Origin of the sequence: Eikenella sp. NML120348 (assembly GCF_001648435.1) — a bacterium.
In the GTDB taxonomy this organism is placed as follows: domain Bacteria; phylum Pseudomonadota; class Gammaproteobacteria; order Burkholderiales; family Neisseriaceae; genus Eikenella; species Eikenella exigua.
The window spans coordinates 220241-333669 of the sequence record NZ_LXSP01000003.1; the positions used below are offsets into that span (position 1 = coordinate 220241).

Genomic DNA, 113429 nt, shown 5'->3' on the forward strand with positions numbered 1-113429 from the left:
GGGTGCGGGTATAGCGGTGCGGCTGGAATGCCAACACCAGGTGGCGTTCGGGATAAGCGCCGCGTGCGGCGGAGAGCGTGGCAGCCATTTCCACCGGATGGTGGCCGTAGTCGTCGACCACCAAGGCGCTGCCGCCTTGCGGCAGCTTGATTTCGCCGTAGCTCTGAAAGCGCCGTCCCACGCCGCCGAAACCGGCCAGGCCGCGCTGGATGGCTTCCACATCCGCACCACACTCCAGCGCCACACCGATAGCAGCCAGCGCATTGAGCACATTGTGCCGCCCCGGCGCATTCAGCCGCACTTCAAACGGCGCGATCAGGCGTTTGTTCAGGTGCACAGTAAAGCACATCTGCGCGCCTTCGCTGTGCACATTATCGGCGTAAATATCGGCGGTTTCGTCTAAACCATAGGTGGCAAACGGTTTCTGGATCTCCGGCAGGATGGCGCGCACATGCTCGCTGTCGATACATAAAAATGCCTTGCCGTAGAACGGCATACGGTGCACAAATTCCACAAAGGCCTGGTGCAGCTTGTCCACACTGTGGTCGTAGGTGTCCATGTGGTCGGTGTCGATATTGGTCACCACAGTAATCACAGGCGTGAGATACAGGAATGAGGCGTCTGATTCGTCGGCCTCGGCCACAATATACTGCCCGCCACCAAGCTTGGCGTTGGTGCCCGCAGCGGTAAGCTTACCGCCAATAACGAAGGTCGGATCGAGGCCGGCAGCAGTGAGGATGGAGGCAGTGAGACTGGTGGTGGTGGTCTTGCCGTGCGTGCCGGCAATGGCGATGCCCTGGCCGAAGCGCATAATCTCCGCCAGCATCATGGCGCGCGGAATTACCGGAATGCTTGCCTTGCGGGCAGCCAACACTTCCGGATTATCCGGCTTGATGGCGGTGGAGGTAACCACCACGTCCACGCCTTCGATATGCTCTGCCGCATGGCCGTGAAACACCTTGATGCCCATATCGGCCAGCTGGCGCGTTACCGCGCTTTGTGCCTGATCCGAGCCGGATACGTCGAATTCTTTATACAGCACCTCGGCCAGGCCGCACATGCCCGAGCCACCGATACCGACGAAATGAATGCGTTTTACTCGTTGCTTCATATTTATCACTTTTATCACTGCTTCCCGGGCAGCCATTGCAGACAAAATTGTTATTGTATAGCGGATAAACATTTTTTGATACAACACGAGCGGGAGAAAAGCCCATATTGCTGCTGAGGCTACCTGAAAATAGCCGCCCGGAGCACAAACCAAGCAAAGCCTTTAAGCCATCTACCATGCCAATCATCAAGCAGGCTTGCCAATAGCACATTCAATTGCCCGGTTTGGCAGCGGCTTTTGCTTTTCAAGCAATCGAACATTGGGTTCCATTTGTTATTTGAGGCTACCTGAATCTTCAAAACCGCTTTTCAGGTAGCCTCAACCAATCATCCGCCCACCGCCGCCAGTGCCGCTTCCGCCACCTTGGCCGCACTGTCCGGTTTGGCCACCTGGCGGGCGTTTTGCGCCCATTGGCGGCAAATGTCGCGGTTTAGGCCCAAGAGTACGGAAGCCAGCTTCTCGGCAGTCAGCTCGCTCTGTGGCAAGAGCAGCCCGGCCTCGCTGGCAGCCACGAAGCAGGCATTAGCGGTTTGATGGTCGTCCACCGCATAGGGATAGGGTACAAGCAGCGCACCCACGCCGGCAGCAGCCAGCTCGGCAATGGTAAGCGCACCGGAGCGGCACACCACCAAATCCGCCGCGCCGTAGGCCGCGGCCATGTCATCGATAAACTCGCTACATTCAGCCTGTACGCCGGCTTCGGCATAACGCTGGCGCAAACCTTCCAGCTTACCGCGCCCGCTTTGGTGGCACACTTCCGGACGTTGCTCGGCAGGCAGCAAAGCCAGCGCTTCGGGCAGCAGGCGGTTGAGAATATCCGCACCCAAACTACCGCCAGTAACCAGCAGCTTCAGGCTACCTGAACGCTCGGCAAACCGCTCTTGCGGCGCAGGCAGTGCGACAATATCAGTGCGCACAGGGTTGCCCACCAACCCGTTTTCATCACTAAATACCTTGGGAAAGGCATACAGCACGCGGCTGGCCAGCTTGGCTAAAATCCGGTTGGAAAGCCCGGCCACGGCATTTTGCTCATGAATCACCAACGGCACGCCGCACAGCTTGGCCGCCATGCCGCCGGGCACGGTAACGAAGCCGCCGAAGCCGATGGCGCCGTCCACCTGATGCTTGCAGATGATGCGCCGCGCCGCACGGATGGTGTGCCACAGCGTGAACGGCAGCATCAGCTTGCGCTTGAGGCCGTTGCCGCGCACGCCTTTGATGGCCAGGGTTTCAATTTCGATGCCATGCTGCGGCACAATGCACATTTCCATCGCGCCCTCGCTGCCCAGCCACACCACCTTGTGCCCGCGTTCGCGCAGTGCGGCGGCCACCGCCAGCGCGGGGAAAATATGCCCGCCGGTACCGCCGGCCATCAGCAAAAAGGTTTTCACGCCCATATTCGGCTCCTCACACTTCAAAACCGCGCATTTTGCGCCGGTTTTCATAATCCACCCGCAGCAGCAGCGCCACAGCTATTAGCATGGCCACCAGCGCCGAGCCGCCGAAGGAAATCAACGGCAGGGTCAGCCCTTTGGTGGGCAAGAGGCCGATGTTCACACCGATATTGAAAAAACTCTGAATGCCCAGCCAGATGCCCACGCCGCTGGCCACAAACGCACCGAAAAACTGCTCCAAGTCGCGCGCCATCTTGCCAATAGAAAACGCGCGCCACACCAGCCACAGATAGCAGGCAGTGAGCAGCATCATGCCGAGAAAGCCGAATTCCTCGCCGATAACGGCGGTGATGAAATCCGTATGCGCCTCGGGCAGGTAGAAGCGTTTTTCCAGCCCCGCGCCCAAACCCACGCCCGTCCAACTGCCACGCCCGATGGCCATCAGCGCATGAGTGAGCTGGTAGCCGCTGCCCAGCGGGTCGGCCCACGGATCGAGGAAGGCGGTCACACGCGCCATGCGGTAGGGCGAAATCAACACCAATGTTACCATGCCGCTCAAGCCGGCCAGCACCACCACGATAAACCAGCGAAACGGCAGCCCCACCAAAAATAACAATCCCACGCTGATCACCGACACCACCACAAACGAGCCGAAATCTGGCTGCAGCATAATCAGCCCCAGCCCGCAACCCACCGGCAGCGCCACCCAGCACACTTTCTTCAAATGCTGCAACACTTCGGCACGGCGCATAAAAAAGCCGGAAAGATAAAGAATCACCGCCAGCTTGAAAAATTCGCTCGGCTGCAAATTGGCTACACCCAAAGGAATCCAACGCCGTGCGCCGTTCACATCGCGCCCCACCAGCAGCACCGCAATCAGCATCAGCAGGCTGATTACCAGCAACACCATCGAATACTTCTGCCAAGTACGCATCGGCACCCGAAACGCCGCCCAGGCTGCCCCGCCGCCCACGCTGATATAAGCTGCCTGGCGGATGAGAAACGCCCACTTATGGCCGCCGCCCAGCCCGGCAAAGGCCACCGAGGCGGAATACACCATCACCAGGCTGAAGCCTAGCATCAGCACCACCAGCCACAGCAGCGATTGATCGATGGTGTGGCCGTGGCGCAGGATTTTGCGGTCGAGGAGTTTGGATTCGGTAATCATCGGGTACTTCAAGTTGCTTCAAAAAATCAATAAAACAGGGTTTCAGGTAGCCCTTTGGCCTTAGCAAAGGCTACCTGAAAACATCACAAAGCCTCAAACGCCTCAATAAACACCTGCGAGCGGTGTGCATAGCCTTTAAACATATCGAAGCTGGCGCAGGCGGGGCTAAGCAGCACGATGTCGCCGGGTTCGGCCAGGCGGTAGGCGGTTTGCACGGCCTCCTGCAGGGTGGCGCAATCCATCATCTCCACGCCGCAGCCGGCCAGGTCGTGGCGGATTTGCGGCGCGTCTTCGCCGATGAGCAGTACGGCACGGGATTTGCCGGGCAGCACGTTTTTCAGCGGGGTGAAATCCTGCCCTTTGCCCTGCCCGCCGGCAATCAGAAACAGCGGGCTTTGCAGGCCGGCGATGGCGGCTTCAGTGGCGCCCACATTGGTACCTTTGCTGTCGTCGATAAACACCACGCCGTTTTTCTCGCCGATTTTTTCCACGCGGTGCGGCAGACCTTTGAAGGTGCGCACATGGCGCAGCAGCTGCTCGCGCGGCAGGCCGATTGCTTCGCACAAAGCCAGCGCGGCCAGCACGTTGGCGGCGTTGTGCAGGCCTTGCAGCGGAATATCGGCGGCGGCAATCAGCATTTCCGTGCCGTGTTTCAGGTAGCCCGATGCGGCGTCAAACCAATAATCGGTTTCCTGCTGCAGCGAAAAGCGGCGCACTTCGCAGCCGCTGCGTTTCATGGCGCGGCACAGCGCATCGTCGGCATTGATTACCTGCACGCCGCTGCCACGGAAGATTTTGTCTTTGGCGTGGGCGTAGTCGAGCAGGTCGTCGTAGCGGTTGAGGTGGTCTTCGGAAATATTGAGCACGGCGGCGGCGGCGGCGTTCAAATGGTCGGTGTTTTCCAGCTGGAAGCTGGAAAGTTCGAGCACCCACATATCGGCACTCTGCTCCTGCCGGTCTTCATAGGCTTCGAGCACGGGCGTGCCGATGTTGCCGGCCACCACGGTATCCAGCCCGCATTCGCGGCACAAATGGCCGACTAGGCTGGTTACGGTGGTTTTGCCGTTGCTGCCGGTGATGGCGATGATTTTGTCGCGCTTGCCGGAAAGCTCGTGCGCCAAGATCTCCACATCACCCAGCACACGGCCGCCGGCCTGTTTGAAGGCTTCGATTTCAGGCGTGCGCTCGCTGATGCCGGGGCTGAGTGCAAGAATGTCGAAGCCTTCGGCCAATGCGGTTTTCAGGTAGCCTGTGTGGCAGGCCAGGCCGGGGAAACGCTGTTGCAATTCGGCCCGTTTGGCGGCGGGGAAGTCGGCATCATAAGCAGCTACCGCCGCGCCTTTGCGGCGCAGGAAATCCAACATGGAAATGCCGCTGCCGCCCATCCCGGCCACGAGGATTTTTTGGTTTTGCCATTCGCTTTTCATTCTATTCTCCATGCCACCCGGTTTACCTGCGGGCGGCTGCTTTCTCAGCTTTAGCTTCGCTTATTTTCACTTCGTTGAGGCTTGCGCTTTCAGGTAGCCTTTACTGCACGGCTGTATTAGCCAGCAACTTCAGCAACAGCAGCCACGGCAGCATAATCCCGCCGATGCACACCATCAGCCACAAAATCAAACTGTCTGCCATCTGCCGCAGCAGGGCGAAATAGCCCCATGAATACAAGCCCCAAATCACGGCGGAAATAACTGCCGCAATCAGGGGCCGCCAAACAGGCCGAATAAAAAAGTTACAACGGCAAAAGCCAGCGCCCATTGCCAAGCACAGGAATCCTCAGCGAAATCCTGCATTTTGGCAAAGGCCAGCAAAATTAGCATATGTAGCAGCATAACCTGGGTTCTTTAAATTGGGTTGCAACGGGTTTTGGCTTCACAGCAGCTTACCGTATCTGCTTTCAGGTAGCCTCTCTTTAACCCGATAAGGCTACCTGAAAACCGTTTAACGAATTTTCAATGTGCTCAAGCCCACCAGCACCAGCACGATGGTGATGATCCAAAAGCGCACCACCACCTGCGTTTCCTTCCAGCCCTTCTGCTCGAAATGGTGGTGGATCGGCGCCATCAGGAAGATGCGTTTTTTGGTTCTCTTATACCAACCCACCTGCAGCATCACCGACAAAGCCTCCACCACAAACAGCCCGCCCATAATCACCAGCACAAATTCCTGCCGCACAATCACCGCCACTGTGCCCAGCGCCGCGCCCAGCGCCAACGCGCCCACATCGCCCATAAACACCTGCGCCGGCGCCGCGTTGAACCACAAAAAGCCCAAACACGCGCCGCACATGGCCGCGCAGAACACCATCACCTCGTTCGCCCCCGGCACAAAAGGCAGCTGCAGATAGCGTGCAAACTGCCAGTGCCCGGTGGCATAGGCAAACACCGCCATCCCGCCGGCCACCAACACCACCGGGAAAGCCGCCAGGCCGTCCAGGCCGTCGGTCAGGTTTACCGCGTTGGACGTGCCTACAATGGTGAAATACGACAACACCACAAAGCCCACCACGCCCAAAGGCAGCGCCACCTGCTTAAAAAACGGCACGATTAAAATATTGTTTGCCGAATTGCTCGCCACATAAAACAGCAGCACCCCTGCCGCCAGCGCCACGCTGCTCTGCCACACCATCTTAAATTTGGCCGACACGCCGTGCGGATCTTTATACACCACCTTGCGCCAATCGTCGTAGAACCCCAGCGCGCCCGTGCCCAGCAACACGCCGAGCAAAATCCAGATATACGGGTGCGACACATTGCCCCACAACAGCGTGGACACCGTAATCGACACCAAAATCAGCACCCCGCCCATAGTGGGCGTGCCCGCCTTGGCCAAATGGGTTTTCGGCCCGTCGCTGCGGATGGCCTGACCGGCTTTAAGCTCGGTGAGCTTGCGGATGGTCCACGGCCCCAGCATCAGGCTGAACGCCAAAGCCGTGAGCGCCGCCATCACCGCGCGGAAAGTGGTGTATTGGAAAATGTTCAGCGCCGAAATCCAGTTGCTGAGCTTGGCCAACCATAAAAGCATAAAACTTCCTTAAATCATTTTATTAACTCAAGTTGCCCAGGGCGGGAAAGGCTACCTGAAAATCACAATTGCCCGTATTGCATCCACTGTGAAACAAGAAAATATGGCATTATAAACCAAGCCGCTACCCAAGAGAGGCTACCTGAAAACCGAAATTCCCACTGCCATGCGAGGTACAAACTATGCAAACCATGCACTCCCACAGCGCACGCTGCCGCATCCGATTTATGGATCTACCAGCCCATGCAGGCAGAAACAGTATCCCTTGCCTATTTATCCACGGCCTAGGCTGCGCTGCCAGCTACGAGTACCCCCGCATCGCTGCCAGCCCGGCCTTGGCAGGCCGCCGCACTATCCTGCTTGACTTGGCAGGTCACGGCTACAGTGAACGCCCACAGGATTTTTCCTATTCCACCAGTGCGCAAGCCGCAATCGTATCCGAACTGGCCAACCATCTTAACTTGCCGCACTTCTATCTCTATGGGCACAGCATGGGTGGCAGCATCGCTATTGAAGCCGCCGAACAGCTCGGCAGCCGTGTGCGCGGACTCATGGTAAGCGAATGCAACCTGATTGCTGGCGGCGGCATATTCAGCCGCAACATTACCGCACAGAATGAAGCGTATTTCATCCACAATGGCTATGCCGAACTGCTAAATAACGAACCCTCGCCGTGGGCGGGCAGCCTACAAAGTGCTGCCCCGTGGGCATTGTGGCGTAGTGCATATCATTTAGTGAACGGTATATCGCCCGATTGGCTGCACCGCCTCTCCTCCCTGCCCCAACGCAAAATTTATTTAGTTGGCGATCGTTCCCTGCCCAACACAGACTACGACCTTATCCTTCAATACGGTATTCCCTGCGCCGTGATTGCCGATGCCGGGCACTCGATGTCTTGGGAAAATCCGGAAGGCTTGGCTACCGCTTTGGCGGAATTTATGTGCGCTTGAGCTTGGGTTACCAACATGGCTGTTTTTGTTTCAGCCCACTTTGAACCAGTAAGGCTACCTGAAAGCAAACGAAGCCGAATTTGTCCGAACCGCTCACACCTCTTCCCACCACAATTCAGTTTCCATATCCGCATCAAACACCTGCCCGATTAGCGGCGTGAGCACCGGCAGGCCGCGCTCGATGGCCAGCGGGATGCTGCGGCGCACGGGTTCGTTCCAATCGTGCATGGCCAGGCTGAAGGCGCCCCAGTGAATCGGCATCATGCGGCGCGCGCCCACGTCGATGGAGGCCTGCACGGTTTGCCCGGGGAACATGTGGTTGTCCGGCCAGCGGCGGTCATATTGGCCGTTTTCCATAAAGGCCAGGTCGAAGCCGCCAAAATGCCGGCCGATGTCGGCGAAGTGGCTGCCGTAGGACGAATCACCGCTGAAATAAAGCCGCTGCCCGCCGCCTTCGATAGCCCAGCCCGCCCACAGCATACGGTTGTGGTCGGCCAGGTTGCGCGAGCTGTCGTGGCGGGCGGGAGTGGCGGTGAATGTTACGCCGCCGACGGTATGGCTCTGATACCAATCCGCCGCCGAAATGTTTTCCGCCTTCACGCCCCAGCGGCGCAGCAGCACTTCCATGCCCAGTGGCACCAGGAAATGCACCCCGCTGTCTGCCACGCTGCGCACAAAGGATTCCTCCAAATGGTCGTAGTGGTTGTGGCTGTAGAGGATGATATCGAGTGGCGGCAGTTCGTGCGGTGCGGCGGGCGGCGGCTGGAAGCGGCGGAACATTTTGTTGTTCGGTGCGGCGCTCATACCGAACACGGGGTCAGTGATGATGTTCAACCCGGCCACGCGCATCAGCAGGGTGGAATGGCCGAACCAAACAAACCGTGCCTTTTGTTCGTTTTTGCTGCGCAGAAACTCGCTCTGCTCGTTTTGGCGAAACTCGCTCCGCTCGTTTTCAGGTAGCCTTTCCTGCCGCACGAAGGCGGCAAAATCAGGCTTGGCAAACGGCAGCGGCTGCGCGGGAAAGCGGCCTTGGCGGCTGAGCATTTTGAACGCCCCGCCGAAATCCAGCGGCTGCAGCCGGCGTTTGGGCTCGGGGTTGAAAAACCGGCGGCGGATCGGGTCGTAGTGGTTGCTGGCCGGATATAGCGGATAACCGCCGTGCGGCCTACGCTTCATGGCCCTGCAAGGCGGCCACCACCTCTTCCATCTGCATAAAACGCGAACCTTTCACCAACACCGAAGCCTGCTCCGGCAATTCGTGCACCAGCACCTGCTGCAACGGGTCTTTGGCGGCAAACCACAGCCCGGCCGCGCCGAAAGCCTCGGCAGCCTCCACGCTGAAATCGCCCACAAAATAAGCGGCTTCGATGCCCTTATCCCGCGCATAGCGGCCGATTTCGGCATGCAGGGCGGGGGCTTCGCCGTCGCCCAATTCGCCCATATCGCCCATCACGAAAATGCGCGGCGCAGGCAGCCCGGCCAACACATCCAGCGCGGCCCTCATGCTGTCGGGGTTGGCGTTGTAGGTGTCGTCGATAATCGTGCTGCCGCGCAGGCCGGCCTTGCGTTGCAAACGGCCTTTGATATTGGCAAACCCGGCCAGCGCGGCGGCGCTTTCAGGTAGCCCCACGCCCGCCTGCAAAGCCAGCGCGGCCGCAGCCACGGCATTGGCCACGTTGTGTTTACCCGGCACCGGCAGTTCTACCGCCGCACGTTGGTTTTGCCACACCAAATCGAAGCGGCAGCCCAAGGGCAGCAGCCGGACGTTTTCGGCATGCACTTCGCCCTTGTCCACGCCGAATTCGATTTGGCGCAAATTCAGGGCGCGGCAGGCGGCGCGGAACACTTCGGCATATTCGTCTTCCGCCGGAATCAGCGCCGTGCCGCTTTCAGGTAGCCCGCGGTAGATTTCGCTTTTGGCGCGGGCAATATCGCCCACGCCGTCGAAACCGCAGCCGATATGCGCGCGCAGGGCGTTATTGACCAGCGCGGCATCGGGGCGGGCGATTCGGGTGAGCGCATCAAGCTCGCCGAAATGGTTCATGCCCATTTCGATAACGGCATAACGCTGCTGCGGCCGCAGGGCAAGCAGGGTGAGCGGCAGGCCGATGTGGTTGTTGAAATTGCCGGCGGTAGCCAACACGGCCGCTTCGCCGAACTGGCGGCGCAGAATGGCGGCCAGCATTTCCTTCACCGTGGTTTTGCCGGAAGAACCGGTGATGCCGAGCACCAGCGGGTTCACCGCTTCGCGCCAAGCGGCAGCCAGGGTTTGCAGTGCCACCAACGTATCGGCCACCGGCAGGCTACCTGAAAGCGCGGCGCAGTCTTGGCGCGATACCAGTGCCAAAGCGCCCTGCGCCAACACGGCAGGCACAAAATCGTGGGCATCGTGTTTATCGCCCACCAAGGCAACAAACAAATCAGTGCCGCGCTCGTCGGCAGCAGCGGCTTGGCGGCTGTCGGTGATAACGCGGCGGATGGGGCGGTTGTGCTGCGGCGCGGGCAGGTTCAGGGCGCGGCAAACAAAGGCTAAATCAAGTGTGGGCATGGGAATTCCATTGAAAATATTACGGGGCGGCAGGCTACCTGAAAAGGTATTAATACTTTCAGGTAGCCTGTGGCAAGCTCAAAAGGCTACCTGAAAATCCGATACGCCTGTTTTCAGGTAACCTCATCCAGCGCGGCTTCGGCGATTTCAAAATCGGAGAAATGGTGCTTCTCGCCCTGTACGTCTTGATAGGTTTCGTGGCCTTTGCCGGCAATCAGCACGATATCCTGCGGCATGGCGCGGCGGATGGCGGTTTGGATGGCGACGCGGCGGTCGGCCTCCACCAGTGCGGGCTGCGGCACGGCAGGCAGGATGTCGGCGATGATGTCTTGCGGCTCTTCCATGCGCGGGTTGTCGCTGGTGATCACCACTTTATCCGCGCCCTGTGCGGCGGCGCTGCCCATCAGCGGGCGTTTGCCGCGGTCGCGGTTGCCGCCGCAGCCGAACACGCACCACAGGTTCGCGCCCTGCGGTTTGATTTCGCGCAGGGTAGCCAGCGCTTTTTCCAGCGCGTCGGGCGTGTGGGCATAGTCCACCACCACCAGCGGGCGGCCTGCACGGCTGATGCAGTCCATACGGCCGGTGGCGGGACGGATTTGTGCGAGCACGTGCAATACGTCGGGCAGCGCATAGCCTTCGGCGCACAAAAGGCCGACGCAGGCGGCAAGGTTTTGCGCATTGAACCGCCCTAAGAGCCGGCTGTGGATTTCGCCGCTGCCCCAAGGCGTATCGGAGGCGACCTGCATGCCTTGGGCGGAAGCGGCAAAGCGGGTGATGCGGATATCGGCTTGTTCATTGAAGCCGTAGCCGTACACGTTCAGGCTTGGGCGGTCGGCACGCAGCCCGGCAGCCAGTTCGCGGCCGAATTCGTCGTCCGTATTGATGATGGCGTGCCGAAGGCTCTGCCAATAGAACAGCTTGGCCTTGCTGGCACCATAGGCGGCCATGCTGCCGTGGTAATCGAGATGGTCGCGGGTGAGGTTGGTGAAGATGGCGGAGGAGAAGGGCGTGCCGACCACGCGGTTTTGGTCGAGGCCGTGGCTGGACACTTCCATCGCCACGGCTTTTGCACCCTGCTGTTTGAATTGGTGCAGCAGGGTTTGCACGCGCACGGGGTTGGGCGTGGTGTGGGTGGTTTCTTCGAGCCGCCCCCAGAAACCGTTGCCCACCGTGCCGATGATGGCGCAGGGCGTGCCGAGCAAATCGGCGGCTTGGGCAAGCCATTGCGAAATCGAGGTTTTGCCGTTGGTGCCGGTTACCCCCCAGCAAGAAAGGCTACCTGAAAAATTGCCGTAGAGCTTGGCTGCCAGCAGGCCGGCGTTTTGCTTCAGGTGCGGCACGCCGAGATTGGCGATTTGCCACTCCGGCCGCCAGGCGAAACCGTCGCCGCTGTCCCAAAACACCATTGCTGCGCCATTGGCAATCGCGGCGGGAATATAGTTTCGGCCGTCGGCATATTCGCCCTGGCAGGCCACGAATACGTCGCCCGGCTGCACCAGGCGGCTGTCCATACGCAAAATGCACCCCGCCGCCACATTGGGCGGCAGGGTGCAGTTGTCGGGCAAGTCAAACTGTTTGTCCTTCAAGCAATACATGGTCGGCTCCAAGCACCGATTTATTTGGCAGCGACTTGCTGCACAGGTTTGGTGGGCGTTACGCCCAGAATATTCAGCGAACCAGCCATGATGTCTTTAAACACCGGCCCGGCCACCAGGCCGCCGTAATAGCCGTTTTGGGTAGGCTCGTCGATGTTCACCGCCACAATCACGCGCGGATGCTCGGCAGGGGCGAAACCGATGAAGGTGGCCATGTGTTTGTTGTCGGCATAGCGGCCGCCCACCAGTTTGCGTGCAGTACCGGTTTTCGCGCCCACGTTGAAACCGGGCACAGCACCCTGCGTACCGGTACCGCCGGGCTCGGTAACGGATACCATCATGCGGCGGATGGCACGTGCGGTTTCAGGCTTAATCACCTGTTCGCCCTGCGGCGCGGTACTCTGGCGCAGGAAGCTCACCGGCAAAAGTTTGCCGTCGCTGGTGAAGATGGTGTAGCTGTGTGCCAGCTGCAGCAGGCTCATCTGCAAGCCGTAGCCGAACGACATGGTAGCCTGCTCGATGGGCCGCCAGTTGCGCCAGTCGCGAACCAAGCCAGGCGATTCGCCGGGGAAACCGGAGTGCATGCGGCGGCCGAAACCGACTGATTTATAAAAATCGTGCATCTCTTCTGGCTTAAACATGGCCGAAAGCTTGCTCACGCCCACGTTAGAAGATTTCTGCATGATGCCGCGCAGGGTGAGCGAAGGGTAGTTGTGCGTATCGCGCACGGTAGCCGGGCCGATATTATAAGTATTGGTGTTGAACACCATATTCTCGTTCACTTTGCCCGAATCCAAGGCTTTGGCAATCGGGAAAGGTTTCATGGCCGAGCCAGGCTCGATCATATCGGTTACCGCGCGGTTGCGGCGCAGGGCGATTTCAGCACCGCCGGGCTGGTTTGGATCAAAATCCGGCAGGTTTACCAGAGCAAGGATTTCGCCGGTTTGCGCATCCAACACCACAGCGGTGCCGGCTTTGGTCTGATGATAGGCAACAGCCTGCGCCAATTTATCGTGCGCCAGCGATTGAATGCGCTGATCCAGCGAGAGCACCATATTGCGCCCGTCTACCGCATCGCGGTTGCGCGGCGAATCCAATTGATCGACATAATTGCCTTTATTGTCACGCAGCACCACGCGCGCGCCGTCTTGGCCGCGCAGGTCGTCTTCGCGCGAGAGCTCCAAACCTTCTTGACCCTTGCCGTCGATATTGGTGAAGCCGATAACGTGGGAGAACAAATTGCCCATCGGATATTGCCGCTTAGGCTCGGTTTGGAAGGCCAAGCCCTCAATTTTCAAAGCACGTACTTTGGCAGCGGTTTCCGCGCTCATTTGTCGTTTCAAAAATACGAAGTCGCTATTGGTGCGCGCCAGGCGGTCGGCAATGGTTTCCACCGGCACTTCAATGATTTCGGAAAGCTGCTCCAGCTGCTCCTGGCTGGGCATTTTTTCCATGGCAGAAGGGATGGCATACAGCGAATCGGTGGGCGCGCTTAAGGCCAGCACTGCGCCGTTGCGGTCGGTAATCGTGCCGCGATTGGCCTGTTGCACCAAAGTGCGCACAAAACGCTTATTGCCTTCGGTTTGCAGGCGATCTTGCTCCACCGTATGCAAATGTACGCTCCAGCCCGCCGCTGAGGCGAAAGCCAAAGCAAAAACCAGCAAAACAAAGGCAATCCGGCCATTGGTGCTAACCGGCTTCTTCTGTTTAACTGGCTTCTGCCGCATCTGCGGCTTGTAATCGCTTTTAATCAGCATGGTATTTACTCTCTACGCTGCCGCCCACACGGCAGCAAAACTGCTTTTTAATATTATTCAACTACTTTTATTAGCTTCATTCGCCTATTTAATATTGCAGACGCACGATTTTGGTGTTCTGCATGGTGGGTGGCTGCAACTGTTGCTGCTGAGCCAACTCTTTGATGAAACTATGGTTGGCCAACTTGGCCTGCTGCCACTGCAAGCGGCGGTATTCCTCTTCCAAATCTGCCTGCCGCTGGTGCTCTTTTTCCAGCACAATAAACGATTCGCGCGAGCTGTCCTGCACCGACACCACGCCCAATGCGGAGAGCACCGCCAACACAAACAGCATGATATTCAGCTTATTCATCTACAAATTCTCCCGCCGTCCGCTCGGCCACACGCAACACAGCGGAGCGTGCTCGCGGATTGGCTGCGGTTTCTGCTGCCGAAGCCCGCTGCGCTTTGCCGATTTCCCGCAAAGGCGGCTCGGGGCGTTCGCTTTCCCGCACCATCACCCACTTGGGCAGCGGCATCGGGCGGCTGTGGCGGCGGATAAACTGTTTCACTATCCGGTCTTCCAACGAATGGAAGGCAATCACTGCCAAACGCCCGCCGGTTTTCAGGTAGCCTGCAGCCTGCGGCAGCACCGCGCTTATTTCTTCAAGCTCACGGTTGATGAAAATCCGAATGGCTTGAAACGTCCGCGTCGCCGGGTCTTGGCCACGTTCGCGAGTACGGACGGCTTGTGCCGCCAACTGCGCCAGCTGGCCGGTTGTAAGGATGGGGCGCTCTTGCCGCTGCTGCACAATGGCACGCGCAATCTGGCTGTTAAACCGCTCTTCACCATAATCTCTGATTACCTCGCGAATCTCTTCTTCGCCGGCCTCGGCCAGCCATTGCGCGGCGGTTTGGCCGCGCGTAGTATCCATCCGCATATCCAACGGCGCATCGTAACGGAAGCTGAAGCCGCGTTCGGCATCATCGATCTGAGGCGAAGACACGCCCAAATCAAACAGCGCACCGTCCACCGCTTCAATACCCAATCCTTTTAAGGCTACCTGAAAGCCGGAAAACCCACCGTGCACCACTTGCACGCGCTTGTCTGCTTCCGCCAGCTGCCGTGCCACGGCAATAGCCTGCAGGTCTTTATCAAACACCACCAGCCGGCCGTCTGCGCCCAGCTTCGACAGAATTAGGCGGGAGTGCCCGCCGCGGCCGAAAGTGCCGTCCACATACACGCCGTCCGGCTTCACTGCCAAAGCGTCCACCGCCTCGTGTAAAAGCACGGTAACGTGCGCCAATTCCTGCGCGCTCATAGGCGGAACCCAGCTTTATCGAGCTGTTCGGCCAATTCATCCGGATCCATATCCAGCACTGCGTTCATATTGGCTTCCCAACGTTCGCGGTTCCACAACTCTAGCCGGTCGGCACGACCCACCAGCGTTACTTCTTTATCAAACTGCACGCGGCGGCGCAGGCTCGGTGGCAGCAAAATTCTGCCTGAAGCATCCAAATCCAGCGTTTCGGCGTGGTTCAGCATCAAATCACGGAACATTCTGGCAACCGGATTGCCCGACACATTCATCGCCTGCAAATTTTCCGCCGTTTTCTGCCACTCTGCTTCCGGATACATCACCAGATGCGTACGCGCTTCCACGGTAACCACCAAAGACGGCGTGTAGTGGCGCGCGAGCAAGTCGCGGAACTTGGCCGGAATCGCCAAGCGCCCCTTGCTGTCGATGCTCAATTCATGTACGCCGCCAAACACTTTTTCCCACCTTCGGTTGATTTTTGGAACTGAAAAGGCACTTTGCCCCACAATTCCCCACGAAGCGACACTATACGGCAAAGCAGCGGCATCGGTCAATTACAAACACCGTAAAAATCCACGATTAACAAACTGTTTTTACATAAGATAGTTAGTCTCAATCATCATGCCTGTCGTTTTCCACGCAACCCAAATTTTGCCTCCTAGCAGCAAGCCTTTATAATTGCGCACGTTTTCCAGATTATTCGCATAATTGCTCTATGAACAGCTCTATATGTCTGCCCCGGCCCCAAAGCCCTCGGCGCCTCACAAATACTGTGTGGCCTGATACAACATCAGCACCAAATCACATGGCTCACCGAACTGCCCGTAGAATTCGACAGCCTCGTCATCGGCAACGAAGTGCTCGATACTATGCCCTGGACATCGTGCGTTATCAAAGCGGCCAATGGCAACTGACGGGCGTGGGGCTGGATGCAAACCAACAATTCCAATGGCAAAGCGCCCCTACCCGAAAAACTCCTACTCTCCGCCTAAGAGCTGCTGCCCGCCATTGACGGCCACACCAGCGAACTGCACCTGCGCTAGAAAGCCTTTATCCGCACCCTCGCCCAACGCCTCACGCGCGGCGCCCTGCTCTTTATCGACCACGGCTTCGACGCCGCCCAGTATTACCATCCCCCCAGCGCAGCGGCGGCACCCTCATAGGCCACTACCGCCACCACGCCGTGCACAACCCCTTCGAACACATCGGCCTCACCGACCTCACCTGCCACATCAACTTCACCGCTATCGCCGAAGCTGCCTGCCAAGCCGGGCTCGACCTCATCGGCTACACCACCCAGGCCGCCTTCCTGCTCAACCTCGGCCTCACCGACCTGCTTGCCGCCCAAGGCGAACCCGAAAGCGAAGCCTACATCCGCACCGCCGCCTGCCAAACCCTCCTTGCCCCGCAGGAAATGGGCGAGCTCTTCAAAGCCATCGCCTTCAGCCGAAATATCGACCCAGATTGGCAGGGCTTCGCCATCGGCGATTTGTGCCACAAGCTGTAGCTGTCGGTTTGGCGCCGGCACTTTCAGGTAGCCCCTAGCCCGCGCCCTCCAACAACAAAACGCTTGCGGAGCATGATTCCGCAAGCGTTTTGTTTGTCTTGATGGTGTTACCGGAAGCCCGGAGGCTACCTGAAAGCCGCAAGTACTCGGTTTTTCAGGTAGCCTTTGGGTGGAGTGTCGGATTCAAGAATCTGACCTACGGTTGTTGCCGCTGTTCGAGCCGGTGGAGTTTTTGGGCGATGAGGGCGTGGCGGTGCTTTGAAAACGGGCGGGAGCATTTTTCAAGCAGCCCGAAAATTTCCGGACGTGCAGAAAAAACCGCCCTGCACATTCAAACCGGATTATCGGGCGTATAATGGTTTTCGGAAAAACCGAAATTACCAACCTCGTTAAAGAAGGAGCGTTTTCATGAAAAACGAATCAGCGGAAGTATTTAAAACTTATACGGAAGCCTTGGCAAAAGGCGATTTCGATGCCGTATTCGGAACCTTGGCCGACAATATCGTGTGGCATATGGGCGGCGAAAGCCCGCTTTCGGGCGATGTTGCGGGAAAACAGGCATTGGGCAGACGCTTGGCCGAATTTTCGGAAAGAAGCAACGGAACATTCCGCGTGGTGACGAACTGGTTTGCAGGCAACGGCTGCTTTGTCGCCGCAAGCGTTGTCTCCCTAGCCGAAAAAGGAGCCGAAAAGCTAAACAATCCAGGTATCGATTTATTCAGAATAGAAAACGGGAAAATACAGGAAGTGTGGACTTTCTCCGAACGTCAGGCGGAAGAGGACAAATTCTGGAGTAAACCGTAAACCGCAAAAAGAAAAGAATGTATAAGGCAGCCTGATAAAGCACATAACGGCTTTTCAGGCTGCCTTTATTTGTTCAAACCGCCAAACTCAAAACATCGGCTTATACGTAGCCAGTCAATAAATGGTGCAGAGGCAGCCGGTGGAGAGGGCGTAGCCGATCCACCATTTGGTGGATCGCGGCGGGCTTTTCAGGCAGAACATGCCCACCAGCACATACAGCACCACCAAAATTCAGCTTCACGCCCAGCCAGTTTGCGTTACCGAAAGGCACGTAGCGGGTAATGGTCATCAGTATCATGCCGGTGAAGAGCAGTAAGGTGTCGTCGTTGGCCTGTTGGATGTAGGGAAACAGGGCAGGCGGTAAGGCGGAAATACTCGGTTTGCGCTTTTTAGCCATCGGTTTCAGGTAGCCTTTGGGTTGGTAGATGTGTTGTGCTTTTCAATCGCTAGCAAATAAGGCGGGCGGTTGCGGCGGTTGATGAAGCCGTAGTGCAGCACGGCAAACTGCTGCTGCGGTAGGGCCGCCGCCCATTCGGATACGGCCTGGGCTTCGAGCTCGCCCGCTGCATGGCCGGGATAAAGCACCACAGCCAACAGCCCTCCGGGGCGCAAAATGTGCACGGCTTGTGCCAGAGCGGAAAGGGTGCTGCCGGTTTCGGTGGTGAGCGCTTTATTGCCGCCGGGCAGGTAGCCGCAGTTGAACACGATGCTGTGCACAGGTTCGTTTACATATTGCGCCAAATCGGCGTGGCTCTCGGCAATCAGGCGCACCTGCCGCGCAGCGCCGTCTTCCTGCAGGCGTGTTTGCGTGGCGGCCAAGGCCTGCGTCTGGATATCGAAGGCATACACGCGGCCGCCACTGCCCACGCATTGTGCTAAAAACAGTGTGTCGTGGCCGTTGCCGGCGGTGGCGTCCACGGCAATGCCGCCTTCGGGCGTGGCTTGGGCGAGCAGGCGGTGGGCGAAAGGGAGGATGTTGTCGAGCATAGATTATAGAATGGAGTAAGATAGCCTGATGGTATGTTGGGAAATTCACTGTGGCAGCACGGGCTTGGAGTATAATACCTGCCACCTGCACACGCCGTTTGAAAGGAGATCAGCATGGGTATTCCGGTTATTTCCCCGCAATACGCGCAATATTTGCTGGATTTTGAAACACTCATCCTGCAAAAGCAAGCCGAAATCGAAGCCTGGTTCCGCAGCCAGTGGAAACAGCACAAGCCGCCGTTTTACGGCTCTGTCGACATCCGCAACAGCGGCTACAAAATGGCCAGCATCGACATGAACCTCTTTCCTGGCGGCTTCAACAACCTGAATCCCCAATTCAGTCCGCTGGCCGCTGCCGCTGCCACCGACGCGGTGGAACGTTATTGCGAAACAGCCAAATCCGTGCTGATCGTGCCGGAAAATCACACGCGCAACACGTTTTACTTGGAAAACGTATATGCCCTGAGCAATATCCTGCAACAGGCCGGTTTTGCCGTGCGCCTGGGCAGCTTGAACCCCGAAATTACCGAGCCATCCAAATTCAAAACCGCGCTGGGGCACGCCATTTTGCTCGAGCCCCTGCTGCGTACCCGCGAGCGTGTCCACCTGGCCGACGGCTTCTCGCCCTGCCTCGTGTTGTTGAACAACGACCTCTCCGGTGGCGTGCCCAAAATTCTGCAGGGCATCCGCCACACCATGCTGCCGCCCCTGCACGGTGGCTGGACCACCCGCCGCAAAACTGCCCACTTCGCCGCCTACAACCAAGTGGCCGCTGAATTTGCCGAGCTCATCGGCATCGACCAATGGCAGATTAACCCTTATTTCGAAAAAGTGTCCGGCCTCAACTTCCACGAACGCGAAGGCGAAGATGCCCTAGCCGAGGCCGTGGAGCGCGTGCTGGCTAAAATCCAGGCCAAATACGATGAAAAAGGCATTACCGACAAACCATTCGTTATCGTCAAAGCCGACGCCGGCACCTACGGCATGGGCGTGATGAGCGTGAAATCTGCTGACGAAGTGCGCGCGCTCAACCGTAAAAACCGTAACAAAATGGCCACCGTGAAAGAAGGCTTGGCCGTAACCGAAGTGATTGTGCAGGAAGGCCTCTATACCTACGAAACCCTCAACGGTGCCGTAGCCGAACCGGTAGTGTATATGATCGATCGCTTCGTGGTAGGCGGCTTCTTCCGCGTGCACGAAGGACGCGGCACCGACGAAAACCTCAACGCCAGCGGCATGCGCTTCGTGCCATTGAACCGCAACATGCCGCAAACCGACAGCAGCGGCGACGACCCGGAATTCCTTGCCGGCAGTAAGCGCGTATTCGAACAATGGCAAACCCTCGGCCTGCCCGACCGCAGCCAAGCCTGCGACTGTGCCAGCAACCGCCTGTATGTATACGGCGTGATGGCCAGGCTCTCGCTCTTGGCCGCATCGATTGAGTTGGATAATTATTGATGACACCAGCAAAGGTTACCTGAAGCTTTAGCTGCGCAGAAACTCCGCTGGGTTTTAACTTCGTTAAAACTCACGCTTTCAGGTAGCCTTTTTTGCAGATTATAAATGGTACAGCTTATTGCCCACATAGAATTTCCATCTTTCAGGTAGCCTTTACCCAAACATAAAGAGGCTACCTGAAAATTTCCCGCTTCCCGCCCTTGCACTATAATCTGCCATTTTTCAGGTAGCCCCAGCGCCGCCTCCTATTCCCGCCAAACCAAAGAAAGCCATCCATGAAAAAACGAGTCCTTACCGGCGTAACCACCACCGGCATCCCGCATTTAGGCAACTACGTTGGCGCCATCCGCCCCGCCATTGCCACCGCAGCCGATCCCTCCGCCGAATCCTTCCTCTTTTTGGCCGACTACCACGGCATCATCAAATGCCACGACCCCGAAGTCATCCACGCCTCCACCCAGGCCGTGGCCGCCACCTGGCTCGCCTGCGGCCTTGACCCCGAGCGCACCACGTTTTACCGCCAAAGCGACATTCCCGAAGTGCCCGAGCTCAACTGGATACTCACCTGCATCACCGCCAAAGGCCTGATGAACCGTGCCCATGCCTACAAAGCCGCCATACAGGCCAACCTCGATGCCGGCCAAACCGACCAAGACCACGGCGTGGAAATGGGCCTCTACAGCTACCCCATCCTCATGAGCGCCGACATCCTCATGTTCAACGCCCACGAAGTGCCGGTAGGCCGCGACCAAATCCAGCACGTGGAAATGACCCGCGACATCGCCCAGCGTTTCAACCACCGCTTCAAAGAGCTGTTTGTGCTGCCCGAAGCCAAAGTGGACGACAACGTAGAACTCCTCGTCGGTCTCGACGGGCGCAAAATGAGCAAGAGCTACGGCAACACTATCCCGCTGTTTGAAAGCGAGAAAAAGCTGCAAAAAGCCGTGAACAAAATCATCACCAACCTCAAAGAGCCCGGCGAGCCGAAAACCCCCGACGAGAGCCCGCTGTTTGACATCTACAAAGCCTTCGCCACCCCCGCCGAAACCGCCGAATTCACCCAAATGCTCGCCGACGGCCTGGCCTGGGGCGAAGCCAAAAAACTGCTCGGCGCCAAACTGAACGAAGAGCTCGCCCCCAAACGCGAACGCTTCCACGAGCTCACCGCCCAACCAGCGCAAATCGAAGACATCCTGCAGGCCGGCGCTGCCAAAGCCCGCAAACAAGCCCGCGAACTGCTCGACCAAGTGCGCGACGCCGTAGGCATCCGCCCCTTACGTTAAGCGGTATCGTCGGCTGAAAAGCATAAATTAAGGCTACCTGAAAGTTTTAGCTGCGCAGAAGAAACTCTGCGTCGCTATGCTTTCAGGTAGCCTTTGTATTGCAGCGGGCATGGGTAAGCTGCTCCTATAAGCTTCAGGTAGCCTACCCTTTGCAGGGCGTATCGGGTGCGTGCGAAATGCACGCACGCAGTTTGGAATAATGAGCGCAACAACGTGCATGCCCTGGCACACACCCTACTCATGCTGAAAAGGCTACCTGAAACAGGATTCAGGTAGCCTTTGGCATTATGACGAGCAAGCATCAAACCCTGTATTTCGTTCCGCCTCACGGCAGCAGCAGTTGGCTCATTTCCGTCCAGGCTTGGCGGACTTCGGGCAGGTGCAGTGGCAGGTCGCGGCTGAAAAAGTAGTTCATGCTGCCGAGAATGAGGGTGGCAAGCATGTCGGCTTGGTAGTCCCAATCTTTGCCGGGGGAAGCGTTGGGCAGGGTATGGGCGAAGTGGAGGAATTGCTGCTTAATCAGCTTGTGCATATCGCGGTAGAGATGGTGGCGGCGGGTGTCCACTTTCCACAGGGCGAGGATGAGGCGGCGGCGGCTGTGTATCCAGTCGGAGGCTTCAGGCATCATGTTGAGGAACACATCAAAACTGCCTGCTTGGAAACGGGTGAGGATGTATCGGCTGTATTCGGCTTTGAAGTCGGCAATCATCTTGCCGGCCAGGTCGCTTTTGCCGGAGTAGTATTTGTAGAAAGTAGAGCGGTTTACCGGAGCGCGTTCAAGAATATCTTGCACCGCAATTTGGGCGAAGGGTTTTTCGTGCAGCAAATCCACAAAGGCTTCGCGGATGGCACGGTGGGTTTTGATGATGCGGGGGTCGGTATAGCTTTCGTTTTCGCTCATATCTGCTCTTTCGCTTCAGGTGGCATCTGGGGTATTTTGCGTTTTCTTGTGTGCTTAAGCAACTTTTTTGCCAATTTTGTGTGCTTAATAGTACGCGGAATTGTTTTTTAATGGTATGCAGCCCTGTGCCGTAGACTTACACTTAAATCATTCTTATTTGTGAGGTATTCATGATGAAACGCCTGCCCAAATCCCTGCTTTTCCTGCTGCCGCTTGCTGCATTTATCGGCATCGGCTTTTTTGCGTTCCGCCAATATGCCGCGCCCGATCCTCTGGCGGGCATCGCGCATGCCAACGGGCGGCTGGAATTTGCCCGCATGGATGTGGCCAGCCTGTATGCCGGGCGGGTAGAGGAAATAACGGTGAGCGAAGGACAGTTTGTGGAAGCTGGCACGGTGCTGGCGCGGATTTCTTCGCAAACCGCCGAGGCGCAGCTTTCGGAAGCGCAGGCGGGAAAGGCACAGCTGGAGCAGACAGTACGCCGCGCGCAGGCGCAAATCGAGGCGCAACGCCAGCAACTGCGAACCGCGCAGATGGAGGCAGACAACGCCCGCCAGCTGTTCCGCGACAATTTAATCTCGCAGGCCGAACTCAACACCCGCTTGGCGCAGCGCGATGCGGCGCGGGCGGCGGTGCAAGCGGCAGAAGCGGCGCGCAACGAGGCGCAGGCCGGCGTGGGACAGGCACGGGCGAAAATGGCGCAGGTGTCTTCCGTTATCGGCGATTTATCGGTGCGCGCGCCGCAGGCCGGGCGGGTGGAATACCGGCTGGCCGAGCCGGGCAACGTGCTGCCAGCCAGCGGCAAAGTGGTGAGCCTGTTGAACCTGAACGACGCAAGCATCAGCCTGTTCCTGCCCGCACCCACGGTAAACCAAATCCCGCTGGGCAGCGAGGCACGGATTAAGATGGACGGGCTGGATGCGGTGTTCCCCGCCAAAGTTACCTATATTGCCTCAGAGGCGCAGTTCACGCCCAAATTTGTGGAAACAGCCGAAGAGCGCACCAAGCTGATGTTTCGGGTAAAATTGCAGATTCCGGCCGACGTAGCGGCCAAATACCAGGGCTACCTGAAAGGCGGCATGACGGCCACCGGCTTTGTGCGCACCGACTCCAAGCTCGCTTGGCCGGCCGATTTGCAAACCCGCCTGCCGCAATAGAGTAAAGCCATGCCGAACGCCATCGAAATCAGCCGACTCTCGCACGCCTACGGCAAAGTGCAGGCCTTGCGCGGCGTGTCGCTTGCCATCGGGCGCGGCGCCACCGTCGGCTTGATCGGCCCCGACGGCGTGGGCAAATCCACCCTGCTCTCGCTGATTGCCGGCGTGCGCACGCTCCAGAGCGGCGAAGTGCGCGTGCTCGGGCACAATGTGGCACACAAGGCCGAACGCGAAGCGCTGCTGCCGCGCATTGCCTTTATGCCGCAGGGCTTGGGCAAAAACCTCTACCCCACGCTTTCGGTGTATGAAAACATAGATTTCCACGCCCGCCTGTTCGGCCTGAACAAACACCAGCGCAAGCAGCATATCGAGCGCCTGATGCTCTCCACCGGCCTGGCACCCTTTGCCGGCCGTGCCGCCGGCAAGCTCTCCGGCGGCATGAAGCAGAAACTCAGCCTGTGCTGCGCCCTGGTGCACAACCCCGACCTGCTGATTCTGGACGAACCCACCACCGGCGTCGACCCGCTTTCCCGCCGCCAATTCTGGACATTGGTGCGCGAGCTGCGCGCCGAAAATCCCGGCATGACCGTGCTGGTGGCCACCGCCTACATCGACGAAGCCGAGCAGTTCGAGCAGCTGCTGGCCATGGACGACGGCCGAATCCTCGCCCACGGCCGCACGCAGGAAATCCTCGCGCAAAGCGGCTGCGCCACGCTGGAGCAGGCCTATATCAAAATGCTGCCCGAAGGCAAGCAAACTCATTGGGACGACTCCCAACTGCCGCCCTTTATCCCAGACGATTCCCTGCCGCCCGCGATGGAGGCGCACAACCTGAGCAAACGCTTCGGCAATTTCACGGCGGTAAACCACGTGAGCTTCCGCATCCGCCAAGGCGAAATTTTCGGTTTCCTCGGCTCCAACGGCTGCGGCAAAAGCACCACCATGAAAATGCTCACCGGCCTCTTGGACGCCAGCGAAGGCGACGCCACGCTCTTGGGCGAACCGATAGACGCAGGCAGCACCGCCGTGCGCCAGCGCGTGGGCTATATGTCGCAGGCGTTTTCGCTGTATGAAGAGTTGAGCGTGCGGCAAAACCTGGTGCTGCACGCAAGGCTGTACCGGCTGGGCGAAAAGAGCAACGCCGCCATCGAAGCCGTGCTGCGGCAATTCGAACTGGCCGACCTGGCCGACGCCACCCCCGCCGCCCTGCCCTTGGGCGTGCGCCAGCGCCTGCAGCTGGCCGCCGCCTGCCTGCACCGCCCGCAGGTGCTGATTTTGGACGAGCCCACCTCAGGCGTCGACCCCGCCGCGCGCGATATGTTCTGGCAATACCTGTTCCGCATGGCGCGGGAAGAGCGCGTAACCATATTCGTGTCCACCCACTTCATGAACGAAGCCGCCCGCTGCGACCGCATCTCGCTGATGCACCGCGGCCGCGTGCTGGCCGTGGGCGAACCGGAAGAACTGCGCCGCCGCCAACACGCCGATACGCTGGAAGAAGCGTTTATCCGCTATTTGGAGCAAGACGAATCCGCCGAAGCGGCAGAAAGGCTACCTGAAAGCGCACAAAGTGAGCTTTCACAAAGCAAAAACCCAGTTGCAGAACCTACCCCAAACAGGCTACCTGAAACGCAAAGTCTACCCGAACCCACCGCCCCATCCGGCCTGCTCTATTGGCTTTCCACCGTATTCACCTTCGCCCGCCGCGAGGGCAAAGAGCTGCTGCGCGACCGTATCCGCCTGATGTTTGCCCTACTGGGCCCCTTGGTGTATCTGATTTCAGGTAGCCTCGGCGTATCGTTTGACGTAAACGAAATGGACTTCGCCGTGCTCGATCAAGATCAAAGCCACTACAGCCGCCAGCTGACGCAGGAGTTTGACGGCTCGGCCTATTTCCGCCAAAAAGCCAGCCTCACATCCCGCGCCGACATCAACGCCGTGCTCACCGATGGCAGCGCGCGCATGGTGATTGAAATCCCGCCCGGCTTCAGCAAAGACCTCACCCTCGGCCGCCACCCGCAGTTGGCTCTCTATTTCGACGGCTCGTGGCCGTTTGTGGGCGAAAACCTCCACGGCTATGCCCAAGGCATCCTCAACCGCTATATGGCCGAGCTCTACCGCGAACGCGGCATCCGCATCAACACCGGCGGCAGCCTGCAAACCCGCTTTATCTACAACCCCACCTTCAAAAGCATCAACGCGCTCACGCCTGGCTTTTTAATGCTTTCGCTGATGATGATTCCGGCCATGCTCACCGCCCTATCCGTGGTGCGCGAAAAAGAAATCGGCTCCATCATGAACCTCTACAGTTCGCCCGCTTCCTCCTTCCAATATCTTTTCGGCAAACAGCTGCCCTATGTGCTGCTCTCGTTCTTAAGTTATCTGGTGTTGCTCGGCGTGGTGGTGTTCGGGCTGGGCGTGCCGCTGAAAGGCTCGTTTATCGCGCTCACGGCAGGCGTGCTGTGTTTCGTGTTCGCCTCCACCGGCTTCGGGCTCTTGGTGTCTACCTTCGTGCGCACGCAGGTGGCGGCCATTTTCGCGGCAGCGATTCTGGCCATGATTCCGGCGCTGGATTTCTCCGGCATGATTTATCCGGCATCCACCTTGAGCGGCGCCGGCAAGTGGATCGGCATTTTCAGCCCCACCAGCTGGTTTCAAACCATCAGCCTGGGCGTTATCACCAAAGGCCTGGGCTGGCGCGATGTGAATACGCTGTGCGGCACGTTGTTGCTGTTTTTCGCTGCCTATTGGCTCGCTGCCGGGCTGCTTTTGAAAAAGCAGGAGAAATGATATGCGCCAATGGATAAGCAACGTTTGGTATCTGGGCGGCAAGGAAATCCGCAGCTTCTTCACCGATTACGCGCTGTTTGCGCTGTTGGTGTTCATGTTCACCTTTTCCGTGTATTCCGTGTCGCAAAACGTAACCACCGAAGTGAAAAACGCCGCGCTGGCCGTCTATGACCAAGACCGCAGCGCGCTCACCTACCGCATCCGCGACGCCATGATCGCCCCGCAGTTCAAGCAGGTGGACGACATCGACGGCAGCCGCATCGACCGCGCCATGGATTTGGGCGAATACAGCTTCGTGCTGGTTATCCCGCCCAACTACACCGCCGAGCTCCTGGCCGGCAAACGCCCCGAGCTGCAATTATTGGTGGACGCCACCGCCATGTCGCAGGCCGGCGTGGGCTCGGTGTATATCGGCCAAATCGTGAACCGCGAAACGGCGGCCTATCTGGGGCGGCACGGCAACGCCGCGCCCTTCGAGCCGGTGGTGAACGTGCTGTTCAACGAAAACCTGCGCAGCGAATGGTTTATGCCGCTCAACCAACTGGTGGGCAACGCCACCCTGCTCACCATCCTGCTGGTGGGCGCGGCCGTAATCCGCGAGCGCGAACACGGCACGATTGAGCATTTGTTGGTGATGCCGGTGGACACAAACGAAATCGTGATGGCCAAAATCCTGGCCAACGGCCTGATTATCCTGGTTTCCTCTCTGCTCTCGCTGCTCTTGGTGGTGCACCGCGCCGTAGGCGTGCCGATTAACGGCTCGTTGGCGCTGTTCGTGTTCTGCGAAGCCGTGTATCTGTTTGCCATGGCCGGGCTCGGCGTACTGCTCGCCACCCAGGCGCCCACCATGCCGCAGTTCAGCCTGCTGTGCATCATCGTGTATATCGCCGTATTCCTGCTCTCCGGCAGCACTTCGCCCATCGAAAACCTGCCGCCCTGGCTGCGCAGCCTTTCCGAGCTCTCGCCCATGACCCAATTCACCGCCCTCTCCAAAGACATCGTCTTCCGAGGAGCAGGCTGGAGCGTAATCCGCCACCGCGTGGCCATCACCGCCGTGTCCGGCATCCTCTTCACCGCCCTCGCCGTGATCCGCTTCCGCCGGATGCTGGCGCAGCAGAATTAAAAAAGGCTACCTGAAAAAAGAAGACGGGTTTTCAGGTAGCCCAAACAGCAGCCTGCCCAAGAATCATGCCCGCCACCTAGCCGAAAGGCTACCTGAAAAACCACCCGTACATTTTCAGGTAGCCCCACACCAAGGAAACCGCCATGCCCAAACTCCTCCCCATCGCCCTCACCCTCCTCTTCACCGCCTGCACCGCCACCCAAATCGACCGCCAATCCAACATCACGCTACCTGAAAACTTCCAACACACCGGCCAGGCCGATTCCGCCCGCAATCTAGCCCGCTGGTGGCAGCAATGGCCCGACCCCCAGCTTGGCCGCCTCATCGAACAAGGCCTGCAACACAACCACAGCATCGCCATTGCCCGCAGCCGGCTTGAAGAAGCCCGCGCCACCTCCCGCCTGGCCGAAGCCGACCTCCTCCCCAGCGCCGGCCTCGCCGCCGATGCCAAAGGCTACCGCAACCACCGCCGCGACCCCTATCTCGGCAACGGCGGCAACCTCACCTCCGCCAGCTTCCGCGCCGCCTGGGAGCCCGACATCTTCGGCCAAAAACGCAGCGATGCCGATGCCGCCCGCGCCGCCGCCCTCGGCAGCCAAGAGCAGCTCCACGGCAGCCGCCTGCTCGTCTCCGCCCAAATCGCCGAGCACTACCTGCGCGCCGCCCATATCCAGCAGCAGCAAGCCCTCGTTTCCCAACAGCTCGCCACCCTGCACGAACTGGCACGCTACGCCGCCGGCCGCTTCAACGCCGGCCACGCCACCGCCCACGACACCACCGCCATTACCGCCCAAATCCAAGCCCTGCAAGCCCGCCAAAGCACCCTCCAAGCCCAATTCGACGCCCAGCAGCGCAGCATCGCCGTGCTTATCGGCCAAACCCCGCAAACCTTCCGCCTCGACAGCGGCGCCATGCGCCAAGCCGCCCTGCTGCAACACCTTCCCAGCCCGCCGCAAGGCATCCGGCCCGGCAGCCTCCTCAACCAACGCCCCGACCTGCGCGCCCGCGCCGCCGAAATCCAAGCCCGCAGCGCCCAGCTCGCCAGCGCCAAAGCCGACCTCCTCCCCCGCTTCGACATCCAATTCCTCTGGCAAACCGGCCGCATCGAGCTCAACAGCGACCTCGCCCCCTTCAACCGCGCCCGTAGCGGCAACGGCGGCCTCTTCAGCATCGGCGTACAGCTCCCCCTCTTCACCGCCGGCCGCATCCGCGCCAACATCCAAGCCGCCGACGCCCGCCTACAAACCGACCTGCTGCAATACGACCAAACCCTGCTGCAAGCCCTCGCCGACGTAGACAACGCCTACCAGGCCCAACACGCCCTCAGCGCCCAGCAGCAAGACTTGCAGCAGGCCGAACGCACTGCAAAGCAGCAAGTGCGCAACGACCGCCAGCTCTTCCGCTACGGCCGCAAAACCCTCGACACCGCCCTGCAATCCCAGCTCACCGCCCACAGCTTCAGCCAAAACCTGCTCGACAACCAGCTCGCCTCCGGCCTCAACCTGCTCAACCTCTACAAAGCCATCGGTAGCGGCTGGCAGGAAGAAGGCAAAGTACCCACCGAAGAAAAATAGGGCTACCTGAAAGCTAATTTGAGTTAAATGCGGCAAGCTATGGTTTAGTATGGTATGCTTACATTTACTTTTTTTGACACTTGCAGAGGTTTTTATGAACGCAGCATTTCGTGAAAGATTACTTGCCCATACTGAGCACGTGAAAAAAGTTGGGCACATGTGTGCAACGGAAGAAACTACCAAACAAGCACTCATCCTACCTTTGTTGGATATTTTAGGTTTTTCTGCATTTGACCCAAGTAAAGTTCGAGCTGAGTACCAGGCTGACTTTGCAGGTATAAAATCAGGAGAAAGAGTTGATTATGCACTTTTTTGCCAAAACACTCCTGTCATGTTTATAGAAGCCAAATCCTTTAATGAAGATTTAGACAATCATTGCCCTCAACTTTCCAGATATTTCAATGCCACTCCAGACGTAGCAATCTGTGCTATTACAAACGGAAGAGAATGGCGTTTTTTTACTGATTTAGCTAATAAAAATATTATGGATGAGGAACCTTTTCTCACTATCAACATAACCGATATACGAGAAAATGATATGGTACAGCTATATCAATTCAGACATGATCAATTCCAGCCAGAAGCACTACGCACCTTAGCAGAAGAAAGCATTTATCTAATGGCGTTTACCGATGTCATCACTGAAAGTTTAAAAGAAGTAGATTTAGATTTCGTCCGTTATGTAGCTGGGCGGGCAGATATCCAGCGCCAATTTACTCAACGCTTCCTTGAAAGTATTCAACATATCGTTAAGCAGGCAGTTCAAAATACAGTTAGCTCAATGGTTGTATCTGGTTTATCCTCACTCAAACTACCTCCCGAATCCGCCCCAGAAAAACCAGAGAAAACCGACCCATACGCCCCTATAATTGATCCTGATAACAATAAAATTGTTACCACCTATGCGGAACGACAGCTTTTTGACTTTGTGCAGGCAATTCTTCCGGAAGAGGAAAATATTGAGGCAAAGGATACACAAAGTTACTTCAGCATATTGTTTGAAGGGAAAAACAATCGATGGCTTCTCCGTTATTTCGACAGTAGGCAGCATCCATCTGTTGTCTTCCCTATCGAACTTACTAAAGAGGATGCCTTAATCATAGAACGTAGTGGCTTGGAGCTATCTGGCAATCAAATTATTATTGAGACTCCTGCAAATATTCTACGTTTAGCATGGTTGGTTAAAGAATCTCTTGAATTCTGTAAGAATGACGAGAATTTTAGAATCAAAAAACAGTCCAACTAAACTGCTATATTCAACAACAAAACAGGCTACCTGAAACTTTTCAGGTAGCCTGTTTCTATTCCACCAACGCCGCCTAGCGCTCCTCCAGCCCGGCCAAAATCGCACAATCCGGGCAATCGTCTCCCGCGCAGGCGTCGTGCCAGCGTTGCAGTTCGGCCACCATGCCCTGCAGGTGTTTGATTTTGGCTTCCAGCTCGGCAATGTGCCGCGCGGTAAGCGTTTTCACTTCGCGGCTGGTGCGCCGCGGGTTGTGTTGCAGGCTCAAAAGCTGCCCGATCTGCAGCAGCGAAAAGCCCACTTCCCGCGCATGACGGATAAAGCGCAGCCGGGCAAGGTCGGCTTGGCCGTAGCGGCGGTAGCCCGCTTCGCTGCGCGCAGCCGGGGCAAACAGGCCTGCTTTTTCGTAGTCGCGGATTTGCTTGGCAGAAAGGCCGCTCTCGGCAGCGGCTTGGCTGATGTTCATCATGATGTTTGACTTTAACTCTGCGTTAAGGTTTATAGTGGCGGCACTCGGTGCGAAAGCAAGAGCACACTCATTATTTAATGGCTACCTGAAAACTTTAGCTTCAACGAAGTCAAAACCTTAGCCTCACTCCAACAGGAAGGAAACCCTATGCAAACCATCACACTAAACATCGAAGGCATGACCTGCGGCGGCTGCGCGAAAAGCGTTACCCGCATTCTCGAAGGCGTAAACGGCGTGGCCAAGGCCGCAGTGAGCCTAGAATATAAAAACGCCGTCGTGGAATTCGACCCTGCCCAAACCAACCCCACCGCGCTGATAGAAGCGGTGGAAGACGGCGGGTTTGATGCGGCTTTGTAAGCCTAGCCGGTGCAACCATCATGCTGTTTTTTCGCAAGCACTATTTAAACCGAGACTTCCCGCTAAACCGTTTTCAAGCGGCTGATTGGCCGGCATGGCTGGCCTCTGCCCGCTGGCAGCCGATTGATGATATCGGCCATCGCGGCATGAGCATAACCATCCCGCAGGATAACGGCGAATTTGCGTTTGATATGCCTGCCGCCTGGGTGAAAAACAACACGCTGCCGCCGCTGTTGTTGGATATCCTCACGCAGCTAAACGATATCGACAACATCATGCAGCAATCCTGCCGCCGCTTCGCCGAGCGGCATAAACGGCACAGCCGGGAATACGAGCTCTATCTTTTCGACCCGCCGGATGCGCTGTACGTTACCCAAGGCGGTGTGCCGTATTTGGATTACACCGCCACACGGGTAAACAAAAGTTTCCGCGCATATCTGAAGCCGAGCGGCGGCAAGTGGCTGCCGTATGACGACGAGGCCTGTACCAAACCGTTAGCGGCCGACTAAGCTACCTGAAAGCTTTGACTTCATTGAAGCTAAAGTTTTCAGGTGGCCTCACACCAGCCAAGGGAAAAACATGCAACAAAAAGTCCGTTTCCAAATCGAAGGCATGACCTGTCAGGCCTGCGCTTCGCGCATTGAGAAAGTGTTGAACAAAAAAGACTTTGTCGCCGAAGCGGGGGTGAACTTCGCCAATGAAGAAGCGCAGGTGGTGTTTGATGCCGACAAGGTATCGGCGCAGGACATCGCCGCCATCATCGAAAAAACCGGTTTTTCGGCGAAAGAGAAAACCGACGAGCTGCCGCCGCCTGAAGAAACCGCGCATGTAAGCTGGCGGCTGTGGCTTTTGCTTGCGATCAATATTCCGTTCCTTATTGGCATGGCGGGGATGATGGTTGGACAGCACGATTGGATGCTGCCGCCGGTATGGCAGTTCGCGCTGGCGAGCGTGGTGCAGCTTTGGCTGGCGGTGCCGTTTTACAAAAGCGCGTGGGCGAGCATCAAGGGCGGGCTGGCGAATATGGACGTGCTCGTTACCATCGGCACGATGTCGATTTACCTGTATTCCGTGTATATGCTGTTTCATCACCGCGCGATGGGGCACAGCGGCATGGCGCATGTGTATTTTGAAGCGGGCGTGATGGTGATTGGGTTTGTAACGCTGGGCAAATTTTTGGAACACCGCACCAAAAAATCCAGCCTGAACAGCTTGGGCTTGCTGCTGAAACTCACGCCGACCCAAGTGAACGTGCAACGCGAAGGCGAATGGCGGCAGCTACCCATCAACCAAGTGCAAATCGGCGACCTTATCCGCGCCAACCACGGCGAACGCATCGCCGCCGACGGCATTATCGAAAGCGGCAGCGGGTGGGCGGACGAGAGCCATCTCACCGGCGAATCCAATCCCGAAGAGAAAAAGGCGGGCGGCAAAGTGTTGGCGGGTGCGCTGATGACCGAAGGCAGCGTGGTATACCGCGCCACGCAACTCGGCAGCCAAACCCTGCTCGGCGACATGATGAACGCGCTGTCCGAAGCGCAAGGCAGCAAAGCGCCGATTGCGCGCGTGGCGGACAAGGTAGCGGCGGTGTTCGTACCAGCCGTCGTGAGCATTGCGCTTTTGACTTTTATGGCCACTTGGCTGGTTAAAGGCGATTGGACGGTTGCGCTGATGCACGCCGTTGCCGTTTTGGTGATTGCCTGCCCGTGCGCGCTCGGTCTGGCCACGCCCGCCGCGATTATGGTCGGCATGGGCAAAGCGGTGAAACACGGCATTTGGTTCAAAGACGCGGCGGCAATGGAAGAAGCCGCCCACGTCGATGCCGTTGTGTTGGACAAAACCGGCACGCTGACCGAAGGCAGGCCGCAGGTTGCCGCCGTCTATTGCGTTCCCGACAGCGGCTTTGACGAAGACGCTTTGTACCGCCTCGCCGCTGCCGTCGAACAAAACGCCGCCCACCCGCTCGCCCGTGCCATCGTCTCTGCCGCCCAAGCACGCGGTCTGGATATCCCAGCCGCACAAAACGCGCAAACCTTTGTCGGCGCAGGTATTGCCGCCGAAGTCGAAGGCGTGGGCTTGGTGAAAGCAGGCAAAGCCGAATTTGCCGAACTGACCTTGCCCGAGTTCTCAGACGACGTCTGGCACATCGCAAGCATCGTCACCGTTTCCGTCAACGGCAAACCCGTAGGCGCATTTGCACTCGCTGACGCACTGAAAGCTGACACTGCCGAAGCCATAGGTCGTCTGAAAAAACACGGCATCGACGTTTACATCATGAGCGGCGACAACCAAGGCACGGTCGAATACGTCGCCAAACAACTGGGCATCGCACACGCCTTCGGCAACATGAGTCCGCGCGACAAGGCCGCCGAAGTGCAGAAACTCAAAGCTGCCGGCAAAACCGTGGCAATGGTTGGCGACGGCATCAACGACGCGCCTGCGCTCGCCGCCGCCAACGTCAGCTTTGCCATGAAAGGCGGCGCGGACGTTGCCGAACACACTGCGTTCGTCACGCTGATGCAGCATTCGGTCAACCAGCTCGCCGATGCCTTGCTGGTGTCGCAGGCTACTTTGAAAAACATCAAGCAAAACCTGTTTTTCGCTTTCTTCTACAACACCTTGGGCATCCCGCTCGCCGCACTTGGCTTCTTAAACCCCGTCATCGCAGGCGCGGCGATGGCGGCAAGCTCGGTTTCGGTGCTGGGCAATGCCTTGCGCTTGAAACGGGTGAAGGTGGAGTGAAACGTAGAAAAAGCTACCTGCAACGCCAACGCCATACGCCCAGTTTCATTTTTCAGGTAGCCTTTGAGGCTACCTGAAAAATGCCGAATCCTGGGCCTGCCGTTTCAGCCAAACCCGCGCCACCGGCCTGATTATCCACAGCAGCGCCGACGGCCGCGTGCGCAGCTTCACTCCGCCGCACAGCCCCACCAGCCTGCTCCAAGCCCGCAGCCCCGGCGGCCACACCAGCGTGCAAACCCTCCCCGGCCAAATCGAACGCCTGCACACCCTCCGCCTCAGCGGCTACGGCCACGCCTACCTCCTGTTCACCGAACACACCGATGGCGACCACACCGAAAAATCCCTCGTCCTCCTCCACTTCGCCACAGAGCAGCTCCAACCCCTACCCATCATCCAAACCGCCCCCACCGCCGAGCCCACCCACCGCCTCAACATCGCCTACAGCGGCCAACACGCCAACAACTACTTCTTCTATGAACCCGGCAGCCACACCATCAGCCAGCCACAAATCAGCAGCCATACCCACACCCCCACCAACCGCCGCCTCAAATACCGCTTCAACGGCCAACTGTTCGTGCCGCACAGTTAAACCAACAATGAGGCTACCTGAAAACCAAGCAACAGTTTTCAGGTAGCCTTTTTATACAATTAAGACAATACCACCTTATTGCAGCTGCTGCCCGGTCATGGCTTCGATTTCCATACCGAACAGGGCTTGCACGTCGGTGTCGTCGAACACATATTTTTCGCCACAGAAATCGCAGTCGATGGCGATACTGCCTTGTTCGGCCACGATGTTGCCCACTTCCTGCCCGCCCACAAGCAGCAGCATATCGCTCACTTTGCCACGCGAGCAGGTGCAGGCGAATTCGATTTGTTCAGGCTCGAATACGCGCGGCGGGGTTTCGTGGAACAGGCGGTAGAGCAGGTGTTGGGCGTCGAGCTCGATCAATTCCTGCGGGGTAACGGTGTCGGCCAGGGTGGTGTAGTACGTCCAGGCGTCGGCGTCGATTTGCTGTTCGGGCAGCCTTTGCAGCAGCAGGCCGGCGGCGGCGTGTTCGGAGGCGGCAAGGCTGATGTGGGTGTCGAGCTGTTCGGAGCGGCGCATGTAGGCGCTGAGCATTTCGGCAATGCTGCTGCCTTCGAGGGGCACAATGCCTTGCCAGGGTTCGCCTTCGTTGGGCTGGAGGGTGATGCCGAATACGGCGTTTTCGCCGAGCAGCTCAATCAGGCTGCGGCCGTCGTCTAAATTGGCTTGTTCGTTCCAGCGGGCGGTGGCGCGGCAGCTGTGGTTGGAATCGGTTTCGGCCACAAGCATTTTGAGGTCGCCCTGCCCTTGGATTTGCAATATGAGCTTGCCGGGCAGTTTGAGGTTACTGGAAAGCAGGGCGCCGGCGGACAGTAGTTCGCCCAGTGCGCTGCGGATGGCGGCGGGATAGGGTTTGCGCTGTACGATGTGCTGCCACACGCTTTGCAGCTGAACATGCAGGCCGCGCACGGGTTGGTTGTCGAAAATAAAGCGGGTGCGTAGGTTGGCGGGCTGGGTGGTCATGATGCTTTCCTTATTGTTATCTTGATCAGGCTGCTATATGGTTTCCAAGGGCGGATATTCAAGTTTCAGGTAGCCCGAAATCGGTTAAAATATATGCCAACCCTTTATCAGGAGACCCCCATGACCATCATCGTTACCGGCGCTGCCGGCTTTATCGGCAGTAACATCGTGCACGCGCTCAACCGGCGCGGCATCACCGACATCATCGCGGTGGACAACCTCAGCCGCGCCGACAAATTCCGCAATCTGGTGCAGGCCGATATTGCGCACTATCTGGATAAACACGAATTCATCCGCCAAGTGCGCGCCCACCAAATCAACGGCGGCAACATCGAAGCTATCTTCCACCAAGGCGCCTGCTCCGACACCATGAACCACGACGGCGTGTACATGATGGATAACAACTACCAATACACGCTCGACCTGCTCGACTGGTGCCAAGACGACCGCATCCGCCTGATCCACGCCTCCTCCGCCGCCGTATACGGCAAAGGCCAAACCTTCCGCGAACAGCGCGAATTGGAAGCCCCGCTCAATGTGTATGGCTATTCCAAATTCCTGTTCGACCAAGTATTGCGCCGCCGTATGGCGCAAGGGCTGCACAATCAAGTGGTTGCCCTGCGCTATTTCAACGTATACGGCCGCCGCGAGCAGCACAAAGGCCGCATGGCCTCCGTGGCCTACCACCACTTCCACGAATACCGCGAGCACGGCCGCGTCACCCTGTTCGGCAGCTACGACGGCTACCCCGACGGTGCGCAAAGCCGCGACTTTATCTGCGTGGAAGACGTAGTAAAAGTAAACCTATTTTTCTACGACCATCCCGAAGTATCCGGCATTTTCAACTGCGGTACCGGCCGCAGCCAGCCCTTCAACGACCTGGCCGCTGCCACCGTAAACGCCTGCCGCGCCCGCGAAGGCAAGCCCGAGCTGCTGCTGGAAGAGCTGGTACAACAAGGCTTGATTGTGTATAGCAAATTCCCCGACGCACTCAAAGGCAAATACCAAAGCTTCACCCAGGCCGACATCAGCGCCCTGTGCGCCGCCGGCTATGCCGAAGAATTCGACGACGTAGCCACTGGCGTACGCCGCTATGTGGATTGGCTGGCCGGACAGGATTAGCCGCCACAACGCTATTTGATGTTCGCCTCGTTGCAGCTTATGTCTTCAGATAGCCTTTCTAACCGTGCTGGAGTTTTCGCTTTCAGCGAGCCTCAACGCAGCCACTGCCAAGTGCTGCCCGGCGGCACGTGTGCCTGATGCAGCATGGTTTTGAAGTCCAGCCCGTATTGCTCGCTCAGCTTGGCGGCTTTTTTCTGCAGTGCCGCCAGCGGCTGGGGCGCTTGGTTTTGGAAGGCGAGCACGGCCACGTTGCCGTGGGTTTCGGCGGGCACGCACAACACGCGCTGTTCAAACACCTGCGCAAGCCGTTGCAGGAAAAGCGGATAGCGTTTATCGCCGCTCCACCAGTTGGTGACGAAAATGCCGTTGTCGCTCAGGGCGGTGCGGCAGTCGGCAAAAAACGGCTCGGCCACCAGGGCATCGATAATCTGCACGCCATCGAAGCCGTCCACCAGCAAAATATCCGTGCCGCCGCGCAGGGTTTTGATGTATTCCGCGCCGTCGGCCTCGATGATTTCAAATTTCTCGCCTTCAAACGGCAATTCAAACAGGCCGCGCGCCACGCTGATCACCTGCGGGTTGATTTCCACCGCCGTTTGCGCCACTTCGGGCAGGTGGGCATCGATCCAGCGCACAAACGAGCCTCCGCCCAGCCCGATTTGCGTGATGTGGCGTACGTTTTCGGCAAATAGGAGCCAGGCCATCATGGCACGGCTGTAGGAGAGCACCAGCTCGGCGGGGTAATCCACATTCATCGAGCTTTGCACCGTTTCGCTGCCCAAATGCAGCGAGCGGATGTTGCCGTGTTCGGAAATGCCCACTTCAGGCAGGGCGAAACGTGCCGAACGCAGGCGGCGGTAGGGATGACGTGCCATATCAACAAGCCTTTGGCCAAAATGCGGAAGGCGGGCATTCTAGCACGGTTTTCAGGTAGCCTTATACCGCCGCCCGCCGCTATTGAGCAGAATACTGCGCTCCGCCACAGGCTACCTGAAAATATAGTGGATTAGAAATAAGAATGGGACAAGGCGGCAAACCGCAGACAGTACAGGCAGTACGGCAAGGCAAACCAACGCGATAGCGAAAGTTAAGTTGGCTTGCTATAGCCTTGCTGCCATTTTAAAGCTGCCGGCAAGCTGCCGGTGTTATACTATGGTTTTTAGCCAAAGCCGTTATTTCTTCCTGCAAGGCGAGCCAATGCCATAGGAGAAGTAAGTGCTCCGGCTCTATCCAGTAATCCAGCTCAACGGAGGCAATCATGAGCATTTTGGTAACCGGCGCATCGGCCGGTTTCGGGCGGGCCATCTGCCGCACGCTTGCAGCAGCGGGCTACCACGTGATCGGCGCGGCGCGGCGTACCGACAAACTGGACGAACTATGCGTGGAATTGGGTGCCAACTTCCTGCCGCTGCAAATGGACGTGGGCGATACCGCCTCGGTGGACGCCGCACTCAAAGGGCTACCTGAAAACTTTGCCCGGATCGACTGCCTGGTGAACAACGCCGGCCTGGCATTGGGTTTAGACCCAGCTCATCAAGCCGATTTTGCCGACTGGCAAACCATGATTCAAACCAACATCATCGGCCTCACCTACCTCACCCGCCAAGTGCTGCCCGGCATGGTGGCGCGCGGCAGCGGCTATGTGATCAACCTCGGCTCAGTGGCTGGCACCTACCCCTACCCCGGCGGCAATGTGTATGGCGCCACCAAAGCCTATGTGCGCCAATTCAGCCTGAATCTGCGCGCCGATTTGGCCGGCACGGGCGTGCGCGTGAGCAATATCGAGCCCGGCTTGTGCGGCGACACCGAGTTTTCCAACGTGCGCTTCAAAGGCGACGACCAACGCGCCGCCGATTTATATAAAAACGTGGACTACATCCGCCCCGAAGACATCGCCGATACCGTGCTGTGGCTCTACCAGCGCCCCGCGCACATGAACGTGAACAGCATCGAAATCATGCCGGTGGCGCAGAGCTTCAACCCGCTCGCCGTTGTACGCCATCCCAGCCAATAATAATAGGAGGCAGCCATGACCAAGCACTCCGCACCCGACTACAAAACCACCATCATTGCCCGCGCTCGCGAACAAGGCCTGCAGATTACCACCCTGCGCGAGCAGGTACTGGATATCGTTTTGCGGCAGGAAGGCGTGATTAAAGCCTACACCGTGCTGGCGCAAATGCAGCAGCAGAGCAACGGCGTGGTGGCGCCGCCTACCGCCTACCGCGCGCTCGATTTCTGGGCCGAACACGGCGTGCTGCACAAAGTGGCCGCGGTGAACGGCTACATTTTATGCAGCCACGCCCGCCACCATTGCGATGCCCACTGCCACAGTAGCGACGAACAGCAACGCCACCACAGCGCCTTCATTTTGGTGTGCACCGAATGCGGCAACACCGATGAGCAAACCCTCTCCCGCGAATGGCAGGCACTTTGTGCCGGCGTAGCCGCAGGTGGGTTTAGATTAAAAGAAGAACATGTTGTTTTAACAGGAATATGCAAACAATGTCAGAAATAAAGAAAGCAAAAGTACATCTGTTTTCCGGCTTTTTGGGAACAGGTAAAACCACCGCCCTGCGCCACCTGATGGAGCAAAAAAAACCCGATGAAAAATGGGTGATCGTGGTAAACGAATTCGGTGAGATTGGCATCGACGGCGCCGTGTTGAGCGACAACGGCATCCCCGTGGCCGAAATCGCCGGCGGCTGCCTGTGCTGCGTGGCCGGTGCGCAAATGGGCACCACCATCAACCGCATGGTGAGCGGCAACAAGCCAGACCGCATCATCATCGAAGCCAGCGGCCTAGCACACGCCGCCAGCGTGATCGACGAGCTGCGCGCCAAGCCCTTCGACCAAATGCTGGATATCGGCGCCGTGTTTACTCTGGTCGATCCGCGCCAATTCACCAACCCCGACTACGCCAACCAGCCGCTCTACCGCGACCAAGTGAGCGTGGCCGACGTGCTGATTGCCAACAAAACCGACATGTGCAGCCCCGAAGAAATGGCCGCCTTCCGCAGCAAAGCCGCCCAGCTCTTCCCGCCCAAAGCCGCCGTGCTGGAAACCACCGACGCCTATTTAGACATCGCCCTGCTGGAAACCCCGGTGGTGGAAAAAAGCCGCTACCGCATCAAAGAGCTGCCCGACAACAGCATGGGCCTGCAATCGCAAGGCTACACCTTCCCTACCGGCAGCAGCTTCGACGGCGAAAAGCTCACCAAATTCTTCAACGACCTGCCCAAACTGTGCGAAGGCCTTGTGCGCGCCAAAGGCGTGTTCCAAGTTCTCGGCAGCTGGGTGTGGCTCAACTGGAGCGAAGACCAATGGGGTGCCAACCAAGTGGCCTGGCGGCGCGACAGCCGCTTTGAAGTGATCGCCAAATCCTTCGACAGCGACACGCTGGAACAAAGATTGCAAGCCACGCTGGAGAAATAAAACGGAAAGGCTACCTGAAAAAGGTTTCAGGTAGCCTTTTATCGTATGCCTAATAAAACACGGATGCCCCGTTCCCATTTCCCGTTCAAAAACCGATTTCAGGCAGCCCCAACATTCATTGAGGCTACCTGAAACCCCATTTTTCAGGTAGCCTTTCCACTTTTCTTGCCAGCCGCCAATCCATCATGCTCACCCCGCAAAGCTGCGACCTGTTCCAACGCCCGTTTTTCCAGTTCGCCCAAATCCGCCAATACCAGCCCGAAACCGAGGCGCAAACCAAGGCCGACTACAAAGCCGCGTGGCAAGTGTGGCGCACGCTGGCTTTTCAGGTAGCCTCAGAATTGGGCGCAGGCTTTGCCCCGCCGCATATCGAACGCTGGTGCAACGGCTGGCAGGTGCGCGCCCACTTTTTCGCCTATTTCAAATATCAAACCCATGCCGATACGGCGGTCATCCTCTCGCTACTGCTCAACCGCCGCAGGCTCACCGCCAGCCTCGAATGGCACGAATACCGCGCCGCCCGCTCCACCCTGCCGCTGGCCTGCTACCAACAGGCTTTGGCCGATTTCCCGCACGCCGAGTTTGCCGACTTCCAAATCTGGCACGGCAGCGACAGCGAATACGCCGACTACCCCGCCATCGCCACCGCCCCGCCAGAAGCCTTCGCCCTGCGCAGCCCGCAAGACTTCCTCTGCCTCGGCCGCCACTTGGAGCGCGACCAACTGGAACAGGCCGACAGCGCGGCCTGGCTAGTCGAAACCCTGCGCCGCCTGCTGCCGGTGTACGAAGCCTGCCACAACGTGCGGCTGTGAGCGGAAGCAAGTGCTCCTAATCACTACTGTCAAAGGCTATATTACATAAGCGAAGAGAGTGCAAATCTATTCATACAACGTTTCAGGTAGCCTCCACCTGCCTAAACCTAGCACGCCAAAATAGAATAATCACAATCTAATTGGCGGGCTGGCTTCCCGTCTGCTGGCGCAGCCGAACGGAGCGCGGCTTTTCGGGAAACAAGGGCTTGCATGTTCGAAGCGGCGCAGCCGCAAGTTGCGAGCCCGCCCGAAAAACCGAGTGAAGTGAGGGAAGTTTGGCGAAGCCAAACCTGTGCCCGCAGTCGCCTTTCTTTGCTTCCTTTCTTTGGCGAAGTAAAGAAAACGAGGTCTCCGAAGGGGGGCGAGTTTCTGTGAAGCAAAAACGAAGTTAAAACAAGGCCTCTGCAAGAGAGTTTGTTTTTGCGAAGCTAAATTGAGTGCCCGCGCGGGCATGAAGCGCAAGGATAAATAGAGCGCAAATATAAAGGCTACCTGAAAATGCTTATTTCGAAAATTCAAACCAAACGGCGGCGTGGCAATGCCGCCCTACCCCATTATCAACGGAGAAACCCATGGAGCTTTCCTTTATCCTGCTGCTCATCACAGGCTTTTTGGCCGGGCTGATGGATGCGGCCGTTGGCGGCGGCGGGCTGTTGCAGCTGCCCGCGCTGTTCGGCGTGCTGCCTCCCGCCACGCCCGTGCCCACCGTGCTGGGCACCAACAAGGCGGCTTCGTTCGCCGGCACCTTCACCGCCGCCGGCCAATTTGCCCGCCGCCTGAAGCTGCCGTGGAAAATGCTGCTGCCCGCCGGCGCGCTGGCTTTTACCGCCTCGTTCGCCGGCGCGAAGCTAGTGGCCTATGTGCCGGTGCAATATATGAAACCGGCCATGCTGGTGATTATGGTGGCGATGTTTGTGTACACCTTCTTCCGCAAAGATTTGGGGCAAACCGAGCGCACCCACGCGCTCACGCGGGGCGAAATGCTGCTGGGCACGGCGTTTGGCGCAGCTATCGGCTTTTATGACGGCCTGTTCGGCCCGGGCACGGGCAGCCTGCTGGCCTTCGTGTTCGTGCGCTTTTTTGCCTACGATTTCCTCACTGCCACCGCCTGCGCCAAGGTAATCAACCTGATGACCAATCTGGCCGCGCTGAGCTTTTTCATCCCCAGCCAACATGTGCTATGGCACTGGGCGCTGCCGCTGGCGGCAGCCAACCTAAGCGGCGGCTTCTGCGGCGCACGGCTAGCAGTGCTCGGCGGCAGCCGCTGGCTGCGTTATGGCTTTATGGCTTTGCTGTGCCTATTGATTGGCAATTTTGCCCGCCAGCTGTGGTCAGCCTAAGAGATAGCTGAAGCAATTATTTTTTCCTACAAGGCAGCAAGTCGCAGACAGTACGGAAGTACGGCAAGACGAACCAATGCAGTAGCGAAAGTGAAGTTAATCCGCTATGCCTGAAACCCAACAAGGAAACCCCATGCCAATCAAACTCATCGTCGGCCTCGGCAACCCCGGCACCGAATACGAAGACACCCGCCACAACGCCGGCTTCTGGCTGCTGGACGAACTCGCCCGCAAATGGCAGGCCAGCTGGCAGGACGATAAAAAATTCTTCGGCAGCCACGCCCGAAGCACACAGCCCGAAGGCGAAATCCGCCTACTCAAACCGCAAACCTATATGAACCTCTCCGGCCAATCCGTGCAGGCACTCGCCGCCTTTTATAAAATCAAACCCCAAGAAATCCTCGTGATCCACGACGAACTCGACCTCGAGCCCGGCCGCATCAAATTCAAGCTCGGCGGCGGTAACGGCGGCCACAATGGCCTCAAAGACATCCAAGCTCGCCTCGGCACACCCGACTTCTACCGCCTGCGCCTAGGCATCGGCCACCCCGGTGATCGCAACGAAGTAGTGAATTATGTGCTGAAAAAACCCCGCTCCGAAGACCGAGACCTCATCAACCAAGCCATCATCAAATCCATCCACGCCCTGCCCGACATCCTCATCGGTAAAATCGAAGCCGTCCAACGAATGCTGCATAGCAAATAGCGGCGCAGTATACCTGAACGAATAAAGGCTACCTGAAAAATTAGCGCAGTACGCAAACCAATCCACCCGACCAAACCAATCTTTTCAGGTAGCCTTAACCTTTGCACCCCCCATCCCTCATCTCGGCCATCCCCCCCTAAGGAGATTACAATGTTGCGTCATTCACTATGGTTGCTACTGTTGCTCGGCAGTAAGCTGGCCGCTGCGCCTATTCAAGGTTTCTACACCACGCAGGGCGATTGGGAGCTGGCCTGCGACAACACTGGCACGTGCCGTGCCGCAGGCTATGCCAACGAAGAAGACTCTCACGGGCTGCCGGTTTCCCTGCTGCTGCAACGCGCCGCCGGCGAGCGGGCTGTCGTGTCTAGCCATCTGCAAATTAGTTATCAAGATAATTTGGCTCGGCAGCAAACCGTAACTGAGTTACGTATCGACAACCACACAGTTGGCCGAGTTGTATTCACTGATCAGGGTGAAGGTGTAACCAAATTACCTGCCTCGCAAACGCAAGCTCTGTTGGCAGCCTTAAAACGCCGAGCTGCCATCAGTCTACACACAACAAACGGCACGGTATGGCGGCTGTCGGCCAATGGTGCCACTGCCATTTTGCGCCGCATGGATGCGTTCCAACGCCGCAACGGCACTCCCTCTGCTCTCATCAACCCCGGCCACAGCCGCCGCCCCGTGTTGCAGCCGCAACCCTTACCGATAATCCATGCGGCAGCTGTACCGGAAATGCCACGCATTCAGCCAAATAGTGCGCTGGCAAACAGTAATAGCCCGTCTATGCCGATGGTGCGCGTATTAAAACGCCATACCCCGCGATACCGTGCATTGGTGCAAAAACTGCGTCGTTTGCCGCAGGCAAAATTCTGCGAGTTTGTTGATTCAACAGAGGAGACCCCAAAAATCGAAGCCTACCGCTTGAGTGGCGGCCATATACTGATACGAGCCGACTGTATGCATACGGCTTCGAACGGTGTAACCCAATTTGTTACAGTAACCAACAGGGATTTTTCACGAATCGAATCAATACTTGGCAATAAAATTAACGAAAGTTATAGATATGACGGCATCATATCCAACAACTGGAAAGAACGCGGTTTCGGCGATTGTTGGGGGCATGAAAACTGGATTTGGAACGGCAGAAAATTTAGCCTGACTTATTCCGCCACCGATCAAATGTGCCGTGGATTTGCCGGCGGTGCGTGGACAATGCCCACCTTCATCTCCCTGCCCACCGGCACGCCTGCAGCCGAAAAAAGAGCGGAGTGGATTAGGGAGTGGCTGAAAGAATATGCCGACTGAACTCTTCTCAATCATCCCAAAGCTATATATCATTTTCAGGTAGCCTTTAAATGAAATAACCTACGCGACTTTATCTTCATGCTTGAGCAGTAGAGCAAACTCAAGCATTTCGCCCATCCCGTTTCCCTGCATTTGGAAATGGCTGAAATCGCCGACCGCATGCTGCGCGCCGAAAGGTTGGTGTTGCTGTTTGAAAACTCGATTAAGCCCGACGCACGCCCGAACACGTGGCGACGGGCATGGGTACGGACAGCGTGTCCAAGTTGCGCGAAATCGGGAAGATACTGGCGTATCTAAAAGAACCCGAGCCGCCCAAGGGCATCAAAGACGCGTTTTCCAAACTGCCACTGTTGAAAGACATTTAGAGCATGGCATCGAATGTGGTGAAAATGCCCCATCGACTATCTCGACTTTGCCAGACCCGTCAGCGGACTTGGCAGCAAAATGGGTTTGGACGCGACCAACAAATGGCCGGGAGAAACCGACTGCGAATGGGGACGGGTGATTAAAAAAGACCCTACGGTTACGGCTAAAATTGATGAGATTTGGGGGGGAATTGGGGTTGTAAACCAAAGTGCAGGCTGCTTTTTGCATCTTCCAAACACAGGAAAGCAGCCTGCACTTTGCAGAGGCCGTCTGAAAGCAGCGTTTTAACAAAATTTCCAAACAATATAAACAATATTAGGTATTTTTGAGCATGGAAACACGAAAAACAGCAGTCGTAAATCAGATTCTCGAATCCGATATGTTCGGCATAACGGTTTGTCGGATATAAGTATCCGACCTACGGCTGCTGTTTTAAATAAATTATGAATAATACTTTATATACGTTCGATATCGTTCAGTTTTTATTTTAAAGGATAGTCGATGGATTCTTTTCATTTTTTTGCTCAAGGCAACTTTAAAAAAATTGCAACCGAACAAGGTTTAGACCGTAAATATTTTATATTCCAATTTATCGTATGTAATTTATCTGCCGCCTCCACTTTTTGTTTAATGAAGATTATTCATACCTATACTATTCTCTATATATTAATAACGGCAACTGGTGTTATTAATGGTTTTCTCTTGAGAAGTAGGGTTCTATCTATAGTAAAAAATAAACAAAAGTTTTTATCTGACATGTTTCCCTTAGATATGCCTTTCTTTTTTATAGAATATAAAATACCTATCTTGGCCAGATTTTGGAATAGGGGAATGAAATGGCTTTACCCCCTAAGTTTTTTCTGTTTATTTAGTATTTGTTTTTCGATATATATTCTTAATAAAGAAGGGGGATGGATGCCTTATTTCACCTGCTATTTGTTTGGATTCGTTTATCCATTATGCACTTATATCGTTTTTTTATCCCGAGATTATAAACGTATCCAACCATAGCAGCACCCAAACCCCGATTTGAAAGGAACGCCGTGAAGCGATTGCTGTCTGGCTGTTATTTGTGATGATATCGGCAGCGGGGCTGGCATTTGTTTGGATAATTATTGCTGGGCAGGTGTGATAGGCTTTCAGGTAGCCTTTATCAATGATGAACAAGGTGGTTCTGAAAATAAAATGAGCAATAACGAATTGATTGAACAAATCAAAAATCCGCAAACCCCGCTGCGGGACAAAATCCCACTGATTTTAGACCTTGCCGAACAACGTAATCGGGAAATCTACCCGTTGATTTTGGCCGCACTAGACAGCGCGGAATACACCAAAGTTCGCGGTACGCTGATTTATGCCTTGGCAAACTATCCGGCAGAGCCTTTGTTTGAGAAAGCCATTGGCTGGCTGATTGACGGCAATTTCGAAATGGCGCATGAAGCAACGGGCATTCTCGACAAAATTGAAAAAATAGAAGGCGTACGTGCAGACAAAGCATATGCCGCCCTCTCTACCGCGTTGGACAATCCTGCCAACGAAACATGGCGCGTTGAACTGTTGGAAGAGGTGCTGGGGATGTTTGAATAGCAAAGAGAAACGCGTAGATAAAGCCTATATCGCCTAATAAAGGCTACCTGAAAACCTAAAAAGCAGCCTGCACTTCGAATTCGCAAAGTGCAGGCTGCTTTTCCCACCTCCGCCTTCACACCGCCATTCCTTGTCACATGCTAAAAACCCCTATACCATTCAATCCACTAATCACCAACACGGCCAAACCCCATGCCCTCATCCCTTCCCTTCTCCCCTGCCGAACTCTGGCAAATGCTGCTCACACATTTATGGCTTTCCGGACTGGCTTTGTTCGCGGCAGTGGCAATTGCGGTGCCTGCCGCCGTGTTGTTTGCGCGCAGACAGCGGGCAGCGGAAGCGGTATTGCAGTTCACCAATATATTGCAAACCATCCCGTCTTTGGCACTGCTGGGTTTGCTGATCCCGTTTGTCGGCATTGGATCACCGCCCGTCTTGATTGCGCTCACGCTATACGCGCTGTTGCCGATTTTTCAAAATACCTATTTGGGGCTGACCCAAATCGACCAATCGATTCAAGATGCGTACACGGCATTCGGGCTATCACGTTGGCAGTCGCTATGGCGGATTGAGCTACCGATGGCGTTGCCTGCCATGATTTCGGGCATCCGCACAGCGGCAGTGCTGATTGTTGGCACGGCAACACTGGCGGCGTTAATTGGCGCAGGCGGCTTGGGTAACCTGATTCTGCTCGGTATCGACCGCAACAACATGACGATGACGTTTACCGGTGCATTGCTCTCCGCGTTACTGGCTGTCAGCGTAAGCGGCATTATCGGGCTGTTGCAGAAATCGCGACGCAAGTTGCCGATTATTTTGGCATTGGCGGTGGGCCTCGGCGCACTCGGTCTGTCGCAGATTTCATTTACGCCTACCACAAAAAATGTGGTGATTGCCGGTAAAATGGGTAGCGAACCGGATATTCTGATTAACATGTATAAATTATTGATTGAACGTGAAAATCCGAATGTGAAAGTCATAGTCAAACCTAATTTCGGCAAAACCACCTTCCTGTTTAACGCACTGAAAAGCGGTAAAATTGACATTTATCCCGAATTCACCGGCACAGTGTTGGAAGCCTTAGTACAAGTACCACCTGAACAGAAAAACCGCCATCTGTCGCCCGATGAAACCTATCGACTGGGCAAACAATTATTGGCGGAACAATATCAGTTAGAGTTTCTGCCGCCTATGTCTTATCAGAACACTTATGCGTTGGCAGTTAAAGAAAGCTACGGCGCGGTGCACCAACTGAATGCCATCAGCGACTTAAAGCAGGTTGCGCCCGATATTCGGGCAGGTTTCTCACTGGAATTTACCGACCGAGCAGACGGCTACAAAGGCATGCAGGCTGCCGGTATCACGCTAAAACATATTGTTAGCCTAGAACCTGCCCTGCGCTATACGGCGCTGCTGAACGACAAAATCGACCTGGTGGAAGCCTTTTCCACCGATGCCGAATTGAAGCAATACCAGCTGCGCCTGCTGAAAGATGATATTTCCCTATTCCCCGCCTATCAGGGCGCGCCACTGATGAAAGCAGAATTTGCCGAAAAAAATCCTCAAATTGTGACCGCACTTAACCGACTGGCGGGAAAAATCAGCGAAGAGGAAATGAGCGAGATGAACTACCGCGTAAAAGTGCAAGGCGAAAGCGCGGAAAACGTGGCGCGGGATTATTTGGAGAAAAATGGGTTGTTAGGAAAGTGAAATTGGTAGCAGGCTACCTGAAAGCATCAGATTCTTAGGGAGGTATTATGAAAGCCGTAAAAATCTACCAAGCCGGCGGTCCAGAACAACTGATTTATCAAGACGTGCCAACACCTGATATCTAAAGAGGGTTGGTCACTGGTAAAAATTAAAGGCTTCGGCATCAACCATTCCGAGATTTTCACACGCGAAGGCAAATCGCCATCCGTCCAATTTCCGCGCATCTTGGGCATTGAATGTGTGGGCGAAGTGGCGCAAAGTTCCACGCCCGCGCTGGCGGTCGGACAAAAGGTCGTCTCTATTATGGGCGAAATGGGGCGCGCCTTTGACGGTAGCTACGCCGAATATGTGTTGCTACCCAACGAGCAAATTTACCCCGTTCATACCGACTTGGATTGGACAACCCTTGCCGCAATTCCCGAAACCTACTACACCGCATTCGGCTCATTGCAGCAGCTTCGTATCGCGCCGCAAGATCGTGTGCTGGTACGTGGTGCAGGCAGCGGCGTGGGCGTAGCCTTTGCACAGCTGCTTAAAGCGCAGTTTCCGCATGTCGTACTGCATGGTTCAACGCGTAATCCTGTCAAAGCTACCCGTTTGCAAGCGGTCGGATTTGACGAAGTGATTACTGAAGCCGATGGCAAACTGCAAACTGACCAAAGCTACGACAAAATTCTGGAATTGGTCGGGCCGGCAACTTTGCGTGATTCCTTCTCCCACATCAACGAACACGGCATCGTTTGCAATACGGGGCAGCTTGGTAACATATGGTACGTGAACGATTTTGAGCCGATTATCGAACTCAAAAACAACAGCTATCTCACCGCCTTTTATTCGGGCAATGTGTCGCAAGCCAAGCTGGATGCGATGTTTGACTATATCCGGCAGTTTAATGTGAAAATCTTAATTGAACGCGTGTTTGCATTGGAACAAGTTCCCGAAGCCCACCGTTTTTTACAAAGCACGGACGGATTTGGGAAAGTGGTGGTGGTGAACGAATAAGGCTACCTGAAACCCAAAAAGCAGCCTGCACATGGTTTGACAGAAACCCTGCAAACGGCAAAGCCATCACTTTTGAAAACGCATAAGGAAAACACCATGAATCTAGCCATCACAGGCGCCAGCGGCAACATCGGCGGCATGGTCGCCCGTCATCTAAACACACGCGGCCTGCCGCTTATCCTGCCGCTGCGCAACCCCGCCAAAGCGCCCGACCTGCCGAACTGCGAAGCGCGACGGTTTGCCTATGGCGATTTGGAGCTTGCCAAGCAGGCGTTAAACGGGGTGGACGTGCTGTTTATGGTGTCTGCCGCCGAAAGCCCAACACGCGAGCAGGAGCATTTGACTTTGGTGCAGGCTGCTTCGGAAGCGGGCGTGAAGCACATTGTCTATCTCTCTTTTGCACAAGCGGCGTTGGACAGCACCTTCACGCTAGCGCGTACCCATGCGGTTACCGAAAATTCAATCCGGCAAACAAATATGCGCTACACCTTTCTGCGCGACAATTTTTACAGCGAGATGATGGCAACGATTACCAACACAGACGGCATCATCGCAGGCCCTGCCGACGATGGGCGCGTTGCCTGCGTTTCGCAGCGCGATGTCGCCCAAGCGGCGGCAAACGTCATCGCCGACATCGCATGCGGCAACCACCGCCACGACAATCAGACCTACACGCTAACCGGTTCTCAATCATTAAGTTTTGCTGAAATAGCCGCCGTCTTAACCGAAATCACCGGCAAACCGCACCGCTACTACAACGAAACCCTAGAAGAAGCCTTCGCCAGCCGCAAAGCCGCGTACCCTGACACGCCCGATTGGCAGATTGAAGCGTGGGTTTCCACTTACACCGCCATTGTAAAAGGCGAACTTGCCGCCGTTTCAGACGACCTGCCGAAATTGTTGGAACGTGCACCGCTTAATTTTGAAGATGTAGTAAAGGCGCAATATGCAAAATAATCTTGTCCCGTTTATCGAATTTCGCGGCGCAGGCAAGCACTATGACGGCAAATATGCCGTGCGCGATTTGGATTTGACCATTTATCAGGGCGAATTTTTCGTGTTGGTGGGCGGTTCGGGCAGCGGCAAATCCACCACTTTGCGCATGATTAACGCGCTGATTGAACCGACCGACGGCAACGTTTATCTGCACGGCAAACGAATTAAAGACTACAACATCCGCCAGCTGCGCCACCAAATCGGCTATGTATTGCAGCAAATCGCGCTTTTTCCCACTATGACTGTGGCGGAAAACATCGAACTCATGCCAGACGTACTGGGGTGGCCGAAAGCAGAACGCAAAACGCGTGTGAATGAGTTATTGGAACTGGTGGAACTCGACCCCGCGCACTACCGCGACCGCTACCCGCACGAACTTTCCGGCGGTGAACAGCAGCGCATCGGCATTTTGCGAGCCATTGCCGCCAAACCCCAGGTGCTGCTGATGGACGAACCGTTTTCCGCGCTCGACCCGCTGGTGCGCACCGTGCTGCAAGACCAAATCGCCATGATTCACCAGAAATTCGGCACCACCATCGTGTTCGTAACCCACGATATGCAGGAAGCCCTGAAACTCGCCTGCCGCATCGGCGTGATGCACAACGGCCAACTGGTACAAATCGGCACGCCCGAAGCCATCAAAAAGCAGCCTGCAAACGATTACGTGCAATCGCTGTTTTCTACCGCCGACGCACCCGATGCCGAACGCATCATCCACCAATTCCTGCGGCTGGACCCACAAGGACAGGAGGCGGTGAGAAGGGCATTGCTTTGATGCGCGTTTGAGGCTACCTGAAAATATGGAAAAGCAGCCTGCACCTTGAATTTCTCAAGTGCAGGCTGCTTTTGCTATTTTTCAAACAGCCCTCAGCTTCTAAAGGCCGCCTGAAACGCTCAAATATCCACAATCTGATGTTCCATCCCTTTCACCGGCGGCAACCACGGCGAGTTGGTCAGGCAACGTTGCCACAACAGATCGGGCAGGCGGTGGTGGTCGGCACGGTCGGGATCGAGTGCGGTTTGGATGTCGGTATCGCGGTTTTCGCGCACTAAGTCGGCCAAATCGGGGTTAATCATCACGGTTTTGCCCAGCGCGATAAACTCCGCCCAGCCGGTATTAAACGCCTTGGCGATGTCGCTGCCGGTGTAAAGGTTGCCCACGCCGATTAAGGGCAGGCGGCCGGCGATGCGTTCGTGCAGCAGTTCCATACGGGCGCGATGGAGGTCTGCGCCGCGTCGGGCTTTTTTGTAGAAATCGTGCAGGGAAACATGCAGATATTGCAGCGGTTTTTGCACCAACGCGTCCACAAGGGCGAAGGTTTCCGCCATGGTGATGCCCTGCTCGCCCGGCTCTTCGGGCGAGAATCGGTAGCCCAAGATGAAGTCGGGTTTGGCGTGCGCTTTGACGGCGGCGGCCACGGCATCGACCACGGCCAGCGGGAAGCGCAGGCGGTTGTGCAGACTGCCGCCCCATTCGTCGGTGCGGCGGTTAGTTTGGGCGGACACGAATTGTTGCAGCAGGTAAGCGTTTGCGCCGTGGATTTCCACGCCGTCAAATCCGGCCTGCACCGCGAGGGTGGCGGCATTGGCATAGGCGGCAATGAGCTGTTCGATTTCGGCGGTGGTCAGTTCGCGCGCGCCCGTGGTCTCATCGACGGACGGAGCGACGATGTCGCCGCAAAGTTCTTTGGGGGCGAGTTTGCCGCCGTGGTGGATTTGCAAGATGGCTTTCGCGCCTTGCGCTTGGGCGATTTGGGCTACTTCGCGCAGGCTGGGCAGGTCGTCCTCATTGATGGCGTATGGCTGGCCGTTAAAGGTTTTGCCGTTAGCCTGCACCAGCGTGGCGGCGGTGATAAACAGGCCGAAACCGTTGAAGCGGTTTTGCAAAAACGTGCGCTCTTGGTCGGTAATATGGCCGTTTTCATCGGAGGAAAAATGGGTCAAGGGGGCGACGGCGAGGCGGTTGGGAACAGTGGCGCCGTTGTTGAAGGTGTAGGGCTGGAAGACGGGGTTCATGTTGGATTCCTTTCGGGGTGTGAGTTTCAGGTAGCCTGAAGCGGCAGGTGTATTCGGTATACGCGCAGTTGCCGCATCAGCAACACTTTGCTAGTTGGGCGGTTTGGCTTGGTTTTCAAGCAGAAGGCTACCTGGAAACAGCACGAAGCAGCCGGTGCTCTCCCCATATAGCTAACTTCAATCTATCTGGATAAGCGGCTTTTTGGCTTTCAGGTAGCCTTTCACATCATCTCAAGCTGCTTATTCGGGTGTACAATCTCTTCTGCAAGATTCTCATTTCTATTTAGTCCAACAGGCTACCTGAAAGCAGAGCTGCAACCCAGTTTCTATACAGCTCAAATCTCCGTTTAAGGAAACGCCTGCAGGCAGCCCAGTTCAGGAGAGATGCTATGCTAAAAATCCAAAACACCGTCAGCGAAACCCTGCTGATTCCGCTCTACATGAAATACCTCGATGCACAGCAAAGCCGGCCGATACTGAACGACCTCGCCGCCCTGCGCCTTGTGCCGCAAATCGACTACGACTTCGCCCGATTCCGCACTGCCCGCAACAGCCGCGTAGGCACAGCCCTGCGCGCCCGCTACTTCGACCAAGTGGCCGCCGACTTCATCCGCCGATACCCAGAAGGCATCGTTGCCATCCTCGGCTGCGGGCTCGACAGCCGCCGCGAGCGGCTCGGCAGTACCGCCGACCATACCCCTTTCTACCAGCTCGACCTGCCCGACGTCATCGCCCTGCGCGAAACACTGCTGCCGCCGCAAGCCAACGAAACCTTCATCCCCGCCTCCGCATTCGACACTGACTGGATGGAACAGCTGCGCCAAAGCCACCCCGCCGCCCCCGTGTTCTTTATCCTCGAAGGCGTGCTGATGTATTTTGCCGAAGCCCAAGTGCGCGAACTGTTCCAACAGCTTGCCCAACGCTTCCGCGGCGAAATCGCCTTCGACGTGGCCGGCACGTTTATGGTGAAGCATTCCGACCAACACGACGCCCTCAAACACGCCCGCGCCCGCTTCGATTTCGCCTGCGACGACGACCGTCAAATGGAAAGCTGGGCCGCCAACCTCCATCTTGTGTCTGCCAAACGCATGACCGATTTCCCCGAAGCCAAAGACATCGGCCTCAACTACTGGCTCATGCGCCTATTTCCTAAAATCCGCCATGCCTATCGATTGCTGCACTACCGGATTGATTAGGGCAAACAGAACAAAGGCTACCTGAAATTTCAGGTAGCCTTTTCAGCCCAACAGACAATGCCACAAATTCAGGCATCCTGGCATTAGCGTTTGAAAATTAACAGCCCAAACCTAGATGCCCGATAAACCCTTATAATCGAGCTACCAACTTTTCAGCCAGCCTCATCCCAACACACCACAGAAAGCCCACCATGCTCATCCTGCTCGACCAAGACAACGTGCTCGCCGACTTTGAAAGCGGATTCCGCCGCCATTGGCGCGGTCGCTTCGGCGAAGACGCGCCGATAGAAGGCAAAGAACACATTTTCTACATCCGCGACCGCCTGCCCGAGCACCTGCGCCCGCACGCGACCGAACTCTACGGCGCAGTCGGTTTCTTCGAAAGCCTGCCGCCAATGCCCGGCGCAATGGAAGCTGCCCACGCCCTTTTGGCTGCCGGCCACGACGTGCGCATCTGTACCGCGCCGGTAAACCAATACCGCTACTGCGCCGGCGAGAAAATCGCCTGGGTGGAACAACACTTGGGCGCAGGATGGACACGGCGCGTGATTATCGCCAAAGACAAAACCTGGGTGCGCGGCGACATCCTCATCGACGACAAACCGACTATCGAAGGCAGCCTGCCGCCCCTGTGGCAACACCGCCTCTACGATGCGCCACACAACCGCCACCTGAAAGTACCGCGCATTGTGTGGACACAGCCGGAAACCTGGGCTGATTTGCTGGATAATTGATACCGCCAGCTTGAAGGCTACCTGAAAAATGAGTGCAACTGTTTTTCAGGTAGCCTTTCTTATTTAAATAGCACGCCACTCTGCTCCCCGGCTGATAATTATCTTTTCCGCTCATCCGCACCTAAACTCTGCTTATGCAGAAACTACTTTCCTGCTTTTCAGGTAGCCTTCACTATTCTGCTAAATCGGCGGGGAAATTTATTCACAGCCAATCAATCTGCCTGTTGCCTGCCGCTTTTTCCGTTGTTATACTCATTTCCCGATTAATGAAATAAATCTGCGGCCAACGTCCATCCGGCCACAAAGCTAAAGCGCTTATTTCTCCACATCGGGCAATAAACGGAGAAATTGGGCTTTGGCTTTTGCTTTTGGCGGATGTGGATTAGGCGCAGGAAAGGAGAAAGCAAAATGAATGCCGTAGTGTTGGCTGTGCTGGTGATGCTGATTTTGTCGGCGGCACGGGTACACGTTGTGTTGAGCCTGGTTATTGGCGCATTTGTGGGCGGCCTGGCCGCTGGGTTGCCGCTGGCGGATATTACCGACCCGGCCACCCATGAAGTCATCACCAAAGGCGTGATTACCCATTTTCAAAGCGGCTTGGCCGGCGGTGCGAAGATTGCTCTCTCCTATGCCATGCTCGGCGCATTTGCCATGGCGATTGCCCACTCCGGCCTGCCCTATCAGCTGGCTGGCATGGTGGTGCGCAAAATGGGCGGCAATGCCAGCCGCGACCAAATCCCTTCCGGCGTAAACGGCCTGAAATGGGGGCTGATTGGTGCGCTCTTACTGATGAGCGTTATGAGCCAAAACATCATCCCGATCCACATCGCCTTCATCCCGATGGTGGTGCCGCCGCTTTTGCTCGTATTCAACCGCATGCAAATCGACCGCCGACTGCTGGCCTGCGTGATCACCTTTGGTTTGGTGACCACCTATATGTTCCTGCCCTATGGCTTTGGCGCGATTTTCTTAAACCAAATCTTGTTGGCCAACATCCAAAAAGCCGGCATGAACGTGCAGGGCATCAACGTGATGGAAGCCATGGCGATTCCCGCCGCCGGTATGTTCACCGGCCTGCTACTCGCCTTCATCCACTACCGCAAACCGCGCCACTACACCAATAATCAGGTGGATTTGAGCTCCGAGCAGGCCGCTGCCAATGCGCCGAAAATTTCCACCTACCGCAGCGTGGTGGCCGTGGTGGCGATTGTGGCTTCCTTTGTGGTGCAGCTGGTGTATAGCGATGCGCTGCTCTTAGGCGCAATGGTCGGCTTCGGCGTATTCATGGCCACCGGCGTGGTGCGCCGCCGCGAAGTAGATGTCGTATTCGACAGTGGTCTGCGCATGATGGCGATGATCGGCTTCATCATGATTGCCGCCCAGGGCTTTGCCGAAGTGATGCAGGCCACCGGCCAGATCGAACCCTTGGTCGACACCAGCGCCAACCTGTTTGCCGGCAACAAAAGCATGGCTGCCCTGGTTATGCTTGCCGTTGGCTTGTTGGTAACTATGGGCATTGGCAGCTCCTTCTCCACCCTGCCTATCATTGCCTCCATCTACGTTCCCCTGTGCGCCAGCATGGGCTTCTCACCGATGGCCACCGTAGCCATCATCGGCACTGCCGGCGCACTGGGCGACGCCGGATCGCCTGCTTCCGATTCCACCCTCGGCCCCACTTCCGGCCTAAACGTAGACGGCCAGCACGACCACATCTACGATTCGGTTATCCCCACCTTCATCCACTACAATCTGCCGCTGATGGCCGCAGGCTGGGTGGCCGCCATGGTGCTGTGATGACGCATAACGACACCGAAGCGCGGCTGGCCGAGCTGGAAATTCAGGTCGCCCTACAAAACGACCTGCTCGACAGCCTGAACGACACTGTCGCCCGCTTGCAGCAAGCCTTAGACTTGCAACAAGCCCAGCTGCGCCTGCTCTACGGTCGCTTGCAAGAGAAAGACGGTAGCGGCACCAACCAAACCTTTAATCCCGCTGCCGAAATCCCACCGCATTATTAAAGGCCAAGCGTGTATCAACCAAGAGGCTACCTGAAAAACATAAAACGTTTTCAGGTAGCCTCTTGCCAACTTGCCCATTCCTTTTTTTATCATTCCGCCTTTCATTTCCACCATGAAGAAAGCACATTATACCCACCCGAATCTCTATCGGCCGCACCACCCTCCTGGCCGGCCTCGTTTGCCTCACTGCCGGCTGTGCCAGCCTAGACACACGTATGAAACGCTTTGTTGGCAAACCCATCGATGCCGTTATCAAATCCTATGGCGTCGAACCAACAGGAGGTAGGGTCAAATCCGGAAACAATCGCTATGCCTACCTCTGGCGCTATACTTACTACTCCTACGGCGGCCGTGAATACGAAGGCAGCAGTCAAAACGGCCCCATCATTACCAACTACTATAGCGACGTCTGCTACGGCCAAAACCAAGACCGCATCTTCTACACTGATAACCAAGGCATCATCGTGGATTATTATTGGCAAAACAGCAACAAATGGCGCGTGAATTGCCGTACTCACCAAATTGGCCGGTATTTCCGAAGATCTCTGTAGTCAACCACATCCTTTAAACTGCATTGATGAGTTTGCCATAACGGAAACGGGTCAGCCACAGCAAAACCTTATCAAATAGTGGAAAAATAAGAGTGGAATAAAGTGGCAAGCCGCAGACAATACAACCTAGTGAGCTTGCACAATAGCATTCTTATTTTAACCCACTACAAATCAAGGCTACCTGAAACTTTCAGGTAGCCTTTCTACACTGCCAACACACTTCAAGCACACAAAAAATAGCAGCCCGAAAGGCTGCCCAAACAAGTTTTACAAAAAGAAATCTGGTGGAGGCGGGGGGAATCGAACCCCCGTCCGAAAGTCCTCTACAAAGCGTTCTACATACTTAGTCTTGCCAACTTAAAATCTCACCCCCATTCCGCCGACAGACAGGCTGTTTGGGAGCCAGTTACCTTAAATCTCATTTCCCGCCAAGTAACCCGACGGGAAACCAGTCAATGTAGAATGACGTTGCGGTAGCTTACGCTACACAGCCCATTGACCAACTGCTGCAACGGCAGGCCTTAGGCGGCCAATGCGAAAGTTTCGTCGTTTGCGACTATTTAAATTCAGTGTTTTACGGGAAATCTGAGACCCCGGTATGCCCGCATCTGCTTCGCAACCCCCGTCGAAACCAAGGTCGCCCCCCAGATAAAGGAAAACGGATTATACGCTGCCGATCGGCTTTGGACAATTCGTTTTGCTGGCCGCTGCCCCAAAGGCTACCTGAAAACGGTTTCTTCAGCGAGGTCGGCCGACGGCTTGGTGTAGCCAAGGCCAATTATCTGCGAAACTAAAAGCCTAAGAGCCCTCTCCACTTCCAGCACAATAAAAAATCGGCCGGAAGATTCCGGCCGATTTTTCCAATCAGGCATTAAGCCAAAGCGGCTTTGGCTTTTTTAACCAGCTGCGCGAAAGCAGCTTTGTCGAATACGGCCAAGTCAGCCAATACTTTGCGGTCCAGCTCGATAGCGGCGCGTTTCAGGCCGTTCATGAATTTGCTGTAAGACAGGCCGTGCTGGCGGGCACCGGCGTTGATACGAGCAATCCACAGTTGGCGGAACTGGCGTTTGCGCTGACGGCGGTCGCGGTAGGCATATTGGCCTGCCTTCATCACCGCCTGTTTGGCAACGCGGTAGACGTTTTTACGACGGCCGCGATAGCCTTTGGCCAGAACTAATACTTTTTTATGACGGGCACGTGCGGTTACACCGCGTTTTACGCGTGGCATATTTCAGACTCCTTTAAGCGTAGGGCAACATTTTGTGAACAGAAGCCACGTCGCGCTCGTTCACCATAGCGGTGCCGCGCAGCTGGCGTTTGTTCTTGGTGGTTTTTTTGGTGAGGATGTGGCGTTTGAACGCGTGGGCGCGTTTGATGCCACCGTTGCCCAGCACTTTGAAGCGTTTCTTCGCACTGGATTTGGTTTTCATTTTAGGCATGGGAAAACTCCATTGGTTTATCGGATTAGGCACCGGGAGGCTGCCTGAGACAGGCCGCACTTAATACCCGAAACCACGGTTTTATGCCGCACACACAACATTGAAGCCGTTTCCCGCGTGCAGCGGAGCGGAAAACGGCGAATTATACGGTTACTTCTTCTTAGGTGCAACCATCATCACCATCTGGCGGCCTTCCATTTTCGGAAACTGTTCCACAGCGGCCACTTCGGCCAAATCGGCCTTCACACGCTCCAGAAGCTGCGCGCCCAAGTGTTGGTGCGCCATTTCGCGGCCGCGGAAACGCAGGGTGATTTTCACTTTGTCGCCATCGGCCAAGAAGCGGGTAACGTTGCGCATTTTGATTTGATAATCGCCTTCGTCGGTGCCGGGGCGGAATTTGATTTCCTTAATCTGCACCTGCTTCTGCTTTTTCTTGGCTTCGTCGCGTTTTTTCGACTGCTCGTATTTATATTTGCCGTAGTCCATCAGCTTGCAGACAGGCGGTTTGGCAGTGGGGGAAATCTCCACCAAATCCACATCTTGTTCTTCGGCCATGGCCAGGGCTTCTTTCACGGTTACGATGCCGAGCTGCTCGCCCGTGCCGCTGATTAAACGCACTTCTTTGGCGTGGATTTCGCCGTTAATCCGTGCTTCGCGTTCTTGTGCGATGATGAATCTCCTATTAAGGTTAGTCTTCTGGTGGTGCGCTTTGGCGCACCTGTTGTTCAGATAGCCTTAGGTGATAACGCTGTTCAACCCGGCTACCAAAACACTGTATTTTATCAAAAACCGCTGCGCTTGGCGCAATGCGCCCGCGATTATAGCAAGTTTCGCCATAAATACACCAAAAACCTGCATTTAGCCACCAAAAACGATACTTCCCGCCAACAATCCAAGCAATCCGTGTTGGCGATACACCCGATTTTGCCTGCTTACTGCCAAACATGCGCTGCGTATCCGCCCAAATTTTTCAGGTAGCCTCCAGTAATCGCCGGTACAGTGCTGCATCTTGCTGCGAAAAACAACAAAACACCACGCGCTCTATCTGCGGGCATTGCGGCAGCGTTTCGCGCACCGTCCGCACCGCAATTTTCGCTGCTTCGCGCACTGGGTAGCCATACACGCCGGTGCTAATACAGGGGAAAACAATGCTTTGCGCACCCTGTTCCGCAGCGAGGCATAGAGAATTGGTATAGGCTGCGGCCAGTAGTTTCGCTTCGTCATGCTGCCCGCCGCGCCACACCGGGCCGACGGTATGCACCACCCAGCGTGCCGGCAGCCGATAGCCTTGTGTGATTTTAGCCTCACCGGTGCGGCAGCCGCCCAGCTGGCGGCACTCGGCCAATAGCTCCGGCCCGGCAGCGCGATGTATCGCACCGTCCACCCCGCCGCCGCCCAACAGCGAGGAATTGGCAGCATTAACTATCGCGTCCACCGCCAGCGTGGTGATGTCGGCTTGGCATACTTCCAAAGTGGCATTCATATTGTTCCCCTTAAGTTTTAAATGAGGCCACCTGAAACTGGCTTCGGCCTTGCCGCAGGCTATTTTCACTATGTTGCAGCAACAGTTTTCAGGTAGCCTGATTTTACGTTGGCACGATACGCCCAGTTTACCGCCCGCCCTGATTTAGAGGCTACCTGAAATCTGTGCTGCCGTTTTAACTGCAGCAAGGCCAAAGCCTTAGCTACGCCAAAACCTTGGTTCACCTCGTTGAAGCCACGCTTTCAGGTAGCCTTTGCCATTTCAGGTACAATAGCCGCCATCTCCGTACTCACACACAACCACCGTGCCCTACTGCCAAGTTGCCCTCAATGTTCCGCTCGACACGCTGCTTACCTACCGTGCCGACCACATTCCCGCGCCCGGAGTGCGAGTGGCCGTGCCGTTTCGCGGCAAAACCGTGGCCGGCATCGTGTGGGGTGCGTGCGAAGAGCCGGAAATCAGCCCGGACAAAATCCGCCCGCTCGCGCAAGTGTTTGAACACGAGCCGCCGCTGCCCGCCGCCTGGCGCAAACTGATTGAATTTACTGCCCGTTATTATCACCATCCCATCGGCCAAACCGCCTTCACCGCCCTGCCCGCCGGCCTGCGCGAAGCCAAGCCCTGCCCGCTGCCGCAGCCGGAAACCTATTTTTCTCTCACCGATTTGGGGCGGCAGCAGCCCGCACCGCCGCCGCACCACCGCCGCAAAGCCGCGCTGTGGCAGGCGCTGCTGGAGGGCTCGGTGAGCCAAAGCGCCGCCCGCACCATCGCGCCGCAGGCCGCCGCTCAGCTGGCAAGCTGGCAGGCGCAAGGCTGGCTGGCAGCCGAAACCGGCGCTTTGCCCGCCCGCCTGCCTATTCCGCCCTCGCCCGTGCCGCTCAACCCCGAGCAGCAGGCCGCTGCCGATGCGGTGGCGCAGGCACAGGGTTTTGTCCCCTTCCTGCTGCACGGCATCACCGGCAGCGGCAAAACCGAAACCTATTTCGAAGCCATGGCCGCCGCGCTCTCGGCGGGCAAACAGGTGTTGTTCCTACTGCCTGAAATCAGCCTAACACCGCAGCTCATCGCCCGCTTACAGCAGCGCTTTGCCGACGTGCCAACTGCCGTGCTGCACAGCCAAACCGCCGCCGGCGAGCGCACCCAAGGCTACCTGAAAGCCATGTGCGGCCAGGTGCGGCTGGTAGTGGGCACACGGCTGGCGGTGTTCACGCCGCTGCCGGATTTGGGGCTGATTGTGGTGGACGAAGAACACGATTCCTCGTTCAAACAAGACAGCGAGCTGCGCTACCACGCCCGCGATTTGGCCGTGTGGCGCGCACAGCAGGCCGGTTGCCCGATTGTGCTCGGCAGCGCCACGCCCTCGCTGGAAAGCTGGCACAAGGCGCAAAGCGGCGGCTACCGCCTGCTCAGCCTACCACAACGCGCTCGTGCGGCTGCCCGCTTGCCCGAAATCCGCCTGATCGACATCCGCCGCGAGCTATTGGACCAAGGCTTCAGCCCGGCCGCTTTCAAGCTGTTGCAACAAAATCATGCTGCCGGCGGCATGAGCATGGTATACCTCAACCGGCGCGGCTTCGCCCCCGCCCTCTTCTGCGGCGACTGCGGCCACACCTTCGGCTGCCCGCACTGCTCTGCCAAACTGGTGCTGCACCAGCGCGCACGCCAGCTGCGCTGCCACCATTGCGGCCTGGCGGTGCCGATTCCGAAAAAATGCCCCGACTGCGGCAACCAAGACCTCACCGCAGTGGGCATCGGCACGCAGCGGGTGGAAGAAGCTCTGCGTGCACAACTTCCCGAGGCCAAAATCGAGCGCGTGGACCGCGACAGCGTCGCCCGCAAGGGCGACTGGCAACGGCTCTACCAACGCATCGCCGAAAACGGCGTGGATATTTTGGTGGGCACGCAGATGCTGGCCAAAGGCCACGATTTTGCCCGCCTGAATTTGGTGTTGGTACTCAACGCCGACGGCAGCCTCTACAGCGCTGATTTCCGCGCCCCCGAGCGGCTGTTTGCTGAACTGATGCAGGTGGCCGGCCGTGCCGGCCGTGCCGAGCTGCCCGGCCGCGTGTTCATCCAAACCCGCCTGCCGGAGCATCGCGTGTATCAAACGCTGCTGCGGCAAAACTATGCCGACTTCGCCGCTGGCGAGTTGGCCGAGCGCGAAAGCTTCGATATGCCGCCCTTCGCCCACACCGCCGCCGTCCGCGCCGATGCCGCCAATATGGCCGATGCGTTGGAGTTATTGCGCCTGGCCGCCGAATGGGTGGCGCAACAAAGGCTACCTGAAAGCGTGGAAACCGAAGCCGCGGAAGTGCTCTGCCTCGGCCCCGTGCCCATGCTGCTGGCCAAACTCGCCGGCCGCGAACGCGCCCAAGTGTTTCTGGAAAGCCCCTGCCGCAAAACGTTGCACCGGCAAGTTTCCCTCTGGCAGCAAGCCCTCGCCGTGCTGGCACGGCAATTTGCCGCGGCCAGATGGTCAGTGGATATCGATCCCTTGGAGACGTAAAGTTTCAGGTAGCCTCTACGCCTCCACCATCTTCCCGATATCGCCAAAAGCTACCTGAAAACCTAAGCTGCTATTTCTCTTTCTCTGCAAAACTGCATAATGCCCGCTTTTCACTTCACAATACAAAAAGGAAAACCGATAAAAACCCTAATTACCGCCACCCAAGCCTGTGCCCGCCAAGCAGGCTGCCAATCATCGGGCATAAAACAAGGCTACCTGAAACAGATTTGCTGTTGTTCATCTTTATCTAGCGAGGGGCAGATGAAAGTGAATTGCTCGTAAACCGTGCCGTAATCGTGTTCCACCACAATCATAGCCGGCACACTGGCATGGTTTCACCCAGAATCGGCTCGCACTCGCCAAGTTTCCAGTCTTTCGGCTCAAAGGGCCGGCCGAGCTCCTGCAAGCTGTCGTACATCAGCGGGGAGGGGAGTTACGATGTCTTTGTGTATGCCGAGGTAGTCTTTGGCCGGCTCGCTGAGTTTTTTGGCCAAGTCTTTGTGGATTTTTCAGTCAGGCCTGCTCTGCCACAGAGACTGCACCGCTTCGGTAAGCTGGCAGATGTGGAGGTGCATGTCAGACCTGTTCAAATCGTCTTTTTCATACCAGGTGGCGATGAGGAAATCACGTCAGCATACGTAAAGCGGTGGCATTCATGCGGAAATCGAGCAGGGCAAACAAATCCAGCTTGTCTCCTACGCCGTCACGCTGTTTCTCTTCGGTGGGTTTCAAGCAATCTTCTTCGACGCTCATCAGGCCGTTTTGCGTATCGGGCAGGTATTTCAGGAAATAATCGTACCCTTTACCGGAAGAAACCAAAATGTTGGAGTGCAAAATAAACATATTGTACGGCCAGTTTTTCGGATTTTCCGGATCGTTGCAAGACATTTCCAGCGTGCCCTCCTTCAACCCTTTCGCCACATAATCCACCGGTGCCATGCCGGCTTTTTCGGCCGCATCGGCTACATCCAGCGGATTGATTTCCAACTGCGGCGCGTTCGAAACCCAACCCATGCAAGCAACTTTGGCACAGTAATCAATTATGGTCAGGCGGCGCATTTCGTCGCCGACATCGGCAGTGGGCAGCTCCCCGGCAGACACGGCTTCGTGGCAGTATTGGCCGGTGTAACCGTAGCAGAATGCTGTACCATCACTCCCCGACCCCGCCCAATAACGCCTACTTAGGCTGGCCTGATCAGCAACTCCCGCCCTGTATGTCTCCTAAACTGAAAGGGCAGTTTACGGGTAACGGCAAAGCGAGCCGACTCAGTAGGAGGTGAAGTGCTTTAGCTGTATATCACTTCGCTGAAACCCCACTTTCAGGTAGCCTTTTGCCGTTCAAACGCCCTTTATGAGGCGCTTCGGCTATAGACAATTCCGCCGCCAAACGGCACAATATGGTTTCGTTCCCAATTCATCGTGTTAGAAAGGAAAGCCTAATGAAAAAATACCTATTTGCCACCGCCGTATTAGCCGCTGTTGCTGCTCCTGCCGCCCAAGCCAAAACCCTGCAGCAAATGCGCAATGAATTCGTGAGCGCTTGCACCCAATCTGCCACCTCTCAGGGCAGCACCCTGAACCAACAAATGGCTCGCACCCTTTGCTCCTGCACCTTCGACGAAACCGGCAAACAATATGGCACTCGCTGGAAAGCCGCGCTGGATGCCTACGACCGCACCGGCAACGACCCCCAGTTTGAAAGCCGCATGAAACGCAACACCCAGGCCTGCGTAGACCGCCACCTCAGACGCCGCTAAACGGTGCACAGGCAGCCCGCCATTTCGCAGGCTGCCTGATTTTTATCTTTAATTCATTCACATCAAAACATTATGTTCAGAAAACTCATCCCCGCCCTATTCCTGCTCGCCCTCATCCCCGGCGCCGCCGCCTATAACCCCTCATCCAGCATGCGTGATTTGTTTATCAGCCGCTGCACCGGCGAAATCGCAGCCGCCGGCATTTCCCACCAATCAGCCGCCGATATCTGCGCCTGCACTTTCAATCAAATCAGCAGCCGCTACGGCAGCAACTGGCCGCAAACCCTCACCAGCCAAGACATCAGCAACAAGTCCGAACTCACCAGATTCATCGACACCGCCACCCGGCAATGCGTCTCCCGCCATGCACCCCGCTAAATGCGGCATGATTCAAACCCACTTTTCAGGTAGCCTTTCCGTCATCATAAAGGCTACCTGAAAACACAAAATCCACTGCTTAAGGAAACTCATCATGCTGATTCGCCGCCTGTTCCCCGCAGCCATTGTCCTCACTGCCCTCGCCGCCTGCCATACCACCGGCAGCAACACCACCAACCAAACGCCCACCACCCCGCGCAGCAGCTTCGTCAACGCCTGCGCCGACAACGCCGCCGAATGGCGGATGACCCCCAACCAAGCCGCCGGCGTTTGCGCCTGCGCCTACGACAAAGTCAGCAGCCGCTACGGCCACAACTGGATTCGCCAGCCCGCCAACCCCAACACCCCGCTGGGCCGCTATTTCATCAGCAGCGTGCGCCAATGTGCCGCCCGCCCCAACGCCAATGCCAACCCCAACCGCCGCAGCATTGCCAGCCACCGCAGCGCCTTCCTCGATCTCTGCACTTCCAGAAACATCGGCACCCCCGCCCAAACCCGCCGCATCTGCGCCTGCACCTACGACACCCTGCGCAGCCGCTACAGCGCCCGCGAATGGCAACGCGTTACCAGCGCCTACGACCGAGGCCAAAGTAATCCCGTCCTCGAACGTCAGATGAGCGCTGCCGCAAACAGCTGCGTCCGCCGTTATCCCGTGCGCTGAATTTATAGTGAATTAAATTTAAATCAGGACAAGGCGACGAGCCGCAGACAGTACAAATAGTACGGCAAGGCGAGGCAACGCTGTACTGGTTTAAATTTAACTCACTATACAGCCAACTCCCTTCACCACACTTCTTTCAGGTAGCCCCATGCCCCAGCCCCGCACCCTGCCCGCCGACTTTGCCGCAGCCTACCGCGAGCGCATGGCCGAACTCGGCTTCAGCGAAAAACCCGCCGCCGAATGGGACGACAAAGCCCCGAGCTTCAGCGCCAAAGTCCTCCAGCCCAGCCCCTACGCCGATGCCTTTATCGCCCAAATGCACCTCCGCCCCGGCGACACCCTGCTCGATGTCGGCTGCGGCCCCGGCACCCTCGCCCTGCGCCTCGCCCCCAAAGTACAGCGCCTCTACGGCCTCGACTACAGCAGCGGCATGCTCCAATGCCTGGAAGCCAACGCCCGAGCCGCCGGCCTTACCAACATCACCCCCATCCACCTGAGCAAAGAAGACAGCTGGCACAACGTGCCCGTGTGCGACCTCGTCGTTTCCTCCCGCAGCGGGCTCGACCGCGACCTCGCCGCCCTCTTTGCCAAACTCAGCGCCCACGCCCGCCACAGCGTGTATTTCACCATCCTCGCCGACGGCCATTTCAACCCGCCCCAAATCAGCCGCCTGCTCGGCCAGGAGCGCGGCCCCTACCCCGGCTACATCTACGCCCTCAACATCCTCTACCAAATGGGCTACGACCCCACCCTCAGCTACATCACCACCCCCGGCCGCCTCGCCGACTGCACCCAACTGCCCGACTTCCTGCAGCGCATGGCCGCCGCCTACGGCACGCTCACCCCCGAACACACCCGACTCCTCACCCAATTCTTCCACCGCCACCACAGCCAATTCGCCGAAGCACCCTTCGCCATGAAATGGGCACTCCTGAGCTGGGATACCGAAGCCGCCGCATAACAAGCGGAAACAGAAAGGCTACCTGAAAACCTTTGCTGCAACGCCATGCAAATCAACACACGGCGTCCCGCCAGGCCGAAAGTTTCAGGTAGCCTCATCTCCCCTCATACCGCACCGGGTGCTTTAATCCGCCCTTCCCGCTACAATAGCCCCTTTTTCCCACCCCGCCCGCCATGAACATCCGCTTCGGCAACACCGTATTCCGCCCGCACCCGCACGGCAGCGCCGTTACCATCGGCAATTTCGACGGCGTCCACCTCGGCCACCGCCACATCCTCGAACGCCTGCGCCGCGAAGCCGACGTGCGCGGCCTCGCCGCCGTGGCCATCGTATTCGAGCCCCAGCCGCAAGAATTTTTCAGCCGGCAGCGCGGTGCGGAAAAACCCTTCCGCCTCAGCCCCCTGCGCGAAAAACTGCGCCTGCTGCGCGACACCGGCTGCCTCGATGCCGTCTGGGTGCTGCGTTTCAACGCCCGCCTCGCCGCCGTATCCGCCGCCGACTTCATCCAACACCTGCTCATCGAACAGCTGCACACCCGCCACCTGCTCATCGGCGACGACTTCCGCTTCGGCGCCGGCCGCCAAGGCGACTTCAGCCTCCTCAGCCGCCGCCCAGAATTCACCACCGAGCGCACCCCCTCCGTGATGGTGCAAGACGTGCGCGCCAGCAGCACCCTCGTGCGCCAAGCCCTCAGCGAAGGCCGCCTCGGCTACGCCGAAAGCCTGCTCGGCCACCCCTATTCCCTCAGCGGCCGCGTGAAACACGGCGCCAAGCTCGGCCGCACCATCGGCTGCCCCACCGCCAACCTCCACCTCCCCCCGTACCGCTACCCGCTCTGCGGCGTATTCGTCATCGCCGCCCACGGCGCATTCGGCACGCGCTACGGCGTGGCCAGCTTCGGCCGGAACCCCACCGTATCCAGCCTGCCCACGCAAAAACTGGAAGCCCACCTGTTCGACTTTGCCGGCCAGCTCTACGGCCAACGCCTGCGCATCGACTTCCTGCACAAACTGCGCGACGAAGCCAAATTCCCCGGCCTGCCCGAGCTGCAAGCACAAATCGCCGCCGATATCGCCCACGCCCGCGACTGGCTGGCGCAACACCAGCGATAGGCACATCATCAGCCGTACTGCCGAATCCGACTAGCACACAAAAGGCTACCTGAAAGCGCAGCTTCAACGAAGTGAAAAACCGCGTGCGTGCGTTCCGCAGCACCCCCACCCATACATGCTGCGCTGGCTTTGGCAGGTGGTTTCGGAAGGCGGGCATTGTGCAGCATTGGCGGAGCAGCAAGATGAAAAGGCTACCTGAAACTTTCAGGTAGCCTTTTGGTTTGAATAGCTTCTACAGCTTCTAACGTTGGTTGTAGTTGCTGTAGTCGTAGCCGGTACAGAAGGCGGTGCCGTTTTTGGTTCTGCTGGCTGAATACAGGCAGTTACCTTTACCGTGGCGGGCTTCGCAGGCACGAATGGATTTTTCTGCCGCCCTGTTGTGGTCTCGGTCATAACCGAAGAAGAAATCGCTCACAGAGTGGAGTTCGCGGCCAGCGGGGAAAGTTAAAACCGCACAGGAGTTGCTGAAAGTAGTCAGTACTTGGCAGTTGCCGCTGCGGCAAAATTTCATGGCATCTTCAATGGCGCGTTGCTCGGTTCTAAACCCGCCTGCATAGGCTATTCTATCTGTGCCGAAATCATTGATGATGGCCATATAAAACGGCGTGCGGCGCAGTTCCGCGATTTCGGCTTGCACCTTTGCCTCGCGCTGCTCCCAGGCACGTATTTCAGCGGCGGTGGGGCCGCGGTTGATCGGCTGTTGCCGTACGGCATTGCGCTCGCGTTGTATCCGATCTGCTTCTGACTGCATGATGCCATTAAAGTTGTGCCATTGCTGCGAGCCAACCGGATAGGGGTTGGCATATGCCAAGCCCGCACTGCCCAATAGCACTGCCGCCAATACGCCCGCTGCCGTGTTCATCATTGATTGCTTCATCTTGCCGCTCCTGTTTGGAAAGGGGAATAAGGGTATTGCCGATGATCGGATTGTAACAAAAAACAAGATATTGTAAACATCTATCCCGCTGCTTGAAGGCTACCTGAAAACCATAGGTCGGATTCACGAATCCGACACCCTGCCCAAAGCTACCTGAAAAAAGGCTACCTGAAATTTCAGGTAGCCTTTGTTTGCTTACAGCCAACTCCAACCCGTCAGCCGCGTGTCCAGCTGGTGCCGTCCGCGCCGTCGCGCAGGGTGATGCCTTGCTCGGCGAGCAGGTCGCGGATGCGGTCGGATTCGGCCCAGTTTTTGTCGGCGCGGGCTTGTTTACGCTGGGCGATGAGGGCTTCGATTTCTTCGTTGCTCAAACCGTTTGCGGTCGCGCCGCCTTGCAGGAATTCGGTCGGGTTGCGTTGCAGCAGCCCGATGGTGCCGGCAAGGGCTTTGAGGCAGCCGGAAAGCTCGGCAGACCGGGTTTTGTTGGCTTCGCCGGCCAGCTCGAACAATACGGCCACGGCCTGCACGGTGTCGAAATCGTCGTTCATGGCGGCGAAGAAGCGGCGGGTGTAGTCGTTGGCTTCGGAGGCTACCTGAAGATGGTTTTCACGAGTTTCGGCAGAGCCAAACTCGGCTGCGGGCGGCACGTTGGCCAGGGTGTTGTAGAGGCGGGTGAGGGCGTTTTTGGCGTCGTCTAAATGCGCATCCGAATAATTCAGCGGGCTGCGGTAGTGGGCGCGCAGGATGAAGAAGCGCACGACTTCGGGATCGTATTGCTTCAGCACGTCGCGGATGGTGAAGAAATTGCCCAGAGATTTGGACATTTTTTCTCCGTCTACGCGGATAAAGCCGTTGTGCAGCCAGTATTTAACGTGGCTGGCGATGCTTTGGCCGTGGTGGGTGTGCGCGTGTTCGTGTCCGCAAACATGGCCGCTGGCGCCAACGCTTTGGGCGATTTCGTTTTCATGGTGCGGGAACTGCAAATCCGCGCCGCCGCCGTGGATGTCGAAGGTATCGCCGAACAGCTTGTCGCTCATGGCGGAGCATTCGATGTGCCAGCCCGGGCGGCCGTTGCCCCACGGGCTTTCCCATGCCGGTTCGCCTGCTTTGGCGGCTTTCCACAACACGAAATCGAGCGGGTCGCGTTTGAAACCGTCCACTTCCACGCGCTCGCCGGCGCGCAGGTCGTCCAGCGATTTGCCGGATAATTGGCCGTAAGCAGCAAACTCACGCACGGCATAATAAACGTCGCCGTTGGCGGCGGGGTAGGCCTTGCCGTTGCGAATCAGGGTTTCAATCATGGCAATCATCTGCGGAATATTTTCCGTGGCCTTCGGCTCAACGTCGGGGCGCAGCACGCCCAAGGCGTCGGCATCTTCGCGCATGGCTTGGATAAAGCGGGCGGTGAGCTCGCCGATGGTTTCGCCGTTTTCGGCCGCTCGGGCGATGATTTTGTCGTCGATGTCCGTAATATTGCGCACATAAGTGAGCGGATAGCCGCACTCGCGCAGCCAGCGGGCAATCATGTCGAATACCACCATCACGCGGGCGTGGCCGAGGTGGCAGTAGTCGTACACGGTCATGCCGCAAACGTACATGCGCACGTTTTTCGGGTCGATGGGGGCGAAGGGCTCTTTTTGGCGGGTGAGGGTGTTGTAGATGCTTAGCATAATGGCAATGGATGTGGTTAGTTAAAGATTTAGAGGCTACCTGAAAATAAAACCACAGCGAAGTTTCTGTGCAGCCGAAATTTATTTGCTATCGGCTTCGGCGGGACAACTTGGGCCTTGGAAGGTGTAGCGCTGGTTAACTTGGGTGTTGTGGACGGAATTGCGTTCGGTGTCGGTGGAGTTGATTGAGAAGGCAACGGCAGGGCGGCCTTGCGGGTCTTCTTTCAGCACCATGCTCACGGTATAAGCATCCAAACCTGGCTTGGCTTGGGCGGGGTTGAGCAGGGTGTAAACCCAGCTGTGGCCGGTTTGGCGTTCTTCAAACCGGCCTTGGGGATAGAGGCCGGTGGTGAGCCGACTTATTTGCTCTTGCAGCCAGGCTTGGCTGTCGGCAGGGATACAAACTTTCCGCTCGGCATGGAAGGAGGGTGAACGCGGGAACGGAATAGCATCGGGCTCGTCGGCGGGGCGGTAGTTGCCGCCATCGTTGCCCTGGTATAAATAGAGGCCTGCGGGGAGCTCGGCGTGGGAAAAAGCAGCGGCAACCACGGCGAGCGCGGACAGGAGGAAGCGGGAGAGGCGCGGCATGTTTTCAGGTATCCTATCAGGTTGTTGGGAAGGGCATTGTAGCCGAAAGCCTTGTTTGCAGCCACCTGACGGGCAAATGTAAACAAACATTTGGAAAGTTTTGAAAACGGTAAATGTTGCAGCGGCGGCTTTTGTTTGCGCGGCGGCTCGCCTATAGTAACTGCTGCAAGCAGCATGCTTTATATTAACTTTTTGTTTTCAATGAAATCTACAAAACAAGGGAATCGATTATGATGAAACGTCTAACCGTTTTAACCCTGGCCGCCACCTTTGCCCTGAACGGCTGCGTTACCGACCCGGTTACCGGCCAGCAGACTATTTCCAAAACCGCTCTATTCGGCCTCGGCGGCGCGGCGGCCTGCGGCGCCATCGGGGCACTGACTCACGGTGGCAAAGGCGCGCGCAATGCGGCACTGGGCTGCGGCGTGGTAGGTGCGGGTGTTGGTGCCTATATGGACGTGCAAGAGCGCCGTTTGCGCCAAGAACTAGCTAATACGCCGGTGGAAGTGCAGCGCCAAGGCGACCAAATCAAACTGACTATGCCCAGCGGCGTAACCTTCGCCACCAACAGCGCCAGCCTGAGCCCCGATGCGGTAAATTCGCTCAACACCGTGGCCAATGTGTTGACGCAGTATCCGGAAACCACCATCACTGTGGCCGGCCACACCGACAACACCGGCAACGACCGCATCAACAACCCCTTGTCTGAAAACCGCGCCCGCTCCGTGGCCGGCTACCTCACCGGCCGCGGCGTGGCTGCCAGCCGCATCAGTACCGTGGGCTACGGCTCACGCTCGCCGGTGGCGGACAACTCCACCGAGAGCGGCCGCGCGCAAAACCGCCGCGTGGAAATCTTAATCAACCCAACCACGCAGGCAGGCCAATAGTAAGCGTAATAGCTGAAACAAAGGCACGACGGAAGCAGCTCCAGCGTGCCTTTAGTTTTTTTTTGGGGGGGGGGGGACAGCCGCCTTCATCAGGATCAAAGGCAATGCTGCTTTATTCAAATCTTCATCTCTATCTCTGCCGCGACAAAGGCTACCTGAAAACGAAGAATGATGCGCGACACAGTCAAAACCAAAATGTGCCGTTCCACTGGCGTTCTCAGGTGGCTTTTGCACCAGAACCCAACTGTTTTCATGTTTTTCCGGTTTTGTCTACTCTAAAAACAGCATCCGGGCAGATTTTCCCAAGTAAAATCCGCAACACAGCAGGGAAAAATATTTTCTTCGACAAATCAAGCATACTATTGCAGAATATATTCATAAAACCAGAGCAGAAAGTGTTGCATTGCTACAACTTATGTTGCATTTCTGCTAAAATTACATCTATGTTCCACTCTCGTTTTGATTATGCTGCTCGACCTAAACCGTTATTCCACCGCCGTTTTCCGCAAAGAGTCCTCCAAATTGGGTGCTTTGGCGGTGCCCATGCTGCTGGCGCAGATTGCGCAAGTGGGGCTGGGGTTGGTCGATACCGTGATGGCCGGCGGTGCGGGCAAAACCGATTTGGCCGCCGTGGCACTGGGTAGCAGCGCATTCGTTACTGTTTACATAACCTTCCTCGGCATCATGACCGCGCTCAATCCGATGATTTCCCAAGAACACGGCGCGGGCGAAATCGAGAAAGTGGGTGAGCTGGGCCGGCAGGGCATATTATATGGCCTGATACTGGGCATTGTGGGCATGATTCTGCTGTGGCTGATGATTCAGCCCATCAATGGCTTTTTAGACTTGGATGCCGAAGTGAAACGGCAATTTGCCGTGTATGTGGGCCTTATTGCCCTTTCCATGCCGGCAGCCATGATTCACCGTGCACTGCACGCTTTTGCCTCCAGCTTGGGTAAACCCAAACCAATTATGTGGATGAGCTGGATTAGCCTGTTTTTAAACATCCCGCTCAACCATATCTTCGTTTACGGCGATTTAGGCATGCCTGCCTTGGGCGGCGCGGGCTGCGGCCTGGCCAGTACTTTGGTGTTCTGGTTTAACGCCGCCGCGCTGTGGGCTTATATTGCCAAACAGAAATATTTCCAACGCTTCGGCCTGTTCGCGCGTTTCACCAAGCCCAGCGCCAAGATTTTCCGTCAAATTACCAAGCTGGGTGTGCCGATCGGCTTGTCTTTCTTCCTCGAAGTGAGCCTGTTTACTGTGATGATGCTGCTGATCGCCCAACTGCCGGGCAATGCCGAAGACCACGTGGCCGCACAGCAAGTGGTAAACAGCATCACCAGCCTGATTTATGTGATTCCGCAAGGCATCGGCGCGGCAGTAACCGTGCGCGTGGGCTATGCCATCGGTGCCGACCGCTATTTCCAGGCGCGTTATGCCTCCGGCGTGGCCTTGGCCTGCGGCTCGGCTCTGGCCATTGTCACCGCGGTACTCACTCTACTGTTCCGCTATCCGATTATGCGCGTTTACACGGATGACCAGGCCGTGATCGGGCTCGGCGCCACTATCCTGCTGTTCGCCGCTGCCTTCCAATTAGCCGACGCCATCCAATGTATTGCCTCCTACGCCTTGCGCGGTTATAAGGTAACCAAACTGCCGATGGTGATTCACGGCATCGCCTTCTGGGTGGTCGGCCTCGGGCTGGGCTGCCTGTTGGCCTTCGGTACGCGTATGGGGATTTACGGCTTCTGGGCGGCGCTGGTGCTGTCACTAGGCTGTGCCGCTGCCGCCCTCTTATGGTGTTTGGCGGTAGTAAGCCAAGAAATGCTGGAACATGAAGACGATGAATAGACTGCAATACGATGCCGATTTAACCGCACTGAACACCTTCGGCCTGCCCGCCCGCGCCGCCGCACTCTACACGCTGGACGCCGCCGAAAGGCTACCTGAGATTTTCCAACTGCCCGAATACCGCCGCGAGCACACCCTGTGGCTGGGCGGCGGCAGCAATATCCTGCTGATGAAAAACTATGGCGGGCTGGTGGTACGCATGGCCAATAAAGGCATTTCCGCGCCAGAGCCGGTCGGCATCGGCAAAATGCGTATTACCGCGCAGGCCGGCGAAAACTGGCACGATTTCGTGCAGCACACCATCACACTAGGCTTGAGCGGGCTGGAAAACCTCAGCCTGATTCCCGGCACAGTGGGCGCCGCGCCGGTGCAGAATATCGGCGCCTACGGCGTGGAAGCCGAAAGCTGTATCGAAACCGTACACGCCTGGGATTTAGACAGCGGCAAACCGGTATCGTTCGGCCATGCCGACTGCCGTTTTGCCTATCGCAACAGCGTGTTCAAACAATCCGGCGGCCTCTTCGTGATTACCGCAGTAACGTTCGTGCTGGATAGCGAATTCAAACCCAAGCTGCACTACGGCGACGTGCAAGCCGAAGCCGAAACCCTGGCTCAAGGCGCGCCGCTCACCGCTGCCATCGTGGCCGAGGCCGTGTGTCGCATCCGCCGCCGCAAGCTGCCCGACCCCGCCGAAACCGGCAGCTGCGGCAGCTTCTATAAAAACCCCATCGTTCCCGCCGAACAAGCCGCCGCGCTGAAGAAGCAGCACCCCGCCCTGCCGGTATACCCCCAGCCTGGCGGTCAGGCCAAACTCGCCGCCGGCTGGCTTATCGACCAATGCGGGCTCAAAGGCCACCGCGAAGGCCATGCCGCCGTACACCAAAAACAAGCCCTGGTGCTGATTAACCTCGGCGGCGCCAGTGCCGAAGACGTACGCCGTTTGTCCGAACACGTGCAAAACAGCGTTTACCAACGCTTCGGCGTGCGGCTGGAGCCCGAGCCGGTGTGGCTGGAATAAGGAAGCTGAAGCATATTTTTCCTACCAAGCGGCGAAGCACAGCCGTATGAAAAATAAGTGCTTTATCTATAAGGCAATACAATCGATAATGTATTAAAATCCCGCTATATCATTTTCAGGTAGCCTCTTGCACAGGCATAATTCACATTGCAGCCAAGGAGATAACCCATGCCCAGGAAGCCCGGCAAACCCAACACCTACAACCGGATCATCGACATCAGCCTCCAGCTGTTCAACGAGGAGGGTGAGCGCAACATCAGCACCAACCACATCTCCCAACGCCTCGGCATCAGCCCCGGCAACCTGTACTATCATTTTCGCAATAAAGACGAAATCATTATTCAGCTGTTCCAGCGCTACAGCAACAAACTGCTCGACTACATCCGCCAAACCGAGCTGCCCGACAGCATGGCCAAAATGGGGGGATACCTACAGGGTGTGTACGACATCCTGTGGGAATACCGCTTTTTATTCAGCGATGTAAACACCCTGCTCTCCCGCAGCAAGCAGCTTTTGGGCGAACACAACGAATTCACCCATGTGAAAATCTCCCCGCTTTTGGTGAAAATCTTCATCGAACTACGCGACAAAGGCATCATCGAAGCTGACGACGAAGCCCTGCGCGAGCTCGGCCTAAACGTGTGGCTGCTCACCAAATACTGGTTCGACTTCGACAACTCCCAGCACATCGGCTGTTGGGACGAAAACGCCAAGCGGCGCGGCATCTACCAAACCATGAGCCTGATACGCGGCTTTGTGAGCAAAGAGCACTACCCAAACTACTGCGAACTGATGGCGCAATATCGCTCCTAAAGCAGCAAACCAAACGGCAGCCGGAAATCGCCCTTCCGCTGCCGTTGAATATTGCAGACTGGCTTAGCGGCATTTCCCTGCAGCTATCATGTCCAGCAAGCTGAAGCCTTTGCAAAACCCAGCTTGTTTCGCCCAACATTTTCAGGTAGCCTGCCACCCGCATTGAGGCTACCTGAAAAATAAATCTACCTCCTATTCCCTTCTATATACCGTCGATTAAGTTTAAGCAGAATCAGGCAACAAGCCAACGCCATGCTGGTTTAAAATGAATCACTATAAGCAAAAAAAGCTACCTGAAACACACTAACCATGATCCAATCCCTCACCATCCTCGGCAGCACCGGCAGCATCGGCAGCAGCACGCTCGATGTGGTTGCCCGCCACCCCGAACGCTTCCGCATCTTCGCCCTCAGCGGCCACAGCCAAACCGCCAAGCTGGCCGAACAATGCATTGCCTTCCGTCCGCAATACGCCGTAACCGCCAACGAAGCGCAAGCCGCCGAACTGCGCGCGCATCTGTCTGCTGCCGGCTGCCACACCGAAGTGCTGCATGGCGAGCAGGCCTTGTGCGACATTGCCGCCGCGCCGGAAACCGACGGCGTGATGGCCGCTATCGTCGGCGCCGCCGGCCTGCCGCCCACATTGGCCGCCGCCCGCGCCAGCAAAACCATCTACTTGGCCAACAAAGAAACGCTGGTGGTTTCAGGTAGCCTCTTCATGCAAACCGCCGCCCAATCCGGCGCCCGTATCCTGCCGGTGGACAGCGAACACAACGCCATCTACCAAGTGTTGCCACAAGAAAAAGGCTACCTGAAACATAACGGCGTGCAATCCATCATCCTCACCGCTTCTGGCGGCCCCTTCCTGCACACCGATTTAGCCGCCTTCCTTGCCATCACCCCCGAGCAGGCGGTCAAACACCCCAACTGGCAGATGGGGCGCAAAATTTCGGTGGACAGTGCCACCATGATGAACAAAGGCCTGGAGCTGATTGAAGCGCACTGGCTATTCAATTGCCCGCCGGACAAACTGGAAACCGTTATCCATCCGCAAAGCGTGGTACACAGTATGGTGCGCTATGCCGACGGCTCGGTGCTGGCGCAAATGGGCACGCCCGATATGCGCACGCCCATCGCCTACTGCCTCGGCCTGCCCGAACGCATCGCCTCCGGCGTGCCGCCGCTGGATTTCGCCGCCCTCTCCGCGCTCACCTTTGAAATGCCCGACTACCGCCGTTTCCCTTGCCTGGAACTGGCCTATCAGGCCATGCAGGCCGGCGGCGGCGTGCCCTGCGTACTCAATGCCGCCAATGAAATCGCCGTGGCCGCCTTTCTGGCCGGCCGCATCCGCTTCACCGACATCGCACACACGGTGCGGCATTGCTTGGAACAGGATTTTTCAGGTAGCCACCACAGCCTGGAAGGCCTGCTGGATTTAGATGCCGCTGCCCGACGCACTGCAGAAGCGTTTGTGCAGCAAGTGGCACATCGCTGAACATCTTTTTCATGCCAGGCAGTAAGCCGCATGAGTAATGCGGCAAGTCAAGCCAATATGACAGGCCTTAGTTATGGGCGCAGGCTTTGTCGGGAACCTCTGTTTCCATTACAATTACGTTTTTCTTCCTGCAGCCGATTGGCGGCTGAGGCTACCTAAAAATACGGCTTTCTCTCTTTCAGGTAGCCTGCATCCGATTCGCCTGCTTCAAGGAGCTTCTTGTTTGTTTCTTTTGCACACACTCGGCGCGTTTATCGTTGCCATCCTGATTTTGGTCAGCCTGCACGAGCTGGGGCATTTACTGGTGGCGCGCTGGTGCAGCATCAAAGTGCTGCGCTTCTCGGTGGGCTTCGGCAAGCCGTTTTTCAACAAACGCTGGCGCAATATCGAATGGTGCCTGGCGCCGATTCCGCTGGGCGGCTATGTGAAAATGGTCGATACCCGCGAAGGCAACGTGACCGAGGCCGACCTGCCCTACGCCTTCGATAAGCAACACCCGTTCAAACGCATGCTGGTGGTAGCCGCCGGCCCGCTTACCAACCTGGCGCTGGCCGTGCTGCTCTACACCTTCTCCTTCGGCTATTTCGGCGTGCAGGAAGTGCGCCCGATGGTGGGCATGGTGATGCCCGACACACTGGCCGCAAAAGTAGGCTTTCAGCCGGGCGACACCATCACCGCCGTAAACGGCAAGCAGGTGCTCACTTGGGGCGACGCACAATCGGAAATCATCCTGAATTTGGAAGCCAGTAAGGTTCAGGTAGCCGTGCGCGAGGCCAATGGCAGCCAAACCACACGCACCATCGATGCCGCCGGCACGCCGGAAGCGGAAGCCGTGGCCAAACGCGGCGGCTGGTTCGGCATCACCGCCCTACGACTGAACACTACGCTTGCCTCTATCCAGCCCGGCTCCCCCGCCGAACACGCCGGCTTGCGCAAAGGCGACCGCGTGGTGGCCGTGGACGGGCAGATCGTGCATACTTGGCCGGATTTAACCACCACCATCCGCCAACACCCGCAAGACAAACTTGCTATCGATATTTTGCGCGGCAAAAAACCGCTTCAGGTAGCCTTGCGCCCCGACAGCCGTGAAGACCGCAATGGCGAGCGCTACGGCTATGCCGGTTTTGAAGCCGAAGTCGACCAACAATGGATGGTTCGCGCCACCTACCGCTATCAGCCCACCTGGCTGGGCGCAGCCGAAATGGGTATGCAGCGCGTGTCTTCCTACACCGCGCTCACCGGCCGCCTGTTTGCCTGCCTGCTCACCGGCCAGGCTTCCGTAAGCCACATTTCCGGCCCAATTACCATCGCCAGCTATGCCGGCAAAACCGCCTCCGCCGGCATTCAGGATTATTTGGAATTCCTCGCCGTGGTGAGCATCAGCCTGGGGATTTTGAATTTGCTGCCGATTCCTGTTTTAGATGGCGGCCATTTAATGTATTATGCCGCCGAATGGATTCGCGGCAAGCCCGTTAGCACCAATGTACAAATGTGGGGGTTGCGCCTCGGCCTCTCCCTGATGCTGATGCTGATGCTGCTGGCTTTTTTCAACGATATCACCCGCTTATTGGGATAAGGCATGAAACTGAACAAACTTACTTTCTCTTTATTCGCAGCCGGATTGTCTTCTTGGGCGCTGGCCGCCGCACCGTTTACCGTCCAAGATATCCGCATTGAGGGCTTGCAGCGTACCGCCCCCTCCACTGTATTGGGCCACCTGCCGGTTAAAGTGGGCAGCACCTTCACTGATGGCGAAGGCGAACAAATCATCAAAAACCTCTATGCCACCGGCCTGTTCGACGACGTACGCGTGGAAACCATGGGCAACCAAGTATTGCTAACCGTAGTAGAGCGTCCCATCATCAACACGCTCACCGTTACCGGCGGCAAAACCCTGCCCAGCGACGCGATCAAGAAAAATCTCGACAGCTTCGGCCTGGGTCAATCGCAGCCCTTTAACCAAGCAATCCTGAACCAAGCCGTGACCGGCCTGCAGCAGGAATATGCCAACCAAGGCAAACTCTCTGCCACCATCACCCCCGAGATTTCCCGCCTCTCGCGTAACCGTGTGGACATCACGCTGAAAATCGACGAAGGCCCTACCACCCACATCAAAGAAATCGACTTTGAAGGCAACCAGCACTTCTCCAACCGTACTCTGCGCCGTCAAATGCAGATGGATCGCCACGGTATGTTGAGCTGGCTCTCCAAAGACGACCGTTTCTCCGACGAAAAATTCCGTCAAGACCTGCAATCCATCACCGATTTCTATCAAGACGAAGGCTTCTTTGAAGGCCGAGTGCAGGATGCCGATGTGCGCTACAACGCCGACCGTACCGAGCAGACGCTGTGGATTAAAGTACACGAAGGCGAACGTTACCGTTGGGGCAAAGTGCGCATCGAAGGCGACACCCGCGAAGTGCCGCGCGAAGAGTTGGAAGCCCTGCTGAAAATGCGCGAAGGCCGCCGCTACAACCGTTCACAGATGGTAGAAAGCCTGCAAGCTATCCAAGACCGTATGGGTCAGGCTGGTTACGCCCTGGCCCAAGTGGGCGTGCAGCCGCAGCCCGACCAGGCCAACCACACCGTGGATTTCGTTCTAACGGTAAATCCCGGTCGTAAATACTATGTGAATCAAATCCACATTTCCGGCAATAACAAAACCCGTGATGCCGTTATCCGCCGCGAAATGCGCCAAACCGAAGCAGCACCCTACGATTCGGCCAAACTCAACCGCTCCAAAGACCGTATCCAGCTCTTGGGCTATTTCGACGATGTGAAAGTGGAAACCCGCCCGCTGCCCGATACGCCTGACCAAGTGGATGTGGATGTATCCGTGAAAGAACGCTCTACTGGTTCGGTGGAAGTAGCTGCCGGTTGGGTGCAAGACACCGGCTTGGTACTTTCTGCCGGCGTGGCACAAGATAACCTGTTCGGCACGGGCAAATCTGCCAACTTCCGCATTGCACGCGGCAAAACCCAAAATACCGCGTCCCTGTCGTTTACCGATCCCTACTTCACTCCCGACGGTGTGAGCTTGGGCTACGACATCTACTATCGCGGCTACATGCCCTATAAATCCAGCTCCAGCTCCAGCTCCAACAACTACGAAACTACCCGTATCGGCTTAGGTGCGCGTATGGGTGTGCCAGTTACCGAGTATGACCGCGTAAACTTCGGCCTCGCAGTGGAGCACCTGAACGTGAAACTACATGGCGACGTAAATTATCAACCCTACCGCTACCGCCAGTTCCTCCAAGAACATGGTGAGAAAAACTGGATTCTCAAAGGCAATATCGGTTGGGGACGCAACAAAACCGACGATGCCCTGTGGCCAACCCGCGGCTACACCACCAGCGTAAACGCCGATCTCGGCCTGCCTGGCGGTGATTTAAAATACTACATCCTTACCCACGACCAACGCTGGTTCTTCCCCTTAAGTAAGAGTTTCACCCTGATGCTGGGTGGCGAAGTGGGCTATGCCGGCTCCTACGGCGGCACCTCCACTGTACCCTTCTTCAATAACTTCTACGGCGGCGGCCTGGGCTCCGTGCGCGGCTACGAAAGCGGTTCTCTGGGTCCGAAGGTGTACGAAATTTACGGCAACTCTCGCAACATCGTCAATTACGGCGGCACCTATAAAGCCTATGCCTCCGCTGAGCTGCTCTTCCCCTTCCCCGGCGTGAAAGACCAGCGCTCCGTGCGCCTGAGTGTATTTGCCGATGCCGGCAGCGTGTGGGATGGCAAAAACTACAACACCGGTGCCTACAGCTCTACTAACCCCTACGGCACCAACGGCTACTACAGCCAAGACCATCGCTCCACCTTCAGCAACGAATTGCGCTATTCTGTGGGCGCAGCGCTAACTTGGCTTTCGCCACTAGGCCCGATGAAATTCAGTTTCGCCCACCCGATGCGCCGGCGGGATAACGACCAGATCCAACGTTTCCAATTTCAATTAGGCACGACTTTCTAAGGAAAGCAGATGATGAAGATTAATCTCCCCCGTATAGCAGCGGCAGCTGCTGCGATGCTGCTCGCATTGCACGCCGCGGCCGACAGCATACAGAAGCTGGGGTTTATCGATACTGAGCGTGTGTATCAGCAGTCCACCCAAGCGCAGCGTATCCAAACCATCCTGCAAAACGAATTCAGTGCCCGACAGCAGGCACTGCAACGGCTGCGTAATCAAGGTATTGCCCTGAAAACCAGGCTCGACCAGGGGCGCCTGAGCACCACCGAACGCCGCCGCACAGAGCAGCAGCTGATTGCCCTGGATAGGGATTTGCGCCGCCAGGCCGCGCAGCTCACTGAAGAATACAACCTGCGCCGCAACGAAGAGTTCGCTGCCCTGCAGCAAAATGCCAACCGCGTGATTACCGAGCTGGCACAGCGCGATGGCTATGACTTGATTATCCAAGACGTTATCTACGTAAACAGCAAATTCGACATCACTGACCAAGTTATTCGCGCTCTCAACAACCAATAAAGGCCACCTGAAAATTCCGGCCTCCCTGCCGCAAAACAGGCTACCTGAAAGCGAAACTTCACCGAAGTTAAAATGCAGAAACAGCTTTCCCACATTATCGCCGCCTTAGGCGGCACGCTTACCGGACAAGACATCGCCATCAGCCGTATTGCCCCGCTGCATACCGCACAAAAAGACGACATCAGTTTTGTTTCCCACCCCAAACACCTGCCCGAAGCCCTGGCCAGCCAAGCCGGCGCGCTGATTGTGCACCACAAATTGGCCGACAAACTGCCCGGCCGCAATCTGATTGCGTGCGACAACCCGCAACTCTATTTCGCCCAAACCGCCCGCCTGTTCTACCCCGCTCCCGCCGCCAACCCCGGCATTCACCCCAGCGCCGTGGTGGAAGCAAGTGCCATCGTGCCCGATAGCTGCGAAATCGGTGCCAACGTTTATATCGGCGACTGCGTTGTGCTAGGCGACGGCTGCCGCATCCTGGCCAACTGCGTGGTGGAAGCCAACTGCGTGCTTGGCGAGCATACCGTGCTGCACCCCAACGTAACCATTTATGCCGGCTGCCGCCTCGGCGAGCGTGTGGAAATCCACTCTGGTACCGTGATCGGTGCCGACGGCTTCGGCAATGCCTGGGCGCAAGACCATTGGTACAAAATCCCACAAGTGGGCGGCGTGGAAATCGGCAACGACGTGGAAATCGGTGCCAACACCACCATCGACCGCGGCGCGATCGAAGACACCGTGATTGCCGAGGGTGCGAAAATCGACAACCTCGTGCAAATCGCCCACAACGTACATATCGGCGCCCACACCGCCATCGCCGCCTGCGTTGGCATTGCCGGCAGCACCCATATCGGCGCCTACTGCCAAATCGGCGGTGCCGCCATGTTTGTCGGCCACATCCACGTGGCCGACCGCACCTTCATCGGCGGCGGCACCCTTGTAGCTGCCTCCATCAACCAGCCAGACTACTACGCCAGCTCCTATCCGCTGCAAACCCACCGCGACTGGGTGAAAAACGCCGTGCACCTGCGCCGGCTCAACGAGTTGCACCGCCGCGTGAAAACGCTGGAAAACACAATCAACTATCCCGAAAACAAGGAATAATCCATGCAAATCGAAAATATCGAACTCCCGCTGGACGTTCGCACCCTGCAACGTCTGCTGCCGCACCGCTACCCCTTTCTGCTACTGGATCGCGTAATCGGTTTTGAAAAAGAAAAAAGCCTCACTGCCATTAAAAACGTTTCCGTAAACGAGCCATTTTTCCAAGGCCACTTCCCTGATTTCCCCGTGATGCCGGGCGTGTTGATTATCGAAGCGATGGCACAGGCTGCCGGCGTGCTCGCCATCCTCAGCCGGGGCGAGCGCAAAGAAAACGAAATCTACTTTTTCGTTGGCATCGACGAAGCCCGCTTCAAACGTCAAGTTGTGCCTGGTGACCAAGTGCATATTCATCTGGACGTCATCACCCACAAGCGCGACATCGGCAAATTCAAAGCCACTGCCACCGTAGACGGCCAAATCTCCGCCGAAGCCGTCATCATGTGCGCCAAACGCGCAGTGGATAAATAAGCCGGCAAGCTAGGCAACGCCCTTTTCAGGTAGCCTCTGCCAAACCGCCGCCGCATTTCGTACAAACCATTTTCAGGTAGCCCCTACCCCTGTAAAGCCCGCTGCCACAAGGAAACCCCATGTCCCTAATCCACCCCACCGCGATTATCGACCCCAAAGCCGAGCTCGACAGCAGCGTTAAAGTCGGTGCCTACACCGTCATCGGCCCGAACGTGCAAATCGGCGCCGGCAGCGAAATCGGCCCGCACGCCGTTATCGAAGGGCACACCACCATCGGCGAAAACAACCGCATTTTCCAATTCGCCAGCCTGGGCGCCATACCACAAGATAAAAAATACCGCGGCGAACCCACCCGCCTGATTATCGGCAACGGCAATACCATCCGCGAATTCACCACCTTCAACCTCGGCACCGTAACTGGCATCGGCGAAACCCGCATCGGCGACGACAACTGGATTATGGCCTACTGCCACCTCGCCCACGACTGCGTGATCGGCAGCCACACCATCTTCGCCAACAACGCCTCCCTCGCCGGCCACGTTACCATCGGCGACTACGTCATCCTCGGCGGCTACACCCTCGTGTTCCAATTCTGCCAAATCGGCAACTACGCCATGACCGCCTTCGCCGCCGGCGTACACAAAGACGTCCCCCCCTACTTCATGGCCGCCGGCTACCGCGCCGAGCCCGCCGGCATCAACAGCGAAGGCATGCGCCGCAACGGCTTCACGCCCGAACAGATCACCAATGTGAAAAACGCTTACAAGATCCTCTACCGCCAAGGCCTGGCCTACGAAGAAGCCTGCAGCCAGATTGCCAAAACCGCTCAAATTTTCCCCGAGCTGGCCGTGTTGCGCGATTTCCTTGCCGACTCACAACGCAGCATCATACGCTGACCCCCAAGACCATCTGAAGCAACCAAACCGTTTTCAGGTAGCCTGCCGTTTTCCCCTTCAGCAAGCCCCACCGCCATGCCCACACGCTGCCTTATCTTCGCTTCTGTCCATTCTGCTGTTGTCTGCCGCAGGCGCAGCGCATGAACCGCGAAATCGTGCGCAAAGAAGACCGACGCGCCCGGCTGCACAAACATTTCCGTGGCAGCCTGTCCCAAGGCAAATCCAAACCCCAGCAAATCAACCTGCGTGCCGGCAAACACTACCCCTTCTTCGCCGATTGCAGCCGCCAATGCAACAACATTAACCTCACCCTGCTGCGCGACGGCCGCACCCTTATCGCCGACACCGATCCCCACGCCTCCCCCATGTTTGGCTGGTATGCCCGCCAAAGCGGCCAATACACCCTCACCCTCACCATGCCCAACTGTATCGACCGCGTGTGCGACTACAGCATCCAAGTATTCGAAGGCAGCCAAAAAATCCTCTAACCGCCAAATCGGGGCGCACACAACTCGTCCAGACTTTGCCGAAGCCCGACAAACGGTAATGGCATGGAATACCTTCACCACAAATTTTTCAGGTAGCCTCTATCTCAAAGGCTACCTGAAAACTTAAAATACCCCTATGAACCTAATTTTAGCCCCCATGCAGGGTCTGCTCGACCCCGTCATGCGCCGCCTGCTCACCGACATCGGCGGCTACAGCGAATGCGTTACCGAATTCGTCCGCATCACCCACACCCTGCACTCCCGCGCCACCTGGCGGCGGCACATGCCCGAAATCGATCACGGCTGCCGCACTCACGCCGGAACCCACTGCACCCTCCAGCTGCTCGGCAGCGTCCCCGACAACATGGCCACCAACGCCCAAGCCGCCGTGGCCGCAGGCGCGCAAAAAATCGACCTCAACTTCGGCTGCCCCGCCCCCACCGTCAACAAACACCAAGGCGGCGCCATCCTCCTACGCGAGCCAGAACGCATCCGCCAAATCGTCTCCACCGTGCGCCAAAGGCTACCTGAAAATATCCCCCTCACCGCCAAAATGCGCCTCGGCTACGAAGACAGCTCCCTCGCCATCGAGTGCGCCCAAGCCATCGCCCAAGGCGGCGCCTCCGCGCTGGCCGTGCACGCCCGCACCAAAATCGAAGGCTACCGCCCGCCCGCCCATTGGGAGCAAATCGCCCCCATCCGCCAAGCCCTCAGCATCCCCGTCATCGCCAACGGCGACGTATTCAGCCTGGCCGACTACCTCGCCATCCGCCGCACCAGCGGCTGCCAAGATGTGATGCTCGGGCGCGGCGCCGTCATCACCCCCGATCTCGCCCGCCAAATCCAGCGCCACAACCAAGGCCTCCTGCCCCAGCCCGCCGGTTTCGCCGACTATCTCGTGTGGATACGCCGGTTCTTCCAACTCTGCTGCGAACACGCCGGCAACACGCCCTACCCCGCCGCCCGCCTCAAACAATGGCTCGGCATGATGAAAACCAGCCACCCCCAAGCTGCACACCTCTTCACCCAACTGCGCCCCCTCACCTCCCTCCAACAAATCGAACAGCTGCTGGATAACTACCAGCCCCAGCCCGAATAAGCAAAGGCTACCTGAAAGCCAAGCCCCGCGAAGCCCAAACTTTCAGGTAGCCTCAAACCGCACACCATGCCCAAACTTTCCCGCCTCATCCGCCGCAGCCTCCTCAGCCTGGCCGCCCTCCTCCTACTCTACGGCGCCGCCGTTTGGCTGCTGCCCCGCATCAAAAGCCCCGGCCGGCCCGAAGGCGAACCCGAAATCACCGTATGGCTGCTCTCCAACGGCGTGCACACCGACATCGTCGTCCCCACCTTCAGCAGCGAAGCCGACTGGCGAGCCGTCTTCCCCGCCGAACACACCCGCAGCCAAGAATACGCCCCCTGGCTCGCCATCGGACTGGGCGACAAAAACTTCTACCTCACCACCCCCACCTGGGCCGACCTCAAATTCAGCACCGCCATCAAAGCCGCCACCGGCCTATCCAGCAACGCCGTCCACGCCACCTACTACCACAGCCTCGAAGGCTGCACCCGCTGCGCCACCATCCTCATCAGCCGCGCCCAATACCGCCGCCTCGTTTCCTACATCCGCCAAAGCCTGCAATGGCAAAACGGCCGCACCCTCCCCATCCCCACCGATATGGTCTACGGCGAAAACGATGCCTTCTACGAAGCCGTCGGCAGCTACAACCTTTTCTACACCTGCAACACCTGGACCAACAACGCCCTCAAAACCATGCACACCGACGCCGCCCTCTGGACCATTACCGAACAAGGCCTCTTCCACCACCACCTGCCCCAACCTCCCGCCAGCGGAAATGAAGGACTGCCTGAAACAACATCGCAACCCGGCAATTGAGGCTACCTGAAAATTCGAAAGAACAGGCAAAACTAAACGGCGGAGCCACTTGCCGCCCTGCCCCGCCACATAAGCTATCGCCCACAGCTAAACAAAAAGGCTACCTGAAAACTCAGCTTCGCAGAAACTCGCAAAGATAACGCTTTCAGGTAGCCTTTTTCTAACTTGCCAGTCGCATCAGCCCCGCAACCACGGCGGATTAGCGGCAGCAGCGCGCTCGGCGGCTGGGCAGTCTTCACTGTGCGCGCCTTTCAGGTAGCCTGTGCTCACCAAAAATTCGCGTACGATTTTGGGGCCGGTGAATTTGAAAGTACGGCGAAACAGCTTCACCCAATCGGCCAACGGCTGCGGATGGTGGCCATCGAGCCAGTTTTTGAACGAACCGAATGCCTGTTGCAGCTGCAAGATTTGCTGCGCATTGTGGATGGCGGCATTGATTTTCAGGCGGTTGCGGATCACTTTCGCGTCGGCCAGCAGGCGTTGGCGGTCGGCTTCACCGAAGACGGCCACTGCGGCGATGTCGAAACCGGCGTAGGCGGCTCGCAGGCCGGCGGCGCGTTGCAAAATCAGCGTCCAGCTCAAGCCGGCCTGATTGATTTCGAGCAGCAGGCGGCCGAAGAGTTCGTTGTCGTCTTCGATGGGGAAGCCGTAGAGATAGTCGTGATAATGCTTGTTGGGGTCGGGGCTGTCGGCGGGCAGGCTGTTGGCAAGGGCGCAGTAGCTGTTCATGCGGCTAGTTTTTCAAGAAGGCAAACGCGGGCGAGCCGATAAAGTACACCAGCAAAACATAAGTGCCCACGGCATTCAGCGCCACACTAAACCAAAAAGCGCGCACAAAGCGGATATTGGCGGTGTGCTGCTGATAACGCATCTGCGCCAACAGGCCGCCGGGCCAGCCGCCGAGCATGGCCAACAGGTGCAGCACGCCATCGGGCACGCGGGTGCGGCCGCTTTGGGCGCTGCGCTTGTCCGTACGGTAGAGAATAAGCAGCAGGCAGCTGGCCAGCAAATAGGCCGTAGCCAGCGGCAGGGAAATAAAGGACACGGCGGCAAGGAACAGCAGGATAAACGTGCCGCCGAGCAGGCTTTCGCTGAAACCGCCGCCCAAAATCGTGCCGGAAGAAGGGCTTTCGCGGTCGGCCCAGCCCAGTTCGTAGCCTTGCGGAATCACACGGGTGGCCACCCATTCGCCACGCCGCCGCCCCAGCACAAAGCTCACCTGCTGGTGATTGGCCGGACTTTTATCGCGGAACACAAAGGCCGATTGCGGGAAAAACACCCGCGCTTTGATGGATTTAACCTTGATATAGCCCGATTTTTCCTCTTCGTTCCAGCGCACCACCTTGCCCACATAGGTTTCGCCGTTCACCAATTTATCTTGCCGCTTGGCCTGCTTGCGCTCTTTATGCAGCGCCTCTTCTTCTTCCGGGCTGCGCCGCTGTAGGCTGGACGTGGCGGCATTTTCTGCGCTGTCGAGCAGCCAATAGCCGCTAACGGGGTGGCTCTGCAACACGCCGCGCAACACATCGCCCGGCTCGGGGGCAAGGTCGGTGGCGGCAAACAGGTCGCCCACCAAAAACACGCTCAACGGCGGCTCGTCGCCATTGTTCACCACATCGGCCACGCCGGCGCGCTCTGCAGCATCCCACACACGCACGGCAGCATCCACAATCCGCCCCTCGCGCCACTTGCGCCCCGGCTCGGCAACCTCTTCACCGCCATCAGCCACTAGCTGCGCAGGAATTTCCGCCAACACGGCAGCCTGCGACTCAGCCACCACTGCGGCAAGCGTTTCAATCGCAGCAGACTCAATCTCAACCGCCCCATCGGGCAAAGCTTGCGACGCAATTTCGGGCAATTCGTTTTCGGTGTTCATGGCGGGCGGAAAATAGGATTTGGAAAAAGAGAAAGGCTACCTGAAAAGCGCCCGCCTGCCAAGCAGCAAGCGGGTGTTGGGGGAATTTGCAGGCAATCTGTTGCAGGTATTGGCAAGGGAGCGAAGATGCCTCATCAAAAAGGCTACCTGAAACGGAGATTTGCGGTTTCAGGTAGCCTTTTTAGACGGTCTTGAAGACGATTATGCTGGCCACGTTTACCACCTATTCTATGGTTTAAATACCTTGTTTCGATGCCATTCAAAATATTTTTCGCTGTCAGGGTGGATTTCTAATACCGCATCAAGAGAGATACCAAGTCGGAACAAGTTTTTTTCAGAAAGCCTTTTACTAATACGAATTTTGCCATCAGATTCAAACATAATCAGCCCACTATCAAACAAGGCATCAATATTCGGGGCAAGCATCAAGCCGTTGTGCTGGTCAAGCCGTTCGTTATCATCTTTGCAGTCACACCAAGGTTTGATATGGCTGGCAATCAATAATTCGGGCATATCTACGCCGCTAATGGGACACTGCGGATATAGTTTCAATACACTGTTTCTAAATGTTCCTTGACCTTTTCTGGCGTTAATCAAACGTTGGATTTGGGTTTCTTCGGTTGTGCCTTTTTCTAGGCGTTGGTTAAGTTCATCTAAATCATTTTCTAAAGATTGCTGAGAGGCTACCTGAAAAGTGGATATTCCAATGTATTCGTTGGGGATGTAGTCCCCCATACATTTTTTACATGGAGTCAAGGCTTTGTGATGTTCCTGCCAAGAATAGGCTTCCAGTTCAGTAATAGAACTGGAGCATACTTTGTAGTAGTCGTTTGTTGTGTACGCACTCGTTCCATCTTTCTTTTTTGTACTCATACATCCTGTTCCATTTTCTTTTACTCTATGTATCATGGGGTAATCAGAAAAGTAGGTTTTTCTTATATTCAACACATAGCCTCCAGAGTTACTTCTCCTCCACGCAAAATATTCGGTATCATCAGGTTCGTCTTTAAAAATTTTGAGTTCAGACATAATATTTCCTTTGCAAATAAACTACGCTGGATTATTGGAAATTTCACAGCCCTGTAAAAAATGAATGCTGGAACTTGCTCCAAACTACATCAGAAGCATCCATACAAGGATATTTTGTTTGTTTCCTGCTTTGCCAATCGGCATCATAAATCTTTCGCCTACTACATGAAAAGTTTTTCCAAACAGGTGTAGGTCGGATTCTCGAATCCGACAGCTTCATGTAGGAGGTTTTGTCGGATACAAGTATCTGACCTACAAATTTTGGATAAGAAAAGGTCGTCTGAAAATTTTTCAGACGACCTTTTCTTTCATTACTCTTTATTCCTTCATCACTCTTTCTTTCAAAGTCTTCAACACGTTCTTCACGGTGTTGATCCTGACTTCGATGTTTTCCATTTCCTCCGTAAACTTCAACTTATCCGCCCCAGCCAGCCGATAGTTTCTATCGGTCTGAATCAGCAGAATAATTTCCACTGGATCGATTTGGTGATTTTTGCCGAAGGTAACGGTTACAGCTTCGCTGGTCGCATCAATGGCATCGATACCCAATTCTTTTGCTGCAAGCCGTAAGTGGTGGCTTTCGATGAGGGTTTTGACGGGTTGTTCAGGCAGTCCGAAGCGGTCAACCAGCTCTTCGTGTATTGCATTGATTTGCTGCACAGTTTCGCAGACGGCGAAGCGTTTGTAGAGGACGAGCCGTTCGTGGATGTCGGGGCAGTAGCTTTCAGGCAGCAGGGCGGGGCTGTGCAGTTTGATTTCGGTGGTGATGCCCAGCGGTGCGTCGAGGTCGGGCTGGCGGCCTTTTTTGAGGTCACGCACGGCTTGTTTGAGCATTTCGGTGTAGAGCGTGAAGCCGACCTGTATCATTTCGCCGGACTGCCCTTCGCCGAGGATTTCGCCTGCGCCGCGGATTTCCAAATCCTGCATGGCGAGGGTGAAACCTGCGCCGAGTTCGTCTGCCGCCGCGATGGCGTCGAGGCGTTTTTCTGCGTCTTTGGTGATGTATTCGGACATGAGCAGGTAGGCGTAAGCTTGGTGATGGCTTCGGCCGACGCGCCCGCGAAGCTGGTGCAGTTGCGCCAGCCCGAATTTGTCGGCGCGGTTGATGATGATGGTGTTGGCATTGGGGATGTCGATGCCGGTTTCGATAATGGTGGAACAGAGCAACACGTTGAATCTTTGCTGCAAAAAGTCGCGCATGACTTGCTCCAGTTCGCGCTCGCGCAGTTGTCCGTGCGCCACGCCGATGCGGGCTTCGGGCAACAAGGCTTCCAGCCGCTCGCGCATATTTTCGATGGTATCCACTTCATTATGCAGGAAAAACACCTGTCCGCCGCGTTTGAGTTCGCGCAACACGGCTTCGCGCACGCTGCCTTCGCTGAACGGTTTGACAAAGGTTTTCACGGCGAGGCGGCGGCTGGGCGCGGTGGTAATCAGCGAGAAGTCGCGCAGGCCTTCGAGCGCCATGCTGAGGGTGCGCGGAATCGGTGTGGCGGTCATGGTGAGGATGTCGACATTAGAGCGCAGGCGTTTGAGCTGCTCTTTTTGGCGCACGCCGAAGCGGTGTTCTTCATCGATAATCACTAAACCTAAGTTTTTGAATTTGATGTCGTCCTGCACCAATTTGTGCGTACCGATAACGATATCGACCGTGCCGTCCGCCATGCCTTCCAGTGCGGCTTTGGTGGCTTTGCTGTTGTTGAAACGCGAAAGGCTGGCGACTTTCACGGGGAAATCGGCGAAGCGGTCGGCGAAATTTTGCGCGTGCTGCTCGACCAGAAGCGTGGTCGGGGCGAGTACAGCGACCTGTTTGCCGCCCATCACCGCCACAAACGCGGCGCGCAGGGCGACTTCGGTTTTGCCGAAACCGACATCGCCGCACACGAGGCGGTCCATCGGCTTCGCCTGCGTCAAATCTTTAATCACGGCGGCGATGGCGGCGGCTTGGTCTTCGGTTTCTTCGTAGCCGAAGCCGTCGGCAAACGCCTGATAGTCCAACTCGTTGATTTCAAACTTGTGTCCCGATTGGGCGGCGCGCTGGGCGTAGAGATTGAGCAACTCGGCGGCGGTGTCGCGCGCCTTTTCGGCGGCTTTGCGTTTCGCCTTGTTCCACGCGCCACTGCCGAGCTTGTGCAGGGCGACGTTTTCATGCGCCTGACCGGAGTAGCGGCTGATTAAATGCAGTTGCGAAACAGGGATATAGAGCTGTGCTTCGTTGGCATATTCCAGTTGCAGCATTTCGTCTTCGCCCATCAGCACCAACCCGCGATACCGCCCGATGCCGTGTTCTTCGTGCACCACGGGGTCGCCGATGCTGATTTCCGCCAAATCGCGCAGGCTGCCGTCCGACACGGCGGCGTGCTTCTTGCGGCGGCTGGGGACGCGCGAACGGGCAACGTATTGATACAGCTCGGATTCGGTGATGACGGCGAGGTGCAGGCTACCTGAAAGGGCATTCTGGCTGTTTTCAGGTAGCCCGCCCAATTGGAAGCCTTCTGCCAACGGCGTAACCGTGATGCACAGCGGCGCGTTGTCATCTAAAAACGCCTGCCAGCCGGCCACAGGTTTGGGTTTCAAGCCGTGCTGGGCGAAGAAGCCGAGCATGGTTTCGCGCCGGCCGGCGCTTTCGGCACACAGCAGAATGCGGCCACCAAAGGCTGTCTGAAAATCTTGCAATGCAGCCAGCGGCTGTTCGGATTGCCGGTTTACCGCCACATCGGGCAGGGCATGGGGAGAAGTGGCGGAAAGATCGGGCCAGATTTGCGGATAGGCTTTCAGGCTACCTGAAAATCGGTCGGCAGCAAGATACAAATGCTGCGGATGCAGAGGCGGATAGCTGGGATCGCCCTGCGCCAGTGCGTGGCGCGATTTGATTTCGCCTTCGAAGCGCACGGCCTCGGCGTGCACATCGCCCACGCATACAGCCAGGGCGTTTTCGCCAATGTAGTCGAATAGGCTGGCGCAACCGTCTTCGAAAAACAGGGGGAGATAGTATTCCACGCCTGCACCGAATTGGCCGTTGCTCACGGCTTGATACACGGCGGCCTCGTTCGGGTTGCTTTGGATTTCCTCGCGGAAGCGGGTGCGGAAGATTTTTTGCGCATCGGCATCGGTGGGGAATTCGTGCGCGGGCAGTAGGCGGATTTCGGACACAGGGGAGAGAGTGCGCTGGGTGTCGGGATCGAAGGTTTTGATGCTGTCGATTTCGTCGTCGAATAAATCGATGCGATAGGGCGTGCTGCTGCCGATGGGGAACAAATCCACAATCCCGCCGCGCACGGCAAATTCGCCGCCGGCCACCACGTTGGACACGGCAGAATAGCCGGCTTCCACCAGATTTTCGCGCAGTTTATCCAAATCCAGAGTCTGCCCCGTTTTCAGCCAAAACGTGCGCCCCAGCAGGAAGGGCGGCGGCGCGAGCCGCTGCATGGCGGTGGCAACGGGCACAAACAGCACGTCCACCGCACCATTTTTCAGCTGCCACAAAACAGATAATCGCTCCGACACCAAATCCTGATGCGGCGAAAAACGCTCGTAAGGCAGCGTTTCCCAATCGGGCAGGAAAAGCGCGTTGTCTTGCGGGCGGAAAAACTGCCACGCGGTTTGCAGACGCAGTGCAGTTTCGGCATCGGGCGTAAGCACGAGCTTGAGCGGTTTTTCCGGCAGGGCGGAGGCAAGAAAATAAGGCAGGCTGCCAGCGGAAAGCTGCGGCCAGCAGGACTTTTGCGCGGGTTTGGGCAGAGGGAGATTCATAGTGTACCGACAAAGGTGTGCGGCAGCCTGAAGCAAGTTCGGGCTGCCGAGTGTTTATGGTTATCCAAATAGAAACAATACGGCGTTGGCTCACTGCACGATCTGGTTTCTATTTTGAGCAACTGTGGTTTGGATTGATGAAAAACGGATTTTAGCAGATTAAGGCTACCTGAAACTTTAGCTTTGCAGCAATTCACACCACTTATTTTCACTGCGTTGCAGCTTGCGCTTTCAGGTAGCCTTTTATACCGCGCTCCAAGCGGCTAATCCACCGCCACTTCCACCGGCTGCGCGTTCAGGGCGGCGAGCGCGGGGGCGGGGGCAACGGTTACAAATAGGCCGCGGCCGCCGCCGTTGATGTACATCAGCGGCAAATCCCAGATGCTGCGTTCGGCATACACCGGCAGCGCGGTGCGGCAGCCGAAGGGGCTGGTGCCGCCCACAAAATAGCCCGTCCATTTATGCGCTTGGTCGTGCGCGGCCAGCTCCACGTGTTTCATGCCGAGCTGGCGGGCAAGGTTGCGGGTGGAGATTTGGCGGTCGCCGTGCATCAACACAATCAGGCCTTTTTTGTGTTCGTTAATCAGCACGATGGTTTTCACGATTTGGTGTTCGTCGATACCGAGGCACTCGGCGGAATGCGCCGTGCCGCCGTGCTCTTCGTAGGGATACTGCATGGCGGTGTGCTCGATTTTGTGTGCACGCAGAAAACGGATGGCTGGGGTAACAGGGTGGTGGGGTTTGCTCATAATAAAGGTTTCATCGATGGATACAGCAATCAAAAAACACAGGCCAGGCAAAACTGCCGGCCTGTGCTTTCAATATGTCTCAGACAGTTTTTCAAACTATAACTGAACTGAGACTACCCCCGCAATTAACAGCGGCCTGCTGCATGCGATACTTCGTTACATAGCCCTTGCTCGCCACGGGCGGGAGCTGCCCGACTACTGGAGCACCCACCTGAGCAAACAGTATCAGAAGTGGTTGAGGGTATAGCTTTCAGTAATCATCACATACAACTGCCGAAATCCGGCAAAGCAGATACAAAACACGCCGGCGAGCAGGAAAATCAGGCCGAGTTCTTGGCGGCTCATGGTGTGGTTTTTTGAAAAATTTGCTCAGGCAGCATTAATAAGATTACCTGAAAACGTAGTGAAGCGGAGTTTCTACGAGGTCAAATTAGACAATATGCCTAAAAAACATTACATTTTACCTTTCCTCGAGCCTATTTTGAAAACTTGTCTAAAAACGCTGTCGACTTGTCAAAATTCGGGTAGCATGCATCATCTAAATACATGCGACGGTGCCTTTACCTGCCACCGCTATGTCCACCTGCCAGCCCGCCGCACTGCATAACGGCCGCGCCGGCTACCCTGTTTAACCGAATCCAAAAAAGGAATCCACATGCAAGTTTACTTCGATAAAGATGCCGACCTCTCCCTCATCAAAGGCAAAACCGTGGCCATCATCGGCTACGGCTCGCAAGGCCACGCCCACGCGGCCAACCTGAAAGATTCAGGTGTAAACGTGATTGTCGGCCTGCGCAAAGGCGGCTCCTGGAACAAAGCCGAAGCTGCCGGTTTCGACGTGCGCACCGTGGCTGAGGCCACCAAAGCCGCCGATTTAGTGATGATTTTGCTGCCGGATGAATCCCAGCCCGCCATATACCGCGCCGAAATCGAGCCCAACCTGAAACAGGGCGCCGTATTGGCCTTTGCTCACGGCTTCAACGTGCACTACAACCAAATCGTGCCGCGTGCCGATTTAGACGTAGTAATGATTGCCCCCAAAGGCCCAGGCCACGCCGTGCGCAGCGAGTTCCTCAAAGGCGGCGGCGTGCCCTCACTGATTGCCGTGTATCAAGACAAAAGCGGGAAAGCCCGCGACATCGCCCTCTCCTACGCCGCAGCCAACGGCAACACCAAGGGCGGCGTGATTGAAACCAACTTCCGCGAAGAAACCGAAACCGACCTGTTCGGCGAACAAGCCGTATTATGCGGCGGCGCGGTCGAACTGGTGAAATGTGGCTTTGAAACCCTGGTGGAAGCCGGCTACGCGCCCGAAATGGCCTACTTCGAATGCCTGCACGAGCTGAAACTGATTGTGGACTTGATGTACGAAGGCGGCATTGCCAACATGAACTACTCCATTTCCAACAACGCGGAATACGGCGAATACGTTACCGGCCCAGAAGTCATCACATCTGCCACCAAAGAAGCGATGAAAAAAGCCCTGTACCGCATTCAAAGCGGCGAATATGCCAAAATGTTCATTCAAGAAGGCGCCACCAACTACGCCAGCATGACTGCCCGCCGCCGTCTAAACGCCGCCCACCAGATTGAAAAGGTGGGCGCACAGTTGCGCAGCATGATGCCTTGGGTTACCAAAAACAAACTGGTGGATCAGAGCAAGAACTAATCATCGGCAAGCGATTGCCTAAAAACAGGCTACCTGAAAACACAGCTTCAACGCCTCTCAAACGCCGCACAGCGGGGTTTCGGCGAAGCTAAATTTTCAGGTAGCCTTCTTATCTGCTTCCATGCTGCTCAACTCAACACCATATTTATGCCGTGAACCATTTTGGCGACATCGGCAGAAGGATGGCTAGCCAATCCATCGCTAGTGGATTGTTCCATATAACTTAAATGCAATATATGCTACCTGAAATGCTGCCCTGTTTTAGATAATTGGTTTCAGCTAGCCTCCACCTCAACATGAATCCTATTCATCTACTAGCGCTAATTTTTCAGCGCTACGCCCTTGCCTAACCCCCCGTTGCCCGCTACCGTATCGCCTTTCTTTCGCATTTAGTTTCCACCATCATGCAACACAATACTCTCGGCTTCGAATTTTCCCCACCCGCACGCCCGAAGGCCGCAAAAACAGAAAATCACCCGCAACCAATCTAATAGTGGCTGCCTACTCCGAATACCACCTACAATCGTTCAACACCGAAGACAACATCCTAAAGCTTCGTGCACAAAGTGTAAAACCGGCGCCGATTCCGCCATCACTCAGTTTTTCTTCAATGCCGACGCCTACTTCCGCTTCCTCGACGATGTGCGCGGGCGCGGCGTGGAAATCCCCATCGTGCCCGGCATCATGCCGATTGCCAACTTCTCCAAACTGGCCCGCTTCGCCGATATGTGCGGCGCCGAAATTCCGCGCTGGCTGCGGCTAAAGCTGCAATCCTATGCCGACGACACCGCCTCCATCAAAGCCTTGGGGCTGGACGTGGTAACCGAAATGTGCGGCCGCCTCCTGTGCCACGGCGCCCCCGGCCTGCATTTCTACACCCTCAACCAGGCCGGATTGTCTTCCACCATCTGCCAGCGTTTGGGCTACTAATCCGCCCTTTTTCAAATAGAGATGAAGGCTACCTGAAAAGGTTTCAGGTAGCCTTCATCTCTTCTGAGCGCCCATCCGGTGCTATAATTCGCCCTTTCCAACATTGCTCTTAGGCAAGCAACCATGTTACGCGCACTCATTATCGTTTTCGCCTGCCTGTCCGCAGGCGAAGTGCTTTTACACCTCACCCACCTCAAGCTGCCTGCCAGCATTGTGGGCCTGCTGATTTTGTTCGGCCTGCTCCAAGCCGGCTGGGTGAAGGAAGCCTGGTTCAAACCGATGACCGAATTCCTCATGCAGCACATGATGCTGCTGATGATTCCCGCCTGCGTGGCATTGATGGATTACTTCTCCATCGTGGCGCACGATTTCTGGTCGATTACCATCGCCACCGTGGCCAGCAGCGTGCTGGTGCTGCTCTCCAGCGCGAAAACGCATGAAATACTGAGGAAACACAAATGAGGGAAATCGCCACCAACCCCATTGTGCTGGTTTTGATGATGCTCGGCCTCTACCGCCTCAGCCTGTTTTTGCGCCTGCGCAGCGGCAGCCCGCTGGCCAACCCGCTGATGGTGAGCACGCTTTTGGTAATAGGCTACCTGAAACTCTTCGGCATCCGCTACGACGATTTCATGCAAACCGGCCGCATGGTCGGCTTTTGGCTGCAGCCGGCCATCGTGTGCCTGGCTATCCCCATGTATCAGCAATGGCCGCGCATCCGCAGCCAATGGCTGCCGATTGCCGCCTCGCAGCTGGTGGGCAGCGTGGTGGGAATTGTGAGCGGCGTGCTGTTTGCCCACTGGTTGGGCGCCAGCCACGATGTGAGCCAGTCGCTCGCCGCCAAATCGGTTACCATGCCGATTGCGCTGGAAATTACCCACGTGCTAGATGGCATCCCCGCCGTTTCCGTGGCCGCCGTGCTGCTGGCCGGCCTCACCGGCCAGTTTATCGGCTTCTGGATTCTGCGCCACAGCCACATCCGCAACCCCATCTCGCACTCCATCGCACAGGGCACGGCCTCGCACGCCATCGGCATTGCCGCCAGCCTGGAAATCAGCGGCCATTTCGCCGCCTACGCCACCCTCGGCCTGATCTTCAACGGCATCCTCACCTCCTTCCTCGCCCCGATTATCGTGCCGCTGCTCGGCGTTTGAGCTGGCCGCGCAAACCAAAGGCTACCTGAGAATATCGCAAAGAGCACGCACAAAACGCCGGCAAGACCGCCATTTTTCAGGTAGCCTCCATCCATTAGGCTACCTGAAAAACAGCCCGCCTCCCCCTCCTCACGCATTCACCCGCCATGCTCCTCTTCCCGCCCGCCCTCGCCAGCTTTATCGCCACCATCCAAGCCAAGCCCGACAACAACGGCTATTTTCCCCTGCATTTCCCTAAAAACGCCGATTTAGCCGCCTTCCAAGATCCCTACTACAAAGAAAACACCCCTCTCTCCGCCAGCCAATACGTCTTCGCCCTCAACGCCATGGACGATCCTTTCATCATCGACTTAAACCAAGCCGCAAAAGGCTTTCCCGTTTACTTCGCCTGGCACGACCAAATGCAACCCGAAGCCATCGCCGGCAGCCTGGCCGAGCTGGCGCAACATATCCAACACATCCGGCAACACGCCGCCCGCAGCCCCGAAGCCACCGCCCAATACATCGCCGATTATTGCAACACCGCCGCCTCCTTCTGGCGCGAAGTGCAACAATCCTTTGCCGAACAGCACCTTGCCGCCGAAATCGCCCGCTGCACCACCCCGCCCAACGATCCAGACTACGTTTTCGGCGACATCATCGTTTCCCATCCCGGCCGACAAAGCACCCGCCTCGCCGCCGGCCTGAAAAAACACCGCGGCCTCAACACCGCCCAAGCGCTCGCGCTCAGCAAATCCCCGCCCTTCGTGTACTGCAGCGGCATCTGGAAACACATGAAAAACCACCTCGCCGAACTGCAGGCAATCGGCGTACAGGCAAAATTTGTGCCCAAGCCCTAAGCAAAGGCTACCTGAAACAGTTTTCCTGTTTTCAGGTAGCCTTGTCAGCCTCAAACGGCAGGTTTTAGCGCTGATTGTAAAGACTGTGGTCGTAGCCCACGCAGAAAATGCCTTCCCCATGCGGCGTTCGCAGCAGGGAGGAGAAGCATCTGTCTTCCCGCTTGCCATGCACCGCCTCGCAGGCCTGAATGGCTTTTTGTTCTGCCCGATTACCGTCACGATCGTAGGCCACAAAGAAATCCCGTACCGAGCGCGGTCTTGGCACTGAACTGACGAAATGCGCGCAGGTATTGTTGAAGGTGGCAATAATGTGGCAATTGGGAGAGGCACATATTTCTTTTGCGCGTTCAATAGCCCTTTGCTCTGAACTAAATCCTCCAGGCCATGCTATGGTATTTTTATCAGGATTCCAAGCCAAAGCCATCCAATACGGTGTGCGGCGCAGTTCCGCGATTTCGGCTTGCACCTTTGCCTCGCGCTGCTCCCAGGCGCGTATTTCAGCGGCGGTGGGGCCGCGGTTGATCGGCTGTTGCCGTACGGCATTGCGCTCGCGTTGTATCCGATCTGCTTCTGACTGCATGATGCCATTAAAGTTGTGCCATTGCTGCGAGCCAACCGGATAGGGGTTGGCATATGCCAAGCCCGCACTGCCCAATAGCACTGCCGCCAACGCGCCCGCTGCCGTGTTCATCATTGATTGCTTCATCTTGCCGCTCCTGTTTGGAAAGGGGAATAAGGGTATTGCCGATGATCGGATTGTAACAAAAAACAAGATATTGTAAACATCTATCCCGCTGCTTGAAGGCTACCTGAAAACGCACGCTTCAACGGAGTTCAAACGCTGCAAACCTGCGGCTTTCCGCCTCTCCCACAGCGAGAAGAAACAGGTTTTCAGGTAGCCTCCAACTCCAACCAGCCTTTTGCCGCCCATCAGCCCCGCCGCACAAAACCCGCGCCCGCCATACCCAAGCCCGCGCAGATTTGCTATGCTAGCCCGTATCTTTTCCCTACTACAAAGGAGCCTTCCATGTCCTACCGCGCCCCCGTAAACGAACTCTTATTCGCCCTGCAAACCCACGGCAACCTGGCCGAAATCGCCCAATGGTATGCCGAAAGCGGCCTGGACGAAGACACCGCCGCCGCCATCATCGAAGAAGCCGCCAAGTTCAGCGAAGAAGTATTCCTGCCCACCGGCCGCACCGGCGATTTGCACGGCGCACGCCTGGAAAACGGCAAAGTCGTTACCCATCCCGACCTTGCCGCCGCCTACCAAGCCTTCTGCGAAGCCGGCTGGCCCGGTCTGCGCGCCCCGGCCGAATACGGCGGCCAAGGCCTGCCCGCCGTGATCTCCGCCGCGTGCGAAGAAATGTATTACTGCGGCAACCTCGCCCTCTCGCTGCTGCCCATGCTCACCGTGGGCGCCATCGAAGCCATCATGCGCCACGGCTCCGAAGAGCAGAAGCAAACCTTTCTGCCCAAAATGAGCCAAGGCCTCTGGAGCGGCACCATGAACCTCACCGAGCCGCAGGCCGGCACCGACCTCTCCCAAGTAGCCACCAAAGCCGTGCCGCAGGAAGACGGCAGCTACCGCATCAGCGGCCAGAAAACCTTCATCACCTGGGGCGAACACGAACTGACCGAAAACATCATCCACCTCGTACTCGCCCGCCTGCCCGGCACCACCTCCGGCATCAAAAGCCTTTCGCTGTTTATCGTGCCCAAATACAAAATCAAGCCCGACAGCAGCATCGGCGAGAGAAACGGCGTATCCGCCACCGCCATCGAACACAAAATGGGCATCCACGCCAGCCCCACCTGCGTGATGCAGTTCGACGAAGCCGAAGGCTACCTCATCGGCAAAGCCGGGCGCGGCCTGCTTTATATGTTCACCATGATGAGCCACGCCCGCCTGGGCGTGGGCATCGAAGGGCACGCCGTGGCCGAAGCCGCCTACCAGCTCGCGCTGGCCTATGCCAACGAACGCATCCAAGGCAGCGCGCCCGACGGCACCCCGCTCACCATCATCCACCACCCCGACGTCGCCCGCATGCTGCTGGTGCAAAAAGCCACCATCGCCGCCCAGCGCGCCCTGTATCTCCAAGCTGCCGCCGCGCTCGACGCTTCGCACCAACACCCCGACCCTGCCGCCAGAAAAGCCGCCAAAGGCCGGCTCGACTACCTCATCCCCATCGTTAAAGCCTGGTGCAGCGACAACGGCACCGTGCTCGCCAACCTCGCCATGCAGGTGTTCGGCGGCGCAGGCTATATAGAAGAAACCGGCATCGCCCAGCTCGTGCGCGACGTGCGCATCACCGCCATCTACGAAGGCACCAACGGCGTGCAGGCCGCCGACCTCGCCCGCAAAACCGTGTCCGACAAAGGCAGCCTCGTACGCACCCTGCTCGCCGAAGCCCAGCAGACTGCCAACGAGCTCGCCGCCATTGAGCCCGCCACCGCCGAGCCGCTCCAGCGCGCCCTCGAATTAGCCGAACGCAGCACCGCCCTCCTCGTGCAGCAGCACGAAACCAACCCCGCTGCCACCGCCCTAAACGCCACCGCCTATCTGGAGCAAATCTCCCTCACCCTCGGCGCTGCCGCCCTGGCACAAAACTTCCTAGCCGCGCGCAACGCAGAAGCACGCTTCGGCAGCGCATTCTGCCAAGCCCAGCAGCACACCGCCCGCGCCTACCTCGCCTACGTTCTGCCCCAAGCCCACGCCTGCGCCGAACGCATCCGCCAAGGCGCCGAGCCCATGCTCGCCGTGCCGTTTGAAGCCTTCGCCTCATCTTAAAGCGCGGCATGACAAAGGCTACCTGAAAATGCAGAACCGCTTTTCAGGTAGCCTCTCAATATCTCCTCTCGCCACAAGGACAGTCAATGGAACAACATATCAACTACATTACGCTCGGCGTGGCCAACCTCGCCGAATCGCGCCGTTTTTATCGGGATGTATTCGGCTGGCAGGAAATGGCAGACAGCAACGAAAATATTGCCTTTTTCCAAGCCGGAAACACGCTGCTGCTCGCCCTGTTCGGCAAAGCTGCCCTGGCGCACGATGCACAAATACCGGAGCAAAGCAGCGGATTCCCACGCTTTACCTTGGCGCACAACGTGGGCAGCGAAGCCGAAGTGGACGCACTGTTTGCCGGGTTTGCCGCGAAAAACATCACCATCATCAAAGCCCCGCAGAAAGTGTTCTGGGGCGGCTACAGCGGCTACCTCGCCGATCCAGACGGCTTTTTGTGGGAAATCGCATTTAATCCGTTTTTGCAGAAATTGCGCTGAAACCGCGCTTTCAGGTAGCCTGTGGGCATCAATTAAGAATCAAACAAATATAAACGAAATTCCAACAGAGAACCCCATGTCCGAACCCTTAACATACAGCTACACCGTGCCGACCACGCCCGAGGAATACCTGAAAGGCGCTTATGCCCAGATGAGGTATTACAACAAAGCCGCGCCGCGCAAATATTCGCCGCTGCTGTGCTTTTATCTGCCGCTCCTCATTATTGTGTTGGCGATGTCTTTTCTGCTGTTCCACAACCAAACCCAACTGTCCGCCCTGCTGGAAGAATGCTATTTAGACGAAGGTACGCTCGGCTCCATCATACATGCCAACACAACAGCGGTGAATATCGTCGCAGTCGGCTTTCTCCTGATCTGCATTATCAGCAGCATATTCAACCGCCGAATCCTGAAATATATCTACTGCCGCAGCTACCTGCTGCACGAAAGCCGCTTCAGCGCCGACAGCGCAGGCTGCCGCCAATCTTACCCGCAGCAGCACGAATCATGGTTCGGCTGGGCAACTTTAGACAGCGTGCACACCGTAAAGGGCGATATCCTCCTGATTTTCGGCAGCGCGTTCATCGTCCTGCCGCACAGCATTTTTGCTGATGAAGCCGAAAAACAAGGTTTTATCGAGCAAGTAACTGCATGGCAGCAGGCCGCCCAAAAGCAGCCTGCACCCTGAGAACCCCATTCCGGCCATACAAGGCATTGGTAGGTGTTTTCTGCCGTATATCCCTTTCAGGCTACCTGAAAACTGTAAAATGGCTTTTCGCCTCGCCAAAACCAACATTTTCAGGTAGCCTTAACTATCTCATCCAAGCGAAGCACCGCCATGAAATCACTCCTCCCCTTCCTCGCCGTCCTTCTGCTCGCCCCCGCCCTGCACGCCGCACCCAACCTTATCCTGGCCAAAGAATACAGCGGCCAAAACATTGCCGGCTGGGCGATAAGCGAAAAGCTCGACGGCGTGCGCGCCTATTGGGACGGGCGCAGACTCATCAGCCGCCAAGGCCACCCCTTCTCCCCACCCGCCGGTTTCACCCGCGATTTCCCGCCCTACCCGCTCGACGGCGAGCTCTACAGCCGGCGCGGCGCATTTGAGCAGATTTCCGCCGCCGTCCGCAGCGCCAACGGCGATTGGAGCGGCATCAGGCTGCACGTTTTCGATGCGCCGCAAGCCCCGGGCAACCTGTATCAGCGCCTCGCCCTCGTGCAGCGCCACCTCGCCGCCCATCCGCAGGCCAAAATCGCCGTCATCCCGCAAACCCCCGTGCGCGATGCCGCCCATGCCCAACAATTCCTGCGCCAAATCGAAGCCCAAGGCGGCGAAGGAGTGATGCTGCGCAACCCCAATATCCCCTACCAGGGCGGCCGCAGCGACAACCTGCTCAAGCTCAAAAGCGCGCACGACGCGGAATGTATCGTTACCGCCCACCACGAAGGCAAAGGCCGCAACGCCGGCCTGCTCGGCGCCGTGTCCTGCCGCAACGAAACCGGCGAATTCCGCATCGGCTCCGGTTTCAAAGACACCGACCGCCGCAACCCGCCGCCAATCGGCAGCCGCATCACCTACAAATACCGCGGCTTCACCGCCAAAGGCACCCCCCGCTTCGCCACCTACCTGCGCCGCGCCAACTGAACCCGGCAGGCTACCTGAAAGCTGATAAACGCAGCCAAACGGCGGCACAGCACCACCCTGCCCTGCCATATGCTCACTTCGTGGCCGCTTCGTTTTCAGGTAGCCTCCTGCCTATCCACCCCCGCCCCGCACTTTGCTATACAATAGCGCCCAATTTGAATTTCTCGCCAAACATCCCATGCTAACCTACGTTCCGCCCGAGCAACGCCCCGCCCCGCCCACCTACGAGCGGCCCTGGCTCTTGCTGCTGCTGGCTTTTGTCTGGCTGTGGCCGGGCGTGTTCGCGCACGATTTGTGGCAAGACGAAACCTTGGTGTATGCGGTCATCCGGCAGGCGGCGGAGGGCGGGCAGTGGTGGCTGCCGCAGGATGGCGGGGCGCTGTTTTGGGATGTGCCGCCGCTGTATATGTGGCTTTCCCTGCTGTTTTTGAAACTGTTCGGCCATCTGCCGCCGTATGAGGCGGTGCGCATGGTGAACGCCTTGCTCGCGGCGGTGTCGCTCGCGGCCATGGGCGGCGCGGGACGGATGCTTTTGGGGCGGCGCAACGGGCGTACGGCGGTGCTGGTGCTGATCGGCTGCCCCGGTCTGCTGATGATGAGCCACTTCATCGGCGGGCAAATCGTTACCCTGTGCGGCTTAAGCCTGAGTTTCTACGCGCTGGCAATGGCGCGGCAGAAAACGGTGAAGGCGATTGTGCTCACGCTCTTGGGTTGGACGGTATTGTCGCTTTCAGGTAGCCTGTTGCCGCTGTTGGGCGTGATGCTCACCACGGCGCTGTTGCTGCTGGATTCGCATTGGCACAACAAACGCTTCTGGCTCACGCTTTTGGCGGCGGCAGGGCTGACGCTGCCTCTGCTGTTTGTATGGCCGCTGGTGCTCAATGGTTTGTCGCACGAGGCCTTCCTGCAGTGGTGGCGGTATCACGCGCTCGCGCCGTTCGGCGGCTTCGCCCGCTTGGATTTCGGTTTTTCCGCCGCTTATTATCTGAAAAACCTGCTGTGGTTTGCCTTCCCGGCCTGGCCGCTGGCCTTGTGGACGCTCTACCGCCAGCGCCGCCTGCCGTGCCACGGCTGGAACAGCCTGTGCCTGATTTGGCTGGCTGTGTTCGGCCTCGTGCTGGCCGCCTCGCCGCAGCACATGGAAGACCATTTAATGTTGCTGTTGCCGCCTTTGGTGTTGGCGGCAGCGGCGCAGGCCGACCAGCTTCGGCGCGGCGCAGCGGCGTTTTTCAACTGGTTCGGCATCATGACGTTCGGCTCGCTGGCGCTGTTTGTGTGGCTCGGCTTTTTCGCCATGAACTTCGGCTGGCCGGCCAAGCTGGCCGAGCGCGCGGCTTATTTCAGCCCGTATTATCAGCGGGATATCGATTACTTCCCGGTTATCGTGGCCGTATTGTTCACGCCGGTGTGGCTCTTGGCGATTACGCGCAAATATGTGCGCGGCCGGCAGGCGGTAACCAACTGGGCGGCCGGGCTCACGCTGTGCTGGTCGCTCATCCTCACTCTGTTCCTGCCCTGGCTGGATGCAGCCAAAAGCTACCGCCCCGTGGTGCAGCAGCTGGAAGCCGAACTGCCGGCCGATGCCTGCGTTTCCGCGCAGCATGCCGTGGTGCGCCACGCCTGGCAGGAATACAGCCGTTACCCTCTAGGCGAAAACTGCCGCTTCGTCACCACCCTGCGCCACGAATCCGTGCCCGATGCCACCGAACTCGCCAGCGCCAACCGCCCGCGCGAAAAACACGAGGCGTTTGTGTTGTGGCAGCGACAAGAATAGCTTCAAGGCTACCTGAAAATACAATAGGCACAGTCATGAAAGCTATCGCCTTTTCACCTGCCTTACGCCATGATTCCGCCATACGCACAACATCCCGCCCGAACGCCGACAGCCGCCCGGGCAGGCTCTCCCACCGCTGTCATAACGAGAGAAAAAACCATGAAACTTAAAACATTGCTTGCCGTATCCGCTCTACTTCTGCCCGCACTCGCCCTGGCCGCACCAAACGGCAGGGCAAACCGCCGCCCCCGTCAGTCGCAAAAAGCCTTGTGCCTAGAGATTGCCGTCGCACGGGCACACATGGTCACCTACAACGTAACATGCAGAAGCTACAGCAAGGAAGAGGCCGTGCGAACCCTTCAAGTTGAGAACGCCGGCGCCGTTTATCGCAACCAAGGCTGCCAAAATATATTGAGCGAAGCCGATGTCCGCAACGCCACAATGGCCGAAATCAACCGCCTTGGCGGCAGAAATCTCAACAATGAGCAATACTGCTCCGCCATCAAACCCGCTGTCGATAAAGCGGAAGAATGGTTCGACAATGCAGACGCCGACGGCGTCCACTAAGCCTTCTTTAGCACCGCAATATAAGGCTACCTGAAACCTGCCAAACCCATTTCCCATAACGCCATAAAGCAAACTTCATGAAACTCAAAACCCTCGCCACCCTCGCCGCCATCCTTCCCGCACTCGCCATCGCCGCCCCCGCCAAACCCTCATCCGGCCGTGCATCCCAATCCAAACCCGCACAGAGCAGGTCTCAAGAGCGTGCTTCCTCCGGCAGAAACTCATCTTCCAAACCGCAAGACAACAAACCCCAGCGCGGCCGCAACAGTCAAAACAGAACCCAAGACAGCAACAAACCAGCCAACGGCCGCGCCAATTCACGTCAGCAGCAGGATGTCAAACCCGCCCGCGGTCGCAACAGCCAAAGCAGGGAGCACGACAACAACCGGTCCGCCAACGGCCGTGCACACTCACGCCAACAACAGGAAACCAAACCTGCCAACACCCGCACCAACGCCCGCCAGCAGCACAATACCGGACACAACGCCACCCAATCCCCAATCCGGCACAGCCGGCCAACCCGCCAGCAAGATAACGAACAACCCGCCCACATCCAAGAGCGCCCGCAGCCCAACCCCGAGCCACAAGACAACAGCCCGCAAGACAGCGCCCAAGCTGCCGAACACGCCGCCGCAAAAGCACAATGCCTGCGCTATATTGTCGATGGCAACAACCTCTCCGCCTTCACCCAAGCCTGCCGTCCCGATTCCGCCACCAACGAGCGCTACCAAACCGCCTTTAAAAATACCCAGACCCAATTCGAGCACGACAGCTGCCTAGACATCGTCAGCGAAGACGAAGCCCAAGCCGCCATCAATCTTGAACTCCAGCGGCTAGGTCAGACCAGCCGCCTGTTCTGCCCAGCCGTCACAGATGAACTGCCAGGCATTGCCCACCGCTACCGCAACGTCAAATAACCCACAGGCTACCTGAAAAACCAAAAAGCAGTTTTCAAGCAGCCTCTTCTTCCCAGCCACATACAAGGAACTCCTCCAATGAAACTCCGTACCCTAGCCCTCCTTACTGCCGCTCTCCTCCCCGCCCTTGCCCAAGCCGAGCCTGTCCAAGCCAGCAAACAGCAATGCCTAGGCTACCTGAAAGATGGTTTCCAAATCACCATCCACACCTTTGCCTGCGACAGCACCGCCGCCCAAGACGAACGCTATAAAAACGCTTTCTTCGCCGCTATGAAACAGTTTGAGCAAGGCAGCTGCGAAAGTCTGGTGAGCAAAGCCGAAGCCCGCGCCTTCCTCAACAGCCAAACTGCAGGCAAAGACCACGAACAATACTGCGCTTCCATCAAAACCCCCGTACAGCGCAGCCTGCAACGCTACAACAGCAGCAACCGATAAAGCGTCTTGCCGCCGCATTTTTCAGGTAGCCTCCACGCTTGAATGAGGCTACCTGAAACCCCTTTGGGGAGAAAAAATGAACCCTGGTGCCCCAAATGTCGATGCCGCCCGATTGGCACAGTTTGAACTCGGCACCATCTAGCAATCAAGAATCAAGGCTGCCCAAAACCGGTAAGAATGGTTTCAGGCAACCTGTTCACCGCCTCTCTACCCCGCCCTTTCTGACAAACAACGGCAGGCAATCTTTGCAAGATCTGCCATACGCCATTTGCTAACAGCAAATTGGGCAACCCCACAGGTCAGAGTGACTCAATAAACAACCACAACACTCAGGCTCTCCGGCAATGGACAAAAAATCCTGACGCCCAAGAAAGGCAAAAACAGCAGATAACCAGAAAAGTTACCTATTAACCAAACTATTGCAACAACAACCCCGCCAAGCCTCAGCCGGTGGGTGAAGCGGGTTCGTAAACTTCCCAAGTCATCAGGCAATCTCCCAATCCTCCTGATTTTCTATACCTTACAAGTTTCCTAATTTAAGCCAACTTGCCAAAAAGACCAAGAACGCTTTATCATACTACTTATGTACCAGTTATTTTTAAAAATTTGTTAATCCTTCTATCTGCAAGCAGCATGGTATCGAAATTGCTTGCCATACAAGGTAGAGCATTCCGTTCTCGGTATGGCAGTTATTGGCTAAATTTAACAAAAATTCAATCAATCAAAATATAACGTGTTTACAGGACGCGCCGAATTCGCCCAGTAAGACTAGGGCTTACACGGTGTCTATATATATCCGCGGGAGTTTTAAAAATGAAAACCACAACGAGAAAACAGCAAGCCAACGTCGGAAAAAGAATCATCCCGACTTATCAGGCATTGGTAGCCGCCCTGATGGCGGTTTATATACCACAAGTGCATGGTGATACCCCTTTTAACGGCGTAATTGAAGAAAACTTTTCCGGCGGAACAACTACTAATAAATGGTTGATGCCGCTGCCGGGCGATGGCTTTAAAAATCCTTGGGATCCGTCCTCTCCCTCACCCACAGTAATTAATAGCGCTTGTCTGACTGCGGGAACTCAATCATCCAAACCTACAGCTACAGTTGCTGGCTCTCCTCCTAGATGTACCGGGGTTCAGGATAATCTGGGCAAAGGGGTCTTGCGCCTAACTCCTGCGCAAAACCAAGTAGTTGGCGGCATTGTTTCAGATTTCACTTTTGGCACCCAAGAAGGTGTGGAAATTACTTTTATTACCTACACATGGGGTGGTAGTGGTGCCGACGGCATGACCTTCTTCTTGGCCGATGGTAGTAAACCGGCTACGTTAGGGGCATCAGGGGGTTCAATTGGTTATTCATGTACCAATGAAAACCCGATTTTTAGTGGTGTTTATGGCGGATACATGGGTATCGGTATTGATGAGTGGGGTAACTTTGTTTACAAGCATGATAATACTACTACTGGTGCGCCAGGCTTGAGCCAACGGTTGCCAAATACGATTGGTATTCGCGGTGCGGGCTCCATTAATCATACCTATATCAGTAAACATTTGTTGCAGGAGATTTATACTAAGTTTGGGTGGGGTACTGTACCTGCATCCGTACAAAACAACTGGACTAACTTATGGACTTCTAAAGCTGGATTCGGGCAGTGGGCTATTAATGCTCCGTCTTATCGTAGATTTGTCAATGTATGCAAAACCGGTCAATTAACCATTGATTCCGCATACCTGCCTTCAGGCCAAGGGGCTCTTGTATTAAGTGATAAAGCAACAGATCCAAGATTAAAATTATATAATTATCAGTATTTTGCCCATAAACAACTACCTCGGCGATTTGCCACAGAATCTGCCCATTCGCGTGACCAAGCAGTTCCAATGTTATATAAAATCCGTATCACGCCGAACGGCAAAGCTAGTGTATGGATTAGCTATAACGGTGGTGACTTCCAACCGGTAATGACAGATTTTGATATTGTGGCCGCAAATGGTCCATTGCCAAAAAGTTTCCGCTTTGGATTTATGGGGGCAACAGGTGGCGCTCATAACAACCACGAAGTCTTGTGCTTCAAAGCCACCCCGGCCACTCAATCTGAAGGTTCTGCAGACGTAAATCTGCCTGATGCAAAATTAGCATCTGATTCACAGGTTTATCTATCTTTCTTCAACAAAGTGCACTGGTATGGCAACTTAACGGCACAAAACATTCTCCGTAAACCCAATGGAACTTATGCGGTGCAGCCTGGTGCCAACTGGGATGCTGCGTGCGTTCTAACCGGCGGCCCATGCGAGAGAAAAGGTAACCAAATTGTTAATAAACAGCCCGTGCGTAAATTCTTTACTTGGACTGGTACAGCGGGTGCCGCATTGGAGTGGTCAAACATCAGTCCTTCGCAACAGGCTGCCTTGTCATCCCCTGGCGAGCCTGCCGGCATGGGCGAAGCCAGATTAGCCTATCTGAAGGGCGATACAAGCCGGGAAGTCGGTCAGCCCAACGGCGTCTTCCGTCCCCGCAAAAAACTGTTAGGCGATATCATCAACTCCAGCCCGGTATGGTTAGGGTATCCGAATAACAAGAATTATCTATCTGCTCCCCGTTGGCGCGATTCGCGTTATCTAGGTGCAGCCATGCAGGAAAACAATGGTCAACCTTACACCACCTTTGCCAATTCGAACCGCACACGCACCAATATTGTGTATGCGGGTTCGAATGACGGTTTCCTGCATGCCTTCCGCAGCGGTAGCTATAACGCAGCCGGGCAATTCCAGACCGCAAACAATGACGGTCAAGAAATGTTTGCCTACATCCCCGGTGCTGTACTATCACGGATTCACAATAAAACCAATGCAGGCTTGGATCTCTTCAGCCCACAGTATGCCCACAACTACTATAACGATGCCCCTGTAGGTACTGGAGACGTGTTCTACGGAGGTTCATGGCACACTTGGGTTATGGGTGGCTTGGGAGCCGGTGGCGATACTATCTATGCTTTGGATGTTACCAACCCCGATTCCTTCAATGCATCCAATGTAATAGGCGAATGGTCTCGCTCTTCCGGAGGAGAATGGAGCAATTTGGGTAACACCTACGGCACACCCGTCTTCGGCCGTTTCCATGATGGCAACTGGGGTGCTGTGTTCGGTAATGGCTGGTGTTCTACCACTGATGCTGCTAACGGTAACTGTACCGCCTCCAACGGTCCGGCTGGTATTTATGTAATGTCCATCAACCAAAGTACTGGTAAGCCTTCTTTCAAATTCATCAGTACGGGAGAAGCAGGCACACCTGATGCTCCCAACGGTATTGCTTATGTTACCCCTGTGGATTTGGATGGGGACAACATTTACGATTATGCTTATGCAGGTGACATAAAAGGCAATGTGTGGCGCTTTAACCTTCTATCCCAAAATAGTAATGATTGGACTGTGCAACCGCAGAAGCTCTTTACTGCCCCCGCTGTTCAACCAATTTCCACCAAAATTATTGTAACTCGCATGGGACGAAATGGTGCTTCTGGCGACGTTATTCTGAACTTTGGTACAGGCATGCGCAAAGAGGGTTACTTGGGTACAAAAACCACTTACGCCACCGGCCAACAAAGTATCTATGGTATCCGCGACAAAACGGCTTTGGCTTTTAATCCTGCTGCTGGAACCACTGCAGCTCAGGTAAATCGTAGCCAAATGCAAGCACAAGTAATACATGAAGGTGGTAAAAAAGATCAGTTGAGTAATATGAACGTTGATTGGAATACCAAATCAGGTTGGTATTTAGACTTAACTCGAGTAACTATCAATGGCAAAGTTGAATATGAGCAAGTAATTTACAACCCCTACCTGGAGAGAGGTAAATATTTGATTGTAAATACTTTCATTGATGGCAGTAACCCGGCTTTATCTTGTAACGTAATTCAATCTTCTGGTTATACTTATCCGCTGAATGCGGTAACTGGCTCCGGCTTGAGAGGCTTCTTCGATGGCAACTTTAACGGCTCCTCATACCGCAAACAGCTGAATGCAGTGGGTTCTCCTCTCTTGTTGAAAACAACCGACGGTAAATTGCTGCTCTTAACAAAAGATAGCCAGGGTAATGTGAACTTACACGAAGTTTACTTGCCAGAAACCCCCTCAATCCGCCGTATCTCTTGGCGTGAGATTTTCTAAGGCTGTAGTAGTAGCAAAGCCGTCTGAACTATTCAGACGGCTTTTTTATATGGGAGGATACTTAAAATTACTGGGAGCATTAGCTAGCCTTGCCTGATTCTGCACTACTGCGGCTTGCCGTATTGTATGAAAAATTAGTTCAATGGACAAAAGGATGGGTTTTCCATCTCTTTTGTCCTTTCTCTAGCCATAAGATAAAATTATTATAAATAGTCTTTTAGTACATAATTTCATCCCAGCCTGATAGTGATTTTAGCCTTTATTTTCACTAAATTTGCTCTCCAATATATTGATAACGTTAGGCATCATCAGTTCCTTACTCTTTGCAAAATCACCCAGATACGGCGGGTTGCGTTTCAGACTGCCATAAGCACCTCCCTCAGATTTTTGTAGGTGTAGCACCACTCTTCTTCCCCCGTTTTCACTTTGGTTTTTCTTCTCTTGCCGGTCTTAGTAATCATCGTTTCAAATAGCTTTCTAAGCCTGCTTGGCAGTATAATGCCGCGTTTTGAAACAAACTGAAACAGCAAGCAAAATGTGGTTTAAACAAGTCAGCTTTTATCCCCTAAACAAAGACAAACTGCCGGATTTGGAAACCTTGTCCTCCAAGCTGCAAGAGGCCGAATTTGCCCCGCCGCAGGGTTTGGACTGGTTTGGCGAAGGCTTTGCCCCACCGGAAGGGTTTTCGCCGGAATTGGTGTTTCCCGCCGATTTCACTTGGAGCGTGGCGCTGAAGAAATCCGAAAAAGTGCTGCCTGCCGGCGTGATCCGAGAGATTTTGGACGACAAAATCACCGAAATCCAAGAAGCCGAAGCGCGCACCGTGGGGCGCAAAGAAAAGCAGGAGCTCAAAGAGCAGATTACGGACGACCTGCTGCCCCGCGCCTTCACCCGCAGCAGCAAAACGCAGGCCGTGTGCGACACGCGCAGCGGCTTCCTGCTGGTAAACCAAGCCTCGGCCACCCGTGCGGAAAACCTGCTGGCCAAGCTGCGTGAAGCCTTGGGCGGGCTCGAAGCCAAACTGCCGAACACCAAACAATCGCCTTCCTCCCTGATGACCGAATGGCTGCTCGCCGGCACGTGTGGCGGCGGCTTCGAGCTGGATGATATGTGCGAACTCAAAGGCACGGGCGATGCCGCGCCTACCGTGCGCGTGTCGAAACAGGATTTGACCGCCGACGAAGTGGTGCAGCACGTGAAAACCGGCAAAACCGTTACCCAGCTCGGCCTCGTGTGGCGTGATCAGATTGCCTTCGTGCTCACCCAGGATTTCACGCTCAAACGCATCCAATATCTTGACGTTTTGCAGGAAGAGGCCGAAAGCCACGGCGACGATGCCGCCAGCCTGGCCTTTGCCTCACAAATCCTGATGGCTGAAGCGCTCTCCACCCTGCTGCAGGAGTTGGTATCGCTTCTAGGCGGCTGGCAGGATTAAATACCCATTTTTCAGGTAGCCTGCTGTTCCAAAAGGCTACCTGAAAACTTCAGCTGCGCTTTCAGGTAGCCTCCCCCCAAACCAACCCCAACCCAGGACAAACACCATGAGCATCAAATCCGACCGCTGGATACGCCGCATGGCCGAAGAGCATGGCATGATCGAGCCGTTCGAGCCCAAACAAGTTAAAGAGCAAGACGGCCGGCGCATTATTTCCTACGGCACCTCCAGCTACGGCTACGATATCCGCTGCGCCAACGAATTCAAAATCTTCACCAACATCAACAGCACCATCGTCGATCCGAAAAACTTCGATCCAAAAAACTTCGTGACCGTGGAAGACGACTGCTGCATCATCCCGCCCAATTCCTTTGCTCTGGCGCGCACGATGGAATACTTCCGCATCCCGCGCAACGTGCTCACCGTGTGCCTAGGCAAATCCACCTATGCCCGCTGCGGCATTATCGTGAACGTGACCCCGTTCGAGCCGGAATGGGAAGGCTACGTTACCCTCGAATTCTCTAACACCACCCCTCTACCCGCCAAAATCTACGCCGGCGAAGGCGTGGCGCAAGTCCTCTTCTTCGAGAGCGACGAAGTGTGCGAAACTTCCTATAAAGACCGCAAAGGCAAATACATGGGGCAAACCGGCGTTACCCTGCCCAAAGCGTGAGGCCGACGGCTTGAATAAAGGCTACCTGAAATTTTCAGGCAGCCTTTTCCATTCCAATCAACCCTGCCGGGCTATCGCTCCAAATACTTTTTCATCAGTATCAGGGCAAAGCGCACGGCTTGGGTGCGGATGGCTTCGCGGTCTCCTTCAAAGTGCTGCTCTTTGGCCCAGATGCGCTGTTTGGTGGCCAGGCTGAACCAAACCGTGCCCACGGGTTTCTCTTCGCTGCCGCCGTCGGGGCCGGCGATGCCGGAGATGCTGAGCGCATAGTCGGCTTTGGTGGTGATGAGTGCACCCAGCGCCATTTCGCGCACGGTTTCTTCACTCACTGCGCCGTAGTGGCCGAGGGTGGCGGCGTTCACATTAAGGAGCTGCTGTTTGGCGTGGTTGCTGTAGGTAACGAAGCCTGTTTCAAACCAGGCGGAGCTGCCGGGCAGGCGGGTGAGTGCGGCGGCAAGCAGGCCGCCGGTGCAGGATTCGGCGCAGGTGATGGTTTCGCCGCGTTGGGCGAGTTGTTGGGTAACTTCTTGCAGCAGGGTATCCATAACAGGGCTCGTTTGGGGTGATGACTGCCATCATCTATCAAAGCGGTGGGGCAGTCAATTTTTCAGGTAGCCTGCCTTCGGTTTCGGCGGCCAGACGCAACAATGCTTCGCGGTTGGAAGGGGAAAAGGCGAGATGGGCGGCTTCGGCCAGCGGCAGCCAGCGGTGGGCGCGGTGTTCGCGCGCGGAAAGACACACAGGGCTGGCAGCGGGAATGCGGGCGGAGAAGACGTGTTCGGTGTTGCGGGTAACGCCGGGAGCGTAGCGGTGGCGCCAGTGTTCGTAGATTTCGTATTCGTTCTGTGTATGCCAGTCTTCAAGCTCTTCTGGCGCAAGCAGGATGCCGGTTTCTTCGGCCACTTCGCGCAAGGCAGTGGCAAACGGGCTTTCGCCTTTTTCCAGGCTGCCAGTTACGGATTGCCAAAAGCCGGGCGGAGACACGCGCTCAAGCATCAAGGCGCGGCCCTGCCCGTCGTGCAGCACCACCAGCACGGATTCCGGGCGCTTGTAGGCTGGGCGGCTCATGACCGGGCGTCCTCTTGGCTTTCCGATGACTCGGCCGGCTCGGGATTGGCGTTGGCAAATTCGTCGGAGGCGGTATCGCCCTGCGCCTGATAGCCGGCTTTGAGCAGAGCGGCAGCATCGGGGGAGAGGTCTTGATTCAGAATGCGTACTTCACGCTGCGGGAAGGGGAATTCGATGCCTTCTTCGTTAAACCGCCGCCACACGGTGAGCAAAATGGCTGAGCTAAGGCCGAGAAAGCCGTTTTCGGGGTCGCGCACCCAAAAGCCAAGCCGCAGATTGATGCCGTTATCCGCGAAATCAATCAGATAGGCCTTAGGTGGCGGATCAGCCTTCACGCGCTCCTGCGCGGCAGCAGCCTCCTGCAGAATCTCAATCGCTTGGGTTAAATCAGTATGGTAGGCTACCTGAACATCTAAACTCTGCCACAGGGATTTGCCGGTGTAGGATTCGTTGATCACGGTGGAGGTGATGAAGGTTTCGTTCGGAATCAGCGCCTCCTGCCCGTTGCCGCTGCGCAGCACCACAAAGCGGGAAGTGATTTGTGTTACATAGCCGGTAAAGCCGTTCACCGTGAGCCGGTCGCCCGGGCGCACCGAGCGGTCGCCCAAAATAATGAAGCCCGACACATAATTGCTGGCAATTTTCTGCAAACCAAAGCCCAAGCCCACACCCAACGCGCCGCCGAACACGGAAAGCACGGTTAAATCAATGCCCACCAGCGGCAGCGCAATCAACACCGACAACACCAAAAGCAACGAGCGCGCCAATTTGGAAAGCACGATTTGCAGGTTCGGATCTAGCCGCGTGCTGCCTTTGAGCCGCGCATCAATATAGCGCGACAGCCACATCGCGCCCACCAGCATCACGCCTACCCACAACAATCCGGTGAGCACGGTATAAAGAGAAAGCCGCGCCGAACCAACTGAAAACTGCAAGCCG

General features: G+C 56.6%; 108 protein-coding genes, 1 other RNA gene and 3 pseudogenes (2 of these 112 running past the window's edge). 73 read left to right on the top strand and 39 right to left on the bottom strand.

The annotated features are described in order from the left end of the window. The 6 genes from murC to mraY form a co-directional block, all read right to left on the bottom strand. A protein-coding gene (murC, locus tag A7P99_RS06275; RefSeq protein WP_067686973.1) for a UDP-N-acetylmuramate--L-alanine ligase crosses the window boundary here: on the bottom strand, window positions 1–1111 show its 5' portion. It extends 287 nt beyond the left edge of the window; only the first 1111 of its 1398 coding nucleotides appear in the window; it begins with the start codon at window positions 1109–1111; the stop codon falls past the left edge of the window. A gap of 326 nt (window positions 1112–1437) precedes the next feature. Further along, window positions 1438–2508, bottom strand: a complete 1071-nt coding sequence (gene murG, locus A7P99_RS06280) for an undecaprenyldiphospho-muramoylpentapeptide beta-N-acetylglucosaminyltransferase (RefSeq protein WP_067447625.1) — start codon at window positions 2506–2508, stop codon at window positions 1438–1440. A 10-nt stretch (window positions 2509–2518) separates the two neighbouring features. Then, the gene (ftsW, locus tag A7P99_RS06285; RefSeq protein ID WP_067528375.1) at window positions 2519–3673 is read right to left on the bottom strand and encodes a putative lipid II flippase FtsW; all 1155 of its coding nucleotides are present in this window, start codon (window positions 3671–3673) and stop codon (window positions 2519–2521) included. An 83-nt stretch (window positions 3674–3756) separates the two neighbouring features. Continuing rightward, a complete protein-coding gene (gene murD / locus A7P99_RS06290; protein ID WP_067447621.1) occupies window positions 3757–5100 on the bottom strand; it encodes a UDP-N-acetylmuramoyl-L-alanine--D-glutamate ligase in 1344 nt (447 codons plus the stop codon). 100 nt (window positions 5101–5200) lie between these two features. Continuing rightward, entirely contained in the window at window positions 5201–5350 is a 150-nt protein-coding gene (locus tag A7P99_RS10450) for a hypothetical protein (RefSeq protein ID WP_231863728.1), read from the bottom strand. A gap of 261 nt (window positions 5351–5611) precedes the next feature. Beyond that, a complete protein-coding gene (gene mraY, locus A7P99_RS06300) occupies window positions 5612–6694 on the bottom strand; it encodes a phospho-N-acetylmuramoyl-pentapeptide-transferase (RefSeq protein ID WP_064088707.1) in 1083 nt (360 codons plus the stop codon). A 182-nt stretch (window positions 6695–6876) separates the two neighbouring features. Between mraY and A7P99_RS06305 the strand changes: the two genes are divergently transcribed. Next, on the top strand, window positions 6877–7644 hold the full coding sequence (locus A7P99_RS06305) for an alpha/beta fold hydrolase (RefSeq protein ID WP_067447620.1): 768 nt from the start codon (window positions 6877–6879) through the stop codon (window positions 7642–7644). Window positions 7645–7737: 93 nt separating this feature from the next. On the opposite strand, the gene A7P99_RS06310 is transcribed toward A7P99_RS06305, so the two are convergent. The 8 genes from A7P99_RS06310 to A7P99_RS10455 form a co-directional block, all read right to left on the bottom strand. Then, complete coding sequence (locus A7P99_RS06310; protein WP_067528373.1) at window positions 7738–8820, bottom strand: MBL fold metallo-hydrolase; 1083 nt, start codon at window positions 8818–8820, stop codon at window positions 7738–7740. Then, entirely contained in the window at window positions 8810–10192 is a 1383-nt protein-coding gene (murF, locus tag A7P99_RS06315; RefSeq protein ID WP_067686976.1) for a UDP-N-acetylmuramoyl-tripeptide--D-alanyl-D-alanine ligase, read from the bottom strand. The genes A7P99_RS06310 and murF overlap by 11 nt, the downstream gene beginning before the upstream one ends. Before the next feature lie 113 nt (window positions 10193–10305). Continuing rightward, the gene (locus tag A7P99_RS06320) at window positions 10306–11787 is read right to left on the bottom strand and encodes a UDP-N-acetylmuramoyl-L-alanyl-D-glutamate--2,6-diaminopimelate ligase (RefSeq protein ID WP_067447617.1); all 1482 of its coding nucleotides are present in this window, start codon (window positions 11785–11787) and stop codon (window positions 10306–10308) included. Between the two features lie 20 nt (window positions 11788–11807). Then, window positions 11808–13544 carry a penicillin-binding protein 2 gene (locus tag A7P99_RS06325; protein WP_067686979.1) on the bottom strand — a complete coding sequence of 579 codons (1737 nt, stop codon included), beginning with the start codon at window positions 13542–13544 and terminating at the stop codon, window positions 11808–11810. A gap of 88 nt (window positions 13545–13632) precedes the next feature. Further along, the gene (gene ftsL, locus A7P99_RS06330; RefSeq protein ID WP_067686982.1) at window positions 13633–13896 is read right to left on the bottom strand and encodes a cell division protein FtsL; all 264 of its coding nucleotides are present in this window, start codon (window positions 13894–13896) and stop codon (window positions 13633–13635) included. Continuing rightward, window positions 13889–14845 carry a 16S rRNA (cytosine(1402)-N(4))-methyltransferase RsmH gene (rsmH, locus tag A7P99_RS06335; protein WP_067686985.1) on the bottom strand — a complete coding sequence of 319 codons (957 nt, stop codon included), beginning with the start codon at window positions 14843–14845 and terminating at the stop codon, window positions 13889–13891. The genes ftsL and rsmH overlap by 8 nt, the downstream gene beginning before the upstream one ends. Continuing rightward, the gene (gene mraZ, locus A7P99_RS06340; protein ID WP_067440455.1) at window positions 14842–15297 is read right to left on the bottom strand and encodes a division/cell wall cluster transcriptional repressor MraZ; all 456 of its coding nucleotides are present in this window, start codon (window positions 15295–15297) and stop codon (window positions 14842–14844) included. Before mraZ ends, rsmH begins: the two co-directional genes overlap by 4 nt. Window positions 15298–15819: 522 nt before the next feature. After that, on the bottom strand, window positions 15820–15975 hold the full coding sequence (locus A7P99_RS10455; RefSeq protein WP_231863727.1) for a hypothetical protein: 156 nt from the start codon (window positions 15973–15975) through the stop codon (window positions 15820–15822). Window positions 15976–16025: 50 nt separating this feature from the next. Between A7P99_RS10455 and A7P99_RS10460 the strand changes: the two genes are divergently transcribed. Both A7P99_RS10460 and A7P99_RS06350 read left to right on the top strand, forming a co-directional pair. Then, window positions 16026–16349: an SAM-dependent methyltransferase gene (locus A7P99_RS10460; RefSeq protein ID WP_067447611.1), complete on the top strand. Its 324-nt coding sequence runs from the start codon at window positions 16026–16028 to the stop codon at window positions 16347–16349. A 408-nt stretch (window positions 16350–16757) separates the two neighbouring features. After that, window positions 16758–17153, top strand: coding sequence for a nuclear transport factor 2 family protein (locus A7P99_RS06350; protein ID WP_067447609.1), 396 nt, complete (start codon window positions 16758–16760; stop codon window positions 17151–17153). 100 nt (window positions 17154–17253) lie between these two features. Here the strand turns inward: A7P99_RS06350 and A7P99_RS06355 are convergent, their stop codons facing one another. Next, window positions 17254–17550 carry a hypothetical protein gene (locus tag A7P99_RS06355; RefSeq protein ID WP_067447607.1) on the bottom strand — a complete coding sequence of 99 codons (297 nt, stop codon included), beginning with the start codon at window positions 17548–17550 and terminating at the stop codon, window positions 17254–17256. A gap of 5 nt (window positions 17551–17555) precedes the next feature. After that, window positions 17556–18140 (bottom strand): class I SAM-dependent methyltransferase, encoded by a 585-nt coding sequence (locus A7P99_RS06360; RefSeq protein WP_067447606.1) that lies wholly within the window; start codon window positions 18138–18140, stop codon window positions 17556–17558. A gap of 114 nt (window positions 18141–18254) precedes the next feature. On the opposite strand from A7P99_RS06360, the gene gshA reads away from it, so the two are divergent. After that, window positions 18255–19598: a glutamate--cysteine ligase gene (gene gshA, locus A7P99_RS06365; RefSeq protein ID WP_067686988.1), complete on the top strand. Its 1344-nt coding sequence runs from the start codon at window positions 18255–18257 to the stop codon at window positions 19596–19598. A gap of 275 nt (window positions 19599–19873) precedes the next feature. Continuing rightward, window positions 19874–20881 (top strand): tryptophan--tRNA ligase, encoded by a 1008-nt coding sequence (gene trpS, locus A7P99_RS06370; RefSeq protein WP_067528363.1) that lies wholly within the window; start codon window positions 19874–19876, stop codon window positions 20879–20881. A gap of 325 nt (window positions 20882–21206) precedes the next feature. Here trpS and A7P99_RS06375 read toward each other — a convergent pair whose 3' ends face one another. Further along, the gene (locus A7P99_RS06375) at window positions 21207–21782 is read right to left on the bottom strand and encodes a TetR/AcrR family transcriptional regulator (RefSeq protein WP_067447600.1); all 576 of its coding nucleotides are present in this window, start codon (window positions 21780–21782) and stop codon (window positions 21207–21209) included. A gap of 170 nt (window positions 21783–21952) precedes the next feature. Between A7P99_RS06375 and A7P99_RS06380 the strand changes: the two genes are divergently transcribed. From A7P99_RS06380 to A7P99_RS06400, 5 genes are all read left to right on the top strand, one after another. Further along, on the top strand, window positions 21953–22939 hold the full coding sequence (locus A7P99_RS06380; RefSeq protein ID WP_197474743.1) for an HlyD family secretion protein: 987 nt from the start codon (window positions 21953–21955) through the stop codon (window positions 22937–22939). A gap of 9 nt (window positions 22940–22948) precedes the next feature. Further along, window positions 22949–25729 (top strand): ribosome-associated ATPase/putative transporter RbbA, encoded by a 2781-nt coding sequence (gene rbbA, locus A7P99_RS06385; RefSeq protein WP_067686992.1) that lies wholly within the window; start codon window positions 22949–22951, stop codon window positions 25727–25729. A gap of 1 nt (window position 25730) precedes the next feature. Further along, window positions 25731–26852: an ABC transporter permease gene (locus A7P99_RS06390; protein ID WP_067447596.1), complete on the top strand. Its 1122-nt coding sequence runs from the start codon at window positions 25731–25733 to the stop codon at window positions 26850–26852. 143 nt (window positions 26853–26995) lie between these two features. Further along, the gene (locus tag A7P99_RS06395; protein WP_067686995.1) at window positions 26996–28426 is read left to right on the top strand and encodes an efflux transporter outer membrane subunit; all 1431 of its coding nucleotides are present in this window, start codon (window positions 26996–26998) and stop codon (window positions 28424–28426) included. A 94-nt stretch (window positions 28427–28520) separates the two neighbouring features. After that, the gene (locus A7P99_RS06400; RefSeq protein ID WP_067447851.1) at window positions 28521–29672 is read left to right on the top strand and encodes a type I restriction endonuclease; all 1152 of its coding nucleotides are present in this window, start codon (window positions 28521–28523) and stop codon (window positions 29670–29672) included. Between the two features lie 73 nt (window positions 29673–29745). On the opposite strand, the gene cueR is transcribed toward A7P99_RS06400, so the two are convergent. Further along, window positions 29746–30138: a Cu(I)-responsive transcriptional regulator gene (gene cueR / locus A7P99_RS06405; protein WP_067447589.1), complete on the bottom strand. Its 393-nt coding sequence runs from the start codon at window positions 30136–30138 to the stop codon at window positions 29746–29748. A 147-nt stretch (window positions 30139–30285) separates the two neighbouring features. On the opposite strand from cueR, the gene A7P99_RS06410 reads away from it, so the two are divergent. The 4 genes from A7P99_RS06410 to A7P99_RS06425 all read left to right on the top strand — a co-directional run bounded on the left by A7P99_RS06410 (window position 30286) and on the right by A7P99_RS06425 (window position 33826). Beyond that, entirely contained in the window at window positions 30286–30495 is a 210-nt protein-coding gene (locus A7P99_RS06410) for a heavy-metal-associated domain-containing protein (RefSeq protein WP_067447587.1), read from the top strand. Between the two features lie 20 nt (window positions 30496–30515). After that, window positions 30516–31004 (top strand): hypothetical protein, encoded by a 489-nt coding sequence (locus A7P99_RS06415; protein ID WP_231866521.1) that lies wholly within the window; start codon window positions 30516–30518, stop codon window positions 31002–31004. A gap of 70 nt (window positions 31005–31074) precedes the next feature. Further along, window positions 31075–33237, top strand: a complete 2163-nt coding sequence (locus A7P99_RS06420; RefSeq protein WP_067686998.1) for a cation-translocating P-type ATPase — start codon at window positions 31075–31077, stop codon at window positions 33235–33237. Window positions 33238–33394: 157 nt separating this feature from the next. Beyond that, window positions 33395–33826 (top strand): hypothetical protein, encoded by a 432-nt coding sequence (locus A7P99_RS06425; protein WP_067447583.1) that lies wholly within the window; start codon window positions 33395–33397, stop codon window positions 33824–33826. Between the two features lie 75 nt (window positions 33827–33901). On the opposite strand, the gene hslO is transcribed toward A7P99_RS06425, so the two are convergent. Then, entirely contained in the window at window positions 33902–34789 is an 888-nt protein-coding gene (gene hslO, locus A7P99_RS06430; protein WP_067528351.1) for an Hsp33 family molecular chaperone HslO, read from the bottom strand. Window positions 34790–34909: 120 nt separating this feature from the next. Between hslO and rfaD the strand changes: the two genes are divergently transcribed. Further along, the gene (rfaD, locus tag A7P99_RS06435; RefSeq protein WP_067447579.1) at window positions 34910–35911 is read left to right on the top strand and encodes an ADP-glyceromanno-heptose 6-epimerase; all 1002 of its coding nucleotides are present in this window, start codon (window positions 34910–34912) and stop codon (window positions 35909–35911) included. Window positions 35912–36003: 92 nt separating this feature from the next. On the opposite strand, the gene A7P99_RS06440 is transcribed toward rfaD, so the two are convergent. Then, window positions 36004–36786 carry a polyamine aminopropyltransferase gene (locus A7P99_RS06440; protein ID WP_067526556.1) on the bottom strand — a complete coding sequence of 261 codons (783 nt, stop codon included), beginning with the start codon at window positions 36784–36786 and terminating at the stop codon, window positions 36004–36006. Window positions 36787–37169: 383 nt separating this feature from the next. Between A7P99_RS06440 and A7P99_RS06445 the strand changes: the two genes are divergently transcribed. From A7P99_RS06445 to A7P99_RS06505, 15 genes and pseudogenes are all read left to right on the top strand, one after another. Continuing rightward, window positions 37170–37925, top strand: a complete 756-nt coding sequence (locus A7P99_RS06445; protein WP_067447575.1) for an SDR family oxidoreductase — start codon at window positions 37170–37172, stop codon at window positions 37923–37925. A 15-nt stretch (window positions 37926–37940) separates the two neighbouring features. Beyond that, the gene (locus A7P99_RS06450) at window positions 37941–38429 is read left to right on the top strand and encodes a Fur family transcriptional regulator (protein ID WP_067687001.1); all 489 of its coding nucleotides are present in this window, start codon (window positions 37941–37943) and stop codon (window positions 38427–38429) included. Next, the gene (locus A7P99_RS06455; RefSeq protein ID WP_067687004.1) at window positions 38417–39346 is read left to right on the top strand and encodes a GTP-binding protein; all 930 of its coding nucleotides are present in this window, start codon (window positions 38417–38419) and stop codon (window positions 39344–39346) included. Before A7P99_RS06450 ends, A7P99_RS06455 begins: the two co-directional genes overlap by 13 nt. A 185-nt stretch (window positions 39347–39531) precedes the next feature. Beyond that, complete coding sequence (locus A7P99_RS06460; RefSeq protein ID WP_067687008.1) at window positions 39532–40158, top strand: HI_0552 family protein; 627 nt, start codon at window positions 39532–39534, stop codon at window positions 40156–40158. A gap of 572 nt (window positions 40159–40730) precedes the next feature. After that, window positions 40731–41498, top strand: a complete 768-nt coding sequence (locus A7P99_RS06465; protein ID WP_067447570.1) for a TSUP family transporter — start codon at window positions 40731–40733, stop codon at window positions 41496–41498. A 133-nt stretch (window positions 41499–41631) separates the two neighbouring features. Beyond that, window positions 41632–42204, top strand: a complete 573-nt coding sequence (gene pth, locus A7P99_RS06470) for an aminoacyl-tRNA hydrolase (protein ID WP_067447568.1) — start codon at window positions 41632–41634, stop codon at window positions 42202–42204. Window positions 42205–42354: 150 nt separating this feature from the next. After that, window positions 42355–43512, top strand: coding sequence for a DUF1176 domain-containing protein (locus A7P99_RS06475; protein WP_067687012.1), 1158 nt, complete (start codon window positions 42355–42357; stop codon window positions 43510–43512). 78 nt (window positions 43513–43590) lie between these two features. Then, window positions 43591–43874, top strand: a pseudogene (locus A7P99_RS09715) (3-octaprenyl-4-hydroxybenzoate decarboxylase); the annotation flags it as partial. A gap of 88 nt (window positions 43875–43962) precedes the next feature. After that, entirely contained in the window at window positions 43963–44166 is a 204-nt protein-coding gene (locus tag A7P99_RS10245) for a hypothetical protein (RefSeq protein ID WP_197481761.1), read from the top strand. A gap of 213 nt (window positions 44167–44379) precedes the next feature. Next, window positions 44380–44889: a hypothetical protein gene (locus A7P99_RS06480; RefSeq protein ID WP_067528345.1), complete on the top strand. Its 510-nt coding sequence runs from the start codon at window positions 44380–44382 to the stop codon at window positions 44887–44889. Window positions 44890–45063: 174 nt separating this feature from the next. Beyond that, window positions 45064–45465, top strand: coding sequence for a hypothetical protein (locus tag A7P99_RS06485; RefSeq protein WP_067447560.1), 402 nt, complete (start codon window positions 45064–45066; stop codon window positions 45463–45465). 192 nt (window positions 45466–45657) lie between these two features. Next, entirely contained in the window at window positions 45658–47175 is a 1518-nt protein-coding gene (locus A7P99_RS06490) for an ABC transporter permease/substrate-binding protein (RefSeq protein ID WP_067447558.1), read from the top strand. Window positions 47176–47352: 177 nt separating this feature from the next. Next, window positions 47353–48177 carry a zinc-binding dehydrogenase gene (locus tag A7P99_RS06495; RefSeq protein ID WP_231866523.1) on the top strand — a complete coding sequence of 275 codons (825 nt, stop codon included), beginning with the start codon at window positions 47353–47355 and terminating at the stop codon, window positions 48175–48177. A 96-nt stretch (window positions 48178–48273) separates the two neighbouring features. Next, window positions 48274–49134, top strand: a complete 861-nt coding sequence (locus tag A7P99_RS06500) for an SDR family oxidoreductase (RefSeq protein WP_067528341.1) — start codon at window positions 48274–48276, stop codon at window positions 49132–49134. Next, window positions 49124–49948, top strand: coding sequence for an ABC transporter ATP-binding protein (locus A7P99_RS06505; protein WP_067447552.1), 825 nt, complete (start codon window positions 49124–49126; stop codon window positions 49946–49948). Before A7P99_RS06500 ends, A7P99_RS06505 begins: the two co-directional genes overlap by 11 nt. Window positions 49949–50067: 119 nt before the next feature. On the opposite strand, the gene A7P99_RS06510 is transcribed toward A7P99_RS06505, so the two are convergent. Then, window positions 50068–51189, bottom strand: coding sequence for an NADH-dependent flavin oxidoreductase (locus A7P99_RS06510; RefSeq protein WP_067528340.1), 1122 nt, complete (start codon window positions 51187–51189; stop codon window positions 50068–50070). 389 nt (window positions 51190–51578) lie between these two features. Here A7P99_RS06510 and A7P99_RS06515 point away from each other — a divergent pair, with 389 nt between their 5' ends. From A7P99_RS06515 to A7P99_RS06535, 5 genes are all read left to right on the top strand, one after another. Next, window positions 51579–52385: a class I SAM-dependent methyltransferase gene (locus tag A7P99_RS06515; protein ID WP_067687015.1), complete on the top strand. Its 807-nt coding sequence runs from the start codon at window positions 51579–51581 to the stop codon at window positions 52383–52385. Window positions 52386–52576: 191 nt separating this feature from the next. Then, window positions 52577–53119, top strand: a complete 543-nt coding sequence (locus A7P99_RS06520) for a 5'-3'-deoxyribonucleotidase (protein ID WP_067528336.1) — start codon at window positions 52577–52579, stop codon at window positions 53117–53119. A 408-nt stretch (window positions 53120–53527) separates the two neighbouring features. Further along, a complete protein-coding gene (locus tag A7P99_RS06525; protein ID WP_067687018.1) occupies window positions 53528–54913 on the top strand; it encodes a Na+/H+ antiporter family protein in 1386 nt (461 codons plus the stop codon). Then, entirely contained in the window at window positions 54913–55137 is a 225-nt protein-coding gene (locus A7P99_RS06530; RefSeq protein WP_067447543.1) for a SlyX family protein, read from the top strand. The genes A7P99_RS06525 and A7P99_RS06530 overlap by 1 nt, the downstream gene beginning before the upstream one ends. 215 nt (window positions 55138–55352) lie before the next feature. After that, a complete protein-coding gene (locus A7P99_RS06535) occupies window positions 55353–55688 on the top strand; it encodes a hypothetical protein (RefSeq protein ID WP_231863725.1) in 336 nt (111 codons plus the stop codon). 282 nt (window positions 55689–55970) lie between these two features. Here the strand turns inward: A7P99_RS06535 and ssrA are convergent. From ssrA to infC, 4 genes are all read right to left on the bottom strand, one after another. Further along, window positions 55971–56333, bottom strand: a transfer-messenger RNA (tmRNA) gene (gene ssrA, locus A7P99_RS06540). A 226-nt stretch (window positions 56334–56559) separates the two neighbouring features. Continuing rightward, a complete protein-coding gene (gene rplT / locus A7P99_RS06545) occupies window positions 56560–56916 on the bottom strand; it encodes a 50S ribosomal protein L20 (RefSeq protein WP_067528203.1) in 357 nt (118 codons plus the stop codon). A gap of 13 nt (window positions 56917–56929) precedes the next feature. Then, the gene (rpmI, locus tag A7P99_RS06550) at window positions 56930–57127 is read right to left on the bottom strand and encodes a 50S ribosomal protein L35 (RefSeq protein ID WP_003823953.1); all 198 of its coding nucleotides are present in this window, start codon (window positions 57125–57127) and stop codon (window positions 56930–56932) included. A 150-nt stretch (window positions 57128–57277) separates the two neighbouring features. Further along, window positions 57278–57799, bottom strand: coding sequence for a translation initiation factor IF-3 (gene infC, locus A7P99_RS06555; RefSeq protein ID WP_082880675.1), 522 nt, complete (start codon window positions 57797–57799; stop codon window positions 57278–57280). On the opposite strand from infC, the gene A7P99_RS06560 reads away from it, so the two are divergent. Further along, window positions 57755–58105, top strand: coding sequence for a hypothetical protein (locus tag A7P99_RS06560; RefSeq protein ID WP_156499709.1), 351 nt, complete (start codon window positions 57755–57757; stop codon window positions 58103–58105). The two genes, infC and A7P99_RS06560, sit on opposite strands and share 45 nt — an antisense overlap. On the opposite strand, the gene A7P99_RS06565 is transcribed toward A7P99_RS06560, so the two are convergent. After that, entirely contained in the window at window positions 58098–58610 is a 513-nt protein-coding gene (locus tag A7P99_RS06565) for an O-acetyl-ADP-ribose deacetylase (RefSeq protein WP_067447537.1), read from the bottom strand. The genes A7P99_RS06560 and A7P99_RS06565 overlap by 8 nt on opposite strands. A 304-nt stretch (window positions 58611–58914) precedes the next feature. Here A7P99_RS06565 and A7P99_RS06570 point away from each other — a divergent pair, with 304 nt between their 5' ends. Further along, window positions 58915–61116: a primosomal protein N' gene (locus A7P99_RS06570; RefSeq protein ID WP_067687024.1), complete on the top strand. Its 2202-nt coding sequence runs from the start codon at window positions 58915–58917 to the stop codon at window positions 61114–61116. A 624-nt stretch (window positions 61117–61740) separates the two neighbouring features. Here the strand turns inward: A7P99_RS06570 and A7P99_RS10690 are convergent. Further along, on the bottom strand, window positions 61741–62217 hold the full coding sequence (locus A7P99_RS10690; RefSeq protein ID WP_067447534.1) for a molybdopterin-dependent oxidoreductase: 477 nt from the start codon (window positions 62215–62217) through the stop codon (window positions 61741–61743). A 338-nt stretch (window positions 62218–62555) separates the two neighbouring features. On the opposite strand from A7P99_RS10690, the gene A7P99_RS06580 reads away from it, so the two are divergent. The 6 genes and pseudogenes from A7P99_RS06580 (at window position 62556) to ribF (ending at window position 65985) form a co-directional block, all read left to right on the top strand. Then, window positions 62556–62873, top strand: a complete 318-nt coding sequence (locus A7P99_RS06580) for a hypothetical protein (protein WP_067447533.1) — start codon at window positions 62556–62558, stop codon at window positions 62871–62873. A gap of 72 nt (window positions 62874–62945) precedes the next feature. Continuing rightward, window positions 62946–63251 carry a hypothetical protein gene (locus A7P99_RS06585; RefSeq protein ID WP_067447532.1) on the top strand — a complete coding sequence of 102 codons (306 nt, stop codon included), beginning with the start codon at window positions 62946–62948 and terminating at the stop codon, window positions 63249–63251. A 94-nt stretch (window positions 63252–63345) separates the two neighbouring features. Beyond that, on the top strand, window positions 63346–63912 hold the full coding sequence (locus A7P99_RS06590) for a hypothetical protein (protein WP_067447529.1): 567 nt from the start codon (window positions 63346–63348) through the stop codon (window positions 63910–63912). Between the two features lie 3 nt (window positions 63913–63915). After that, window positions 63916–64022 (top strand): annotated as a pseudogene (locus A7P99_RS10250) (IS5/IS1182 family transposase); the annotation flags it as partial. Window positions 64023–64060: 38 nt separating this feature from the next. Further along, window positions 64061–64873 carry a class I SAM-dependent methyltransferase gene (locus A7P99_RS10630; protein WP_067447527.1) on the top strand — a complete coding sequence of 271 codons (813 nt, stop codon included), beginning with the start codon at window positions 64061–64063 and terminating at the stop codon, window positions 64871–64873. Window positions 64874–65046: 173 nt separating this feature from the next. Further along, window positions 65047–65985 carry a bifunctional riboflavin kinase/FAD synthetase gene (ribF, locus tag A7P99_RS06600; RefSeq protein WP_067447522.1) on the top strand — a complete coding sequence of 313 codons (939 nt, stop codon included), beginning with the start codon at window positions 65047–65049 and terminating at the stop codon, window positions 65983–65985. Between the two features lie 241 nt (window positions 65986–66226). On the opposite strand, the gene A7P99_RS06605 is transcribed toward ribF, so the two are convergent. The 3 genes from A7P99_RS06605 to A7P99_RS06615 form a co-directional block, all read right to left on the bottom strand. Continuing rightward, entirely contained in the window at window positions 66227–66862 is a 636-nt protein-coding gene (locus A7P99_RS06605) for a DUF4189 domain-containing protein (RefSeq protein ID WP_082881544.1), read from the bottom strand. 215 nt (window positions 66863–67077) lie between these two features. Further along, window positions 67078–68532 carry a cysteine--tRNA ligase gene (gene cysS, locus A7P99_RS06610; protein ID WP_067447519.1) on the bottom strand — a complete coding sequence of 485 codons (1455 nt, stop codon included), beginning with the start codon at window positions 68530–68532 and terminating at the stop codon, window positions 67078–67080. A gap of 81 nt (window positions 68533–68613) precedes the next feature. Further along, window positions 68614–69120: a hypothetical protein gene (locus A7P99_RS06615; protein WP_067447518.1), complete on the bottom strand. Its 507-nt coding sequence runs from the start codon at window positions 69118–69120 to the stop codon at window positions 68614–68616. A gap of 230 nt (window positions 69121–69350) precedes the next feature. Between A7P99_RS06615 and A7P99_RS06620 the strand changes: the two genes are divergently transcribed. The 14 genes from A7P99_RS06620 to A7P99_RS06685 all read left to right on the top strand — a co-directional run bounded on the left by A7P99_RS06620 (window position 69351) and on the right by A7P99_RS06685 (window position 84525). Then, on the top strand, window positions 69351–70007 hold the full coding sequence (locus A7P99_RS06620) for an OmpA family protein (protein ID WP_067447517.1): 657 nt from the start codon (window positions 69351–69353) through the stop codon (window positions 70005–70007). Window positions 70008–70472: 465 nt separating this feature from the next. Continuing rightward, entirely contained in the window at window positions 70473–71861 is a 1389-nt protein-coding gene (locus A7P99_RS06625) for an MATE family efflux transporter (RefSeq protein WP_067447516.1), read from the top strand. Continuing rightward, the gene (gene murB / locus A7P99_RS06630) at window positions 71854–72879 is read left to right on the top strand and encodes a UDP-N-acetylmuramate dehydrogenase (RefSeq protein WP_067528213.1); all 1026 of its coding nucleotides are present in this window, start codon (window positions 71854–71856) and stop codon (window positions 72877–72879) included. The genes A7P99_RS06625 and murB overlap by 8 nt, the downstream gene beginning before the upstream one ends. Window positions 72880–73047: 168 nt before the next feature. After that, window positions 73048–73692: a TetR/AcrR family transcriptional regulator gene (locus tag A7P99_RS06635; protein WP_067528215.1), complete on the top strand. Its 645-nt coding sequence runs from the start codon at window positions 73048–73050 to the stop codon at window positions 73690–73692. Between the two features lie 309 nt (window positions 73693–74001). Continuing rightward, a complete protein-coding gene (gene ispC, locus A7P99_RS06640; protein WP_067447512.1) occupies window positions 74002–75186 on the top strand; it encodes a 1-deoxy-D-xylulose-5-phosphate reductoisomerase in 1185 nt (394 codons plus the stop codon). A 232-nt stretch (window positions 75187–75418) separates the two neighbouring features. Next, window positions 75419–76762 carry an RIP metalloprotease RseP gene (rseP, locus tag A7P99_RS06645; protein WP_193563037.1) on the top strand — a complete coding sequence of 448 codons (1344 nt, stop codon included), beginning with the start codon at window positions 75419–75421 and terminating at the stop codon, window positions 76760–76762. A gap of 3 nt (window positions 76763–76765) precedes the next feature. Then, a complete protein-coding gene (gene bamA, locus A7P99_RS06650; RefSeq protein WP_067447509.1) occupies window positions 76766–79162 on the top strand; it encodes an outer membrane protein assembly factor BamA in 2397 nt (798 codons plus the stop codon). A 9-nt stretch (window positions 79163–79171) separates the two neighbouring features. Continuing rightward, window positions 79172–79675 carry an OmpH family outer membrane protein gene (locus A7P99_RS06655; protein WP_082880674.1) on the top strand — a complete coding sequence of 168 codons (504 nt, stop codon included), beginning with the start codon at window positions 79172–79174 and terminating at the stop codon, window positions 79673–79675. A 72-nt stretch (window positions 79676–79747) separates the two neighbouring features. After that, window positions 79748–80779, top strand: a complete 1032-nt coding sequence (gene lpxD / locus A7P99_RS06660; protein WP_067528217.1) for a UDP-3-O-(3-hydroxymyristoyl)glucosamine N-acyltransferase — start codon at window positions 79748–79750, stop codon at window positions 80777–80779. 3 nt (window positions 80780–80782) lie between these two features. Beyond that, complete coding sequence (gene fabZ, locus A7P99_RS06665) at window positions 80783–81247, top strand: 3-hydroxyacyl-ACP dehydratase FabZ (RefSeq protein WP_067687030.1); 465 nt, start codon at window positions 80783–80785, stop codon at window positions 81245–81247. 119 nt (window positions 81248–81366) lie between these two features. Beyond that, a complete protein-coding gene (lpxA, locus tag A7P99_RS06670) occupies window positions 81367–82143 on the top strand; it encodes an acyl-ACP--UDP-N-acetylglucosamine O-acyltransferase (RefSeq protein WP_067528220.1) in 777 nt (258 codons plus the stop codon). Between the two features lie 140 nt (window positions 82144–82283). Next, on the top strand, window positions 82284–82631 hold the full coding sequence (locus tag A7P99_RS06675; protein WP_067447502.1) for a hypothetical protein: 348 nt from the start codon (window positions 82284–82286) through the stop codon (window positions 82629–82631). Between the two features lie 136 nt (window positions 82632–82767). Beyond that, on the top strand, window positions 82768–83730 hold the full coding sequence (locus tag A7P99_RS06680) for a tRNA-dihydrouridine synthase (RefSeq protein WP_067447500.1): 963 nt from the start codon (window positions 82768–82770) through the stop codon (window positions 83728–83730). Between the two features lie 66 nt (window positions 83731–83796). Then, window positions 83797–84525, top strand: coding sequence for a TIGR02117 family protein (locus tag A7P99_RS06685; RefSeq protein ID WP_067687033.1), 729 nt, complete (start codon window positions 83797–83799; stop codon window positions 84523–84525). A gap of 177 nt (window positions 84526–84702) precedes the next feature. Here A7P99_RS06685 and A7P99_RS06690 read toward each other — a convergent pair whose 3' ends face one another. The 5 genes from A7P99_RS06690 to A7P99_RS06710 all read right to left on the bottom strand — a co-directional run bounded on the left by A7P99_RS06690 (window position 84703) and on the right by A7P99_RS06710 (window position 91932). Next, window positions 84703–85254, bottom strand: coding sequence for a DNA-3-methyladenine glycosylase I (locus A7P99_RS06690; RefSeq protein ID WP_067447495.1), 552 nt, complete (start codon window positions 85252–85254; stop codon window positions 84703–84705). A gap of 4 nt (window positions 85255–85258) precedes the next feature. Further along, window positions 85259–86401, bottom strand: coding sequence for a DUF1294 domain-containing protein (locus A7P99_RS06695; protein WP_067687036.1), 1143 nt, complete (start codon window positions 86399–86401; stop codon window positions 85259–85261). A gap of 228 nt (window positions 86402–86629) precedes the next feature. Next, window positions 86630–87430: an HNH endonuclease gene (locus tag A7P99_RS06700; RefSeq protein ID WP_067447491.1), complete on the bottom strand. Its 801-nt coding sequence runs from the start codon at window positions 87428–87430 to the stop codon at window positions 86630–86632. Between the two features lie 318 nt (window positions 87431–87748). Next, window positions 87749–91183, bottom strand: a complete 3435-nt coding sequence (mfd, locus tag A7P99_RS06705) for a transcription-repair coupling factor (RefSeq protein WP_067687039.1) — start codon at window positions 91181–91183, stop codon at window positions 87749–87751. Window positions 91184–91446: 263 nt separating this feature from the next. Next, window positions 91447–91932 carry a YbaK/EbsC family protein gene (locus A7P99_RS06710; protein WP_023887707.1) on the bottom strand — a complete coding sequence of 162 codons (486 nt, stop codon included), beginning with the start codon at window positions 91930–91932 and terminating at the stop codon, window positions 91447–91449. A gap of 655 nt (window positions 91933–92587) precedes the next feature. Here A7P99_RS06710 and ilvC point away from each other — a divergent pair. From ilvC to A7P99_RS06735, 5 genes and pseudogenes are all read left to right on the top strand, one after another. Beyond that, complete coding sequence (gene ilvC / locus A7P99_RS06715) at window positions 92588–93601, top strand: ketol-acid reductoisomerase (RefSeq protein WP_067447487.1); 1014 nt, start codon at window positions 92588–92590, stop codon at window positions 93599–93601. Between the two features lie 493 nt (window positions 93602–94094). Next, window positions 94095–94531 (top strand): annotated as a pseudogene (locus A7P99_RS06720) (methylenetetrahydrofolate reductase); the annotation flags it as partial. A gap of 123 nt (window positions 94532–94654) precedes the next feature. Beyond that, window positions 94655–94993, top strand: a complete 339-nt coding sequence (locus A7P99_RS06725) for a CidA/LrgA family protein (RefSeq protein WP_067528232.1) — start codon at window positions 94655–94657, stop codon at window positions 94991–94993. Beyond that, on the top strand, window positions 94990–95685 hold the full coding sequence (locus tag A7P99_RS06730) for an LrgB family protein (protein ID WP_067442778.1): 696 nt from the start codon (window positions 94990–94992) through the stop codon (window positions 95683–95685). The genes A7P99_RS06725 and A7P99_RS06730 overlap by 4 nt, the downstream gene beginning before the upstream one ends. 146 nt (window positions 95686–95831) lie before the next feature. Continuing rightward, window positions 95832–96524 (top strand): hypothetical protein, encoded by a 693-nt coding sequence (locus A7P99_RS06735; RefSeq protein ID WP_067447485.1) that lies wholly within the window; start codon window positions 95832–95834, stop codon window positions 96522–96524. A 64-nt stretch (window positions 96525–96588) separates the two neighbouring features. Here the strand turns inward: A7P99_RS06735 and A7P99_RS06740 are convergent, their stop codons facing one another. Next, window positions 96589–97230 (bottom strand): DUF4189 domain-containing protein, encoded by a 642-nt coding sequence (locus tag A7P99_RS06740; RefSeq protein ID WP_067687042.1) that lies wholly within the window; start codon window positions 97228–97230, stop codon window positions 96589–96591. Window positions 97231–97551: 321 nt separating this feature from the next. Here A7P99_RS06740 and A7P99_RS06745 point away from each other — a divergent pair, with 321 nt between their 5' ends. From A7P99_RS06745 to dcd, 11 genes are all read left to right on the top strand, one after another. Then, window positions 97552–99315 (top strand): acyl-CoA dehydrogenase, encoded by a 1764-nt coding sequence (locus tag A7P99_RS06745; RefSeq protein ID WP_067447479.1) that lies wholly within the window; start codon window positions 97552–97554, stop codon window positions 99313–99315. An 86-nt stretch (window positions 99316–99401) separates the two neighbouring features. Continuing rightward, entirely contained in the window at window positions 99402–99809 is a 408-nt protein-coding gene (locus A7P99_RS06750) for a VOC family protein (protein ID WP_067447473.1), read from the top strand. 76 nt (window positions 99810–99885) lie between these two features. Then, entirely contained in the window at window positions 99886–100497 is a 612-nt protein-coding gene (locus A7P99_RS06755; protein ID WP_067528235.1) for a hypothetical protein, read from the top strand. A gap of 150 nt (window positions 100498–100647) precedes the next feature. Continuing rightward, window positions 100648–101454 (top strand): DNA ligase, encoded by an 807-nt coding sequence (locus A7P99_RS06760; RefSeq protein WP_067447468.1) that lies wholly within the window; start codon window positions 100648–100650, stop codon window positions 101452–101454. Between the two features lie 178 nt (window positions 101455–101632). Next, window positions 101633–103228 (top strand): glycosyltransferase family 39 protein, encoded by a 1596-nt coding sequence (locus A7P99_RS06765; RefSeq protein ID WP_067447845.1) that lies wholly within the window; start codon window positions 101633–101635, stop codon window positions 103226–103228. 159 nt (window positions 103229–103387) lie between these two features. After that, window positions 103388–103795 carry a hypothetical protein gene (locus A7P99_RS06770; protein ID WP_067687045.1) on the top strand — a complete coding sequence of 136 codons (408 nt, stop codon included), beginning with the start codon at window positions 103388–103390 and terminating at the stop codon, window positions 103793–103795. Window positions 103796–103872: 77 nt separating this feature from the next. Beyond that, window positions 103873–104712, top strand: a complete 840-nt coding sequence (locus A7P99_RS06775; protein ID WP_067687048.1) for a hypothetical protein — start codon at window positions 103873–103875, stop codon at window positions 104710–104712. A 78-nt stretch (window positions 104713–104790) separates the two neighbouring features. Then, window positions 104791–105147, top strand: coding sequence for a hypothetical protein (locus tag A7P99_RS06780; RefSeq protein WP_067442764.1), 357 nt, complete (start codon window positions 104791–104793; stop codon window positions 105145–105147). An 813-nt stretch (window positions 105148–105960) separates the two neighbouring features. After that, a complete protein-coding gene (locus A7P99_RS06785; RefSeq protein ID WP_082881545.1) occupies window positions 105961–109314 on the top strand; it encodes a PilC/PilY family type IV pilus protein in 3354 nt (1117 codons plus the stop codon). A 535-nt stretch (window positions 109315–109849) separates the two neighbouring features. Continuing rightward, a complete protein-coding gene (locus A7P99_RS06790; protein WP_067447460.1) occupies window positions 109850–110749 on the top strand; it encodes a recombination-associated protein RdgC in 900 nt (299 codons plus the stop codon). A gap of 106 nt (window positions 110750–110855) precedes the next feature. Then, a complete protein-coding gene (gene dcd / locus A7P99_RS06795; RefSeq protein ID WP_067447458.1) occupies window positions 110856–111422 on the top strand; it encodes a dCTP deaminase in 567 nt (188 codons plus the stop codon). A gap of 71 nt (window positions 111423–111493) precedes the next feature. Here the strand turns inward: dcd and pncC are convergent, their stop codons facing one another. The 3 genes in view from pncC to A7P99_RS06810 are tightly spaced (at most 37 nt apart) and all read right to left on the bottom strand, a layout consistent with a single transcriptional unit that may run on beyond the window. Next, the gene (gene pncC, locus A7P99_RS06800) at window positions 111494–111967 is read right to left on the bottom strand and encodes a nicotinamide-nucleotide amidase (protein ID WP_067528237.1); all 474 of its coding nucleotides are present in this window, start codon (window positions 111965–111967) and stop codon (window positions 111494–111496) included. Between the two features lie 37 nt (window positions 111968–112004). After that, entirely contained in the window at window positions 112005–112490 is a 486-nt protein-coding gene (gene nudB, locus A7P99_RS06805; RefSeq protein ID WP_067447453.1) for a dihydroneopterin triphosphate diphosphatase, read from the bottom strand. Further along, on the bottom strand, window positions 112487–113429 hold the 3' portion of the coding sequence (locus A7P99_RS06810) for a mechanosensitive ion channel family protein (protein ID WP_067447451.1). It continues 536 nt past the right edge of the window; only the last 943 of its 1479 coding nucleotides appear in the window; the start codon falls outside the window, past its right edge; it ends in the stop codon at window positions 112487–112489. The genes nudB and A7P99_RS06810 overlap by 4 nt, the downstream gene beginning before the upstream one ends.

What these genes read in the sequence shown, in the direction of transcription:
- A7P99_RS06515 (WP_067687015.1), top strand. Translation starts at nt 51,579, where the DNA reads ATGCTAAAAATCCAAAACACCGTCAGCGAAACCCTGCTGATTCCGCTC.
- A7P99_RS06770 (WP_067687045.1), top strand. Translation starts at nt 103,388, where the DNA reads ATGAAACTTAAAACATTGCTTGCCGTATCCGCTCTACTTCTGCCCGCA.
- A7P99_RS06695 (WP_067687036.1), bottom strand. Translation starts at nt 86,401, where the DNA reads ATGAACACCGAAAACGAATTGCCCGAAATTGCGTCGCAAGCTTTGCCC.
- A7P99_RS06310 (WP_067528373.1), bottom strand. Translation starts at nt 8,820, where the DNA reads ATGAAGCGTAGGCCGCACGGCGGTTATCCGCTATATCCGGCCAGCAAC.
- mfd (WP_067687039.1), bottom strand. Translation starts at nt 91,183, where the DNA reads ATGAATCTCCCTCTGCCCAAACCCGCGCAAAAGTCCTGCTGGCCGCAG.
- A7P99_RS06780 (WP_067442764.1), top strand. Translation starts at nt 104,791, where the DNA reads ATGAAACTCCGTACCCTAGCCCTCCTTACTGCCGCTCTCCTCCCCGCC.
- A7P99_RS06465 (WP_067447570.1), top strand. Translation starts at nt 40,731, where the DNA reads ATGGAGCTTTCCTTTATCCTGCTGCTCATCACAGGCTTTTTGGCCGGG.
- A7P99_RS06755 (WP_067528235.1), top strand. Translation starts at nt 99,886, where the DNA reads ATGTCCGAACCCTTAACATACAGCTACACCGTGCCGACCACGCCCGAG.
- rpmI (WP_003823953.1), bottom strand. Translation starts at nt 57,127, where the DNA reads ATGCCTAAAATGAAAACCAAATCCAGTGCGAAGAAACGCTTCAAAGTG.
- murB (WP_067528213.1), top strand. Translation starts at nt 71,854, where the DNA reads ATGAATAGACTGCAATACGATGCCGATTTAACCGCACTGAACACCTTC.
- gshA (WP_067686988.1), top strand. Translation starts at nt 18,255, where the DNA reads ATGGGTATTCCGGTTATTTCCCCGCAATACGCGCAATATTTGCTGGAT.
- ftsL (WP_067686982.1), bottom strand. Translation starts at nt 13,896, where the DNA reads ATGAATAAGCTGAATATCATGCTGTTTGTGTTGGCGGTGCTCTCCGCA.
- pth (WP_067447568.1), top strand. Translation starts at nt 41,632, where the DNA reads ATGCCAATCAAACTCATCGTCGGCCTCGGCAACCCCGGCACCGAATAC.
- hslO (WP_067528351.1), bottom strand. Translation starts at nt 34,789, where the DNA reads ATGACCACCCAGCCCGCCAACCTACGCACCCGCTTTATTTTCGACAAC.
- A7P99_RS06325 (WP_067686979.1), bottom strand. Translation starts at nt 13,544, where the DNA reads ATGCTGATTAAAAGCGATTACAAGCCGCAGATGCGGCAGAAGCCAGTT.
- A7P99_RS06585 (WP_067447532.1), top strand. Translation starts at nt 62,946, where the DNA reads ATGTTCAGAAAACTCATCCCCGCCCTATTCCTGCTCGCCCTCATCCCC.
- mraY (WP_064088707.1), bottom strand. Translation starts at nt 6,694, where the DNA reads ATGCTTTTATGGTTGGCCAAGCTCAGCAACTGGATTTCGGCGCTGAAC.
- A7P99_RS06410 (WP_067447587.1), top strand. Translation starts at nt 30,286, where the DNA reads ATGCAAACCATCACACTAAACATCGAAGGCATGACCTGCGGCGGCTGC.
- A7P99_RS06710 (WP_023887707.1), bottom strand. Translation starts at nt 91,932, where the DNA reads ATGAGCAAACCCCACCACCCTGTTACCCCAGCCATCCGTTTTCTGCGT.
- rbbA (WP_067686992.1), top strand. Translation starts at nt 22,949, where the DNA reads ATGCCGAACGCCATCGAAATCAGCCGACTCTCGCACGCCTACGGCAAA.
- rsmH (WP_067686985.1), bottom strand. Translation starts at nt 14,845, where the DNA reads ATGAGCGCGCAGGAATTGGCGCACGTTACCGTGCTTTTACACGAGGCG.
- A7P99_RS06440 (WP_067526556.1), bottom strand. Translation starts at nt 36,786, where the DNA reads ATGGCACGTCATCCCTACCGCCGCCTGCGTTCGGCACGTTTCGCCCTG.
- A7P99_RS06675 (WP_067447502.1), top strand. Translation starts at nt 82,284, where the DNA reads ATGAACCGCGAAATCGTGCGCAAAGAAGACCGACGCGCCCGGCTGCAC.
- A7P99_RS10630 (WP_067447527.1), top strand. Translation starts at nt 64,061, where the DNA reads ATGCCCCAGCCCCGCACCCTGCCCGCCGACTTTGCCGCAGCCTACCGC.
- A7P99_RS06355 (WP_067447607.1), bottom strand. Translation starts at nt 17,550, where the DNA reads ATGGCTAAAAAGCGCAAACCGAGTATTTCCGCCTTACCGCCTGCCCTG.
- dcd (WP_067447458.1), top strand. Translation starts at nt 110,856, where the DNA reads ATGAGCATCAAATCCGACCGCTGGATACGCCGCATGGCCGAAGAGCAT.
- ispC (WP_067447512.1), top strand. Translation starts at nt 74,002, where the DNA reads ATGATCCAATCCCTCACCATCCTCGGCAGCACCGGCAGCATCGGCAGC.
- A7P99_RS06420 (WP_067686998.1), top strand. Translation starts at nt 31,075, where the DNA reads ATGCAACAAAAAGTCCGTTTCCAAATCGAAGGCATGACCTGTCAGGCC.
- A7P99_RS06305 (WP_067447620.1), top strand. Translation starts at nt 6,877, where the DNA reads ATGCAAACCATGCACTCCCACAGCGCACGCTGCCGCATCCGATTTATG.
- A7P99_RS06500 (WP_067528341.1), top strand. Translation starts at nt 48,274, where the DNA reads ATGAATCTAGCCATCACAGGCGCCAGCGGCAACATCGGCGGCATGGTC.
- A7P99_RS06590 (WP_067447529.1), top strand. Translation starts at nt 63,346, where the DNA reads ATGCTGATTCGCCGCCTGTTCCCCGCAGCCATTGTCCTCACTGCCCTC.
- ribF (WP_067447522.1), top strand. Translation starts at nt 65,047, where the DNA reads ATGAACATCCGCTTCGGCAACACCGTATTCCGCCCGCACCCGCACGGC.
- A7P99_RS06525 (WP_067687018.1), top strand. Translation starts at nt 53,528, where the DNA reads ATGAATGCCGTAGTGTTGGCTGTGCTGGTGATGCTGATTTTGTCGGCG.
- A7P99_RS06785 (WP_082881545.1), top strand. Translation starts at nt 105,961, where the DNA reads ATGAAAACCACAACGAGAAAACAGCAAGCCAACGTCGGAAAAAGAATC.
- A7P99_RS06745 (WP_067447479.1), top strand. Translation starts at nt 97,552, where the DNA reads ATGTCCTACCGCGCCCCCGTAAACGAACTCTTATTCGCCCTGCAAACC.
- A7P99_RS06475 (WP_067687012.1), top strand. Translation starts at nt 42,355, where the DNA reads ATGTTGCGTCATTCACTATGGTTGCTACTGTTGCTCGGCAGTAAGCTG.
- A7P99_RS06725 (WP_067528232.1), top strand. Translation starts at nt 94,655, where the DNA reads ATGTTACGCGCACTCATTATCGTTTTCGCCTGCCTGTCCGCAGGCGAA.
- A7P99_RS06520 (WP_067528336.1), top strand. Translation starts at nt 52,577, where the DNA reads ATGCTCATCCTGCTCGACCAAGACAACGTGCTCGCCGACTTTGAAAGC.
- A7P99_RS06455 (WP_067687004.1), top strand. Translation starts at nt 38,417, where the DNA reads ATGTCAGAAATAAAGAAAGCAAAAGTACATCTGTTTTCCGGCTTTTTG.
- A7P99_RS06580 (WP_067447533.1), top strand. Translation starts at nt 62,556, where the DNA reads ATGAAAAAATACCTATTTGCCACCGCCGTATTAGCCGCTGTTGCTGCT.
- A7P99_RS06360 (WP_067447606.1), bottom strand. Translation starts at nt 18,140, where the DNA reads ATGCTCGACAACATCCTCCCTTTCGCCCACCGCCTGCTCGCCCAAGCC.
- A7P99_RS06760 (WP_067447468.1), top strand. Translation starts at nt 100,648, where the DNA reads ATGAAATCACTCCTCCCCTTCCTCGCCGTCCTTCTGCTCGCCCCCGCC.
- A7P99_RS06625 (WP_067447516.1), top strand. Translation starts at nt 70,473, where the DNA reads ATGCTGCTCGACCTAAACCGTTATTCCACCGCCGTTTTCCGCAAAGAG.
- A7P99_RS06765 (WP_067447845.1), top strand. Translation starts at nt 101,633, where the DNA reads ATGCTAACCTACGTTCCGCCCGAGCAACGCCCCGCCCCGCCCACCTAC.
- A7P99_RS06685 (WP_067687033.1), top strand. Translation starts at nt 83,797, where the DNA reads ATGCCCAAACTTTCCCGCCTCATCCGCCGCAGCCTCCTCAGCCTGGCC.
- ftsW (WP_067528375.1), bottom strand. Translation starts at nt 3,673, where the DNA reads ATGATTACCGAATCCAAACTCCTCGACCGCAAAATCCTGCGCCACGGC.
- A7P99_RS06680 (WP_067447500.1), top strand. Translation starts at nt 82,768, where the DNA reads ATGAACCTAATTTTAGCCCCCATGCAGGGTCTGCTCGACCCCGTCATG.
- A7P99_RS06395 (WP_067686995.1), top strand. Translation starts at nt 26,996, where the DNA reads ATGCCCAAACTCCTCCCCATCGCCCTCACCCTCCTCTTCACCGCCTGC.
- murF (WP_067686976.1), bottom strand. Translation starts at nt 10,192, where the DNA reads ATGCCCACACTTGATTTAGCCTTTGTTTGCCGCGCCCTGAACCTGCCC.
- A7P99_RS06480 (WP_067528345.1), top strand. Translation starts at nt 44,380, where the DNA reads ATGGATTCTTTTCATTTTTTTGCTCAAGGCAACTTTAAAAAAATTGCA.
- ilvC (WP_067447487.1), top strand. Translation starts at nt 92,588, where the DNA reads ATGCAAGTTTACTTCGATAAAGATGCCGACCTCTCCCTCATCAAAGGC.
- nudB (WP_067447453.1), bottom strand. Translation starts at nt 112,490, where the DNA reads ATGAGCCGCCCAGCCTACAAGCGCCCGGAATCCGTGCTGGTGGTGCTG.
- A7P99_RS06505 (WP_067447552.1), top strand. Translation starts at nt 49,124, where the DNA reads ATGCAAAATAATCTTGTCCCGTTTATCGAATTTCGCGGCGCAGGCAAG.
- A7P99_RS06750 (WP_067447473.1), top strand. Translation starts at nt 99,402, where the DNA reads ATGGAACAACATATCAACTACATTACGCTCGGCGTGGCCAACCTCGCC.
- A7P99_RS06735 (WP_067447485.1), top strand. Translation starts at nt 95,832, where the DNA reads ATGCTCCTCTTCCCGCCCGCCCTCGCCAGCTTTATCGCCACCATCCAA.
- A7P99_RS06510 (WP_067528340.1), bottom strand. Translation starts at nt 51,189, where the DNA reads ATGAACCCCGTCTTCCAGCCCTACACCTTCAACAACGGCGCCACTGTT.
- murG (WP_067447625.1), bottom strand. Translation starts at nt 2,508, where the DNA reads ATGGGCGTGAAAACCTTTTTGCTGATGGCCGGCGGTACCGGCGGGCAT.
- A7P99_RS06700 (WP_067447491.1), bottom strand. Translation starts at nt 87,430, where the DNA reads ATGTCTGAACTCAAAATTTTTAAAGACGAACCTGATGATACCGAATAT.
- lpxD (WP_067528217.1), top strand. Translation starts at nt 79,748, where the DNA reads ATGCAGAAACAGCTTTCCCACATTATCGCCGCCTTAGGCGGCACGCTT.
- pncC (WP_067528237.1), bottom strand. Translation starts at nt 111,967, where the DNA reads ATGGATACCCTGCTGCAAGAAGTTACCCAACAACTCGCCCAACGCGGC.
- A7P99_RS06390 (WP_067447596.1), top strand. Translation starts at nt 25,731, where the DNA reads ATGCGCCAATGGATAAGCAACGTTTGGTATCTGGGCGGCAAGGAAATC.
- lpxA (WP_067528220.1), top strand. Translation starts at nt 81,367, where the DNA reads ATGTCCCTAATCCACCCCACCGCGATTATCGACCCCAAAGCCGAGCTC.
- A7P99_RS06350 (WP_067447609.1), top strand. Translation starts at nt 16,758, where the DNA reads ATGAAAAACGAATCAGCGGAAGTATTTAAAACTTATACGGAAGCCTTG.
- A7P99_RS06415 (WP_231866521.1), top strand. Translation starts at nt 30,516, where the DNA reads ATGCTGTTTTTTCGCAAGCACTATTTAAACCGAGACTTCCCGCTAAAC.
- A7P99_RS06790 (WP_067447460.1), top strand. Translation starts at nt 109,850, where the DNA reads ATGTGGTTTAAACAAGTCAGCTTTTATCCCCTAAACAAAGACAAACTG.
- A7P99_RS06320 (WP_067447617.1), bottom strand. Translation starts at nt 11,787, where the DNA reads ATGTATTGCTTGAAGGACAAACAGTTTGACTTGCCCGACAACTGCACC.
- A7P99_RS06775 (WP_067687048.1), top strand. Translation starts at nt 103,873, where the DNA reads ATGAAACTCAAAACCCTCGCCACCCTCGCCGCCATCCTTCCCGCACTC.
- A7P99_RS06740 (WP_067687042.1), bottom strand. Translation starts at nt 97,230, where the DNA reads ATGAAGCAATCAATGATGAACACGGCAGCGGGCGCGTTGGCGGCAGTG.
- cysS (WP_067447519.1), bottom strand. Translation starts at nt 68,532, where the DNA reads ATGCTAAGCATCTACAACACCCTCACCCGCCAAAAAGAGCCCTTCGCC.
- cueR (WP_067447589.1), bottom strand. Translation starts at nt 30,138, where the DNA reads ATGATGAACATCAGCCAAGCCGCTGCCGAGAGCGGCCTTTCTGCCAAG.
- A7P99_RS06565 (WP_067447537.1), bottom strand. Translation starts at nt 58,610, where the DNA reads ATGAATGCCACTTTGGAAGTATGCCAAGCCGACATCACCACGCTGGCG.
- rfaD (WP_067447579.1), top strand. Translation starts at nt 34,910, where the DNA reads ATGACCATCATCGTTACCGGCGCTGCCGGCTTTATCGGCAGTAACATC.
- rplT (WP_067528203.1), bottom strand. Translation starts at nt 56,916, where the DNA reads ATGCCACGCGTAAAACGCGGTGTAACCGCACGTGCCCGTCATAAAAAA.
- murD (WP_067447621.1), bottom strand. Translation starts at nt 5,100, where the DNA reads ATGAAAAGCGAATGGCAAAACCAAAAAATCCTCGTGGCCGGGATGGGC.
- A7P99_RS06615 (WP_067447518.1), bottom strand. Translation starts at nt 69,120, where the DNA reads ATGCCGCGCCTCTCCCGCTTCCTCCTGTCCGCGCTCGCCGTGGTTGCC.
- A7P99_RS06620 (WP_067447517.1), top strand. Translation starts at nt 69,351, where the DNA reads ATGATGAAACGTCTAACCGTTTTAACCCTGGCCGCCACCTTTGCCCTG.
- A7P99_RS06460 (WP_067687008.1), top strand. Translation starts at nt 39,532, where the DNA reads ATGCTCACCCCGCAAAGCTGCGACCTGTTCCAACGCCCGTTTTTCCAG.
- A7P99_RS06490 (WP_067447558.1), top strand. Translation starts at nt 45,658, where the DNA reads ATGCCCTCATCCCTTCCCTTCTCCCCTGCCGAACTCTGGCAAATGCTG.
- A7P99_RS06605 (WP_082881544.1), bottom strand. Translation starts at nt 66,862, where the DNA reads ATGAAGCAATCAATGATGAACACGGCAGCGGGCGTATTGGCGGCAGTG.
- A7P99_RS06530 (WP_067447543.1), top strand. Translation starts at nt 54,913, where the DNA reads ATGACGCATAACGACACCGAAGCGCGGCTGGCCGAGCTGGAAATTCAG.
- bamA (WP_067447509.1), top strand. Translation starts at nt 76,766, where the DNA reads ATGAAACTGAACAAACTTACTTTCTCTTTATTCGCAGCCGGATTGTCT.
- A7P99_RS06635 (WP_067528215.1), top strand. Translation starts at nt 73,048, where the DNA reads ATGCCCAGGAAGCCCGGCAAACCCAACACCTACAACCGGATCATCGAC.
- A7P99_RS10455 (WP_231863727.1), bottom strand. Translation starts at nt 15,975, where the DNA reads ATGGTAATACTGGGCGGCGTCGAAGCCGTGGTCGATAAAGAGCAGGGC.
- A7P99_RS06375 (WP_067447600.1), bottom strand. Translation starts at nt 21,782, where the DNA reads ATGAGCGAAAACGAAAGCTATACCGACCCCCGCATCATCAAAACCCAC.
- A7P99_RS06450 (WP_067687001.1), top strand. Translation starts at nt 37,941, where the DNA reads ATGACCAAGCACTCCGCACCCGACTACAAAACCACCATCATTGCCCGC.
- A7P99_RS06485 (WP_067447560.1), top strand. Translation starts at nt 45,064, where the DNA reads ATGAGCAATAACGAATTGATTGAACAAATCAAAAATCCGCAAACCCCG.
- A7P99_RS06445 (WP_067447575.1), top strand. Translation starts at nt 37,170, where the DNA reads ATGAGCATTTTGGTAACCGGCGCATCGGCCGGTTTCGGGCGGGCCATC.
- A7P99_RS06655 (WP_082880674.1), top strand. Translation starts at nt 79,172, where the DNA reads ATGATGAAGATTAATCTCCCCCGTATAGCAGCGGCAGCTGCTGCGATG.
- trpS (WP_067528363.1), top strand. Translation starts at nt 19,874, where the DNA reads ATGAAAAAACGAGTCCTTACCGGCGTAACCACCACCGGCATCCCGCAT.
- A7P99_RS06400 (WP_067447851.1), top strand. Translation starts at nt 28,521, where the DNA reads ATGAACGCAGCATTTCGTGAAAGATTACTTGCCCATACTGAGCACGTG.
- A7P99_RS06730 (WP_067442778.1), top strand. Translation starts at nt 94,990, where the DNA reads ATGAGGGAAATCGCCACCAACCCCATTGTGCTGGTTTTGATGATGCTC.
- A7P99_RS06535 (WP_231863725.1), top strand. Translation starts at nt 55,353, where the DNA reads ATGAAACGCTTTGTTGGCAAACCCATCGATGCCGTTATCAAATCCTAT.
- A7P99_RS06690 (WP_067447495.1), bottom strand. Translation starts at nt 85,254, where the DNA reads ATGAACAGCTACTGCGCCCTTGCCAACAGCCTGCCCGCCGACAGCCCC.
- fabZ (WP_067687030.1), top strand. Translation starts at nt 80,783, where the DNA reads ATGCAAATCGAAAATATCGAACTCCCGCTGGACGTTCGCACCCTGCAA.
- A7P99_RS06380 (WP_197474743.1), top strand. Translation starts at nt 21,953, where the DNA reads ATGATGAAACGCCTGCCCAAATCCCTGCTTTTCCTGCTGCCGCTTGCT.